Genomic DNA, 115,343 nt, shown 5'->3' on the forward strand with positions numbered 1-115,343 from the left:
ATCCGTGTTTGCGGTGTTGCTAACTCGCGCCATATGTTGCTAGACGCTCAAGGCGTTGATTTAAATAACTGGAAAGGGCTACTTAGCGATTGCCAAACACCTTGTGATCTCGACGCTATGTTGATCTGGGCTAAAGACCAGCAGTTACTTAACCCTGTGTTAGTAGATTGTACCTCCAGTGAAAATGTGTCGGATCGCTATATTGATGTGATGAATGCAGGCTTGCATGTCGTGACCCCCAATAAGAAGGCCAATACTCGTGATATTGCCTACTATCGAGCCCTTCGCCAAGCGGCATTGAAACAGCGTCGCCAGTTTCTTTATGAAACGACGGTCGGTGCAGGATTACCTGTTATCGATAATCTTAAAAAGCTGTTGTTTGCTGGTGATAAACTGCAAAAATTTAACGGTATTTTGTCGGGGTCATTGTCTTTCATCTTTGGTATGTTAGATGAAGGAATGAGCCTCTCAGAAGCGACTGGCATCGCGCGTGATAAATGCTTTACTGAACCGGATCCGCGTGACGACCTTAGTGGGATGGACGTCGCTCGTAAGGTGCTTATTTTAGCCCGTGAAGTGGGGATGGAAATTGAACTCGCTGATATCGATGTTGAATCTGTTTTACCCAACGACTTTGATGCATCAGGTGATGTTGAACAGTTTATGGCTAACCTACCCAAGCTCGACGCAGCCATTGCGGAGCGTGTCGAAAGTGCAAGGGAACAGGGCAAAGTTTTACGCTACGTCGGTCAAATAGATGAACAGGGTTGCCGAGTTAAAGTGGCTGAAGTTGATACCAACGATCCACTATACAGCGTTAAAGGCGGCGAGAATGCCCTTGCGTTTTACAGCCGTTACTATCAACCCATTCCTTTTGTGCTCAGGGGCTATGGGGCTGGTACAGAAGTGACGGCAGCAGGGGCGTTTGCCGATCTACTAAGAACCTTAAATTGGACCCGGGAGATGGGCGTATGAGTCTGACGGTTTATGCACCAGCATCCATGGGGAATGTTGGTGTTGGCTTCGATCTATTAGGGGCAGCTTTATCCCCAATTGATGGCAGCTTACTGGGTGATAGAGTCACTATTGCTGCGAGCGAACAAGGCATACAGCTGAGGCTTGCTGGCGTATGGGCCCACAAATTGCCAAGCGATGCAGAAGACAATATCGTTTATCAGTGTGCCGAGTTCTTTTTAGAGCAGTTAGGGTCAACGGCTGGGGTCGCGATGACCTTAGAAAAAAATCTGCCTGTTGGCAGTGGACTAGGCTCTAGCGCTAGTTCAGTTGTTGCCGCTCTTTACGCATTAAATGAACATTTCGCTCACCCTTTTGATCAGCAAGCCTTACTGCGCTTGATGGGAGAATTTGAAGGCCGCATCAGTGGATCTATCCATTATGATAATGTCGCCCCGAGTTATCTGGGGGGCATGCAGTTGATGCTTGATGCACCGCATTCCGTGTGTGAAGGTATTCCGGTATTTAAAGAGTGGTATTGGGTGGTCGCGTATCCCGGTATCTCACTGTCGACAGCAAAAATGAGACAGCTGCTTCCAGAACAGTACGATAAGTGCAAAACCATAGATTTTGGTCGCTATTTAAGTGCTTTTGTTCATGCCAGTTATCGTCAAGATGCCAAGTTAGCGATTGCCATGCTGAAAGATGTGTTAGCTGAGCCTTATCGTGCTCAGGCGATACCGGGTTATGAAGCGGCTCGCAACGCATTAGCTAAGCTGGGCATGTTAACTACAGGTATTTCTGGTAGTGGGCCAACGCTGTTCTCAGTTACTGATGATTTAGCCGTGGCTGAGCGTGCGAAGCAGTGGCTAGATACGCATTATGTCGAGCAAGGTAATGGTTTTTCTCATGTATGTCAGATAGATACATTAGGCACGCGTAGAGTAGATTAGCATTTAAATAAGATTAAGGTAAAACAGATGGAACTATATAATTTAAAACACCCGTCGCAGGTCGTGAGCTTTACTGAAGCGGTTAAGTTGGGACTGGGTAAAGATAGAGGCCTGTTTTTCCCAACGAGCATACCTAAGCTCGATAATATCGATGAGTTATTGGCGATGCCTTTCGTAGCGCGCTCAAAGCAGATCCTCGGCGCTTGGCTAGCATCGGAACTTGGACAAGCGCAGGTTGATAATCTGGTCGATAACGCCTTTAACTTCGAGTTGCCACTGGTTAAAGCTGATGAAAAGCGTTATTGCTTAGAGCTATTTCATGGTCCAACCCTGGCGTTTAAAGATTTTGGCGCTCGATTTATGGCACAGTGCCTTAACGTGCTGGCCACCGATGAAAAAATCACCATTTTAACCGCGACATCTGGCGATACTGGTGCAGCGGTAGCCGATGCCTTTTATGGTTTAGACAAAATACAAGTGGTTGTCTTGTACCCTAAAGGTAAGATTAGTGTGCTACAGGAAAAGATGTTCACAACCTTAGGTGGCAATATTCACACGGTATCGGTGGAATCTGACTTTGATGCATGCCAAGACTTAGTTAAGGCAGCATTTGAAGATGCTGATGTTAGGGATGGCTTGCACCTTAATTCTGCTAACTCGATCAATATTAGCCGCTTATTGGCGCAAATCTGTTATTACTTTGAAGCGGTTGCGCAGTTTAAAAAAGCTAATCAAGACGATCCTGTTATTGCTGTACCCAGTGGAAACTTTGGTAACCTCACTGCGGGGCTTTTTGCTAAAGCGATGGGATTACCAGTTAAGCGTTTTGTGGCGGCCACCAACAGTAACGATACCGTGCCACGCTATTTATCCCAGGGGGAATGGTTACCACAGCAAACCGTTGCGACCATGTCAAATGCTATGGATGTCGCTGAACCGAGCAATTGGCCGCGCGTCGAAGCGATTGTGTCGGCTATGGGCTGGTCTTTGAGCGATCTCACTGGTGTCGGTTTGTCTGAAGCGGACACGGCGAGTGCATTGCGTCAACTCGATGATCTAGGTTACTTGTCCGAGCCCCATGCTGCGATTGCAGCGCACGCGCTCAGTTTGACCATGACTAGTGATGAGATGGGGATATTTCTTGGCACAGCACACCCAGCTAAGTTTAAAGACGTCGTGGAGCAGACCCTCTCAAGAGCAATCGAGTTGCCGCCAGCTTTAGCCGCGGTAAAAGATAAACCTATTCTGTCTGCAAGTTTGCAGGCTGATTTTGATGAGCTTAAGGCTCACCTCTTCGCTATTCTTTAAGTTTTATCGACAAAGAGCGTCTCGGTGGGTTATCTCATCTTGGCGCTTTTTCTTTCTAATTGTTGCTATTCTTCGCTTAGGTTGAGTGGCTTATTAGCATTTTAATGATAACTGCGTAGCTTTGTTTTCATCGTTTCTTAAACCAAACCAGTGTATCCAAGTGTATCTGGCTTACCTGTCTTAGTGTGATCAGCTTCACTCATTTAATTCTATGATTTTATTATCTTTCACCCGTTTTTCATTTTAGAGACTACCAAGTGTTAAGACAGGCCACTTTTCTATTGATTTGTTTGCTATTGACTGCCTGCGCATCGGATGAGGCCATGCTCTATTCCAGAATCAATGAAGCATATGATTTTGAAGTGACGCATTGTGATAGCTTTGCTTTGGTGACTGGCATTGGACGTGGAGAGACAGGGCTAAGCGATGCACAAAACAGTGCTAAAAAGCAGGGAGAGGAGTTATTAGGCACGCATATTGTATGGTTGCATGTTGACCACATTGAAAACAGCGACCAGACACGAGTGGTCGCTGTTGTGTATAAATGCTTGATTTAACGCTTAGCTTGGCTGCGCAACCAGTTTATCTCTTGCGGCCAAATTGCGGGTTCTATCGTCTCTAAAATAAGTGGAATGTTTTGTGTTGCGGGGAGAGTCATAATATAACTAAACCCCTCACTGCCTATATAGCCGGCCCCTAGCGATTGATGTCTATCGACGCGGCTATTCAGTGGTGTTTTACTGTCGTTGAGATGCATCGCCTTTAAGTACTGAAACCCAACTATATTATCGAACTGATTAAAACTTTGTTTAGCTGCTGCTTGTGAGGTGAGGTCATAGCCTGCAGCAAACAGATGGCAGGTGTCGATGCAGATGCCGACACGAGCCTTGTCTTCTACACCGTCGATGATCTGCGCCAATTGTTCAAAACTGTGGCCTAAATTTGAACCCTGTCCTGCGGTATTTTCGATAACTGCTGTGACGCCAGTTGAACGATCTAGGGCAAAATTGATCGATTCACTGATCCTTGCTAAGCATTGGTCTACGCTGATCTGCTTAAGATGACTGCCAGGATGAAAATTGAGTAGCTTGAGGCCCATCTGTTCACATCGACCCATTTCGTCGTAAAAAGCTTGGCGTGATTTATCAAGCTGCTCATCACCAGGATGCCCTAAGTTGATAAGGTAACTGTCGTGCGGGAGTATCGCCTCGGCAGGAATGGCAGCATCGTTACAGTGTTGTTGAAATAACGCTATTTGTTGTGGGCAAAGTGGTGCGGCCTGCCAGCGTCTTTGATTTTTAGTAAACAGAGCAAAGGCATTAGCGCCTATTGCTTTAGCGTTTAATGGGGCGTTGGCGATGCCACCCGCTGCGCTAACGTGTGCGCCGATCCAATGAGTTTCTGACATAGATAATTTTGTGAGTTGGCCATTATGGTTAAAAGCGCTTTATCAGCGCGCAGATTATAGGGAGCAGCCCCTAGTGTTTTGTCATAGTAACATGATGCGAGTATGGATGTTTAACTGCAGCAAGCCTGAGTAGCGTGCTGATAAGGTTGGGATATGCCTCGAACTATAGTGATGGATCTAATTATGAAGTGACGCGCTAGGTTAATGTTAATTTTGTTGATCTTGGTCAGCTCACTTGGTGTGGTAACAGATTAGTGTGAGTAAAATTTCTACAATTGACTATAGTAACTAGAGGCGCATAAAAATATGGAGGTGAAGATGTTAGCGAGACTGCATAATGACCATAAACATATCGCGATATTGTTGAAAATCCTGCAAAACAAGCAGCAGAGACTTGAAAGCGCTGAGCCGGTCAATTTTAATCTTATTCGGGATATTGTTGAGTATATGCAAAGCTATGCCGAGCACAGCCATCATCCTTTAGAAGATTTGATCGATGATTATTTTAAGCAGTGTCACCCCGAAGGCGCTCCTGTTACTCAGCTTACTGACGAGCATCATCTATTGATTGATACGTCGACGCAACTAATGAGTTTGATCAATTTGATCTTAAGTGATGTGCCTGTTGCCAATGCACAGTTAAGTGAACTGCTGCGAGATTATGTTGCGCTGCAAAAAAAACATATGATTTTTGAAGAAACGACCCTGTTTCCAAAATGGCAAGCAATGCTGTCACTGGAAGATTGGCAGAAAATCAACGACCAATGTCAAGAACGCCTTATTACAGACCCCTTGTTTAACGATGATGATAATTTGCTATTCGAAGAGTTGCGAGAATACCTGCAAAAGGCGGAGGATTAACCGATAATAAAATAGCGCCCTTAGGCGCTATTTTTACGATTATTACATCAGGAGATTATCGAAATCATTGCCAAAGCTACTATCGATATCTTGTAACTCTTTAAGTAAACGTTGCTTCTCTTTTATCGCTTCAATCTCACGCCATTTGCGCTTTTTATTGGAGCTTCGCGAACGACTATTTGGTCTTTCAATAACAGCATCTTCTAGCGCACTACCATAATCTAAACGATTCATGGCAACCTCCTGTTGTTGTATTTTTTCTCAACAATTAAATATCACATTTCCAATTTATGGTGCAAGAGAAATGTTTCCAAAATGTTAAGTTAGGGTAAATCTTTTATGAAGGTTGATGCGGTGTTTTTGTGCAGAATACGTCTAGTTAGTGAGCGAAACTAGTGTTGTGAACTGTAGAAAAGAAAAAAGCCAGTGGAAACTGGCTTTTTTATATCAGATTTTTAACTGTTAGATATGATTTGCACGGAACATATTAATTAAGCCATTGCTTGAACTGTCCAGTTCGCTGGCATCTTTATCCGCTTGCAGTCTTATCAACACATCGTTGCCTAGGGTCTTGCCGAGTTCAACACCCCATTGATCAAAGGAGTTGATATCCCACAGTGCGCCTTGAACAAATGTGCGATGTTCATACAGGGCGATTAGGGCACCGAGCGTTGATGGCGTCAGTTTGTCCATCAAAATCGTATTACTCGGCTTGTTACCTTGCATCACCTTATGCTTAGCGATTAGGGCTTGTTCGTCAGCACTTAAACCACTGGTGCTTAGCTCTGCCATTGCTTCTTCAAAAGTACGGCCTTGCATCATCGCTTGGGTTTGCCCAAAGCAGTTGGAAGCCAATTGCACATGGTGTTCGCCAAGTGGATTGTGACTCTGCAGTGGCATAATAAAGTCTGCGGGAATCAACGCGGTACCTTGATGTATCAGTTGGTGATAGGCATGTTGACCATTGGTACCTTCGCCACCCCAAATAACCGGCCCTGTGTTGTATTGCACACATTCACCACTAAGCGTGACCGATTTTCCATTACTCTCCATATCGAGTTGTTGGAAGTAAGCGGGTAGGCCTCGTAAATAGTGATCATAGGTAAGTACTACATGAGACTGGGCATTATGGAAATTGCCGTATAACAATGAGAACAATCCCATGATCACTGGCATATTTTGTTCCAGTGGTGCATTAAGGAAATGTTCATCCATCTCTTTAGCGCCTGCCAGTAATGTCTGGAAGTTATCCATGCCAACGAGCAAAGCAATGGGTAATCCAATGGCTGACCACAATGAGTAACGTCCACCGACCCAATCCCACATTGGGAAGATATTGTCAGCATCCATACCGAACTCTGTTGCTTTAGCGACATTTGAGGTCACCGCTACAAAGTGCTTTGCGATATCAGCTTGGGTACCGCCGTTGGCCAAAAACCACTCTTTGGCACTCAGGGTATTAGTCAAGGTCTCTTGTGTGCCAAATGATTTAGATGACATCACAAACAGGGTGGTTTCTGGATTGACCAAACGCAGCTTTTCGGTGATCGAGCTTGCATCAACGTTAGCCACAAAGTGACAATTAAGTGATTTGTTCCAGTAGGGACGAAGAGCTTGTGTGACAATCTTAGGCCCAAGGAATGATCCGCCAATACCAATACTTACAATGTCGGTAATGGTTTTGCCTGTGTAGCCTTTCCACTGGCCAGTCGTAACGGCATCGACAAACTTGGCCATTTTGTTCTGAGTCTGTTGAACTTCAGGAACAATATTCTTCCCATCAACAAGGATTTCTTGGGACGCATCGGCTCTAAGCGCTGTGTGCAGTACTGCGCGCTTTTCGGTGTTATTGATGATGTCACCGCTGAACATTGCTTTAATTTTTGCTTGCAGTTGGGTCTCTTTTGCAAGTGAAAATAGCAATGCTAGCGTTTTCGAATCTGCTCTATTTTTAGAGTAGTCTAGAAACAAACCACAAGCCGACAAGGACATGTCATTAAAACGCTGTGAGTCCTGATTGAATAGGCTACGCATATGAGCAAGTTGCTCTGTGTGCGCCGCAAGTGCTGACCACGTCGTACTTTTAGTTAACTGTGTCATGGTATTAGTGACCTTTAACCTTGAAGTTGATTTTTCAACATGAGCTCTAGTTTGCCTTGATCGATTGCAAAGTTTCTAATGCCCTCAGCGAGCTTTTCAACTGCCATTGGATCTTGGTTGAACTCCCAACGGAACTCAGCTTCTGTCATTGGCACATCGGGTGCGACAACTTCTGTTGCAGGTTTAAGTTTTTGTATCACTGGGGTGTCTGAGTTCGCCATCTCTTCAAGTAGTGCAGGGCCAATAGTTAGACGGTCACAACCGGCAAGTTCGATGATCTCACCTGTATTACGGAAACTCGCTCCCATTACAACAGTGTTGAAGCCATGACGCTTGTAATAGTTGTAGATGCTGGTCACTGAGACAACACCCGGATCATCGCTGGCACTGTAATCAAGACCCGTGTCTTTTTTGTACCAGTCTAGAATGCGACCCACAAATGGTGAGATAAGGTAGACACCCGCTTCGGCACAGGCTCTGGCTTGAGCGAAGCAGAAAAGTAGCGTGAGGTTACAGTTGATGCCTTCTTGTTCCAGCTCTTTCGCGGCGCAAATTCCTTCCCAAGTAGAGGCTAGCTTAATTAAGATTCTTGATTTATCGATTCCAGCTTCTTCATAAAGTTTGATTAACTTATGTGCCTTTTCGATAGAACCAGCTTTGTCGAATGAGAGTCTTGCATCTACTTCAGTAGAGATGCGGCCTGGGACAATTTTGAGGATCTCTAAACCGATATTGACGGCGAGCTTGTCGCCTGCATCTTCAATCTGTTGCGCGATATCATCGCTTTGAGATGTTGCCCAAGCAATGGCGTTATCGATAAGGTGGCTGTACTCGGGAATTTGTGCTGCTTTTAGGATAAGTGAAGGGTTAGTTGTTGCATCTTGTGGTTGATAGCGCTTGATGGCTTCGATATCGCCCGTGTCGGCAACAATAGTGGTAATGGATTTGAATTGCTCTAGTGTATTAGCCATGAAAATTACATCCTTCTTAAGAAGCAGCTTAAGTTATGAAGTTTACTAACGAGTATTAGACGCGATTTTGCTGATATTTCCAACCATGAATGAAAAAAAATTACAGAAAAGTTGCTAAATATCAGTAAAAGTCGAATTTAAAAACGCAATTTAGTTAACTCATTGGTTTGTATCTAATGGTCTAAGAGTATAACCCTTAAAGTATTACAGTAAAAAAATCGCTGCCAATGCAGCGATTTTTTATTTAGCCTAAGTTTAAGTTGTTAGAGTGCGACAACTATTTAATTAGTGCTTCTTTGCGTACACCAGTGACATGGGCTTCAATACGACGGTTTGCTTTGTTGGCTTCAGCAGAGCTACCTTCAATAATAGGTTGGGTGATACCGTAACCCTTTGAAGAAACACGATCTTGGCTGATACCATATTTGCTCACTAGGATCTCAGCTACGGCATCGGCACGACGCTCCGAAAGATCCATGTTGTAGTCAGGGTTACCGACATTTGATGCATGGCCAGAGATTAGCACTGTTGAACGTGGATGCTCATTCATGTAAGCAGCAAGTTTCTCGATGCGCTCATATGACTCCTGCTTAACAACTGAAGAGTTATTAGCAAATAGAATTGAGCCGACATCACGTTGTTCAGTGACCTCTTTGTACAATGTACAACCGTTGGCATCGACCTGATGGTTTGCAGGGGTATCAGCACACTGATCTTTATCATCGGTGACACCATCATTGTCCGAATCGACTGGAATGACTGCTAGTGGTGCAACGACTGCTGCTGGTGCGGAGCTGCCAAAGCGATAGCTAAGCTCTAGACCATAGTAGTTGCTTTCCATCTCTAGGGTGTTCCACTTATCTTCATCTAAGTTTTCATAGCGACGGTATTTCGCTTGAAGCTTTAGGTTTTCAGTGAAGTTATACCCGATACCTGCACCAACATATGGGGCTATACCACTGTCGCTGTAATATTCGCTGCCCCACTGCTTGTTATTAGACAGTAGATAGTTCATGGCTCCAGCTTCAGCTGAAAGACTCCAGCGCTCAGCAAAGGGCCAAAAACCGACAACACCTAGAGTCATGCCTTTGGCACCTGCATCATTAAGTTTGTCGGCATAATCCACCCACTCCGCGCGTCCAAGGTCGCGGTAACCCAGTTCAACACCAAAATAGTCATTGAATAGGTAACCACCGAAAACGTCCCAGGCATAGGGCTCATCTTCGCCACACACCTTCATGGTCTTCTGATCGCAGTTAGGCTCATAGTTATTTAGACCTAAACCACCACCGACATACCAAGGGCTGAGTTCTTGCGCAGCATTCGCTGCAAATGGGAGCATTGAGGTAAGCAGAATAGCTTTTAAAGTATTATTCATCATTTTCCAAATCCTTTGATTAATCTCTTCCCTCATGCTGTTTCACTATCTGTAGAAACAAGCCAGCACTTTGAGGAGGGATCCTTTAGTTTTATCGCTAGCAGCTATATTATCTTATGCTTAGAGTGATAATTCCAATTTTATTAACGAGTTTTTTTCATCTGCTAGTTATTTGCAATAAAAAAGGCGCTTTCTGATGAAAGCGCCTTAAGAAGTACTACTTGTGACTTATCGAGTCCATACCCAGTTTTCGATGTTGCTTGGGTCTACACCGTTCGCCTTAATGTAGTTTCTATGGTCTACAAGACGTTGCAACATATCGGTAGTGATACCTACGTGTTGGGTTTCGTCGATAACACCTTGTTGGAATAGCTTGTAAGCCATGTCGATAACGAGGTGGTAGCGAGAAGTACCATTACGAACACCCATATCAAATGGTGTAGTCGTTGAACCTTCCTCTTCGTAGCCTTTGATGCGGAATCTATGGCTGCCTTTATAATCAAATACCAGTTTCTTGATGGTATTTGGATAACCGTGATAGTTAAACACGACACCTTTATCGGCAGTAAATACTTCATCCATCAACCATGGCTTGCTTTGGAACTCTAAGCTACCTAAGCCGCTGCTGGTTAATTCAGTTACGCTCACAAAACGGATACGTACTTTTGGTAGTAATTCTCTGATTAGAACCAGTGATGCCATCGACTCTTGGGTTACGTAATCACCACAACCTACTAGTACAACATCAGGGTTTTCATCTGAGGCAAAGTCCCAAACCATTACACCATCTTTAGCTTGTTGACGTGCTTCATCAAGTGTCAACCACTGTGGTAGCTCTTTCTTACCTGCGACTAAGATGTTGAGTTTGTCACGGTCTTCATAAGCACGCTCGGTGTAAACCAGTGTGCTGTTACCATCAGCAGGAAGATACGCTGAAATGATCTTAGGGTGTTTCTCTAGCATCGCGCCCAAGAATGATGGGTTCTGATGTGAGTAGCCATTGTGATCTTGGCGCTCAAGTAGCGACGATAGTACAACGTTACACGCAGGTACTGGCTTACGGAAATGTACGCCTTGGCTCGCATAGACATACTTACAGTACTGGTCAGCCATTGATGAAACCACTTGCGAGAATGCTTCGTAAGTTGGGAACATTGCATGACGACCCGTTACTGTGTAACCGTGAAGCATACCGAATAGCAGGTTCTCAGAAAGCAATTCAATGACGCGGCCATCGCGAGACATATCTTCGTCCCAGCTCTCGATAGGCCATTGCCATGCACGATCTGTTTCTTCAAATACGGCTTGAAGCTGATTTGAATACGTTTCATCAGGGCAGAATATACGTAGGTTACGCTGATCACGGTTGAGTTTCATCGCATCGCGCATCCACTCACCCATCTTGTACATAGATTGACCACGTTGACCACGAGGTGTTTCTGCACCGTAAGCGAGCTTTTCTAGATCAGGTTGTGCTAGGGCACGAACGACTTCTCCGCCGTAGCTTAACTTTTGACGACCACAGGTTAGCTCTTTTGGTGGGAGTAGTGACTGAATATCTTCATCGAAAATCAGCTCACCCTTATCATTCATGCTATAAAGTTCGTCGAACTTGTAGCTGGCTAGCCAAGTGTCTAATGCGGCAAGGTGACCTTTATCAGTTGCACACTTATTAACAATAACTTGGTGTGATTCACAGTTGCCTTCAAGCTTCTTGCCATCAAATTCAGCTGTACCTGTCCAACCTTTGGCGGTACGCATAAGAATAACAGGCCAGCGTGGCTTAACAACGTCTTCACCTGCACGAGCACGAGTTTGGATATCGTTAATCATTTCATATGATTTATCCATAGCCGCTGTCATTTGCACGTATACGTCTTCTTCAAGCTCATCATCGACGATGATTGGGAAGTAGCCTAGACCTCTAAATTCAAGGTCTAACTCTTCGTGGCTCATTCTACCCATACGTGTTGGGCCAGAGATTTTATAACCGTTAATATGAACAATCGGCAGTACAGCACCATTGTTTTTAGGAGAAACTAAGCGGTTAGCATACCAAGAAGCGGCTAATGGACCGGTTTCTGACTCACCATCACCAATTAGACATGCAGCGATAAGATCTGGGTTATCAAGTACTGCACCCCACGCAACTGAAAGTGAATAACCTAATTCACCACCCTCTAGAATTTGACCTGGAGCTTCAGGGTTTGCGTGTGAAGGATAACCATATGCCGCAGAAAACTTCTGACAGATATCAGTAATACCATCTTCGTTATAAGGAATAATGTCTGGGTAGTAGTGGCTTAAAGAGCCTTCCATGAAGAGGTTAGCTTGTACTGCTGGGAATCCGTGGCCTGGGCCGACTAGGTAAACGAAAGAACGATTGTGCTTTTTAATTAGACGGTTAACGTTAGCGTAGACAAAGTTGATACCGGGGCAGGTACCCCAGTGCCCAAGCAGTCTAGGCTTAATATCGCTATGTTCTAAAGGTCGCTTGTAAAGCACGTTTTTTTTCAAGTAAATTTGTGACGTCGCTAAGAAGTTAGTGGCTCTAACAAATTTCTTTAATGCGCCGATCTCTTGCTGTTGTGACATAAATAACCCCATTTATAGTAAGCAAAAAGTTAATCAAAGCTCATGTGGTGCACTATATTTGTAATTTTATTACAAAAATGTGTTCCACATCTTACTTTTTGAAAGTCGTTAATTTAGATTTGTGTTAACTTTTTGGTCGTAAAATCTCTGTTACCAGTGTTAATACAGTAGCTTATTTTTGTTTTTGTGCGTGATGCTAGTGTCATGTAAATGGGTAATTGTGATCTGTATCACGCTGACTATTTTTAATGCTATGCTATTTTGGCGTGTCGAGTGCGGCAGGCATCTTGTTTTGGCAAGGTGAAGGATAATTCGAAAAGAAAAATCTGCTGACATTCTTGGATCAAATTAGGAAGGAATTTAAATACAGACCGTTTCATATCAGTAAGCTTGATGTGAAGTCGTCACGGGGATTAGAGAGTACTATGTTGGAATCGTTATTAAGCTTGGTCGAGTCGACCGTTAACACATTAAACGGCATGTTATGGGGTAGTGTGCTGATCTATGTGTTAGTTGCTGCCGGTGTGTTATTTACAATACGTCTAGGCTTTATTCAGTTACGCATGTTTGGACATGGCGCAAAACTGGTTATTCAAGGCCGCGAAAAAATTGATGGCATATCGTCATTTCAGGTTTTTTGTACATCTATGGCGGCGCGAGTTGGTACGGGAAACATGGCAGGTGTTGCTGTTGCGATAACTGTGGGTGGTGCTGGTGCTATTTTTTGGATGTGGTTAATTGCACTACTTGGTATGGCAACCGCTTTCATTGAGTCGACTTTAGCGCAAGTATACAAGGTTAAAGACAGCGAAGGTCAATACCGTGGAGGCCCTGCATACTACATGGAGCGAGGTTTAGGTAAGCGTTGGATGGGGACAGTGTTCTCTATCTTACTCATTATCGCATTTGGCTTTGCTTTCAATGCAGCGCAAGCCAATACCATGACAGATGCGCTGAATAATGCGTTCGGTTTAGATAAAACCATTGTCGGACTGATCATTGTGGCAGCAGCGGCATACATCATTACTGGTGGGTTGAAAAAAGTTGCTAAAGCATCTGAATTAATTGTGCCAGTTATGGCAGTTGCTTACTTAGCCATTGCACTGGTTGTTTTGGTGATGAATATCGAGCAAGTACCCAGTGCACTAGCCTTGATAGTAAAAAGTGCGTTTGGTTGGGAAGAAGCTGCCGGTGGTGCCATGGGAGCTATGATGGCGGGCATTGCACGTGGCTTGTTCTCTAACGAAGCGGGCATGGGTAGTGCTGCCAATATTGCTGCATCGGCGACACCAAACCCTAATCATCCGGCATCGCAAGGTTTTGTACAGATGATAGGTGTATTCGTTGATACCTTGGTTATCTGTAGTGCATCGGCGGCCATTATTTTGTTATCAGGCGTACTAGATAACCCTGGCGATCAAAAAGGAATTGGGCTATTACAGCTAGCATTGACCAATGAGATGGGGAGTTGGGCTGCCTATTTTGTGGCATTTGCTATTATCTTGTTCTGTTTCTCGTCGATTATTGCCAACTATAGCTATGCTGAAAGCAATGTGATGTTTTTGACTAAGAGCAAAAAGGCACTTTATGTATTCCGTGGACTTGTTCTTGGGATGGTGATGGCAGGCTCTGTCGCATCGTTGCAGTTAGTATGGAACTTTGCTGATGTGTCTATGGGAATGATGGCACTAGTTAACATTGCTGCGATTGTGATGCTCTCCAAGGTAGCCTTTGCTGTGATAAAAGATTACGAACGTCAGGTAAAAGCTGGCATGACACCTACATTTGATTCGTCTAAGTTTCCTGAAATTGATGGTTTAGAAGGCGGTATCTGGAAAGGTAAACACACCCCTACAGTGTTGACTAATGAGCCGACTAAACCAGGCGCAGTGCCAGAAGTTTAGGCGAAAGTGGGGTTGGGTTAACTCGAGGCTGTTTATTTTTTTGAATAGAAAAGTTAAGTTCGCAAGATAAACAGAATCGAGTAATTGAATTAGCACTATCTAAAAAACCACGCTGTTTATGCGTGGTTTTTTTATGGAACCATTAGTATCATAGGTCGCAATTAGGTTGTATTTAATCAAGGAAAACGGATGCTTATTTTAGTCTCTCCAGCTAAAACGCTAGATTATGATAGTCCTGCAAGTACCCAAGCGTATACAGTGCCGGATCTGCTGCAACATAGCCAAGAGCTTATTGAGGTTTGCCGTGAGCTCACGCCCGCCGATATCGCATCATTGATGAAGGTGAGTGACAAGATTGCAGGGCTGAATGCTGCTCGGTTTGCATCGTGGCAACCTGACTTCACCCTAAATAACGCCAAACAAGCCTTGTTTGCGTTTCGTGGCGATGTGTATACAGGATTAGATGCAGATAATTTATCGCCTGAGAGCCTGGCGCGTGCGCAAAATCAGCTGCGAATATTATCAGGTCTCTATGGTTTATTGCGTCCGCTTGATCTCATGCAAGCTTATCGGTTGGAGATGGGGACGCGTTTGGCAAATCCTCGGGGGAGTAATCTGTATCAGTTTTGGGGAGACATTGTTACAGAGCAAGTAAACAGTGCGTTGGCTGAACAAGGTGATGAGATTATCGTTAACCTTGCGTCTAATGAGTATTTTAAAGCGGTTAAGCCTAAATTACTCAAAGGTCAGCTTATCACGCCCGTATTCAAGGATAAGAAAAATGGTCAGTATAAAGTGATTAGTTTTTTTGCCAAAAAAGCGCGCGGTATGATGGTTCGATATATGCTTGATAATGAAGTTAATAGCGTAGAACAGCTGATCAAGTTCGATGTTGCGGGTTATTACTATAGCGAGACTGAATCGAGCCCCAATGCCCCCGTGTTTTTGCGAGAAGAGCAATAGCGTATTTTGTCATAAGTGACTGAGTTTATTCAGTTCAATGTCGAAATAAAAAGCAGCCAATTGGCTGCTTTTTATTAAATCGATTAGTCTGTTTCGGGCTTGGGTAACGGCCTTAATTCAATGTTGGATTGTGCCATCAAATAGGCAAATTGTGCGTAAGCCGCTACATTCTGCGCGAGCGCTTTAGGATCAATTTTATCTAGGGTATCGTTAGGCGTGTGATGATAATCAAAATAGTCGGTACCATCTTGGCGAAGTGACGCTACAGGCACACCATAGCTTGGCAACATTGATACATCAGGGCCTCCTGAGGCGGTGTTAGTGCCGGCGGCGACGCCATTGGCTGCCATGCTTGCAGTTAATGTTTGTATGTCCTTAAAGGCATCGTCAGCGACTTTAAAGTCTATTTGATAAATAGGCCCTGCACCGAAATCGGATTCTGCTGCTATGTAGTGATTGCTCAACTCTGCTTGATGGGCTTTAGCGTAAGTTTTTCCACCAACGAGCCCCACCTCTTCTGCTGCATAAAGCACCACTCTAATGGTTCTCGCTGGTTTTTGAGGCAGCTGAGAAATAAGGTGGCCTGCTGCGGTCACTATCGCCACTCCCGCGCCATCGTCAATGGCTCCAGTGCCCTCATCCCACGAGTCCAGATGGGCTCCAATCAGCACAATTTCATCTGGTTTGCTGCTACCCGTCACCTCTCCAATCACATTATAAGAGGTGGCATAGCCTTTGTTCTGTGGTGACATGTTCAGGTTAAGAACAACATCTGGATTGCGCTTTAACATTAATGTCAGCAAGTCGGCGTCAGGGTTTGACATAGCAGCCGCAGGGATTTTAGGTATGCCATCTTGATAGCGCATCATTCCTGTATGCGCCATTCTGTCATGATCGGTCCCGATTGATCTTATCACAATGGCAATAGCGCCTTTCTCTGCGGCAGCCACCGCACCTTTAGAGCGTCCACCGACAGTTATGCCATAACCTTTACCGGTTTTAAAGCGTGGTGTGATGTGATCAATGAAGACAATCTTCCCTGCTACATCATCAGGGGTTGCTTGCTTGAGCTCTGCTAACGTTGCAAACCTAATGATTGGCGCACTAATGCCTTGTTCAGGGGTCCCAACACTTCCACCTAAGGCTGTAATAACTATTGGTTGAGGATACGGTGATACGACGGCTGCTTTAGCTTCGCCACGTAGCCATACCGGAACTTGGACAGGTTCTTTGTAGACTTTATCAAAGCCTAGGTTGGACAGTTTTTCCTCGGCCCATTGCACAGCAATTAAATCTTGTGCACTGCCTGGAAGTCTTGGGCCTACTTCAACTGTTAATGACTCAACGATATCGTATGCTAACGGTGAACTGAGTGCTTTTTGTTGCAGTTGTGCACTAACACCTTGATTTCGGTCTGTGGTCGGGGTGTGCTGACAACCAATTATGGCCGCAAAAATGATGCTACTAAGAAGGATAAGAGGGGAGCTTTTCATGAGTTTCCTTTATTTTTATTACGTATGTCCCATTTTTTAAAACAATCTAGCAAAAAGTGTGCTTTATGTCCCGACTATATCTTTAAGTCAACGCTATATTAGTGCCGGGGTTTGTTTTAGGAGAAATTGCTCGTAATGAATATAGAATTAATGCAGCAACGAGCAGACAATGCTGTTGTGTTGCTAAAGGCTTTGGCGAATGAACGCCGACTGTTTATCTTGTGTTACCTTCTTAGTGAAGGCGAGATGTGTGTCGGTGAGATGAATAAAAAACTAGGGTTGAGCCAGTCTGCGCTGTCACAGCACTTAGCGTGGTTAAGAAAAGATAATTTAGTTGAGACTCGTAAAGAAGCTCAGACAGTATTTTACTCGCTTAAGAGTAAAGAGGTGTCTGAGATCATCAAGTTACTTAACACTATCTATTGCCACTAATTGATCTAGTGGTTAAGTGAAAACTGGTAGGGCTTAGGCTCTATCAGTTTTTTTGTGCCTGAAGTTTGCCGGATATTGCGGCCATAGGTTGCTAAGCTTGAAGAGAAAACTAAAGCGGCGTTAGCTTTGGGCGAATTTTGGACATAAAAAAACCGGCTTAAGCCGGTTTTTTTATGTCGCTAACAGAATTAAGCAGCTAGTGCTTTGATTCTGGTGTTCAAGCGAGACTTTTGACGAGCAGCTTTATTCTTGTGAATAAGGCCTTTAGTCGCCATGCGGTCAACGATTGGTTGTGCAACATTAAATGCTTCAGTCGCCGCTTTGTGATCGCCAGCATGGATAGCTGCGATTACTTTTTTAACGTATGAACGTAACATTGAACGACGGCTAGCGTTATGCTGACGACGTTTTTCAGATTGAAGCGCGCGCTTCTTTGCAGACTTGCTATTAGCCAAGGTGCAACTCCTAAAAGGGTTAGATATTTTTAAAGGTCGAGGAATATGCCTTTTTTCTGTCACTTTGTCAATGACAATGATCAGATCTTTATCTTAAAGATAAATTAATCGGAGCAGTCTTGGCGTTCTTCAACCTAACTCGTGTAATATGGGCGCAATTCTAGCAGTAAATGCTGCCAGGTGACAGGGGGTAGATCGACTTTTCGGTTGATTTTGTCGCTAGTTCTCGCTCGCTTCAGGGGGTCTTTTGAGCAGGAAACTATTTAAGTCAGGCATGATTGTCAGTGCTATGACGTTGATTTCTCGTGTTTTAGGTTTAGTTCGTGATGTGGTTATTGCCAATTTAATGGGGGCAGGTAGTAGCGCAGACGTTTTCTTTTTTGCTAACAAAATCCCAAATTTTTTACGCAGATTATTTGCCGAAGGGGCTTTTGCTCAAGCGTTCGTCCCGGTTTTGACTGAATATCAGGAGAAACAGAGTGATGAAGAGGTGCGAGTTCTGTTGGCTAAAGTCGCCGGTACACTTGGTTTAATTGTTACCCTCGTTACGCTAGTGGGGGTGATTGCATCGCCCGTACTCACCGCACTTTTTGGTGGAGGGTGGTTTTTAGCTTGGGTCAATGATGAGCCGAATGGAGAGAAGTTTGAACTGGCTTCCTTGATGCTTAAAATAACGTTTCCCTATTTATGGTTTATTACCTTTACGGCATTAGCAGGCTCTATTCTGAATACGCGTGGTCGTTTCGCGGTATCAGCCTTTACCCCTGTTTTCCTTAATATTGCTATTATTGCAGCGGCTATCTATTTAGCCCCCAATCTAGAAAAACCTGAAATCGGCCTTGCGTGGGGCGTTTTTGCTGGTGGACTGATTCAGTTTTTATTCCAAATCCCTTTTCTAATGCGTGAAAAGGCCTTAGTCAAACCCGCTTGGGGCTGGCAGCATCCTGGGGTGGTAAAAATTAGAACACTGATGATTCCTGCATTGTTTGGGGTGTCGGTGTCTCAGATTAATCTGCTGCTGGATACCTTTATAGCCAGTTTTCTGGTTACGGGGTCTATTAGTTGGCTTTACTATTCTGATCGTCTGCTGGAATTTCCTCTGGGGTTATTTGGGATTGCAATTGCTACGGTGATTTTACCTGCCTTGTCAAAGAAGCATGTCAATGATGAAGGTAAGGGCTTCAAACAGACGATGGATTGGGGCGTTAAAGCCATTTTGTTAATGGGATTACCTGCCATGTGCGGCCTTATCGTACTTGCAAAACCTATGCTGATGGTACTGTTTATGCGGGGAGCGTTTACCATCGATGATGTCAATATGGCGTCCATGAGTCTGATGGCCTATGGCAGTGGTTTACTCAGCTTTATGATGATCAAGGTTTTAGCTCCTGGGTATTACTCTCGTCAAGACACTAAAACACCGGTTCGCTATGGCATCATCGCGATGGTGAGCAACATGGTGTTTAATTTAATCTTGGTATTTCCTTTTGGTTATGTCGGCTTAGCAATTGCTACGTCTATGTCTGCACTATTAAATGCTAGTTTGTTATATAGAGGGCTACACATTGCTGGCGTTTATAAAGTTGACCGTCAAACACTACTGTTTTTTGGCAAAGCACTTTGTGCATCAGTAGTTATGATTTTCGTACTATTCCAATTGCTTCCAGACTTAAATGCTTGGCTCAATTTTAGTTTTATTGATCGCGCAACTTACTTATTTGGCTTAATCGCGGCGGGTGCTGTGGCGTATCTATTGTGTATGTTATTGTTGGGAATTCGTCCTTGGAGGATTAAAGCTGGCTTTTGAGGCTGATTATCGTGCCTAGCTGGTATATAATCCGCGAACTTATGCTTGCTAGTTATTGAATGTAATGGAACTGATCCGCGGTATACACAATATTTTACCCAAACATCTTGGCTGTGTGCTGACTATCGGAAATTTCGATGGCGTTCACCGGGGTCATGCTGAAGTGATCAGCGCTTTGGTGAAAAAAGCCCGCCTACACGGTGTTCCGGCGACGTTAATGACCTTTGAACCGCAGCCTCAAGAGTTGTTTCGGGGAGAAAATGCCCCCGCGAGATTGAGTCTGCTGCGTGATAAAATAGTACTGCTAGAAGAGTTAGGCATAGATAGATTGCTGTGTGTGAACTTTAACCAGAAGTTTGCGTCTATGCCGCCTGAATATTTTATTGAGCAATTATTGGTCAAACAGTTGGGTGTTCGATATTTAGTGGTGGGTGATGACTTCTGCTTTGGTAAACAGCGAGCGGGCGACTTTAATATGCTTAAGGCTGCTGGTGAGCAATATGGGTTTGCCGTGGTCAGTACACAAAGTTTTACCCTTGCAGACAAGCGCGTAAGTTCTACCGAGATTCGGGCGCAGTTAGCCAAAGGTAATTTGGAACAAGCAAGGCGTTTGCTCGGGCATCCTTTTACTTTATGCGGCAGAGTTGCACACGGTGAGAAGATAGGGCGAACAATTGGTTTCCCTACCGCAAATATTGCTTTGAAGCGCAAAGTATCACCTGTCCGAGGTGTGTTTGCGGTCAAACTTTATTGGGAAGGTAGCGACATCTATGAAGGTGTTGCGAATGTTGGATTTAGGCCAACCGTTAATGGTCAAAACTGTCAATTAGAAGTCCATTTATTTGACTTTGAAGGTGATCTATATGGGAAGACCGTTGAAGTTGAATTGGTGGCAAAAATTAGAGATGAACAGCCATTTAGATCGTTAGATGCGCTGAAAGATCAAATTAAAAATGATGCTGATAGAGCGAGAGCTTTACTTGGCAGCGATGCAAGCTAATTGTTTAGCTAACAAAATGGTATAGGATCAATGAGCGACTATAAATCTACTTTGAATTTGCCGGAAACAGCGTTTCCGATGCGTGGTAACTTGGCTAATCGTGAGCCAGAGATGTTGAAATCTTGGACCAAAAATGGTCTGTACCAGAAGATTCGTGAAAGTCGCAGCGGTGCCAAACCTTTTATTTTGCACGACGGCCCTCCTTATGCGAATGGTGATATTCATATTGGGCATTCAGTCAACAAAATCCTTAAAGATATTATCGTTAAGTCTAAGACAATGTCGGGCTTTGATGCGCCATATATCCCTGGTTGGGATTGCCATGGTCTGCCAATCGAATTGAAAGTTGAACAGAAAGTCGGCAAGCCTGGTCACAAAGTCACTGCAGCTGAGTTCCGCCAAAAATGTCGTGAGTATGCCGCTAAGCAAGTTGATGGCCAGCGTGACGACTTTATCCGTTTAGGTGTGTTGGGTGATTGGCAAAACCCATATTTAACAATGGACTTCAGTACTGAAGCGAATATTGTTCGCTCATTATCAAAAGTTATCGACAGTGGTCACTTGCATAAAGGTGTTAAGCCTGTGCATTGGTGTACCGATTGTGGTTCGGCGTTGGCTGAAGCTGAAGTTGAGTATGAAGACAAGATGTCTCCTGCAATCGATGTCGCATTCTCTGCGGTTGATAAGCCAGCCTTACTCGCTAAGTTTGGTCTGAATGAGTATGCATATACTGTTTCAATGGTTATTTGGACAACTACGCCATGGACGTTGCCTGCTAACCGAGCATTAGCTGTCGCGGGTAATATCGAGTATACCTTGGTTGAGATGGTTAAAGATGGCGAAACTCAAGCATTGGTTTTAGCAACCGATCTTTACGAGTCATGTATCGAACGATTCGGTGCTGAGTCGCATACTGTTCTAGGTACTGTGTTAGGCAGTGAGCTTGAGCTATTGCGCTTTAGTCATCCGTTTTACGACTTTGACGTGCCAGTTATTTTGGGTGAGCACGTCACTGTTGATTCTGGTACTGGTGTGGTGCATACCGCTCCGGGTCATGGTCAAGATGATTTCGTGGTTGGACAAAAGTATGGTCTAGAAGTCGCTAACCCAGTTGGTGATAACGGTGTTTATAAAGCCGATACCGAAATCTTTGCCGGTTTACACGTATTCAAAGCAAATAAAAACGTTGTTGAGCTGCTAGGTGAAAAGGGCGCGCTACTTAATCACGTGCAGATTAAGCACAGTTACCCGCATTGCTGGCGCCATAAAACGCCAATTATCTTCCGTGCTACGCCGCAGTGGTTTATTTCGATGGACCAAAAAGGTCTAAGAAATCAAGCGCTAGGCGAGATTGAAAAGACGCAGTGGATCCCTGATTGGGGGCAAAGCCGCATCGAGAAGATGGTTGAGAACCGCCCAGATTGGTGTATTTCTCGTCAACGTACTTGGGGTGTTCCAATTACCTTATTTGTACATCGTGAAACTGAAGAGCTTCACCCAGATAGTGTGTCATTAATGGAACGTGTCGCTAACCGCATTGAGCAAGAAGGTATTCAAGCTTGGTGGGATCTCGATGCATCTGAGCTGCTTGGCGATGAAGCTGAGCAATACCGTAAAGTCACCGACACATTAGATGTTTGGTACGATTCAGGTTCAACTTTCTCATCTGTTGTTGCGTCACGCCCTGAGTTTAATGGTCATCCTATTGACCTATACCTAGAAGGTAGCGATCAGCATCGTGGTTGGTTTATGTCATCCTTGATGATTTCCACTGCGATGAATGGCAAAGCACCTTACAAACAAGTATTGACCCATGGTTTTACCGTTGATGGTCAAGGCCGTAAGATGTCTAAGTCTGTCGGTAATGTGATTGCACCACAGCATGTGACCAATAAATTAGGTGCTGATATCCTTCGCTTATGGGTTGCTGCCACCGATTATAGCGGTGAAATGACAGTTTCAGACGAAATCCTTAACCGTAGTGCTGATGCTTATCGTCGTATTCGTAACACTGCGCGCTTTCTGTTAGCCAATATCAACGGGTTTGATCCAGTGAAAGATATGGTTGCCATCGATGATATGGTTGCGCTAGACCGTTGGGTTGTTCGCCGTGCTGCTGCATTGCAAAAAGAGCTACTCGAAGCCTATGAGCAATATAACTTCCATTTGGTGACACAAAAACTGATGCAGTTCTGTTCAGTTGAACTAGGTAGTTTCTACTTAGATATCATTAAAGACAGACAATACACAGCTAAAGGCGATAGCAATGCGCGTCGTAGTTGTCAGTCCGCCTTATATTTGATCTCTGAAGCTATGGTGCGTTGGATAGCACCAATCCTAAGCTTTACTGCCGATGAAATTTGGAAGCTGCTTCCAGGTGAACGAGCTGAGTATGTATTTACCGAGACTTGGTATGAAGGCCTTAAATCAGTGACACTTGAGTCAGATTTGAGCGACACCTATTGGGAACAATTACTCAGTGTGCGCGCTGAAGTTAATAAAGTGATCGAAAATGCACGCCGTGAAAAGACCGTAGGCGGATCATTAGAAGTTGAGATCACTTTGTATGCAGACGAAGCGCTTTCATCTGCATTAGCTATTCTGGGCGACGAACTGCGTTTTGTACTATTAACCTCTAAAACGACACTGGTGGATCTAGCCCAAGCACCTGCGGATGCTATTGGTACTGAGTTATCATCGCTCAAACTTGGTCTTAACAAATCGGCGGCAGAAAAGTGTGAACGGTGTTGGCATCATAGAGAAGATGTTGGTCAAGTCGTTGAACACCCAACTCTTTGTACTCGCTGTGTGACTAACATCGAAGGTGACGGCGAAGCTCGTCAGTTTGCTTAAGGGATATATTGATGCCATCTAGCTGGAAAGAGAGTGGCTTACGTTGGTATTGGATAGTTGTGTTGGTGTTTATCGCCGACCAACTGTCTAAACAATGGGTACTAGCCAGTTTTGACCTTTATGAGTCAATTAAATTGTTGCCGTTTTTTAATTTTACGTACGTACGTAATTACGGGGCGGCATTTAGCTTTTTAAGTGATGCAGGCGGTTGGCAACGTTGGCTATTTACAGTCGTTGCCGTTGGTTTTAGTACGCTATTAACGGTTTGGCTGCGTAAACAGCCTAGTGGAATGTGGCGTTTAAACCTAGCTTATACGCTTGTTATCGGTGGTGCCCTTGGGAACTTAATAGATAGATTACAACATGGTTTTGTGGTCGACTTTCTTGATTTCTATTGGAACACCAGTCGTTTCCCAGCCTTTAATATTGCCGACTCCGCAATTTGCATAGGTGCCGGTTTGATTATCATTGATTCGTTTATCACCGAACGCAAAGCGGATGGCGAAAATGCCGCCAAGGGGTAGTTAAGTGTCAGTATCTCGTTCATTGTTATGCCACATGAATATTTTATTGGAAGATGGCTCAACTGCTGATAGCACTAAAGCATCAGGTAAGCCAGCTAAGCTAAATATCGGCGATGAAACCTTAAGCCCAGCTTTTGAAGCTCAACTTGTAAACCTCAAAGAGGGTGATAAGCATAGCTTTACTCTACAAGCCGTTGATGCTTTTGGTGAGTCAAACCCTGATGCGATTCATCATATGGACAGGAGCAAGTTTCCTGCCGATATGAGCTTAGAGACAGGTGTTATAGTCAGTTTTGCCGGGCCTGGTGGTAGCGAAATCCCCGGTATCGTCCGTGAGGTTGCAGGTGATTCTGTAACGGTTGATCTTAATCATCCGCTTGCAGGGCGAACCGTTACTTTTGAACTAGAAGTCGTTGAGGTGCACTAACTATGTCAATGGTCAATCCGCCACAAAACTTGCAGATTAAGCTGGCTAACCCCCGTGGTTTTTGTGCGGGTGTCGACCGTGCAATCAGTATTGTAGAGCGTGCGTTAGAACTGTTTTCTCCACCTATCTATGTGCGTCACGAGGTGGTTCATAACCGCTACGTAGTGCAAAATTTAAAAGATAGAGGTGCGGTCTTTGTCGATGAGCTTGACCAAGTTCCTGATGACAGTATTGTGATCTTTAGTGCCCATGGTGTCTCACAAGCTGTGAGAACCGAAGCTAAAATGCGCGGATTACGAGTGTTTGATGCGACTTGCCCGCTGGTGACTAAAGTGCACCTGCAGGTTACTCGAGCGAGCCGAAAGGGTATTGAGTGTATCCTTATCGGTCATGCTGGGCATCCTGAGGTTGAGGGGACTATGGGGCAGTATGATAACCCCGAAGGTGGGGTTTTATTAGTTGAGTCTCCCGCTGATGTCGAAGCTCTTGTCGTTAAAGATCCTGAAAACTTATGTTTTGTTACCCAAACAACGTTGTCTATGGATGACACAGCAGATGTCATCGCCGCCTTACAAACACGTTTTCCGTCGATTCAAGGGCCACGTAAAGATGATATTTGCTATGCAACGCAGAATCGTCAAGATGCTGTGCGCAATGTTGCTGATGATGTGGATCTGTTCATTGTCGTGGGTTCAAAGAATAGCTCTAACTCTAACCGCCTCAAAGAGCTGGCGATTAAAAAAGGCACGCAGTCTTACTTAGTCGATAATGCAGACGATATCGTTCCTGCTTGGTTTGATGGGGTTGCGAAAGTTGCCGTTACAGCGGGGGCGTCAGCACCTGAGGTCTTGGTAAAACAAGTTATCGATGCCATTGCTACCTTAGCCCCGAGTATTATCACTGAAGTTGAAGGGCGCAAAGAAGATACTGTTTTTGCTGTGCCTGCAGAACTCAGGTAAACAAGACATTGTTTATATTAATAAAGGAGGCTTATGCCTCCTTTATTTTTGCCTGAAAATTATACCGGATATATGGAATTACATTTTTAGACGCTAATATTACTAGCGAGTAACATTCGACTAATCTATGATTAACTAGTATAGTTTGAAGTTGCGCTAACTTTCAGATTTTTAAAGAGTAAATGACTGATATAACTGTCAAAAGTATGGCGAATAGCGGAGATTTGACACCATGAAAAATAGTGGGAAAGGGTTTTCCCTCATCGAAGTGATGGTATCACTGGTAATAATGGTTATCGGCTTAATAGGGATTTTTAACCTTCATATAGTCGCGAAACGCGGTAGCTTTGAATCATTCCAGCAGACCCAAGCCTCATATTATGCCAATGATATCATTAGTAGAATGAAGCTGAACTCGAGCCAGTTGGCTAGTTATGGCTCAAGTAGTGGTGTCGGTACGCAGTACAGTGGCACGCCTACCACCCCAGGTACTGCTTGTACGGGGGCAGCGACTTGTACTCCAGCTCAAATGGCTGCGTGGGACCTCTTTGAGTGGAGAGCTGCATTTACGGGTCAGGCAGAAGTTGTTAATTCTCAAAATGTTGGCGGGCTAGATACACCGACAGCATGCATTCAAGTTAATGGCAATAATGTTACAGTCGTGATGAGTTGGAGGGGCATTCGCTCAACGTCAGATTCTGAACTGTTCGTAGGGTGTGGCACTGCCAATGACAGGCGGCGAGTTTATTCCATTCAAACAGTGATTATCTAGATGAAAAAAATGGCGAAAAATCTAAAGGTATATCAATCGGGTATGTCACTTGTTGAGTTGATGGTTGCTATGGTCATCAGCCTGTTTTTGTCGGCAGGTGTGTTTACCATGTTTGCTATGTCATCAAATAATGTGACCACAACAAGTCAGTTTAATCAGTTGCAGGAAAATGGCCGTATTGCATTAGCGATTATGCAGCGTGATATAAGCCAGTTAGGGTTTATGGGAGACATAACTGGCACTGACTTTATTGTAGGCAGTAATACTCAAATACTAGCGGGTGTCGTACCCAATGATTGCGTGGGGGCTGGAGTGAATAATGCTACCTTGCCACAAGCGCTGCCATCTCATTTTCGCCGGCTATGGGGATACGAGCAAGGGGCTGCTGGAGCGGTACCATTTGCTTGTTTGACAGGCGTAAGAAATACAACGGATGTGCTTCAAATTAAGCGTTTTATCGGGCCTTCGACCGCAACACCGACTGATACGAACCGCTTTTATGTGGGTACTACGGCAAGCCAGGCAATATTTTTTACTGGTGCCCAGCCAGCGCCAGCACTTACAAATGGACGTTTTTGGGAGTATCAACACCACATATACTTTATCCGTAATGATGGTGATATTCCGGTATTAAGACGCAGAACATTAACGGTTGGCAATGGTATGGCGAATGAAGATCAACTCGTTGAAGGGGTTGAAAATATGCGGGTACTGTACGGCTTTGACAATGACGGTGATAGCACACCAGATCGTTATGTTCCAGCATCTGGAGTAACGACAATGATGTGGGATAACGAGCTTTTTCAGCGACTGGTTGCTGTCAAGGTTTTTGTCTTAGTCCGCGCGATACAAGCCGACCGAACTTATACCAACCAGACGCAATATCAGTTGGGAGATAAAACGATATTAGCGCCCAACGATAACTTTAGGCGCAAAGTGATGTCGACCACCATTATGCTGGAAAATCCAGTATTGATTCGAAGTTAGGAAGCAATATGAATAAACAGAAAGGTATAGTGCTTTTTTTCTCTCTTATAATTTTGATCATCATGACGGTGATTGGTGTTGCTTTAGCGGTGAACTCTACTCAATCTTTAAGGATGGCTGGGGCTGGTGCTGAGCGGCTTGATGCCAAAGCGGTTGCAGATGGAGGGTTAGCGCAGGTGATAGCAGATAATTCTGGTTCTCCATTAGCAAATCTTGCAGCAAGGCAAACCGCTAATGTTTTTGGTGGTGCACAAGTGATAACCCCTCTGCCAGAAACTGGCGTGCGTGATGTGGGTTGTCAAAGAACATCTAATGCAACTGGTGCAAACTTAGTCAGTTGCCGAAGGGCTGAGGTAACAAGTACCGTTGCTTTTGGGCGAGATAATCTCGGTACATTAACCGTTGCGTCTGGCGTAGAGCAGCAAGTGCTTACAGGAAATTAATATTATGTTAAAGAAAATATTATGCAGCGCAGTTGTGGCAATAACAGTTGCGTCTGGTATGTCTATTGCTGATGATACTGAGCTTTATTTAATTAATACTGATATAAAAACAGGTAAACGCCCGCAAGTATTATTTATTTTCGATAACTCTGGAAGTATGTCTACGGAAGATCAGAATGCAGTCAGTTCTTACTGTTCTGCTGAGGCAAAGCTCGCTGGGACCTGCCAATATGCGGAGGGTTTCGAAGACTATTTAGCGGGTTATTCTGGGTACATTAGTGAAAAAGGTATTTATTGGAATGCGGGCGGAATCGACAATACCAGTAATATGCCGGTTCCTGACGTCCCTAGGGACTCTCGTCGTTTTTATGCAAATAATAACAACTGTAATAAGGCTGCGACAGCGCTATTAGAAAGAGGGCGCTATACCGGTTACCTTCGTGAATTCAAATCAAGTGGTAAAACTGGTAAGTGGTACCCTTTGGCCGACAATGAAGGCTTTAATACTGGGCAGGTCGTTGATTGTCATCAAGACATATTAGAATCAGACCCTAAGAATCCTGGTCGAAAAAAGCAAGGTGGCGGGACGGTTGCATTTGACGACGGTTATCCCATTGACAGTAAGAGTATGTACAGCAGTGACAGAAACGAAAGCATTAACAATACGGATTTTGGCGCCGGTTCGCCTGTTACTCTATATACTGCTCACTATTTAGTCTGGAATCAATGGGTAACAAAAACGGACGAGGGTCAAAGTAGTGGTGGTACCGGAACAAGGCTAGAAGTCGCTAAAGATGCACTAGAAACAGCGTTAACAGGCTTAGCTATTCCTATCGACGCAGGGGTTGCCATATTTAACTTAAATTACCCCTTTGAGAATGAGATAGACGGAGGACGAATAGTCTACGACATTGCAGAGATGACGACAGCTAACCAAGATAACCTGATCTCTTTAGTTAAAGATATGCCTGCCCAAACGAATACACCGCTGTGTGAGACTTTATTTGAGGCACATCAGTACTTTAGTGGTAGCGCAGTGACCTTCGGTAATAAAGATGCTAATCCTAAAGGCAGCTATAAAATTGATGGTTATGAGCCTAATACCCCGCCGAGTATTTTAAGTTCTGGTAACTACAGTACACCTTTTAAGAAGTGCCCAGACACGGCCTATATTATCTATATTACTGATGGGGCGCCTACATTAGATAGTGCGGCGGATGGCGCTATTGCCTCATTGACCGCTAATGCCAAGGAGGCTGGTGATTATGGGGCTTTTGACTTTATCAATAGCAGAGGAAAAACGCAGACAAGTTATCTGCCAGCTTTAGCATCTTACATGTATAACAATGACATGGTCATTGGGAACAAGGATGCGAGCGGGGTTGATAATAAACAGAATGTTCGTTTATTTACTATTGGCTTCTCTGACGGTGCTGAAGCGGCAGCTGCATTACTGGAGGAAGCCGCGTTTAGAGGCGGTAATCCAAGGAACCAAACTACGGGGATATCGGAAGGGTATTATGTTGCAAAGAATGGTCTCGATTTAGTTGAGGCTATGGATGATGCATTAAAGTCGATATTAGCTGTTGATTCATCGTTTACTTCCCCCAGTATCGCAAGTAATAATTTTGATAAAACGCAAACCTATAACTCTGCGTATTTTGCCATGTTCCTGCCAGGCAAAGGGCCACGTTGGAGTGGCAACCTTAAAAAGCTTAAGGTGACATCATCAGGGTCAATTGTTGCCCCAGGTGGCACGATTAAAGCCATCGATGCTAACGGTAATATTGCTGCAAATATATGTACTTTCTGGAACTCCTGCTCAGGAGCAAACGTAGATGGGAACAAAGTGACTTCAGGAGGAGTGCTTCCTGCAATTAGGACGGCGTTAAAAAACAGAAATATCTACACAAATAATAGTAGTAGTTTGTTGGACATCGAAGATGTTTCATCTTCAGCAATGTACTCATTGCTTGGGAGTCCAGCTGCAGCCTCTCAGACGACATCCGTAAGAGAACATTTAGATTGGCTCTATGGCGTGGATGTAGACGACGATGATGGTGATGGTAGTATGACCGATGTTAGGGAGGATGTGATGGGGGATCCGTTACACTCTAAGCCATTAGCGATTAACTTCGGCGCATCTTCAAGCAGTTTGGATGTAAGAATTATTGTTGGAACTAACCAAGGGTTAGTGCATATGTTTAAGGACTCTGATGCAGGTAGTGACGACTACTCTGTGGGCTCAGTGAAGGAATCTTGGGCGTTTATTCCATCAGAGTTGATTTCTAACCTGCCTACGTTAAAGGATAATTTACCTACGGGTGAACACAGTGTGTACGGTATGGACCTCTCTCCGGTTGCATATACAGAAACCGATTCATCTGGAAAAGTCAATAAAGCATGGGTTTATTTAGGGATGAGGCGTGGGGGGATGTCTTATTATGCGCTGGATATAACTAATCCAGACACGCCAAAATATAAGTGGAAAATTGACTCTAATACGTCAGGTTTAGAGGAATTAGGCCAAACATGGTCAGAGCCTCTTGTTACTTTTATCCCTGGAGTTGAAGGGCCTGTTCTAATCATTGGCGGAGGAATGGCTTCATCTGATGGTACTGGAGAAGCTGTGTATATTATAAACGCAGACACAGGGGCGTTTATTAGTAAGTTTACGTCAGCAGATATGAGCAGTGTGGTCAGTAAAGTCGCTGTGTTAGATAGTAATAATGATGGTATCACAGACCGAGTTTATGCCACCGATATAGGTGGTAATGTCTGGCGAATGGATATGCCATCTACGGATAAAAGTGATTGGTCTATTTTTAAATTTGCATCCATTGGCACAGGTAGTGCCCCGAATAATAGGATGTTCTTTGCTGAACCTGCGGTAGCCCAAACTCAGTTTAGTAATATTCATAGCGAATCAGGTGAGTTGAGTTATCAAAGTATTCCCTATGATGCTGTTACCGTTGGCACTGGCAATAGAACTAAGCCTGCATCAGATAAAATTACTAATGATATGTTTTATGTGTTCCAAGATCGGAATGTAGTGACCAAGACATTTACAGGAACGGATGCCCCAGCAAGTTTAGGGGTATCAGATCTTTATGATGTTACTGCCTCTGCCCCCGTATCCGATGATGACAATGTTGTTTTTGGCGGAAAACGTGGTTGGTATTATTCTCTGTCTATGACAGGGGAGAAGAGCTTATCTGCATCATTGATATTTGACGGAAAAGTGTATTTCACTTCATTTATACCTCCAACCAACGAAGATGTCGATTTAGATGCTGGTATCTGTGGGTTTTCTGGTCAAGGTAGGTTGTATGTGTTTGATTTGCATCGAGGAACCAGGAGTTATAGCGAACTCTACTATGAGATTGGTGAGCGAGTACCTGATACGCCACAAATTGTCATCCCCGAACCAGAGACAGGGGAAGATTCAAAAGCTTATATTATTGGTGTTGGTAAAGGTGAGTGTGAGAATGGGGAGTGTAAAGGGACTGTGGAGTTAGGTAGTGGCCTAACAACCAATAGAATTTATTACCATTTAGATGAGAATAATTAGTGATGCAAAAAGTAAAAGGCTTTACCCTGATAGAGTTGATGATTACCGTTGCGATCGTAGGGATTCTGGCTTCGATCGCCTATCCATCTTATATTGACTACATCACTAAGAGTGGACGTTCAGAAGGGGTTGCGGCTGTAATGAGGGTGGCTAATCTTCAAGAACAATTTTACCTGGATAATCGTTCTTATACCACAGATCTGACTGCTCTTGGTTTAGATGCTAGCCCACTTGTGACTGAACATGGTCATTATAGTGTTGCCTCTGCTGGAACAACTACTTTTACGATCACTGCTACAGCTAAAGGAAATCAAGCAAGCCGTGATTCAACTTGCGCGACGATAACTTTAACGCATGCAGGTGTTAAGGGGCCGTCGAAGGAGTGCTGGAAATGATAAGCTTTAATCGTATAGCGACTTTGGGGGCTATGTTACTGTTTTTTTTAGTTACTCCTGTACAAGCTGCTTCCTATCAAGAGTATAAATGTCATGTTGTTAGCAGTAAAAAGGGCGATCAAGTTATTTTTTATCGTTGGAAAACAGCTGACTTTAAATTGAAAATGGCTGGTATTCCTGGTCGTCAATTGTCAGATGCAAAAGGAAAAAAATATTTCGTTAAGGATGTGAGGGAATGTGTTCTTTTATCGGAGGATTTTAGCTCTGAGGAGTCGCAGCGCATTGACGAAAGGACCCTGAGGTAAGCTTCCGCACAGCGTTTGCTAATGCCTAGATGATTGACTAAATACCGCTCTTACAAATTGAGCGGTATTTTTGTATTAACAGCTTGAACCATCCGCACCATAAGATACTAACCCGCTGGTGCTGACATTTACACTTTGGGAGTCTGCGTTTTTTCCGCCAGGGCAGTAAATGAAAGTGCCGCCAGATGAAAGTCCTTCAGGTGAAAACGTAACACGTCCACCTGGGCCTGTAACTTTGTCATTACTATGGAAGTTATCTATCGCTCTAAGTTCTCTGTCTGTGCCACCTGCATCGGTGATAAAGACTCTAATGCCACCTTTCCAGTCTGTTCCTGTGCCACAAGAGGTTGCACTCGCAAATGGGCAAACATTAACCGTAGCCCCATAGCTTATGGCTTGGTTGCGTGAGAACGCTAAGATATTATGGATTTTTTCGACATTACTGTTTGCTCGGAACCCTTCATACATAGACACCATTGAGGGAACCCCTACTGTTAGTAGAATTCCTGCTATCACAATTGTCACCATCATTTCGACTAAGGTGAATCCTAGTAAATGTTTACGCATGTTTCTCTGTCCTCGCGAAGCCTTGAGTAAGTATATGCGAGATACAGACGGATTTCAGTATATATAAGCTATTCTTTTTATAGCCAATATAATGGCTAATAATGGTTGTTTGACACCATCTTAACGATGCGCTAATTGGAACAATAAATCGTTTTTTGATTTGAAAACCGAACTCTTCCTGCTTGATTAACTATGACAGCCTTTGAGTTTGAGCTGGTTGCCGAATTCGGACAGTACCTTAGTGTACCATTGGTGCCAGAGGCTAGGCCATCAGGCTGAAATCTCACCGCAGAGCGGTTATAGCTGACGATATCTTTTGAGTTGAATGGAGAGGTTTGCAGTAAAATCGCATCATTACCATCTAACTGGTTTCTGTCACCGCTATCGGTAAAGACTGTTAATCCATTTCCCCAGTTACTGTCGCATTGATTATCTTTTACTGGGCACACAGTTACTCTCACGCCATAGCTGATGGCGGCATTTCGGCCAAATTGCAGTGTTTGTTGAATAACTCGTATGCTGGAGTTAGCGCGTTGGGCTTCATAAAGACTTGAAAGGTTCGGTACAGCGATACTAATCAGTGTCGTAGCAACGACTAATGTTGTCATTAACTCTACTAAGGTAAATCCGTAATGGTATTTCATGGCTCGTCCCTTGATCTAATTTATCGCTCGCGTCCTGCAAGCAATTTGAGAGGAATATCACCTCGCAATATCCAATTATAGTAAGCTGTGCTGTGGCTAGCGTTAGGTTTTTATATTGTTCTGCTCTATGAATAATGCTTCTGTTTACATCTTGATATAATCAACTTCTGTGCACGCTGATGGCATGGTAAGCTAAACACAATTACAGTTTTATTTTAAAGGGAGCGTTTGATGAAGAAGGTTGAGGCCATTATTAAGCCATTTAAGTTAGATGATGTGCGTGAATCTCTGGCAGAAATTGGTATCACTGGCATGACGGTTTCTGAAGTCAAAGGTTTTGGCCGTCAGAAGGGGCATACAGAGCTGTATCGTGGTGCTGAATATATGGTTGATTTCTTGCCTAAGGTTAAGATTGAACTGGTTATTCAAGATGAACTTCTCGAGCAAGCGTTGGAAGTGATAGTCGATACTGCCAGAACCGGGAAAATTGGTGATGGCAAAATATTTGTAACCGAAGTCGAGCGAGTTATCCGTATACGAACTGGTGAAGAGAACGAAGAAGCTGTTTAAACAATTAAAAATAAAAAAGCCGTTGAATCATATCAACGGCTTTTTATTTTGTTTGTATTGTCATTAATTGTGTTTGACTAAATCGGGGGCCGATGACGAGTCTCTAATCACTGGCTCTGGTATAAACACCTGATCTGTTAGGTTGTCTTCACTTTTACTTTGTTTGGCAATGAGCAGTTCAGTGGCAATTTGTGCAATTTTTTGGTTCGGTTGATGTACGGTGGTGAGTTTTGGCCAAGTTTGTCTCGAAAATGGACTATCTTCAAAACCAACAATAGAGAGTTCAGCTGGAATTTGTACACCTTCTAATCTGGCGGCAAAAAGTGCCCCCGCGGCTATTTCATCGTTACAGGCTACAATCGCTGTCGGTTTGTTTGAGTTGCTAAGTAAACTCTTTGCTCCGCTCACACCAGATTCAAATGAATATTCACCACTGATTATATATTTTTCATCTACATTGAGTTGATTCGCTAGCATAGCCTGCCGGAATCCAGCTAGGCGCTCTTTAGTCGATTCGTGTTGATGATCACCAGCGAGAAAAGCGATCTCCTTGTGGCCTAAATCAATTAAGTGCTGCGTGATTGAGATGGCGCCATGCTTATCGTTCACCAATACCGATAGTCCGCCATGTTGATCGGCTGCTTCGCCAGCAATAATTCGCACGTAATTGGCGTTAATTTTATCTAATGCGGCAAGTACATTCGGATCTTCAGATAGTGGTGGAGTAAGTACCAGCCCTGATAGCCTTGCATGACGAACCAGATCGACAAGTTCCTCACAGATGCTATCTGATTTAGCATCACATGGATGGATCAGCAGCTCATAACCTCGCTGCTTGCAGGAGGATAAAATACCGTTTTGCATATCAATGACATAGTAAGCATTAGGGTTGTCATAAACAAATGCGATGACATAGGATTTAGTGCCTGCTAAATTTCTTGCTGCCACATTGGGTTGGTAGTTTAATGCCGCAATAGCTTCATTGACTTTGTCGATAGTGGTTTGTCTTACTGAAGGCTCTTTATTGGTCACTCTAGAGACCGTTTTTATGGATACTCCAGCATGCTTTGCGACATCATTAATGGTTACTTTCATCTAGCGGATACTCGTTGTGGTAGCTGTCAGCTAGACAAACTACAAAACTTAACATCATTCAAACGACATGCTGTATAAATACCCAGCAAATCACGCTTCCCCTGGCGACAATATTGCTAACTTTTAACCCATTAAGCAATCACCAAATTAATTTATTCAGTTAATTTAGAAAAGCTGACTTTAGTTTGAAAAAATCTATTTGTAATTTTAGTTATTAAAATACAGTTGGTTATCTACTTAGCGCAATTGGCTAACACTGTTGCTTAGGTGTAAAATTAAGTCTATTTTCTCTTTTTTGGTTATTTTGTTGTGGCGCATCTGTTAATTGTTGTGTAATCTTTAACCTCACATGACAGCGTTGTCATTCCTGGTTGAAGGAATGGGCATGGAAAATAAAACGATAATAAAGTTATGGAAGGGAAACGAGATGCGACCATCTACTTTTAAGAAAAGTGTACTAGCTACAAATATTGCGTTACTCATGAGTGGTGCAATGTCTGTTTCTGCTATTGCAGCAGAGGCAGAAGCCGTCAATACAGATAATATCGAAAAAATCGAAGTGCGCGGTATCCGTGCCTCACAACAGGCGAACTTAAATGCCAAGCGTTTCTCTGATGGTACCGTTGATGCCATTACTGCAGAAGATATTGGTAAGTTCCCTGATAAAAACGTTGCTGAATCTCTGCAGCGTATTCCAGGTGTCACCATTCAGCGCCAATTTGGCGAAGGTGCAGGTGTATCGATCCGTGGTGCTGGGCAAGACTTGACCCTTACAACACTTAACGGCCAGAACGTAGCGTCTACTGGCTGGTTTGTTCTGGAGCCTGCCAAGCGTTCCTTTAACTACGAGCTTCTTCCTTCTGAGTTGGTTGGTGACCTCGAAGTTTACAAATCTTCACAAGCCGATATCGCTGAAGGTGGTGTGGGTGGTACGGTAATCGTTAACACTCGTAAGCCTCTCGATATGGACTCACTCTCTTTCTACGGGTCTGTAGAAGGTCAGTACCAATCAGATTCTGAAGAAACCGACCCACAATTCTCAGGTCTTGCTAGCTGGAAGAATGATTCTGAAACATTCGGTGTTTTAGTCTCTGGCGTATTGCAAGAGCGTAGCCTGCAGCGCCAAGGTAATGAAGCGTTTTGGGAGTGGGGTGCAGGCCCTGTTGCATTTGAGCAAGAGCGTGAGCGTTCAGCGCTAACCGCAACTTTCCAATATGCACCAACAGACGAATTAAACTTTGTTTTCAATGCGATGGATATGCAAATGAAAGCAAATAACACTAACTATGCTTTATGGTTAACGCAAGCTGATACCTCATGGGGTGGCGGCGTTACTGAAGAGTGGTTAGGTCAAACGACTGACGCTGACGGAAACATTACCAACCAAGGTACTCAGGTTAAAGGTCCGCTAAATGTAGCATATTGGCAGGCTCGTCCTCGTGAAGCGACCATGAAGTCACAAGTATTCGATTTAAAAATGGAATACGCGGGTAACGGTTATGACTTTAGTGCGCAAATCGGTGATACCACTTCATCTGGTGGTACTGATTTTGAAATGGTTGTAGATGACGGAACTGGTGGTACACCAATTCCTGGCGGAAGCTACGACTTTACCGGTGGCGGACAAACTTGGGATACAAATGGCTTCGATATGGCCACTTATGATCCAGGTTCATTGACTATGGGTACAGGTTCAAACTTCAACCGTACGCCAAAAACTGATGATGAAACCTATGCACAAGCTGATATCAAGTTTGACGTTGATTGGGGCGTAATCGATTCAGTTAAGACTGGTATTAAGTATGCTAAACACAATACGACCAGCCGTAAGTTTGAATATGAGCAAGATGCAAACTTCGATACACGTATTTCAACTGCGGATATTGGCGCTGGTACCATTGATGTTGGTGCAGGTGATTACCAAATCGCTAAGTTCGATCCAGAAGCGCTTAAAGCGTGGGCACGTAGCAGCATAACTGGTGAGCATGAGGACCTTGGCTCTTACAGTGAAATCGAAGAAGATAACTATGCTGCTTATGTGATGGCAAATTTCTCTGGCGACGGTATTCGCGGTAACTTCGGTGTACGTTATGCAGGTACTAATGCATCTTCAACCTACTATGTTGAAGGCAAGAAAACCTCTACTGATGCCGATTATGCTGAATGGCTACCAAGCTTAAACGTTGCTTTTGACCTTGCTGACGATGTCATTATGCGTGCTTCTGCTGCCCGTGTTATGGCTCGTCCGCAATATGTTGATATGTACGTTAACCCAAATGTATTGGGTGCTAATGACGATACACCAAACAACCAATACTGGGTGACAGGTAATATCGGTCTTAAGCCTTTTGTGGCTAACCAAATTGATCTTGGTATCGAATGGTATTTCAACTCTGATTCACTAGTATCTGCTGCACTATTTATGAAGGATGTTAAAAACTTCGTAACCATTAGTGAGTACCATGCTACGTCAGATGAAATTGATTTCCCTCTGCCACCTGATGAAGCTGCTAATGGCTGGACTGTTCAAGAGAAGAACAACGGTAAGTCTGCACTCATTCAAGGTTTAGAGCTTCAGTATCAACAAGATTACGGTAATGGTTTCGGCTCTGTTGTTAACTATACCTACACAGATACAGAAACAGATGCTGATACGTTCACCGATGGAAATCCATTCCTCAGTGATAGCTCTAAGCATTCTTATAACTTAACTGGTTACTTTGAAAACGAACTATTCCAAGTGCGTCTTGCGTACAACTGGCGTAGTGAGTACATGTTACGTGAGTCTGGTTCATACGGTAACCGTCTACACGAAGACTACGGTAGCTTAGATTTAAGTGCTACTTGGCATGTAACTGAAAACATCGATATCAAACTTGATGGTAATAACTTACTTGAAGAGTCTTCTAAGCAATTTGGTAATAACCAAAATCCAACTAGCTATAGCGGCTTCGTCGAAGGTTTCCCATTGTATGAATATGAAATGGCTCGCCGCATAACATTAGGTGCAAGTTTCAGATTCTAATTTGATAGGATTTACTGTATAAAAAAAGAGGAGTTTATCTCCTCTTTTTTATATCAAAAATTTAATGATTTTAATAAGAAGCCCCCAAGGACCTTTTATCTATGTCAAATCAAATAACCCTGTTAGATCCAAGTAAACATGCAGACCTAAAAATTGGTAATGCCGATTTTAATCATCTAGCCGAACAGCACATCTTACCTATCTCTTTACATGAATTTGCCCGTGCTGCGACCGAATACCCCATTGTCTTTGTTAAGAATGCTGAAACTGGTGAGTTTCAGGCTGTTGTTATGCTTGGTTTAAAACCAGGGCAAAACTTAAGTGTGGCTGAAGGCCAGTGGTTGGGCCAATATGTGCCTAACGTGGCAAAAGATTATCCGTTGGGTGTCGTGCTTAATGCCGATCAACCAGATAAAATTTGGATCGGTATTCGCGAGAATTGTCCACAAGTGGGCACAGAAAAGGGTGAAGCACTGTTTGCTAATGGCGAAGAAACACCTTTTTTCACTCAGCGCCGTGAAGCGATTGTCAGGCACTTCGAAGAAGACCAAGCCAGTAAGGCGATTTTACAACTCTTAGCGAAAAAAGAGTTGTTCGTGCAGCAAGCACTTACCATCAATGTCAATGGTGAGCAGCGCAACATTAACGGTCTGTACATGATCAGTGAGGCCAAGCTTAATGAACTGTCAGATGAAGACTTTCTCGACTTACGCAAGCGTGGTTTGTTGGGCCCTATTTATGGTCACCTAACTTCACAACATCAGGTACACCGTCTAGCTCGCGCAGAGGCGTCAGCGTAACTCTAGGCTAAAGTAAGATAGGAGACCGTTTGATGTCTGATAATAGTAAGCGGCCGATGAAAGTGCTAATTGTTGGCGGTGGTACAGCGGGATGGTTGGCCGCCAACCATCTAGGCAAGAAGTTTTCAGCATCAGAGGGTCTCAGTGTTGAGGTCACGCTAATCGAAAGCCCTAACATTCCTAATATTGGCGTGGGTGAGGGCACAGTTCCAATGATGCGCGATACATTGCGTTATTTGGGGATTGATGAAGGCGACTTTATACGCCAAACCGATGCGACCTTTAAACAGAGCATTAAGTTTATTAACTGGACTGATAATCCACAGCCAGATAATCCCACCTATTATCACCACCTATTCGACTATCCTAAATGGGATAATTCAGCGTTGATGTGGCTGAACGAGTCGGCAGAATCGACCAGCTACGCAAACAGTGTCTCCCCTCAAGGTTACTTTGCTGACTTGGGCTTAGGGCCTAAGACGATGACCCAACCTCAGTATCAAGGTGAAACGAGCTACGCTTATCATCTTGATGCCAATAAATTCTCAGTATTATTGCGTGACAATGCGGTTAAACGTTTTGGTGTTAGTCATATCCTTGATGATGTCACGGATGTGCTGGTGGATGATGCGAAACAGATTCAGTCTGTAACAACAGTTAACCATGGGGTATTAGAAGCCGATCTTTATGTTGACTGCACGGGGTTTAGTGCGCGCTTAATCGAGCAAGCCTGCGAGGTGCCCTTTGTTGATAAGGGCGATGTGCTGTTTGTCGATACAGCGCTTGCAGTACAAGTGCCTTACGAGCAAAGTGATACGCCAATTCCCTGCTTTACGCTGTCAACAGCACAAGAGGCGGGCTGGATTTGGGACATAGGTTTAACCGAGCGTAGGGGGGTAGGTTATGTCTACTCGAGTCGTCATAGTACTCAAGCTGAGGCTGAGCAGGTCTTAAGGAAGTATTTAGGTACAGCGGGCGATAAGTTAGCGTTGCGCAAGATTGAAATGCGTATTGGCTATAGAGAACGCGCTTGGCATCAAAACTGTGTCGCCATCGGGTTATCAGCTGGGTTTGTTGAACCACTTGAGGCGACGGGGTTGCTGGTCTTTGATGTGACATCAAGAATGCTTGCTGAGTGCTTTCCTGCACATCGCGATGCCATGCCATTAGTTGCTGAGCAGTTTAACCGGCGGATCACCCACACATGGGATAAAGTGATTGATTTTATTAAGCTGCATTATGTGGCATCTAAAAGAAGTGATAGCCAATTTTGGTTAGATAATCGGCAAACTAACACCATCCCTGAGTCGCTGCAGCAAAAGTTGGCTTTATGGCGCTATCAACTGCCTAGCCGATATGAGTTTGCCTCTACCATGGAGATCTTTAATTTAGAAAACTATCTCTATGTTCTATATGGAATGGACTTTGACACTGACATTGCACCTTGGACAGTAACCGATGCGCAGCAATCTAAATACCAAGCTCAACAAGCTCAGTTGCAGCAATATGTCCAAGCGGCACGTAAACAACTACTGCCGCATAGGGAGTTGATTGCACGTATTAAGCAGTATGGTATTTCTAAGGTGTAGCGCCACACATATTTTCGGCAACAAAAAACCGCCAATAGGCGGTTTTTTGTTTTGAGCGTGTTTACTTTGCCAGTTTAGCTAAAAAGACCTCATGAGACATTGATGCATCAAGTGCTTGCTGTTGCTGTGCTTTAAGCCGAGCAAGCGTTGCGGTGAGCGCTTCTCTGGTTGTTGGTAGGGTAATGGCGGGAACATGGTCCATGCCGTACAATACAAAGCGGTAGTTCTCATCGGTAAAAATCGTATTGAAGCTGCCTGCTAAATCCATATATTCGCAGGTTTTATGTTTCCATATATCGATTCTGTCTTGTAGCCCTTTGGCATACTTTGCGGTCTTTGCCGCTTCCCTCCAAAACTCAGTATCGTCTCGGTCGGTTAAACAGTAATGGAGAATGATAAACTGACGTAAATCTTCATAAACGCCATTTAAGGTGCGGTTATAGGAGTCTCTTACTGCCTGAGGTGGATTTGCGCTTGAAAGGTGAGTGGCCAGTAAGCGAGCGCCAACATTAACGATATGCAACCCTGTCGATTCTAATGGTTCGATAAACCCACCAGACAGTCCAATTGCAATACAGTTACCAACCCAAAACGCTTTGCGGCAACCAATGCGCATATCTAAATGTACGGTACGTAGGATCTCTAATTCATCACCTAAGTGTGCCCTTAACTCAGCTTCAGCTTGCTCTTTTGTTAAGCGATTACCGTCGTAAACATAGCCTGTCCCTTGGCGGTTTGACAGATCGATCTCCCAAACCCAGCCGTTGCTTAAGGCGGTAGCAACAGTGTAAGACTTAGGCGGCATGTCTTGCGGGTATTTACGTTGAATCGCCACCGCTTTATTGCAGGGTAACTCTTTTTCAAATGATTGCCAGTTATCGCTGCGCAGTTTCTCAATTAGCAAGCCTTTAAAACCCGTACAATCAATAAAAATGTCTGAGCTAAACTCTCCCTTTGGAGTGGTCACTGAGGTGATGCTCTCGCCATCGGTGTTGACATCAGTGACTATGCTTTCCACATGAATCACTCCCGCTTCGCAAGCTTTCTTTCTGAGGTATCGACCCATCAACGTAGCATCGAGGTGATAACCGTAAGGTACTACACCTTGGTAGGGCGGAGAATTAGGGGCTTTAGGGCAACGTTGATGTTTTATCAGTTCAGCCGAGATGCTGGTGGCATCAGCATAGCTTAACTCTGCCTCAGGACTGTGGACCCAAGTACTGGCGTTGTCGATGGGGCCCAATGGGCGTTGTTGCTCAAAGGGGTGAAAATATTCATGGGTGTTGCCGACTTTAGGTTTCATCCAGTTACGAAACATAATGCCACTTTTTAGTGTTGCATTAGTTTCTCTAAGTAACTCAGTCTCATCCAGTCCCATTGCTGCAAAAAAGAAGCGAATAGTGTGTACGGTTGCTTCACCCACGCCTATGGTGCCGATATCTTGGCTTTCTATTAGGGTGATTTTAACATCGCCACCAGATTGATTATAAAGCTTTTGCAGGTACATTGCGGTCATCCAACCCGAACTTCCACCGCCGACAATTGTAATTGAACTGATTGGTTTATCGCTCATGGTGACCTCTTACTGAATGAGTAACATTGCAACCCCAGATAATATAATCCAGCTTGCAAAAAATAATTTTAATCGTTTAACAGGCAGATATAGAGCCAATTTTTTAGCCAGTATGCCGCCGATCACTGCACCTGGCCCTGCAAATAGAACTACATTAAAATAGGCATCGCTGTGCTCGCCAAAGTGGATGAAACTTGTTGTCCACACCGTCATGGCGGTCACAATGACGCCTGTGGCAACGGCGAGGGTGGGGTCTACTCGTCTTAGCATGAGATAGATCACGATGATTTCGCCGACGCCTACCGATAGCCAAGCGGTAATGATTCCACCGAGATAAGTAAATACGCCGAGTATGACGAGTTCTAATGAGCCGAGGCGACGGTAGCAGGCGTTGGGTTTTAGTTTGCTACTGCTATAGATTATCGCTAGCCCCAATATAATCGAAAACAGGCTAAAGCTATGTTCTAAGGTACTGGGGGGCGGAAGCTCAAATGTTAACGTCGTCCATAGTCCCATGATTGATAGCGGAGTGCATAGTAAAAGGAGTGTTGGCAACTGAGACCATAGGTTTGATGTTTGCTGCAAAGTTTTATAGTGGTGTCGCCAGGTCAACGCACCGGCTGTCATACCAAAGCATTGAATAGCGAAAGAGGTGGCAATGCTTTGCTCTGCTGAAAAAGAGAGGTTATTAAACACAGGGATAAAGATAACACCACCGCCGGCACCTGTGGCGTTGGCGAAAATAGCGCCCGTTATGCCGAGCAGACTGTACTGCAAGTAATTACTTAATAGCCCAAAGGTGTCTGGATAGCGTGATAGCCAAATCCCCCACATTGTAATGAGCAGCAGAATCAGCACTTGGTACTTAGCTGGAAGTTGTTTTATTTTCGCAATTGTTTTAATCATTAGGCTAGATAGTAATCATTTTCTGCATGTGTGCCTATCGAATTTAGCTAGGATGTTACCAGTTGTTGACAGCGTTGTCATTTGTTCGATTTTGGACGTTAGTGCGCGCTTACTTGCGAGGGGCTAACATTAAGGCTTGGAAGTTTTTCGCTCAAAATAAATTCTGTTTTTTGTCAAAAAAATGTAGATATTCTGTTCGTGCTTGTGTATGTTTGCAAATGACAGCGTTGTCATTTGCTTGTGTGACGCGGTTGTTTTGTAAGGTTTGCATTGTTAGGAAGAGGTCTCCTAATTCATGCTCTTGGCAGTTGTACATCGAGGATTGATGTTCAACTGTGTTTGATTTATCCAATAGTCTCTCCCCAGAAACTAGAGATAGCTAGGTGTTTTATCTAATGATTGATAGACAAAGCACCTGGCCTTTTTTTTACCTGAAAGGGGGATGGATAATCTCAAAGCAACTTATTAACCATACGTTGTCTAGTATCTTAAACGCTCGACGATTAAGCGTTGTACGCAGAGAGCTGTATTCATATCATTAGTCAATTTTTCACACTCTCTGTTTCTCTCAATTCGTTGATGCTAAAGTACTTACCGCTATTTGCAACAGACTGGTTGTGTCGACAGAGTCTTAAGTTTTAGCTACCGCTTAGCTAAACATAGGTTAGGTTGGTTTGGGGTGAGTAAAGATTGATTATAGTGGGGCGCAGTGGAAGTCACTCAGCTCCTAGTTGTTAAAATGATTAAAAGCCACTGTCTAGATTCAGTAATGAAAACATTTACTGACGTTGCTTGGGGGAAGGCTACGGCACCTTAATTAACCTTCAATAAAATAAGGTTAATAGATTAAAGATTAAGAGGAATGTAATGAATAGAAATCTTGTGGCAGTCGCGGTATTAGTTTTGCTGGGAGGCACAGCATGCAGTAAGTCAGTACCTACTTCGGCTGACGAGCCTTCAAGTGCACAGTCACTTTCTCAGGCGACTTTAACAAGCATTGGTCATTCGTTAGCCATCACTTACCGTACCGTTACCAATTACCCTGAACAGTGCACGACTTCAGGTGTTGATGGCCGCTGTTTTCAGGCGCAAATAGAGCTATTGTCTCCCATCGACATTAAAGATAACAACTGGTCTATCTATTTCAGTCAGATGCGCCCCGTTAAACAGGTGTTATCTAAAGAGTTCTCCATTTCCCATATAAAAGGCGATCTGCATAAGATTAGCCCAACCGATGTGTTCACAGGCATTAAGCAGAATGAAGCAAAGGTGATCGATTTTCTTGGTGAGCTCTGGCAGTTATCTGAAACGGATGCAATGCCGAACTATTACATTGTTGCCGATGGACTTGAACCTGTGGTGATAAAAAGCACCATGGTTGGCAAAGATGCCGAAACAGGGATGGAGTTGCGTCCCTATGTTGAATCGTTTACCGATGCAAGGACTCAATATCGTCGCAGCGACACAGATCAATTGCAGTGGGCAAAACCTGAAGTGCTCTTCCAAGCCAATCAAGGGGTAGATATTCAACCAGAGTTAGCCATTGATACCATTATTCCAACGCCACAAATGCAAACGGTTACCTCGACAGATAGACCCGTGTCACTCAGCGACGGTTATGTGCTGGCCTTGGGTAATGTTGAGCGCATAAAGGTCGAAGCGGCGTTGAATCGTCTAGCGCGTTTGGGCGTGAAAGCCTCTGAAACTGGCGTGTCATTAAGTTTGTTGCCGGCAGACACTCAACTAGCTGTTGGTGGTTATGAGTTAATGGTCGATGTGAAAGGGATTGTAATTAAAGCGTCTGATGATGCTGGCTACTCCTACGGATTGTCATCGCTAGCCAGTTTGGTAAGTCTTAATGACTTAACACTTAATACCATGACCATTACCGATGCGCCACGCTACGATTTTCGAGGTATGCATGTGGATGTCGCACGCAACTTCCACAGTAAACAGTTTGTGTTAAATCTGCTGGATCAAATGGCGGCTTATAAGCTGAATAAACTACATCTACATATGGCTGACGATGAGGGCTGGCGCCTTGAAATTGACGGCCTGCCAGAGTTAACCGATATAGGGAGTAAGCGCTGTCACGATCTCAATGAAGATACCTGCCTGTTACCGCAACTGGGCAGTGGACCAAATGCCAATGCTAAGGTTAATGGTTACTACAGCAAAGCCGATTACATCGAGATATTACGCTATGCAAGTGCGCGCCAAATTCAAGTGATCCCGTCGATGGATATGCCTGGTCACTCGCGCGCTGCAATCAAAGCGATGGAAGCACGTTACCGTTCATTGAGTGCAAAGGGGGATGAGGCTGCTGCGCAGGAGTATCGTCTAATCGACCCAGAGGACAAAACAAAGTATGCCTCTATTCAATACTATGATGACAACACGCTTAACGTGTGCATGGAATCAACGTTCCACTTTGTAGACAAAGTGATTAATGAGATTGCCGCGTTACATCATCAAGCCGGGCAGCCATTAAACGTGTACCACATTGGGGCCGATGAAACTGCGGGAGCATGGATTGAATCGCCAATCTGCCAAGCATTCTTGCAAAATAATGAGCATGGCGTGAGCGATGAGAAAGAGTATGGCGCGTATTTTATTGAACGAGTTTCAAACCTACTGGCCGAGAAAGGGATAAAAGCAGCTGGTTGGAGTGATGGTATGAGCCACACTCGTCCAGAGCGTATGCCTGAAATTAACCAGAGCAATATTTGGGATGTCGTATCGCATGATGGGTTTAAACGTGCCCATAGCCAAGCTAACTTAGGTTGGGATGCGGTATTGAGTAACCCTGAGGTACTTTACTTTGATTTTCCCTATGAGGCCGACCCTAAAGAGCATGGTTATTATTGGGCTAGCAGAGCGAGCAACGAGCGACATCTGTATAGCTTTATGTCGGCTAACTTACCGGCTAACGCAGAACAATGGACCGACATTGAAGGACGCCCATTTGAGGCGGATGACACTATTAAGTTAGATAAAGCGGGCAAACAGGTTAGCGGACCACTGGCAAAGAATGTTCAGTTTACTGGCATCCAAGGACAGATATGGAGCGAGACCATTCGTAGTGACGATGTTGTCGAATACATGGTTTTTCCAAGGTTATTAGTGTTGGCTGAACGCGCTTGGCATCAGGCAGATTGGGAGGTGCAATACAATTATCAAGGCGCTATTTACAATCAAGACAGTGGTTACTTTACCCAAGATATGCGTGCAAAACAGGCCGAGCAATGGGCGCAGTTTGCTAATACTTTAGGGCATAAAGAGTTGCTCAAGCTAGATCGTGCCAATATCGCCTACCGTGTGCCAACGGTCGGTGCACATATTCACGAAGGCAGCTTATACACCAATGTTATCTATCCTGGCTTAGCAGTGGAGTACCGTGTCAATGGTGGACAATGGCAACCTTACAGTAAGACGGTAAAAGTTAATGGTAAGGTTGAAGTTCGCGCTGTGGCGGCAGATGGTCTGCGTAAAGGGCGAAGTTTGTTCGTTAACTAACACCTAGTTAATATTGAGGCGGCCGTTAACTTATTGATTAGCAGCCTCTTTGGACCCTGTCGTTGGCAGCAATGAGTTAGCTCTCAGCTAAAAAACAACAGTGATGAAAATATAAATGACAACGCTGTCATTTATATTGTAACATAGAGTTAACTTAATTCAGTAGACAGGGCAAAGAGTGTTACCTCATTGCCCTGGATAATAGAACTGTGGAAGAGGTCGGTCATGGGATTAAACCAGGCAAAGGAAACCCCCCTATTTATTGGCATCGACGGTGGCGGAAGTAAATGTCGTGCAACCATCTATGCTAGCGACGATACCGTCATTGGTACCGGCGTTGCTGGGCGGGCTAACCCGCTTCATGGCTTAGCGCAAACTTTCGAGTCGATTCAGCAGTCTACTGAACTTGCACTAAGAGATGCTGGATTAACAGTTGGTGATAGCAAGCTGCTCATAGCCGGATTGGGTTTAGCTGGGGTGAATGTGCCACGCCTACATCAAGATATTAGCAATTGGGCTCATCCATTCGCCAAAATGTATGTCACCACTGATCTGCATACTGCCTGCATTGGTGCCCATCATGGCGGTGATGGTGCCGTGATCATCACCGGAACGGGCTCCTGCGGCTATGCACATGTTGGCGAGAGTCATCTGTGTCTTGGTGGTCATGGTTTTGCATTGGGTGATAAGGGCAGTGGCGCTTGGTTAGGATTAAAGGCTGCCGAGCAAGTGTTATTGCACCTCGACGGATTCGCCCCCGCAACAGCGCTCACAGAGCGCTTGCTTAATCATTTTAATGTGCACGATGCGATGGGCATTGTTGAACACTTAGCTGGTAAGTCTTCAAGTTGCTATGCAAGCTTAGCGAGGCTGGTGCTTGAGTGCGCCAATGAGCAAGACGCGGTGGCTAAAGCGATTGTCGTGGAAGGCGCTGCATATATTAGCGAGCTTGCCCGTAAACTGTTTAAAGTAGCCCCACCAAGATTTTCAATGATAGGTGGGCTTGCTGAGCCATTGGCAGCATGGTTAGATACCGATGTTGTTAGCAAAATCTCTCCAATTTTAGCGCCACCAGAGTTGGGTGCCGTATATTATGCAAGGCAACAGCTAGCTATAGGTAATTAATAAAACCTTCGGGAAATACTGTCCACTGTAATCCTTTATGCTGTAAATGCTTAAAGGGGATTAGGAAAGAGAGTGATGAAACAAACCTTGATCGCAGAACAGGTATTTGATGGTGAAAAATTTCATCGTGAACTACCAATCACCTTTGAAGATGGCCGAGTAGTTGCCTTTGACTGTGTCGCAGGTGTGACGCCACAGCAGGTGAGCGGCACACTAGTACCAGGGTTTATCGATGTGCAAGTCAATGGTGGAGGCGGTGCATTGTTAAATGCTGACCGCAGCGTTAAGTGTATTGAAACGATAGGTAAGGCGCACGCACAGTTTGGCACCACAGGGTTTCTTCCCACGCTGATTACCGACAATATTGATGTGATGCAAACTGCCGCTGATGCAGTTGCTAAAGCGATTGATGTGGGGGCTTCTGGAGTACTTGGAGTTCATTTCGAAGGTCCACATCTTTCAGTCCCCAAAAAAGGTGTTCATCCTCAATCGCATATTCGCCGCATTTCAGATGCGGAATTAGCGATTTTTTGTCGCAAAGATTTAGGCACTAAAGTGGTTACTCTTGCACCAGAAAACGTATCTGTAGAGGTTATTAAAGCCTTAGTGGCAGAGGATGTAAGGGTTTGCTTGGGTCATTCAAATGCCGATTATGAAACGGTTGTGGCAGCGTTAGAGGCGGGGGCGACAGGCTTTACTCATCTGTTTAATGCCATGTCGCCAATGGGCTCGCGGGATCCTGGCATGGTTGGTGCGGCGATTGAAAGTCGGGATGCATGGTGTGGGTTGATTGTGGATGGCCATCATGTTCATGCTGCATCGGCGAAAGTCGCGATTTACGCAAAACCACGAGGTAAGGTGATGTTGGTCACTGATGCGATGCCACCCGTTGGCATGGCACAAGATGCGAGCTTTGAGCTATTTGGCACCCAGGTCGTTCGCCAAGGAGACCGACTCAATGCGGTAACGGGAGAGTTAGCTGGTTGTGTACTCGACATGGTTGGCGCTGTAAACAATAGCGTTAATATGCTTGGTTTATCTTTGGATGAAGCGTTACGAATGGCGGCATTGTACCCTGCGCAGTTTCTTGGCCATGAGGCTACACGTGGGGCGTTTACGTTAGGTTGCCAGGCGGATATGGTGCTGCTTGACCAACACAGCCGTGTGGCGCGTACCTATATAGGCGGTGAGCTAGTTTATGAAGCCTAACGTCGATTAAAGAAAAAGCCCTAAAAGCCTCGCTTTTGGGGCTTTGGTTTAATAAAAACAATAAAAATAGGAATCGTTTAAATGGATGCAAACCAACCAAAAATCAGCAAGCCTAGGTTGATGTCACTCGATGCGCTGCGTGGTTTTGATATGTTTTGGATCTTAGGAGGCGAAGCACTGTTTGTTGGCTTATTGGCTTGGACTGGTTGGCAAGGGTGGCAAATTGCTGATGCACAGATGAAACACAGCGTATGGCATGGTTTCACGTTCTATGATCTTATTTTTCCGTTATTTATTTTCTTGTCTGGTGTCGCTTTGGGTTTATCACCCAAGCGGTTAGATAAACTTCCTATGTCAGCACGCTTGCCTCTCTATCGTCATTCATTTAAGCGATTGGGCTTGCTGTTAATTTTTGGTGTACTTTATAACCATGGTTGGGGTGTTGGCGCACCAGCTGCCGCTGACGAACTACGTTATGCCAGCGTATTAGGACGTATTGCTTTCGCTTGGTTTTTTGCTGCCATGTTAGTTTGGCACACAGCTTTACGTACGCAGATTATTATCGCTATTTTGATATTAGTGGGTTATGCGTTCTTGCAGTTATTCATGCCTGTACCCGGTGGCGTAGCGGGTGACTTGTCGATGGCAGGATCAATCAATGCTTATGTGGACAGTCACCTCTTACCCGGCATTAGCTACCAAGGTCAACCTACCGATCCTGAAGGTGTTTTATCGACCTTACCAGCTGTCGTGAATGCCCTCGCGGGGGTATTTACAGGGCATTTTATTGTTAAGCAACACCCTAAAGGGGATTGGGCTAAAGTCGGTATATTGATGCTAGCTGGTGCAGCTGTATTGGCGACCGGTTGGCTGTGCGACGGTTTCTTACCTGTCAATAAGGACCTTTGGACCAGCTCATTTGTGTTGGTGACGACGGGTTGGAGCCTATTATTACTTGGTGTTTTTTATGCCTTGATTGATGTGCTTAAACTACAACGTTTGGCATTTGTTTTTGTGGTAATTGGCTGCAATGCGATCATTATCTATTTGGCATCGAGTCTAGTAAATTGGAGCTATGTCGCTCGCAGTATATTTGGTGGTTTTATCCAAGCGTTGCCTGAGTCTATGCACCTTTTGGCGGGTACTCTTGCACTGTTAACCGTGCAGTGGTTGTTACTCTATTGGATGTATAAACGTAACATATTCATTAAGGTTTAAGTTTAGTTTGCAATGTTTGAGCAACTAATTGACCAGCTAAATCTGCAAGTTAGCTGAATTTTATGTAAAACCCAAAATGACAGCGTTGTCTTTTTGGGTTTTATGTTTTAACATCAGTGAAACAATGGAGCTAAATTCATTACTAAATGGAAACTTGCTCAGTTGAGTTTTGTACCACTATAAGATAAAGCCGATGTCAGCCAACCTGATATCAATATATTAATTACTATAAGAAAACAGGCTTATGGAAATGACATTAAATAGTGAATCTAAGCGCAGTAGCGTGATCCCCATGGCAATCGTTGCTGGGCTCTTTTTCATCTTAGGGTTTGCAACTTGGCTAAATGGCTCCTTGATGCCATACCTTAAACAGATCCTTCAGCTCACTCCGTTTCAAGCCTCTCTCATCCTTTTCTCCTTTTATATTGCTGTGACCTTTACCGCACTGCCTTCGGCATGGGTAATACGTAAAGTGGGTTACAAGACAGGTATGGCGCTGGGAATGGGCATTATGATGGTTGCCGGATTGCTCTTTATTCCAGCGGCTAAAACCCAGGTCTTTGGGTTGTTTCTGTTCGCTCAACTTGTGATGGGGGCTGGGCAAACGTTGCTACAAACGGCCGTTAACCCTTATGTGGTGCGTATTGGCCCTGAAGAGTCAGCGGCTGCACGTGTCAGTGTGATGGGCATTTTAAATAAAGGGGCTGGGGTTATCGCTCCTCTTGTATTTACCGCATTGATTTTGGATAGTTTCAAAGACCGTGTTGGTATGGAACTCTCTCAACTTCAAATCGATGAGATGGCTAATAGCTTAGTTTATCCTTATATGGGCATGGCGCTATTTATCGGTTTCTTAGCGATTTTAGTGAAGAAGTCACCATTACCTGAACTTGAAAAGGAAGATGATCAAGTTGAAGGGGGTAAAGGCCATACCCGTGAAGCTTTGTCGCATCCAAACCTCGCATTGGGGGTGGTGGCATTATTTTTCTACGTTGCTGTCGAAGTCATAGCCGGTGATACCATTGGCACCTTTGCATTGTCATTAGGGGTTGAGAATTACGGTGTTATGACGTCTTACACCATGATATGTATGGTGCTGGGTTATACCTTAGGTATTTTAACTATCCCGCGTTTTATTTCTCAACCAACGGCGCTAATGATTTCGGCGATATTGGGCCTGTTGCTAACCTTAGGGATTCTATTTGGTGATAATAACTCTTATGCGATTGCGAATGTATTATTGGTGCCGTTTGGTGGTGCTATGTTACCAGACACTTTGTTGATGATTGCATTCCTTGGCCTTGCAAACGCTATCGTATGGCCCGCAGTGTGGCCGCTAGCGTTATCGGGTATGGGGAAATTGACCAGTACTGGTTCAGCGCTATTGGTAATGGGCATTGCTGGCGGTGCGTTTGGACCTCTGTTCTGGGGTTTAACCAGTTCAGCAACTTCTTTAGGTCAGCAAGGGGGCTATATGGTGATGCTCCCATGTTACCTATTTATCCTATTCTATGCCGTCAAGGGTCATAAAATGAGAAGCTGGAAGTAATACAAACCCGCCATTAAAAAAGGAGCCTATTGGCTCCTTTTTTTGTCTGCAATAGGTGAGTATTTTTTATTACAGGGTGCATGACCACATTGAGCTGCAGCGCTTAATTTTTCTTTCAAAGTTGGCTGGCAGGTGAGATTTTCTTTTTGCATAGAGCGTTGTAACCCATAAAGCTGTGCTGCAAATGAAAAACGGTTTTACTCTGGTAGACGCATTCAGCGATTTATGCCCCGCCAATGAGACTATGCAACAGGGTTAATCGTTAGTCTGTAATAAACGTTTAGGCGGGAGCGGTGTTCGCTGTGATGTTAATGCCACTGCGGCTGACCGAGCCATAACATACTGTAATTGTTGCATCGGTTGTTGTTGAATTGCAGATATAAAAAAGCCCCGACAATGTCGAGGCTATTTTATATGGTGCCGGCACCAAGAGTCGAACTCGGGACCTACTGATTACAAGTCAGTTGCTCTACCAACTGAGCTATGCCGGCTTAACTTTTTATATCTAAATAGTGGTGCCCGAACCCGGAATCGAACCAGGGACACGAGGATTTTCAATCCTCTGCTCTACCGACTGAGCTATTCGGGCAGCTAAACTAAGCGTTTAACAATCTACTTCAAACTAGGTCTTATGTGACCCGTCTCGTCTGGAGTGCGCGTATAATATAGCGATGATATTTATCCTGCAAGTGCTTTTTTAGATAAATTGGTTTGCATGGTTAGTTAATGTGCAAAAAGTTTAAAATTTGTCTGGGGTGAGTAATAACCCAACAATGATTAGCCGTTTGCCACTTATTTTAAGTCGTATTTCCTCTCTTTTTAAACCTAGTTACCGCTGTTAACTGGTATGTAAGCAGTGCCAAAGCTTTCATATTCTAAAAAATAGAACCTTATGGGCTAAATTTAACGATATACGTCAACTTAAATCGAAACTATCGTGTAGTGAACAGATTGAAGAGGTAAAAGCGTGATTAGAAATAGCGAAAACCAATATGGACTCACCAGCATTGCAATGCACTGGGTATCTGCTTTGGTTGTGTTTGGCTTATTTGGACTAGGTTTCTGGATGGTTGAACTGACCTATTATAGCAGTTGGTACAAGACAGCGCCCGATATCCATAAGAGCCTTGGTGTGTTGCTGTTTGTTGCCACGCTAATTCGCTTGATATGGGGGAAGTTAAATCCTAAACCAAAAGCGTTAGCGCACCATAAAGTTTGGGAGCAGCGAATCGGGGCGTTAGTCCATCAAGCACTTTACTTACTACTGATCAGTATCATGGTCAGTGGCTACCTCATATCAACTGCAGATGATCGCGGCATTGAAGTCTTTGGTTGGTTTGAAGTGCCGAGTTTAGGGCTGTTGTTTGATGATCAGGCTGACCTCGCAGGATTGGTGCATCAGTATTTTGCATACAGTTTGATGGGGTTGGTGCTGTTACATGCACTTGGTGCAATGAAGCATCATTTCATCGATAAAGATTTAACATTAATTCGAATGACTAGGATAAAGGAGATAAAATGAAAAAGCGTTTGCTAGGGAGTTTAATTGCTGGAGTGATGTTGGTCGCTGGCAGTGTCAATGCCGCAGATTATGTCATCGATACTAAAGGTGCACACGCATCAATTCAATTTAAAGTAAGCCATTTAGGCTACAGCTTCGTTGTCGGTCGTTTTAATCAGTTTGAAGGTGGATTTAGCTTCGACAAAAACGATATTAAGGCAAGTAAGATTAATGTCACTATTAATACGGCAAGCTTAGACTCTAATCATGCTGAACGTGATAAGCATCTGCGCAGTGCTGACTTCTTGAATGTCACCAAATTCCCTCAAGCTGACTTTGTTTCTAAGTCAGTGGTTGATAAAGGGGATGGTAAGTTTGTGCTAAATGGCGATTTAACATTAAACGGTGTGACTAAGCCTGTGGCAATTGATGCTGACTATATTGGTGAAGGTAAAGACCCTTGGGGTGGATATCGCGTTGGCTTTGTCGGGCACACTCAATTTGCGCTAAAAGATTTTGATATTCAGATGGACCTGGGACCTGCATCTAGTCATGTCACGCTTGATCTTGTGGTTGAAGGCATTAAGCAATAGGTATACCTCTCTACCTTAATTAATAAAAAAGCGCCATTGGCGCTTTTTTATTAATGACTCACCAGCTAACTCAGATCACTGGTCATCTTTTTGAGGAACATATCCTTCAATTTCGACATCTTTCCCTTCAAACAGAAAGTTTATCATCTGCTCTTCGAGGAACTTACGGTCGTCAACATTCATCATGTTGAGTTTTTTCTCATTAATAAGCATGGTTTGCTTTGACTGCCAAAGAGACCAAGCTTCTTGGCTGATATTGTCAAAAATGCGCTTACCTAGTTCACCTGGATAAAGCTGAAAACCTAAACCAGCGGCTTCTTTTTTTAGGTATTGGCAGTTAACGGTACGAGCCATGATTACTCCTTATTTAATACAGAACCTAAGCTAGATAAAATGCGCTCCGTTGCCGCAGCCAAACCAACTTTAGGTGGATTGGCTATGTTATACCAGAGTGATGCGCTATCTTCCATGATCTCTCGGGCTTTAGTTATCTCAATTGAACCAATTATTGCCGTCACATCGAGATGGAAATGGCTAAAGGTATGGCGAAAACAGCTGATAGCATCATCGGCCTGAACAGTTATACCGTGGGTTTCCGCATATTCGTGTAGCTCTGTTAGGCTGTTAAATTGTGGGAAACACCAGAGTCCGCCCCATATCCCAGTGGGCGGTCGCTGAGTCATTAATGTCTGTCCACTATCATCTAAGACCGCTAGCATAAAGGCTTGCTTCTCAGGGATGGTTTTCTTAGGTTTTTTGCCGGGAAACTCTGTTTGACGCCCCATCAACTGGGCCTTGCAATCTATCGCAACTGGGCATAATTCGCATTTAGGTTTGCTACGGGTACAGATGGTTGCGCCAATATCCATCATTGCCTGATTATATTGCTCTACACCCTGTTTTGGCGTCAACGATTCAGTCAGCTGCCAAAGCTGTTGCTCAACGTCTCGTTTACCCGGCCACCCTTCAATGGCACCGTGGCGAGCAAGCACTCGTTTAACATTGCCATCTAGTATTGGGTGGTGTTGGCCAAGAGAAAGCGACAGCACAGCACCCGCGGTAGACCGACCTATACCAGGTAAGGCTAACACCTGCTCGAAGTGAATTGGAAAATCACCTTCGTGTTCGCTGCAGATCAGTTGAGCGCTTTTGTGTAGATTTCTGGCGCGTGCGTAGTAACCAAGACCTGTCCAGTGGTGAAGCACTTCATCTTGTGGGGCATTAGCCAATGAAGCAATGGTTGGGAATCGCTTCATAAAGGCTTCGAAGTAGGGGATCACAGTGCTGACTTGCGTTTGTTGTAGCATGATCTCAGATACCCAAACCTTATAAGGGGTCTTCTTTTGTTGCCAAGGGAGGTGTTTTCGCCCTGATTGGGCATACCAGTCGGTGATCCGCTGGCTAAATAGTGCTGTTTTCATCGCGCCAGTGTAGCCATCAGCCTAGGAATTCTCAACCTAAATAGGCTTATCGTTATCGCTTTGCTCGCACCTGTGAGGATTATTGGTATACTTTGGCAACAATAGGGCTTGCACTGCTCCATTAACTTTGGATAATGCCCTTCTTTTTATAAATCCAATCATATAAGTGTCTGGGCCATATTTGGTCTTTTGCTCGGGAGGCGTCATCTTGATATGACCTCAAACCGCGGCTATTTAGATGCTATATGGCCCGCTACGGTAGATATTGAGGCAAAGATAATGAGCGACGTTACAACCGCTGAATTTAATGAAGAGGGTAAATACCTTCGTAAAGTGAGAAGTTTTGTCTTACGAGAAGGGCGTTTAACTAAAGGGCAAGCGGTTGCAATGGAGCAGCAGTGGCCAGTAATGGGGCTTGATTATTCGCCTGAGCCACTCGACTTAACCCAAGTCTTTGGTCGAGAAGCCGATACGGTACTTGAGATCGGTTTTGGCATGGGCGCTTCATTAGTCGCGATGGCTAAGGCTGCGCCGGAATTAAACTTCATCGGTATTGAAGTGCATAAGCCTGGAGTAGGGGCTTGTTTGGCCGAAGCCGCTGAAGCGGGGGTTACTAACCTACGGGTTTTTCATCATGATGCAATTGAGGTGTTAGAAAATAGTATTTTACCTAACTCTCTAGCAAGGGTGCAGCTGTTTTTCCCCGATCCGTGGCATAAAAAGCGTCATCATAAGCGTCGTATCGTGCAGCCCGAGTTTGCTCAAATGATCCGTAATAGCCTAAAGATCGGTGGTGTATTCCATTTGGCAACAGATTGGGAAAACTACAGTGAGCATATGTTAGAGGTGATGAGTGCGGCGCCAGGTTATATGAACCAGTCGCAGGCGGGTGATTTTGTGCCTCGTCCAGATCACCGTCCGCTAACTAAGTTTGAAGCACGTGGTCATAGGTTAGGGCATGGTGTTTGGGACTTGATGTTTGAAAGAACTGAATAAAATTAATTATTTAATAAATGGGGTATAAACATGGCAACACGTAGCCGTCGTCTTCGCAAGAAATTACGTATTGATGAATTCCAAGAATTTGGGTTTGACGTCAATTGGACTTTTAATGAATCGGTTTCTGAAGAGCAGATCGATGCAATCGTTGATCAATTTATCTTAGATGTAATCGACGCCAGAAAACTAGGTTTTCATGGTGGTGGCCATAAAGAGTGGGAAGGCATTATCGCCACCCAAACTATTGGCAAATGTACCGAAGAAGATCGTGAAGCCGTTAGTGCCTTTTGGAAACAGCAACCAACCTCTAACGTAACCGTTAGCGAGCTGTACGATATTTGGTGGAACTAATGCCTGAAAAGGCACTGCTTGAGCAGGTGGTGGAGCAAGTTCGCCCCCTGCTTGGTCAGGGGAAGGTTGCCAATTACATTCCTGCACTTGCTGAAGTTAATCCTAATAAATTCGGTATAGCGGTTACTTCCGTTGATGGCACGACCGTTGGCGCGGGTGACTATCTCGAACCTTTCTCAATTCAGAGTATCTCAAAAGTTTTTAGCCTTACGCTGGCGCTGACTTTATATGAAGAACATGAGATCTGGTCTAGGGTTGGCAAAGAGCCTTCTGGTCAGTCGTTTAACTCTTTGGTGCAAATAGAGTTGGAACGAGGCGTTCCCAGAAATCCGTTTATTAACGCTGGCGCACTTATTATTGCGGATTTGCTTCAAGGAAGGTTAGGGGCTCCAAAACAACGCATGCTCGAAGTGGTTCGCGCACTGAGCGATAACCGCCATGTTGTCTACGATAAAAAAGTTGCAGCATCAGAGTATCAACACAGTGCCCGAAATGCGGCCATTGCATACTTAATGAAGTCTTTTGGCAACTTTAATAATGATGTTGATAAAGTACTCAAAAACTATTTTCATTACTGTGCTCTGCGAATGAGTTGTGCTGATCTCTCTAAAGCGATGCATTATTTAGCTAATGGCGGTAAGAGCCTATCTGGTGACTTAATCGTATCGCCAATACAAACTCGCAAGCTTAATGCGTTATTGGCGACATCGGGTCTGTATGACGGCGCGGGCGAGTTTGCGTACCGAGTGGGCATGCCCGGTAAGAGTGGTGTCGGTGGCGGTATTATTGCTGTGATTCCGGGCGATATGAGCGTATGTGTTTGGTCCCCAGAGCTGGACAAAAATGGTAATTCATTGGCAGGTACTGCTGCGCTAGAAATCTTATCTCAGTCCTTAGGGCGTTCTATTTTCTAACCTCATTCAGTGGTGATTTAGGCTAACATCTAGCAGAAGTGACCACTCTCTATTCCTTACTTTAGAGCGAGATTGGTGTTAGTTATTGTTTTTGTTTCTAATTTTAACATTGGCATGATAAGTGTATTCCTATTGTTTATATCGCATACTGTAGTCTTATGGAGTAATGCGGATAACAGATAAGTCATAAAGGATGATTAAAATGAAAAAGACAGCCGCTTCGTTAGGATTAACCGCATTAGTATTAGCAACGACCAGTTCAGCATGGGCCCATGGTGGCGATGATGATAATCACCTCTCTTTTGGCAGTGACGGGCATCAGTGTGAAGTTTCGTTAAATTATGATGTGGCTGTAGAGCCTAAGAAACTCACCATTAGTGAATCAAAAAAAGAAGTTTACCGTATTGAACTCGGTGAGTTGTATATCGACGGTAAACAGGTGAGTTTAAATAATCAGCAGCAAGTGATTGTTAATCAATATGCTAATGAGGTTTCAGCTCAACTTCCTGAAGTTATCGATTTGGTCCATGATGCAGTCGATATTGCGTCCACAGCCGTAAGTATGGCGCTTACCCCGCTTCTCGGTGACACCAGTGGAGCCAAAATTGATGAAATGATGGCGAGTCTAAGTGACCGTATCGACAATGTTGCGTATCAACATGGCGATAAGTTCTATTTAGGTGCGACAGAGTCTTCTTTGGAAGATACATTCGGCCAAGAGTTTGAGCAGGAGATGGAGCAATTAGTACAAAGCTCTATTGGCAGCATGATGATGACGCTAGGCAGTCAGATGATGAGCGGTGATGGTGATTCATTTGAGCAGAAAATGGAGTCATTCGCGGCTAAAATGGACAATGTGGGGAAAGACATTGAGGTTCAGCTGGAACAACAATCTGCAGATCTTGAAGCGAGAGCGGACAAGCTGTGTGATAACTTTCAACAGCTGGTGGCATTAGAAACGAAACTCCGTGCCCAAGTTCCAGAGTTAGATAAGTACCCATTAATTAAAGCACCGAAGCAACAACTGCTTGAATAGTTTATACGTGTAACACTCTCCCTGTTAGGTTTAACCAACCAGCAATTTCCCTACACTTTCCTTGGGTGTAGGGCTTTTTTCGTTACAGATCTCCGCAGTTCAGCGATTACTTTTCCTCTTTTATTAAGAGCGTGTATAGTAGCTAAAAAATAGGTATTAGAATCAAAGTGCAAATCTTTGGTATACTTGTAAAAAATAATAACAATGCTGACGAAATTTCGATTTAGAAATGGGCACCAGTCTGACTCTACTCTTAGAAAAATCATTAATTGTCAAAGAAGTGCTTTTAGCACATTAACTCTTTGATTTATAATTAGTATATATAGGGTCGCAAACACCTTAAGGCTATTTAAATGTTAGAACTTTTAGAACCTATTGCAATTTTTACTCATGTTGCTCGTGCGGGGAGCTTCAGTTCCGCTGCGCGAAAGTTGGGGATATCTAAATCTAAGGTTAGTACTCAGGTGGCTGATTTAGAGCATAAGTTAGGTGTTCAACTTATCCAGCGTACCACGCGTAGTTTGAGTTTAACTGAGGCTGGGCAGCTGTTATATGCTCAGGGAGAGGAGCTTCTTCGCGATGCAGAACAAGCGGTCGCTAGCGTCCATAATCTCAATGATGCGACCCGAGGTGTGCTGAAAGTCGGCATATCACAGTCTTTTGGTACCATGCACATCATTCCGGCGTTGCCTGAGTTTATGGCAAAGCACCCTGAACTTGAGTTGCAGGTCAGCCTGTTAGATCACAAAGTCGATGTCGTTAGTGAAGGCTTAGATCTGTTATTAACCATGTCTGAGCAACTTCCACTGGGGATGGTGGCTCGACCGCTGATGAAGTGCCAGTTTTTGTTAGCGGCTTCACCTGAATATGTCGCTAAGCATGGCTATCCAGATCGTCCAGAGCAATTGGTTGACCATAACTGTTTGGTGTACCAAGGTGAGTGGCATGAGCACAGTGTGTGGCAGTTTAAAAAGGGCGATGACTATTGTGAAATAGGGGTTGCCGGTAACTTTAGGGTTGATAACGCACCAGCATTAAAGTCTGCTGCAGTAAGTGGCCTTGGTGTTGTCTATCTTGCCAGCTATTTGTTAGAAGATGAGATAGACAAAGGCACCTTAGTGCCGTTGCTACCAGAGTGGCAGTTAACTCATCATCTGCCTTTACAAGCAGTCTATCCTCGTAGAAAGCATTTGGCGCCTAAGGTCAGTGCATTTATCGACTTTATTAAAGACCATATTGGTTCACCACCCTATTGGGATGCCCCTTATGCATCGCTTTACGCTCAAAGAAAGTAGATGGTGAGCAACAATAAACTGTTCCTAACTTAAATTGTTGGTCAATTAACAATCAATGAGTTATCTAAAAGTTAAAAACATTGTTTTGTTTTAGAGACGATAAGCCCGAAAATTTAACATTATCGGGCTTTTTCTTTTTATTACAGCTACTTGTATAATTTTTGTTATTTCTTAAATCAATGGCTTATTTAGCTTGGGCTAATAATTAAAAACAATTCACGTTGCAGTTCGTTCTTAATTTAATACAATGGTTGCAGTTGATTTGGGATAACCTGAAACAGATAAGTTAGTTAAGAATGACCCCTCTTAATTTAGCTTATTCGGGTTGGCGTTACTGCAATCTTGATTCAATGCTGGCAACGGTTTAAGAACTAAAACAATGCTAGCCTTAAAACCATCATCCTAGTTTTGGTTTACCCCAGCAAATTCTGCTGGGGTGATTTTTCTTCGCACTACTCTCATTTCAGTGTTCTCTAAAAGTCATTAATTTGATTGATTTTCCAGCGTGTAGCGACATTTTTTACTCAAAGTGTGAGTAGCCCAATTTGCACTAGGCTGATTGGAAATACAACAAAACCACCTTGCGGTGACTTTGTTGTATGTAGGCTAAATTAAGAGGCGTTATTAGGTTGTGCCCACTGCATTATCTCTTGTTCAAGAACATCCAATGGTAAAGGCCCGTTTTTGAGCAGTAAGGTGTGGAACTGGCGTATATCAAACTTGTTGCCCATAGCTTGTTTGGCTTGCTCTCTAATGGACAAAATCTTCAACATACCGACTTTATAGGCCGTCGCTTGAGATGGCATCACAATATGGCGTTCGACCATTTTTACCGCATCAGATTTAGCATTTGGCGTATTCTCAACGTAATAGTTGATGCCTTGCTCTCGGGTCCACTGCTTGGCGTGGATGCCTGTATCGACCACAAGTCTGCATGAACGCCATAGTTCCATCGCTAAACGGCCAAAATCTGAGTAGGGGTCTTGATAAAGTCCCATCTCTTTAGGAAAGAACTCACTGTATAAGCCCCAGCCTTCGATATAGGCGGTATAGCCACCAAATTTTCTGAACTTAGGGACATTTTCGAGCTCTTGAGCGATAGCAATTTGCATATGGTGACCCGGGGTTCCTTCATGGTAGGCCAGTGCTTCCATTTGATACTTAGGCATAGCTTCCATGTCGTAGAGGTTCGCATAATAGGTACCAGGACGACTGCCGTCGGGTGATGGTTGGTTATAGAAAGCTTTGCCTGCAGATTTTTCTCGAAATGCTTCGACACGCTTAACGATCATGGGAGCTTTGGGCTTAACGTAGAACACTTCATCAAGCCGAGATGAGATGTTATCGATGAGAGCTGTGGCGTCATTCAGGTAGGCGTCACGGCCCTCATCTGAAGCAGGGTAGTAAAACTGCTTATCTTCGCGCATATATTTAAAGAAGGCTTGCAGATCGCCCTCAAAATTGACCTGCTTCATAATTGCTCGCATCTCTTGATGGATACGGGCAACCTCTGCTAAGCCAAGTTTATGTATCTGTTCTGCTGTCATTGACGTCGTAGTGGTTCTAGCTAAGGCATTATCGTAAAAGGCTTTGCCCTCTTTAAAGCGCCATACACCATCGAGCGTTCCTGCGCGTTGTTCAAGATTGCCAATGTAACTAATCAGTCTATTATAAGCTGGCAGCACTTTGTTACTTAGTGCTTGTTTGGCTTGGCTTAATAGTTGCTGTTTTTTATCAGCACTGGCATCGAGTTTATCTACTTTACGTTGAAAGTCAGCCCATAATGCGCTGTCTTTTTGGCTATCAAAGGGAGCTCCGCTGATGATGTTGCGGCTGTCAGATAGTACATGAGCAAAGACGAATTTAGGCGCAATAATGCCAGCGGCAGCCCGCTCTTCCAATGCTTGTTGAAGTTGTTCTAAATATTTGGGTACCCCATTTAACCTACTGATATAGGCGATCGCATCATCGATTGAGCCAATCTGGTGCTGATTAATTAGGAATGAAGCCACCATTGAATGGCCACCATACATCTGGTTGACCGGGTAGTTATAAAGCCGCCACTTAAAATCTTCTAGGCTCTGCTCGATTTTTTGAGTGAGCAGGTCATAACTCAGTTTGGTTTGAACATCTAACTTATCGCGGTTTATCTCTGCCAGAAGTTGTAAATGCTTTTGCTCTCTTTGCTGCGAAGCTTTATCAGCGGCGGCCCCACGCTCATCCCATTTGCCATAATCAGTCTTAATGCCTAAGTGAGTTTGGCGAATAGGGCTTGCCATCACGTTTTCCATGAATATGGCTTCAAATAGTTGGTTTGCTTTCTCTGATTCTTGAGCGCTAACTTGCATCGTTGGCTCAGTCGGACTCATCACAGATGTAGAGAGTGGGGTTGCGAAAATGGAGCTGCTGATGAGTGTTGAGAAGGTAAGCGCAAGTATTGTTGTTTTTGTTTTTATTGGCATATGAGATCTTCCGTCTGTTAATGCCTGTTATCCTAATAAAGCTAGCGGTTAATTATTTGATCTAAGTGTTAGAAAATGTTTCTGCGCGCCTAATCTCACTGCTAAGGCGCGTAGTTTTTGGAGGTCAATCACAAAAGTAAGAAAGTAGCTCATTAACAAACATGGTGCCTTTGGGGGTCAATTGCCAGTGTTTTTCGGCAATGGCAACCAGCCCTCTATCAGCGGCTTTTTCCATGCCAAGGGTCAACATGTCAGCGGATAACCCTGTTCGCACTTCAAATTCAGTTTTAGGGATGGGTGACATTAACCTAAAGCGATTCATCAAGTACTCAAGCGCTCGGTCTTCCTCTAAAACCTCTGTTTTTTCGAACAGATACTGATCTGCCGCTAAATAGCCTTTTGGATGTTTAATCTTGACGGTTCGCACAATTTGTTGGCTTTCTGTTAGGGTGATTTTACCGTGAGCGCCACAGCCTATGCCGATGTAGTCTCCAAATTGCCAGTAGTTCAGGTTGTGTTGACATTGATAACCGGGTTTAGCATACGCAGAGATTTCATACTGCTGGTAACCCAATTGAGCAAGACGTTGTTGTCCCTGCTCATAGATATGCCATAGCGCCTCATCATCTGGTAATTGCGGAGGCTTAGAGTGAAACAGGGTGTTTGGTTCAATCGTTAATTGATACCAAGATAGGTGGGGAGGGGCTAAGCCCGCAGCGGTTTCAATGTCGGCCATGGCCTCTTCAAAGCTTTGGTTGGGTAAGCCATGCATTAGATCGAGATTGAAGCTGTTATAGTTTGCCGCTTGTGCTTTAGCTGCTGCAATTTCCGCTTCGCTTTTGTCGTGAATACGCCCCAGCAAATTGAGCTTATCACTGGAAAAACTCTGTACACCAATCGATAAGCGTGTGACCCCTGCAGCGCGATAGGCAGCAAAATCATCATGCTCTAATGTGCCTGGGTTGGCTTCCATGGTGATCTCTATGTCACCCTCAAAACCAATTTGTGCTTTAGCGCCTTCAAGAATCGCTTGGATCTGTTTGGCATCGAAAAGTGAAGGCGTACCACCACCAATAAAAATAGAGTGCAGTTTACGTCCTTGAACATAATCGGCATCTTGGCGAAGATCCTCTAATAGTGCGTCAACATAAGCCTGCTGAGGCAACTCACCATTTTGACCATGGGAGTTAAAGTCACAGTAGGGGCATTTTTGAACGCACCAAGGTATGTGGATATAGAGGCTGAGTGGTGGCAGTGTGAGCATTAGCCTAAAATACCTTTAGATTTCATTTCGCTTAACAGAAGTTGCATTGCTTTACCTCGGTGACTTAGTGCATTTTTCTCATCGCTGCTGAGCTCTGCTGCGCTGCATTGGTGTCCTTCCGGGATAAATATCGGATCGTAACCATGACCATTACCGCCTTTAGGTGCGAAACCTATTGAACCTTCCCAGGCCGCTTGGCAAATAATTGGAGTCGGGTCATCGCTGTGGCGCATATAAACTAAGATACACTGAAAGCGTGCGCTGCGTGGCTCAGGACTCTCTTTTAACGCATCGAGCAATTTATTGTAGTTATCGCTATCTTTGGCATTCTCTCCGCCATAGCGAGCAGAATAGATGCCAGGTGCGCCACCCAATAAATCAACTTCTAATCCAGAGTCATCAGCAATGGCTGCAAGACCAGTCACTTGGGCAGCATGGCGAGCCTTAATAATGGCATTCTCGACAAATGTTGTACCAGTTTCAGGTACCTCTTCGACATTGAATTGACTTTGAGGCAGTACTTCAATGCCAAATTGCGCCAAAATCTCTGAGAACTCTTTGAGTTTTCCTTTGTTGCCACTTGCTAAGACTATTTTATTCATTAGGGTTCACCATGGGTGGGCTAAATATGGGCGCAATCATACCCAAGCAAGATGGTAAACGGTAGAGGGGAGGGCGTTTTTACTTAGGCTTTTTGTTGACCTTGATAAAACCGCCCTGTTTAAACATGATTTTCGATATTAATCGACATAGAATTTTTGTTTAAACTTCAGCTGAGTATTTAGCTTTTTGCCATATTTGATGGCGAGCTGAAAGTTGATCTCTTGGTCATCGCGATAAGGTACTTCGGCAATATAATAGATAGCGTCCCCCTCTCTAATCTCTCTAAAAATAAGGTTTATACGCGCGTCCAGTAGATTGTTGGCAAGGCCTGAAATCTCAACAGGGATAGCGGGATTACCGTCTACGCTAGTATCAAGTACAGATACATTGATGATACCTGTGTAGCTACTACGCTTGATTCCGTATGTTTTAGCTATGCTAGGTGTGATAAAAGTACTGCCAATCGCTACATAGTGGATGTCGTAAATTCCAACGCTCTGTTTTTGTTCTGCGGACGCCATACCAGTCATCACAAGGGATAACAGTATTGCGCATAAAATGGAACGGATCATTGTGAGCTCCTGGTCACTGGATTACTGTTTTCAGTATAGTTAGTTATGCTTAATATAACGCTTTGAAGATTATTTTCTTACAATATTCATGTCATTAACGCGGCAACTTCAGCTGGAATAAGCTTGGGAGACAATACTTTTATCTGTTTGTGCCGCCCTAAAGCGCCTTTTTCAATAATGATATGGCTTTTAGGTACCTTAAACATCTTAGCTAGCAATTTACTCAAGTGAGCATTAGCCTTGCCATCAATGGGAGGCGCAGTAATAGCGACTTTGAGTTCGTCACCATGGGGACCAATAATTTGGTCCCGGCTGGCTTTAGGTTGAATATATAATTTAAGCAGCAGGTCTCCTTGCTGCTCAATGACTAAACCCATTAAACGTTTGCCCAAAATGGTACATATTGCGCGAGGAGAATATTGATAAAGTTAAGAATAACCATCATCACCAATAAAGAGAGGTCGAGCCCGCCCATCGGTGGAAGAATACGACGAATGGGAGCTAAAAGTGGCTCGGTTAGTTGGCCCATCACCATCTCTATAGGGTTGTGCCCTTGGCTCACCCAGCTCAGAATCGCTCTCAAAATCAGCATCCAGAACAGCAGTACGCCTGCCTGCTTAAATACTGAGACGACTGAAACTAAAAGTATGGTGGGAATGCTGATGGCTGCGCCCGCAATCAGGCTTAGCGCAACAAATTTCAGCACAACGACTAATAGGGCAAGCACTAGCGATGCTGTATCTAAACCACCGATCGCGGGCAGCACTCTGCGCATTGGTGCGACGATAGGATGTGTAGCCTTAACAACAAATTGGCTAAATGGATTGTAAAAGTCGGCTCGAGCAAGTTGTAACCAGATGCGGATAATCACCACCATCAGATATAGATCAAAAACGGTACTGACTAAAAAACTTAATGCGTTCATGGTGTCTCTCTACTTAGTGTATAGAAGGTTAAAATTGTTTCGCCATCTCTTGAGCGCGTGCGACACAATCGCTCATCGCTGTTTTGACAATCCCTCGCAGATCGGCTTGTTCAAACGCTGCAATGGCTTGTGCCGTAGTGCCACCTTTAGAGGTAACATTTTCCCTAAGTTGTGCAGCTGAAAGCTGAGGGTTTTGCTTGACCATTGCTGCAGCGCCTAATGCTGCCTGTTGAACCAGTTGTCTGGCAATATGTTCATCCATTCCATCTTGTTTGGCTACGTCAATCATAGCCTCCATCATTAGGAAAAAATAGGCAGGTGAACTGCCGGCTAGGGCTATAACTTGATTTAAGTCATCCTCTTGTTCAACCCATACGACTTCGCCACCGCTTTTCATCAACTGTTCACACAACAGCTTATCGGCATCACAGACACCTGCTTGCGCATAGAGCCCTGTCATTCCATATCCAATTTGGGTTGGGGTGTTTGGCATAGTGCGGATAAGTTTGATTGGCTGTCTAAAGTATTCCTGGTAACGATTTATTGTTACGCCCGCTGCTATGGTGATGAGCAGTTTTCCACTTAGGTCTATAGCGCTTAGTGCCTCACACACTTGTTGCATCAGCTGTGGCTTGACCGCCAATATGATCACATCTGCTTGTGTTGCCGCAGCGAAATTATCATGGGACACCTTAATGCCAAGCTCAGCTTTAAGGACGTCAAGTTTAGCTGCACTGGGATTGGTGGCATGGATTAGCGCTGCATCATAGCCACTTTTTACTAAACCAGAGGTGATACTGCGGGTCATGTTGCCCGCACCGATAAAGCATAATTTCTTTTGTGTCATAAGGGTCTCTAGTTGTGGTTATTTTTTATCAATATATGACAATATATTTGGGCCAACACGGCAAAATACAAGTCATTGATGATTACCTTGCTTAGTTTCTACTGCCGAATATTGCGGTACCGATACGCACCATAGTGGTTCCGGCATCAATGGCGATCTCTAAGTCATTGCTCATCCCCATAGAAAGGGTATCTACAGAAGGATAGACATTACGTAATTGGTCAAATAGCACTTTCATTTGGGCAAATTCCCGACGCTGTATGGCTATGTCGTCTGTCGCCGCTGGGATAGCCATTAATCCTCTCAGTTCAATACGTGGTAATGCATTGATAACTCGAGCTAAACTCATTAGCTCTTGGGGGGGGATGCCTGACTTGCTCTGCTCTGCGCTGATATTAACTTGAATACACACCTTGAGGGGCATAAGAGCTTCAGGGCGTTGGTCATTGAGGCGCTTAGCAATTTTTTCACGACTCAGGGTATGCATCCAATCGAAATGCTCTGCGATGATCTTAGTTTTATTTGATTGCAACGGACCAATAAAATGCCACTCAATATCTGGGCATGATGGTCGTAGTTCAATTATCTTTAACTCGCCCTCTTGAACATAGTTTTCACCAAAAAGACGTTGGCCAGCATGATAGGCCGCTAGTATTTGACTAATGGGCTTAGTTTTACTGACGGCGAGTAGTTTAATCTCTTCGCTATCACGTGATGAAATTTGCGCCGCTTGAGCAATTCTTAGGTGGGCGTTAGCGAGTCTGTCTGCTATTGTTGTCATGATGTAAGTTTTTGGTTGAATGGATATCCCATACTATGGAAATCACAGAGTTACTTGCCTTTAGTGTAAAACACAATGCGTCAGATCTACACCTTTCTGCGGGAGTATCTCCAATGATACGTGTAGATGGTGAAGTCAGAAAGATTAATTTGCCAGCGCTGGATCATCAAGGTGTGCATAGTCTCGTTTATGACATCATGAATGATAAACAGCGTAAGGATTACGAGGAACATTTAGAGATAGATTTCTCGTTCGAAGTGCCCAACTTAGCCCGTTTTCGTGTTAATGCCTTTAACCAGTCCCGTGGAGCCGCGGCGGTATTTCGTACCATTCCCAGTGAAATATTAAGTTTAGAAAAATTGGGTGCGCCCGATATTTTCAAAAAAATATCAAGTTTCCCTCGAGGGTTAGTATTGGTAACCGGACCTACAGGCTCAGGTAAGAGTACCACCTTGGCGGCGATGATCGATTATGTGAACGAGAATAGACATGATCATATTTTGACCATCGAAGATCCTATCGAATTTGTGCACCAGAACAAACAGTGTTTGATCAACCAACGAGAAGTACATCGCCATACCCATAGCTTTAATGCTGCACTAAGAAGTGCGCTGCGTGAGGATCCAGATGTGATCTTAGTGGGTGAGATGCGTGATCTTGAAACCATTCGACTTGCGATGACAGCGGCCGAAACCGGTCACTTGGTTTTTGGTACCTTGCACACCACCTCAGCAGCAAAGACCATTGACCGTGTGGTTGACGTATTCCCTGAAGGGGAGAAAGGTATGGTGAGAACCATGTTGTCGGAATCTCTCCAGGCGGTTATTTCGCAAACCTTGATTAAGAAGGTAGGAGGCGGCCGAGTTGCAGCTCATGAGATCATGATGGGAACGCCAGCGATTCGTAACCTGATCCGTGAAGATAAAGTTGCTCAGATGTATTCAGCTATTCAGACTGGTATGGCCCATGGTATGCAAACCTTAGATCAGTGCTTACAAAACCTGGTCAACCGAGGCTTAATTACTCGGGAAGATGCCATGTCTAAGAGTTCTAACAAGAATGCTAGTTTTTAAGTAAGGTCTTATTATGGAAGTTCGTCCATTTTTAAAAGTGATGGTAGAGCGAAAAGCATCGGATCTATTTATCACTGCGGGTTTTCCACCAAGTGCCAAAATTGACGGTGAAGTAACCCCTTTAGGTGAGAATCCGTTTACACCAGCACAGTCATTAGAGTTTGTCGAAGCCTTGATGACCGAAGCGCAAATTAAAGAGTTTCATGAGAGCCGTGAATGTAACTTTGCATTTGCAGCTAAAGAGTTGGGACGTTTTCGTGTCAGTGCTTTTTGGCAACGAGAATCACCAGGTTGTGTGATGCGTCGTATCGAGACCAAAATTCCTTTGGTTGAAGATCTTAAACTTCCGCCAATTTTGAAAGATTTGGTGATGAGTAAACGTGGCCTGATCATTATGGTGGGTGGTACGGGGACGGGTAAATCAACGTCGTTAGCGGCGCTTGTCGGTTATCGAAATGCTCATGCTCGAGGTCATATTTTAACCATTGAGGACCCGGTTGAATTTGTTCACGACCATCGTAAGAGTATCATCACTCAACGCGAAGTGGGTATTGATACCGAGTCATTTGATGCCGCACTAAAAAGCTCGCTACGCCAGGCCCCTGATGTGATTTTGATTGGTGAGATCCGTAGCCAAGAAACGATGGAGTTTGCGCTTTCATTCGCTGAAACAGGTCACTTGTGTATGGCAACATTGCACGCCAACAATGCTAACCAGGCGCTTGATCGCATTATGCACTTAGTACCTGAGAGTAAGCATCAACAGTTACTGTTCGATTTATCACTTAATTTACGTGGTATTGTCGCCCAACAGTTGGTACCCAAGAGTGATGGCTCTGGGCGACGTGCAGCGATTGAGGTGCTGATTAACACGCCTCGTGTGGCAAGTCTTATTGCTAAAAATGAGCTACATACCCTAAAAGAAACCATGGCTAAGTCAAACGAGCAGGGGATGCAGACTTTTGACCAAGCCTTGCTGAAACTCTATGTTGATGGCGAAATTAGCTACGCAGATGCCTTGCATCATGCTGATTCGCCAAACGACTTGCGTTTGATGATTAAGCTGCAAGGTACAGAAGCTGCCAGTACCGGATTTATGGAAGGTGTGACGCTAGATTTAGATTAAGATTATCGGACGTTATAGATAGCGGACAATACCTAGGTGTTGTCCGCTTTTTATCAGATTGATTTACTCATTGATCCAGGCACTTACTTATAGCGTATTCATAACGCTTTAATGAAACCATGATATAAGCTAAGTGGTTAATCAGTCAGAAAGACAGATGGCAGGGGGAAATATCGCCATGCCAAAAATTAAAAATTTTGCGTGAGTAGGGAGTTAAATTGGGTAACTATAAAGGCTTAACGAAAGAGCAGGGGCATCAACAACGAGCTCGCACCACTGTTTTATTGATGAACTTAGGTACGCCGAGTGAACCAACAACATCCGCGGTTAGGCGTTATCTTGCTGAGTTTCTTGCAGACCCAAGAGTTGTTGAAATCCCAAAACTTATCTGGTTGATGATTCTCCATGGAATTATATTACGTGTTAGGCCTGCAAAGTCGGCGGCACTGTATCAACAAATATGGAGTGAAGCCGGTTCACCTTTGATGGCCATCACCCAGAAGCAGACCCAAAAGTTAGCAGATCAATTGCAAGCCCATGGCGAAAAGGTCAACGTCGATTTTTGTATGCGATATGGCGAACCAAGCGTGAGTGATACCTTGAAACGCCTCCATAAAGAGGGCACTGATAAGTTAGTCGTTTTACCTCTCTATCCACAATATGCTGCACCAACAACCGCGTCGGCGTTCGATGCGCTGAGTAAAGAGCTGAGCACTTGGCGATACTTGCCAGCGTTACACTTTATTAATACTTATCATGATGATCCTGGTTATATCTCGGCACTAGCTGCATCAATCAAGCGAGATTTTGAACTTCATGGTAGACCAAAGAAATTAGTGCTGTCCTATCACGGCATGCCAGAGCGAAACCTTCATCTTGGCGATCCCTACTACTGTTTCTGCATGAAGACGACACGATTGGTGGTAGAAGTGCTGGGTTTGCAAGACAGTGAGTATGTCACTACTTTCCAATCGCGATTTGGTAAGGCTAAGTGGCTTGGGCCCTACACTGATGCGACACTGACTCAACTGGCCGCTGATGGCGTTGATGACGTTGCCATTATCTGTCCTGCGTTCAGTGCTGATTGCCTTGAAACACTGGAAGAGATTGAGCATGAAAATCGTGAAATATTTGAACAGGCTGGTGGCAAAAAGTATCGCTACATAGCTGCACTAAATGATGAGCCGCAGCATATCGATATGATGGCAAACTTGGTTAAACCCTATCTAGCAAGATGAGATAAGGTAGTGGCTTAATCAGCGTCCTATCTATCTTGCTGCAAAGCCTATGTTTTTTATTATTAGTCAATTTTAATGCCCTAAATCGATATCGATTGGGGCATTTTGCGTTAAAATGGGCGATTGTATCGATTTGATAACCCCCATGACCATTAATATTAAAGATTTATCAAAAACAGAAATTAGTTGTTCGAACTGCCAGGCTTGCTGCTGTCGTTTAGAGGTGATGATTATCAGCGACACAGGGGTTCCTGATGAACATGTGGCTGTCGATCAGTGGGGCGGGGAGACCATGCGACGTCTCGATGATGGTTGGTGTTCTGCGTTAGATCGCGAAACCATGATGTGTTCGATTTATGAGAATCGTCCTTGGAATTGCCGTGAGTTTGAAATGGGATCCTATGATTGTGAAATAGAACGTGAGATGCTGCTTGTCACATCATGATTTACTTCTGTTTGTTGATTTTATACCAATCAGTATAAAAAATCTGATTACTTAGCGAGTGTTTAGCGCGTCTGAGGTAAGGCCCTTAATTGCTCCTGCATTAAGGGCATTCACAAGGTCCCAGTTGATTGCGACGAGTCAGGAATGCAGTTGTTCTGCGTTTAAGCTCGTTAACACCGCATTGGGTGGTGTTGTCGTAGGGATAAAAAAGGTGCAAACAGGTGTGGGTTAATATTGGTTTTCGAAATAGCTCTCAATAATTAAAACTGCAGACATGGAGTCGACTTGTCCCTTAGAGAGCGCTTTAAATCCCCCCATTTCAAACAGCCTAGCTTTAGCATCAGCAGTCGTGAGGCGTTCATCTTGAGTCGCGGTTTTTACGCCAAATCGCCCGGTAATGCGATTGGCAAACTTACGTGCTCTTTGGGTCATCTCTTGTTCGGTTCCGTCCATATTTAGCGGTAAACCAACGACGATAAGATCTGGTCGCCACTCTTCAATCAGCATGCCTATCTCTTCCCACTTAGGGATTCCGTCATTGGCTTTTATTGACGCCAGAGGGGTTGCGCTACCAGTAATTTGTTGGCCTATGGCAACGCCGATACTTTTAGTGCCAAAGTCAAATCCCAATACCGTTGTTAAACTCATTATGTCATTTCTTCCTGCAATAGAATTAGGCGTGGCCTGTTTGTGATGAGAGCTGCCACACATCAAAACCGAGTGACTTTGTAGCGGCTTGCCAGCGTTCATCATGTTGAGTATCAAATAAAAGCTCATGGGTAACCGGAATCGCTAACCAGCTATTCTCCGCTAGCTCCTGATCCAATTGATTTCGTCCCCAGCCGGCATAACCCAGTGCGACAATAAAATGTTCAGGTGCTTGGTGGCCGCCCAGCGATGTGAGCACGTCTCTTGAAGTCGTCAGCATTACCTCATCGCTAATCTGCAGACTGTTACTCCATTGAGATTGTGGTGTATGGAGGACAAAGCCTTTCTCTTGCCCAACGGGGCCACCAACCAGTACTTGGCTGCCTATGCTCTCGGAGACTTGGTTAGCTTCATCAAGAGACATCTGTTTTAAGAGTTCATTGACATCGACGCCGATGGGACGATTAATCATCAGCCCCATGGCGCCTTTCTCATCGTGTTCACAGATATAGATGACTGAACGTTCGAAGAAAGTGTCGTGCAACGAAGGCATTGCTATAAGTAAATGATTTTGCAAACTGTCCATCTAGCACTCCACTATTGGCAAATTAGCCACCTGCCAGTTTAACTTGATAGTTGAGTTTCTCAAGTATTGTCTTAAGTTGCTCGCGATTGTCGGTTTGCACCTCAATCGTAAACTCTTTGACAGTACCGCCGCAGCCGCACTGTTTCTTTAGCTTTTGAGCTAAGGCTTTAAGCGCTTTTTCGTCAAGGCCTAGCCCTTTGATCACCGAAACTCCTTTGCCTTTTCGACCCTTACTATCCTTGTGTATGCGAACAATGCCGTCACCTTCAGGAATGGTTTTAGGTTCGTTATTCGGTTCAATTTTTCCGCCATCGGTGCTATACACCAATGAAATGTTAGGATCTATTCTCATCTTAAAAAACTAGTTGTGGCTCTTAGTTTGAGTGTACCAAATTGCGCGATTGAGTGGGAATGTTAAGGGCAAAAAAAAGACCACCGAAGTGGTCATGGATGACGTTAACGACCCATTTGCAGGGAGGACGTTAACGTCTGATATCCGAAAGCAACTAACGAATTAGTGCAAATGTGAGCAATCTTGATGAAACAAACTTTAAAATAGCTGTATTACCATAAAGACGAGTGCAACGGCGGTGACACCAGCGCAGGGAATAATGAATCTGTGCAACGACGTCATGGCAACACTACAACCTGTTAAGGCAAAGCAGATGGCGACAAGGGTTTGTGGAGAGCTGTAACCGCTGAGTACATTCAGACTAAAAATTATTAGGGCGACAAGTGGGATAGCCAATAGTACCTTTTGGCCATAGGCTTGATGACTGGGCGTCGCATTGTTGACAGCGAGCTTCTTTGGGGCAAACATAAATATTGCACTGGCGATGATAAATGCGCTGATAAACCAAGTCATATAGTAACTCCCTAATTAAATCTAATTGATAATCATTATCATTTGGGTGGTAATTAAAGTCAAGTGTATTAAATCGTTTTTTCAACAAAAAGAGAGTTGTAGATCATAATTTTGCTCTGTAAGCTTAAAACTATATATCGGTTGGTATTGACCCTCTTTATTGGTGGAGTATTTATGAAAAAGGTAATCGTCTTAGCGGCAGCATTAGCACTGTCGGCCTGTAGTACGATGAAATCGAGCTCGGATTATGATCCTAAGGTTAATTTCAATGAGATTAAGAGCTATGCGTGGGTCGTTCAGAAGAGTGATGATAAAACTTATCACCTTGATGGCTTAATGGACCAACGTGTTCGCGCTGCCGTTAACAGTCAGTTACAGTTTAAAGGGCTCACTTTGGCTGATGCTAACACCGCTGATGTATTAGTTAACTACTTCACTAAAGTGGACAAAAAAATTAATGTCGATACCTTTAATACCAACTATGGCTATAACCCATATTATGGTCCTGGTTGGGCATGGGGAGGCAATATGCATACCCAGACAACGGTTAGAGAATATGAAGTCGGCACGCTTATTGTCGATTTAGTCAGCCGTGAATCGGGCCAGCTGATTTGGCGTGGTTCAGTTGCAGATACTATCCGCGACAAAAACACCCCTGAAGAGCGGGTAGAAGTGGTTAATAAGGCAATTACAGAGATGATGCTGCATTACCCACCAAAACCTGAAGCAAAGTAGTGTTCAATCGCTATAGTTCCTAAATTTTAAAAGCGGCGTAAGCCGCTTTTTTGTGCGCATCATTTAGTCTCGTCGTGATGTATATAGTATTTAGACCAAAGTCCAACATCTTGTCGCACATTGATAATGTTACCCTGCGGATATTCAAACAAGTGGTACTGGAGGCATTGTGGAACAGTTTTTACAGCAGTGGTTTTATCATTATGAAAAAGGTGATGGCGTTGATATTACTGCGTTAAAACCTGACACTTTAACTAGCTGGCAGCAATTATTATCGCAAGCGAAGCAAGGTCAGCTTGAAAGCTGGAAAAAGACTCCGCCAGGACGATTAGGGTTAATTCTACTCATGGGACCGATTGCACACCTGTTGGACGATGACACTGCGTTAACATTACAAACCACTGCCCGCGAGCTATGTGTATCGGGGGTTGAGCGTGGTTTCGACACGCAGTTAGAACCAATCCAGCGACGTTGCTTTTACGATCCTCTGTTTTATTCCAACAAAGCCGATGATAAGGCCCTGCTGCTAAGGTTGTTGCAAGGGATGCAGTCTCAGTTAGAGTCCGACAGTAAACCCGCTTGGTCTGCATGGTATAAACAAGCTGCCATAACGTTACAGTAAAGGTTAATGGCTGCCGTTGGCTTTATACTGGTTGTTTACACACTACTAGGCTGCTTAATTGATGGATGAGTGACCGCTTGCTGATCCATCATCTCTCTAAGCAGCTTTCTTAGCAATCGGCTTAAGTTATCACTTACCTCTATGTGCTGAACGACATCGACATTGACCAGCCAACCAAACTGTTCAACATTGGTAGGCAGAATATGCAGGGTTCCCTGGGAAAGCGCATCTTGCGCAATATGGCTTGGCAGTAAGGTCCAACCAAACCCTGATTTGGCTAATTCTAGCAGCACATAGTAGTTATCTGCGTACCAAACATCTGGCGAAAATGCGGTTTTATAACCGCCATGAAGACTATCTTTAGCACCAATCACCAATTGTCTGTGTAGCTTAAGCATATCGAGATGCGCAGCAGTGGTTTTAGCTAGAGGATGGCCAGCGCTGACAAAAGGATCGAACGCTACAGCACCTAAGGATTCAAAATCAAGTTGTTGTGGGTAGACCTCCTCACTAAAAACAACCCCCATATCTGCACGTTTATCTTTAACTAGTTTGATAATTTCAGGGCTGGTGGCAGTCAATAGTTCCAGTTGTATCAGTGGATATAGTTCTGTGAAAGTGTGTAACTGTTTAGTGAGACCGGCGTAAGGAACGCCTTCATCGATGGCTAAAGTGAATTTTACGGGATCACAGCTGTCCAGGGCGGCGATTTGTAAGTTCAGCCGTTGGTGCTGGGTAATAACTGCTTTTGCTTGTTGCAAAATAGCTTCGCCAGCATCGGTGAGTACTGGGTAGCGCCCAGTACGATCAAATAGTGCCTTATTGCAGTCAACTTCCATGTTGATAATCTGTTGACTGACCGCGGATTGAACTTTCCCCAACTTTCTTGCAGCGGCTGAAAATGATCCTGTTTCTACTGTGGTAACAAAAACATTAAGTTGTTCGAGGCTAAACATATCTTTAAACCAGATGGTATCTAACTACTTGTTATCTTATTTGTAGATGATAATGGTCGCAAGTTAATTTGCTGAGTGTTTATGATGTCGACGAAAGAAAGAATTATTCATGCCATATTGTTTGAGATCTTTGCATTAGTGTTAGTGGTGCCCATTGCAATGTTGCTAACCGAGAAAGACGTCAGCGCGCTAGCTGCGGTAGGAGTGGGGTTAAGCCTATATACGGTGGTGTGGAATTACTTCTATAACATCTGGTTTGATGGCCATTTTGGTACTGATCGTGCTGAACGCAATATATGGCTGCGGATTGGCCATTCCATCGGTTTCGAGGCGGGCTTAATCTTTGTCACTGTCCCAGTGATAGCATGGTTTTTAGGATTAAGTTTATGGGGTGCGTTAATGTTAGAGGCGGTTTTTCTCGTGATATTCTTTTTTTATGCCGTCTTATTTAACTGGTGTTTTGACAGCATTCGAACTCGCATCGTGCATAAGGCGAAATGCTATTGATGCTTGCTACCCATTAAGGTCACAGTTACGGGTTAACATTCATCCTCGCAGTTTATCTGTCAAGTGAGTCAAAGTTAGTAAGATGTCTATTACACTTGTTGGTAATAAGATAATTATTTTGCATATTGGTTAATTCGTAAGAAGGATATAAAATAGCTGACTCCTGCCCAGTAAGGTTTAATTGCTGCAAATGTAATTGTGGACTATATATGGTTTAGCCGTTGAGCAAGATTTGTTGGTAACCGTGATGAAAAACCTATGTTCATTCATTTTACTTACTGTTTGGGCCTTATATAGCCCTGTCACATTAGGCTGGAGTGACATGGATAAGGACGGTGTGCCGGATCTCAAAGATGCTTGCCCTAATACGGTAGTGGGAAGTGTTGTCGATGCGGTTGGATGTAACAAGAACCCGGCAGTGTCTGTGTGTTTGCAGACAGTTGATGGGAGTTTTTATCCAGAACAATGCCAAAAAGCCACTCGCTTAGCGGTTTATTTTGCATTTTCAAGTAGTGAGGTTAGTTTTTCTCAATGGCAAAGTTTGGCGGATATTAAGCGCTTTCTCAGTGAGAATAATGGGAAGATTTGCTTAGAGGGACATACGGACGCGATTGGCGAAGTCGGGTTTAATCAACAGCTTTCGGTAGATCGAGCCTTGAGTGTAGAAAAAATTTTAGTCGAGGATTATGGCTTTAGCCCCACAAGATTCAGTATCGTTGGGCATGGTAGTGAGCAACCTATTGCCGACAATCAAGTCGAAGCCGGTAGGGCGTTAAATAGAAGAGTAGAGTTTTTGTTAGAGACTAATTAGTCGATATTTTAAAGGGAGCGTTAAATGGAAAGTTTGGAAGGTTATATTGAGCAAGCACCTGAGTTGATTGTGACTTATGGTATGAAAGTTATCTTTGCTCTGGTTATTTTTATTGTCGGTAAGTACTTTGCTAATGTCGCAAAGAAATTAACGTCTAAATTGATGACTAAGCGCAATATTGATCCTACAGTCGTTTCGTTCGTCGCGAATATGGCATGGGCACTTGTATTTGTGTTTACTGTCATTGCGACACTGGGACAAGTTGGCGTACAAACGGCATCGTTAGTTGCTGTGATTGGTGCCGCTGGCTTAGCGGTTGGTCTAGCGCTACAAGGTTCTCTCTCTAATTTTGCCTCTGGTGTATTGATGGTTATTTTCCGTCCTTGCCGTGTCGGTGATTATATTGAGGCTGCGGGTATCGCAGGTACAGTCGATGAGATCACTATCTTCTCAACTAAGCTTCGTACTCCTGATAACAAAGTAATAGTTGCACCAAACTCAGCAGTCATGAATGGCACCATTACTAACTATTCAGCAATGGATACTCGTCGTATCGACCTAGTGATTGGCGTCTCTTATGACGCGAACCTACAAGAAACAAAGAACGTACTTAAGCAAGTGCTAGACAACAATAACTACGTACTTAAAGACCCAGCTTATACGGTTGCGCTCGTTGAATTGGCCGACTCTTCAATTAACTTTGTGGTTCGTCCATGGGTGAAAGGTTCTGATTACTGGCCAGCGCGTTTCGAGATCTTAGAGCAGATTAAACTTGCACTGGATGAAGCAAACATCGGCATTCCATATCCACAAATGGATGTGTACGTAAAAGAAACACCTGCTGCATAATGCAATATGCGTGTTAATGAAAAGGTCGGCTTATGCCGACCTTTTCTTTAGGGCTATCGTATCAGTGAATTTGACCGTCTTGATTATATTGATAATCAAACTTGGGCATTCCCCAATGATAGCGAATGGCCAGCATTCTTAAACCAAACCCGAATGTTAGGCTAATTGCTAAATTAACCCATTCAGTAACGCCATACATCTTCAGCAATATATAGAGTAATGCGGTGAGCAGGGAGACTAAGGCATAGAGCTCCTTTTTAAAAATCAGCGGCACTTGATTACACAAAATATCGCGGATCACACCACCAAACACCCCCGTGACAACCCCCATGACCACAGCAACCACTGGGCTAAAGCCAAGTAGTAAGGTTTTCTGTGCGCCGACAATAGAAAATACAGCCAAGCCTAGTGCATCGATCGCCAAAAATAGCTTAGACAAATAGCGCATCACTGGTGCGATAATCACGGTTAGTAGTGAGGCAAATGCGATGGCTAGCAAGTAGTGCACATTCTCAATCCAAATAAGCGGATAGTTTCCCAATAACATATCTCTGAGGGTACCGCCACCAATCGCCGTGGCACAGCCGACGATGACAACGCCAAACAGATCCATCTGCTTTCTGCCGGCGCAAAGCGCGCCAGTCATTGCTTCGGCTATGATGCCTATTAGCCAAAGCAAAGTAATAAATTGTACTTCCTGCATGTGAAGCTCTAACGTCAAAAAAGGGAGCGAATTTTGCCTTAGATTTAGTGATGATTACAACGAGATTTTTTGCTTTTTTAGCATTAGAATTTCTAACTTAATATTATCTGTTTATTTATTGTTAATAGCAGTGGTTATGGTTTTTTTTGAATGTTTGATTAATAAATTCTAATTGATATTTCGCTTTGATAGCGAGATTTTCACCGTTGTTGTCAATGGTGGTTTTAGTGAGGGTGCATCTCTTTAGCCTACATAGAGTCGCAGAAGTTGGTTAGTGACTTATCATGACAGTGATACTTTTATTGTATAGGCACATTTTTGCTAAATGGAGTTAAAAACAAGGCTGAAAGCGCAAAAGCCTCTAGCTACACGTTTGGCCTGAGGTTACTATGCCTGCATAGGTTAATTTGATAGGTAACAGGATCTCTGCGTAATGATAGATTTTCGAAGTGATACAGTAACTCAGCCCACAGCGGCTATGCGCAGTGCGATAGCAAATGCTGTCGTTGGCGATGATGTATATGGTGACGATCCCACTGTGAATCGTTTAGAAGCGATGGCTGCTGAACGTTTTGGTTTTGATGGCGCGCTGTTCACCTCTTCTGGCACACAAGCTAATCTATTGGCATTAATGTCTCATTGTGAGCGGGGTGACGAGTATATTTGTGGGCAACAAGCACATAATTATAAGTTCGAAGGTGGTGGGGCAGCCGTGTTAGGCAGTATTCAACCACAACCCTTAAGTAATCAAAATGATGGCTCAATATTGCTTAGCGATATTGAAGCGGCAATAAAGCCCGATGATATTCATTTTGCGAGGACTCGACTATTGAGTTTAGAAAACACCATAGGTGGCAAGGTATTATCGCAGCAGTATCTTGCAGAGGCGCAATCGCTTGCTTTTAATCGGGGCCTAAAAATCCACTTAGATGGTGCGCGAGTCGCTAATGCCGCTGTCGCGCAGAGTATAGAGGTTAGTGATATAACCCAATACTTCGATTCGGTTTCTATCTGTTTATCTAAGGGGCTTTGTGCGCCAGTCGGTTCACTGCTATTAGGTGATGAACGCCTGATTCATCGTGCACGTCGCTGGCGTAAAATGCTGGGTGGCGGGATGCGTCAAGCTGGCATGTTAGCTGCGGCCGCGGAAATTGCGTTAACCGAGCAAGTTGAGCGTTTAGCGGTTGACCATGACAATGCAAGATACCTTGCTGAGCAACTAAGCCTGTTAGCGGAGTTCGAGGTTGATTTGACGGCCGTTCAGACCAATATGTTGTTTGCTAAAGTGGCTGATAATGTCGATATCAAGGCTATAGCCACGGCTCTAAAGCAGCAAGGGATCTTAATTAGCCCTGGTACAACAGTGCGATTGGTGACTCATGCAGATATTAATCGCGCTGATGTTGATACTTTCATCAAGGCACTTAAAGCGCTGTTATAACCGCGGCTAGATTGTCAACGCTAAAGCCATCCTAAGTAGGATGGCTTTTTGTTAGGAGGTTAATGCTGGTGGCCGCCGTGGCCTCCATCAATCATCTGCCCGTCGGCATTATAAAACCCTGAACTACCATGTTGAATAAACCCTTGCGTGATCATTTTGGCGATAAATGGATCTGATTCACTATCACCCACATCAGCAAAATCAAGATCTTGATACCCGCCAATACGCTGATTAAAGAGGTCTTTAGAAATCGCTTTAAGTTCAGTCAATTTATAATGGATCGATTGGTAGCGATTATCGACTGTTAAGACGTTCGGCAATGCCATTTGAGGTAGCCAGGTGACCGCGACGTTTTGCTCAGCGTCTCGGCTAACAAACTGCTGCTGATTGAGACACTTGCCAGTCATCGTGCTGCCTTGACTTAGCTGGGATAGCCCATGCTTGGAGATAATATGGAACTGTCTATCAAGGTCTGTATCTATGTTGAGTGCAAGAAGATCGCCGCGACGATAGCTAATTGAGCGCTTTTGAGCTGGGAAGTAACGTACGTACTCACCATTTTTATTCCAGGCTTCAAAACTTACCTCGTTATGTTGATAGAGGATGCGGTCATTTAAGCGAGTTAGGGTCAATGTCACATGCTGCTGTGCATTCGAGTGATGATCTGTCGTCGTTATCTGGTAAGTTGCTTGATACTGCGTCGAGGTAATATTGCTGTCGCATTGAGCGCCCGAATTTGTCGCTATGTAAGAGGTAATATTCGGCTGCGCTGCATGAGCTAGGGGGCTCACCAACAAAGCGCTAAAGCCCAGAAAAAGTATGTTTGTTAAGCGCTTCACTATTAGCTTGTGCGTTATTCTTTTTGTCTGTTCTTTGTTGCAAGACATGCAAGCTCCTTAGTTTAATCTATGGTGGATTATGGTATTGCTTAAACTAGCAGCCTAGCGATAGTGTCACCTTTAGTATTGATACTTAGGCGTTACCATCTTTAGGCTGCTGAAGGTTATTGCGGCGTTAAGTTAACCATGGTTCACTGCGCGCCAGTGGCCTTGTTAACCAGATCTGCTGCGTAGTTCATCACATGGAAAATGTGGTTTTGCTCAACCGTACCTTGAATTAGGCTAGCACCTGGGCCGCGGGCGAAAATAGCGACATCTTCACCTGCATGGGTTTCGCTACCCAGTGGCACAAGCGCCTCTTGGTGGAAGCCTGCACTTTGTGTATTCGTATAGTTAAGATCAACCCGTCCAGCTATTGCGGCGTAGTTGTAACGCTCATCACCACCTGTTTCCAGTGACGCAAAGCCTAAACCATTTGCATAACCTACAGTGGTATATGGCATACCATTGGCATCCGTTGAGTTGGTGACTGTTGGGACACCATTGGCATCGTTACTCTTAACAAGGCCAAGGATAGGGTTGCCACGAGTGGGGTATCCAGCGATGGTAAACACGTGACTGTGATCCGCTGTCACCATCAGTAAAGTATCGCTTGCTGATGTTTTCTCCATAGCAACACGAACGGCTTCTGACAGAGCGATGGTGTCGTGGAGTGCTCTAGCTGCATTACCCGCATGATGTGCATGATCGATACGACCAGCTTCAACAATGAGCACAAAACCCTTGTTGTTTTTACGCAGTATGTCGATACTCTTCGCGGTCATCTCTGCTAGTGAGGGTTCACCTTCTACCCCTGAAGTGACACGGTCATAGTCATATTCCATATGTGATGAGTTAAACAGTCCTAGGGCATGATCTGTGTTGGCCGTATCGAGCGCCAAGAAGCTATCTCGGTCTGTCACATATGCAGCATTGCTGTATTGGCTTAACCATTCAGCCGTTAAGTCTCGACCATCTGCACGTTTACCAAACTTACCTTCTGGATCGACAGTGGTATTAGGAATAAATGCGCGGCGCCCGCCACCCATTACTACGTTAATACCTTTTCCTTGGTTGAAATCTAGCAGTTGTGCAGCGATATCTTTACAACCGTTAGTGACGGCTTCGGCTGGCAAGTTGGTGTCAGCTTCCCAGTTACGCTCTGGTGCGTGAGCATAAGCCGCTGCTGGCGTCGCGTGGGTGATACGGGCGGTCGATACGACGCCTGTTGAAAGACCTGCCATGGCGGCCAATTCTAAGGACGTTACCAAATTCTGCCCCGAGGTTGAGGCGCAGTTGCCACGGGTGACACCTTCTGCCTGTGAGATCACGCCCACATCTGTCTTTACCCCAGTGACCATGGCCGTCATGGTGCCAGCTGAGTCAGGGGTTTGCCCATCGACGTTATAGGTCTTAGCTAATCCAAGGTGTGGCAGGGTTTCAAAGGAGAGTGAGTTTTCCTCTCCCGTGTGACCTTTAAGCTGACCCTCTAAGATTCTTGCGGCAGTTACGGTTGATACACCCATACCATCGCCAACAAATAGAATGATATTCTTTGCCGCGCCCGCTTGATTATTTTGCGTCAGCGATTGAGCTGTTGCGACACGGTTTTGCCCATCAATAAACCACTGGTTTACTGCACTCCAATCTTTACCATTTTGACCATTAGTGCCGTCAGTACCTGGTGTACCCGCTGAGCCATCTGTGCCGTTTTCACCATCACTACCACATGCCGCGAGACCTAAAATGGCTGCTAAAGACAGTACAAGTAATTTCTTATTCATCGTTTCTACTCCCTATTAATACTTAGTACCGCCAAGCGACTGGGCTTGGTTGATAATATGAAAAATGACATTTTGTTCAATAACGCCTTGCGCCAAGTTGGCACCAGGTCCTGTCGCATGCAGGCTAATATCTTCACCAGCATGGGTTTCGCTGCCCATTGGCACGAGTGCTTGTTGCATGAAGTCTCTGTCTTGAGTGTCTACAGAGCTTAAGTCATCACGTGTGCCAACTACTGCACCAGGGCCATTGGTATAACCCAGAGTGGTGTAGGGTTTACCATCTATCGCTGTCGAAAGGTTGCCATCGACACCATGGACTAAGCCTAAAATCGGGTTACCGCGCTTGGGGTAACCAGCAATCGTAAATACATGGCTGTGATCGGCGGTGACAAGGATTAAGGTTTCGTCCGGGTCGGTAGTTTCATAGGCGGCTTTAACCGCATTAGAGAGTTCAACAGCATCCATTAAGGCACGTTTAGCATTACCCGCATGGTGTGCATGATCGATACGGCCCGATTCGACAATCAGCAGGTAACCGTTATCATTTTTCTTGAGTAGTTCGATAGACTTTGCAGTCATCTCTGTTAATGAAGGTTCGCCGCCTACATCGTCGGCGCGGTCCGCTTCATACTCCATGTGTGATGAGTTGAACAGGCCCAGAAGGTGGTCAGTACTCGCCACGTCAATGGCATCAAAGGCTTCTTTATTCCAAACGTATGCGGCATTTTCATAGTTTTCGACCCAAGCTTGAGTTAGGTCCATACCATCTTTACGACGACCAGTCTTGTTTTCACCATCTGTCACTGTGTTAGGTAGGAATGCTCGGCGGCCGCCCCCCAGTGCAACGCTAAGTGCATTGTCTTGGTCACGCATCACCATTTGATAAGCGATATCTTTACACTCGTTGGCTACAGCTTCAGCGGTGAGGTTGCTGTCGGCTTCCCAGTTGCGTTCTGGGCTGTTGGCATAAGTAGCAGCAGGGGTTGCGTGAGTGATACGGGCTGTACTAACGACACCTGTTGATAGGCCTTTAGCATTGGCTAAATCGACCAAAGTCACCAATTCGTTACCTTTGGATGATAAGCAGTTGCCGCGCAGCGCTGTGTCAGAAACTGAAAGTACGCCAGCCTTTGACTTAACGCCTGTTGCGATAGCGGTCATGGTGCCTGCGCTGTCAGGTGTTTGTTGATTGGTGTTGTAGGTTTTCACTAGGGCAGTGTGATTAAACTGCTCAAAACTTAAGAAATTCTCTTCACCACCTTGGTTACCGTTGATCTGTTGACCTTGATAGATCCGTGCGGCAGTGAGGGTTGAAATACCCATCCCATCACCAACGAATAAAATTACATTTTTAGCTTTAGTTTTGTTTTCTAAGTTGGCTTTGCTTGCGACCAGTTGTGCGCTGTCTTTAAACCAAGGGCTATCCGATTGAACACTTGGTAGTGCGGCGCTGTTGGCCACCATGGATACTAGGCTGCAAGAGATTAATGCAGCTAATCTTTTTATCATCATCACTTTCATCATCCGTATGTAGGGTGGAAAATTGGTTTTCAATTGAGATAAAGCGGCCTGATTGTCTGTTATTCATGTGACGGAAATGGGTCATTAGGGTTTCAGTTATATGAATACCGTCGAGACAGGACCTTGTTTGATGACTAGATTTGGTGCACAAAGCACCAATAAGGTGCTTTGGATAAAAACTAAATACCCCTATTTTATTGATTTAATAGCAATTTAAATTTGGCTTGATTCTTGAATTGTGCTTTTTGATTTTAGCTGGAGGCCAATTATGAAGTATTACAGTCGACGTTTTATTAAACCTGAGCACCTAAACCCTGCCAATGCACTTTTTGGTGGGCAGTTGTTAAGTTGGATTGATGAGGAGGCTGCAATTTTTGCTGCATGCCAAATGAACAGTCAAAGTATTGTGACCAAGATTATTTCAGAAATTAACTTTATGACGCCAGCAAGACAAGGAGATGTGATTGAGTTTGGCCTTGAATTAATTAGTGCGGGATTAAGTTCGATAACCGTGCGCTGTGAGGTCCGTAATAAGGTGAGCCGATTACCTGTGGTGACGATAGATAAGCTAATTTTTGTCAATGTGGACGAAAGTGGTTTACCTAAGCCCCATGGCATTAAGGCCAATGCGGCTTAATCAAACTGGATGATGCACTTTAGCTGTGTGCATCATCGGTAGAGTTAATCTTCTTTACTTAGATCGTTTTTCACTGAGTTAACGGCATCTCGAGAAGCATGGCCGATAGCTTTGGTTGTATCGCGTGTGGCATGACCAATTTCAGTGGTGACCTCTTTAGTGGTGTCACCTATGGTGCGCCCTGCATCTTTTAACTCGGCGCAGCCACTCAATAGGCTAAGTGTGAGCAATAGGGCTAAGGTTGTTCGCATTGTTGTTGCACTCCTAAGTCGATATAGCGGCCATTCTAACGCGTTATCACTAGCTGTAAAGCGCGGAGGTTAAAATCACTTAACGCTGGACGACTTTAATCGCGGCTGGCTTAAATGAGTGCTTAATGCAATTTTAGATGGGGGTGAATAATTCGACTTATCCCCTTGGCAAACATTAATAAGGTCCCCTTAAAGACACCATGAAGCTCGATGAGATGACGGCGATAAAGTGACGTATAAACGAATCTAGCAATTTTACCTTCGACCAAGACGCCTCCCCCCATGAATGACATCAGATTACCGACCGTATGAAATTTAGACAGATTCACCAAGGAGCCGAGATCTTTATAAACATATTCATGCTGGGGTGTTTTCTGAGCCAGCATTAAACAGATGTTATCAGCGGTCATCAATGCCATCTGTCTTGCTGCTTGTCCCCGCGGAGGTACCCATGAACCGTCAGTTTGGGGGCAGGCGGCGCAATCACCGATAGCGAAAACATGTGTATCGGTGAGGCTTTGCATTGTGGGTTTTACCATCACTTGATTGATGGCGTTACTGGCTAAACCACCGATGTTTTTCATGAAATCAGGTGCCTTAACACCGGTTGACCAGATCACCATATCGGCGGCGATAAACTCATCATCAGTGGTATGTAGCCCACTATCGGTGACGTTATCAATACGAGTACTAGTGCGAACATTCACGCCGATTTGTTTGAGTTCTCGAGTCACTGACTCAGAAATCTCACTCTTTTCGACTTTAGGTAGGATGCGGCTGTCCGCTTCAATCAAGGTTACTTCAAGCAGGCTGCTATCGATTTTATAACCAAATCCGCTGAGCTGCTCAACCGCATGGTGCATCTCGGCTGACATCTCAACGCCGGTGGCACCTGCGCCAACCACAGAGATTTTTATCTTATCGTTAAGTTGGTGATGACTGGCGTAACGCATAAATTTATTAAGTAACATGCTGCGAATTTGCATGGCCTGTTCAGTGTTGTCTAAAAATACGCAGTGTTCACGCACCCCTGGGATATTGAAGTCATTAGCAATACTACCAATGGCAATCACAAGGTAGTCGTAGTCAATCCGTCTTGCTGGCAGCAGTTCCTCACCCGATTTATCCTTGATTGGTGCGAGAATAACCTGGCGCTTGTTCCTGTCTAAATCTGTCATGGCGCCTTGCTGGAAGTGATAGCCATGTGCAGCGGCATGGCTGCGATAGCTAATCGCATCAATACCAATGTCTAGTGCACCAGTGGCAATCTCATGCAATAGTGGTTTCCAGATGTGGCTCTCTGCACAATCAATTAGAGTGATTTTAGCTTTTGCTTTGCGCCCAAGTTTACGGCCTAATTTGGTTGCGATCTCCATTCCACCCGCACCACCGCCGACGATGACAATATTCTGCTTTCTATCCACTTTTTTTAGCTCCACTGATGGTTGTGCCATGTTTAAGTTACTCATGCCGTTAGCGAGAGTCTATTAACTGGGCGTGCAAGTTACATTTTTTGTAAATTGAAACAATGCCTGTGAGTGTGACAAAACTCTAACAGCGAGTAGGATAAACGGCAATGAATGAAGTTTTGATGTGGTTAGCTATTGAAAGTAGGTGTTATTGTTTTAGTTTGTTGTTTAATAATGGATTAATTTTTTACCATGAATGTTAAGTGGGGGTTTATTGGTATTTTTTGGTGGCTTGAAGTGTGAACTTGATTGTTTTCTATTTGATAAAGTGTGAGCTGCCTCCGTGTGGAGACAGTCACACAGAGCCTGATTAGGCAATCGCTTGTTCGTTAAGTTTTTCTAATCGGTGCTGATAGTCTTTAATAAGATATTGCATGATTTCTTGAACCGATGTGTCTTTAGTCGAGTCATCCATGAAAATTTTAAAGGTGACTAATACGTGACCGTTGTTCAGCAAACGACTATTTTGCATCGCGAAGTAAGAGCTTTCTGAGTCAGCTTCTCTAACGGTAAAGCCATCTTGTTCGAAAATACGGTGACCAGAGCGATCATGCCATTTAGTGATGCGATTTAGGCCGATTTCACAGGATTGGTTAAATTCAACATGATTTTGCCATGTTGTTGGATGTGCTGGGTCCTTAACTTGTGGGCATCGAACTGTATAGTTATAGACATGAGAGATTGCTGTCATAGATTACCTACCTAATTGTTGGATACAGTGGCCATCATAGGCACTGCATTTCTGTTCGGTCAACGTTTATTCGCCTTTGCTGACATGAAAAATAGATTAGCAGGTGGCGTTTCATCGTTGCTGTTTACTTGTTGTAGCACGAGTTAAAGACCGATAACTATGTGCTAGCTCTCATTTTTTATAGTGTTATTGGATTTGTATAACCAGTGCTTAATAAAGCAACAGCTAATCGACTTTATCCCGCTCTGTGAGTTGTTTCTATTTGGTGGTTTTGTGAGCGGTAGGGTGATGATGGTTTTGAAGGTACGTTCAACATGGGGTTGGCTACAGATCCATTGTCGTAGCGCTAGGTACAAAAAAGGCGACCTAAGGTCGCCTTTTCAAATTAAGCTGTCAAAGATTAAGCAGGAACTACGTTCGCAGCTTGTAAACCTTTTTGACCTTGCTCAACTTCGAAAGATACTTTTTGGCCTTCTGCTAAGGTTTTGAAACCGTCAGAAGCGATAGCGCGGAAATGTACGAATACGTCAGCACCGCCATTTTCTTGAGAAATAAAACCAAAACCTTTCTCTTCGTTAAACCATTTTACGATACCAGTAGTTGTATTAGACATGTTGTGTCCCTTATTTTAAATTCATAAAAAATTATCGCGAAATTGCGATGTGCTGAGTAGCTGAATTATTAAAGTATTACGATGAAGCTAAGGGAAACATGAAGACAAAAATGGTGCAGATTTGACGCCGAGTTTTACTTTTACTTGATTCTTTTCATTAATAACTCTGAACAACAGAGCGACGTCACAATAGCACACTTATTCATAAAGTAACTAACTATTTTTACTTTTGTCGGCTTTTAATTACCGAATTTGGCTGAGTAGCCAACGCCTATCTCTCTGTATCAGTATCTATCTATAATGCTCTCAGCGACTTGATGGGACGCCGAGAGCATAGTGTTTACAGCTGGGATATTTGCTTGAAAGCGGGACTATTGAAGAATGCCGCCACTTTTTGCTGATCACTCTCTGCAAAGTCCTGTTGGTTGAGTTTGACATCAAACTGCAGGTTAAAGGCTTGAAAGATATCACTGGCTTGTTGATGCAAGCCAAGATCGATCAAGTTGTTGAGATAGATAGCATAGGCCATCGCATCGTGAGGTTGTGACTGAATATAACGCATAAATTCCTGTTGAGCGTATTCAACTTCGTTTTGTTGTAAGGCATATAACACACCGACCATGGCATAGTTGGTTTGCAAATTATTCAGGTTGGCCATGGCGAGCTCTCGTGTGTATTGATATTGAGACATCTCATTTTTGTACATGTAACTATATCCCCAGAAAGCGCTGTTTTTTGGGGTTAACATTGGTGCGAATTGATACATGGTGTCAATAATCGCTGTCGACGGCTCATCAATAGTGACGAAGCTTGACCAGATAAAGTCTGTCAGTAAGGTCGGTTCGGTTTTTATTGAGTCGGGAAGTTTGTCGAAAATAGCCGCGACTTGCTGCTCGTCCATCGCTTGCCCTGCTCGGGCTGATTGAATCACTTTGATGAAACCTGAATTGGCGATAGCATCAGCATTGTGAAGATAGGCAAAGTAGGCATCTAAACCAGAGGTGAGGTGATGAACTAGTTGCCAGTCGACTATCCTGAGTTGTTGATGGCCGGCAACCTCACTGTATTGGTAATTAAGCAAGATGGCGGCTGGCATATCTGAGATGTAGGTGCTTAATACTAAGTTATCACCTTGGACGCCGTCAAAACGCCAGTATTGAGCTTGTTTAACTTGGTTTTTGAATTTTGTTCTGACGAAACGATAAAAAGATTCCTCCTCGGCGTCAGTTAAATCAGGGTAGGTATTATGAGCGTAGGTGAGTAATGTGGCTCTATTCCACCAATCAAAGGCGGCACTGGTGCTGTCTTTCTCTAGGCTTTCGGCGATCAACTGACCCTGTTGGTGGATAAATGCCAGCGATGATAGTTGACCTGTATGCTCACTTTTATTGAGTGGTATCGCCTGTTTCTTGGCCGTTGACTGACAGCCACTGAGCAGAGCGAAAAGGATGATAAGCATAGCCGTTAAGGTGTGGTTCTTCATTAGCGAGCTCCCTCTGCACTGACCTTCTTGTTGAGGAAGTCAATACCGTGATTGATCACCTTACTAAAGTCTCCAGTTATGCCTCCACTGTAATATAGGTTGTCATCTATCTCTCTTAGCGCATTGATATAATCGCGACTCTCTTCGGTAGTGACGGTTTTCTGATTGATGACCAACTGATGACGACGCAAAAATTGCCCATTAATATAGGCTTCTGCCGCATTGTAACTGATGCCTTTGGCTTTAATGTGAGTATCAATATCGCGTACTTGGTAGTTAATGTTTTCTGGTAAGGTGACCTTTAACGTTTGTTCTATGGCGACCTGACTCGGCAATGCCAGTGGCTGAGTACGGTTAATCACTTTAGGCAGCTCAACGTAGTTTTTGATGTAGCTTGCAAATAACGAGAAATCTAAACTCTGGTTATTTCCCTGCCAAAAATCGCCAATTTGGTAATGCTCAGTCATTAATAATTCATTCTCGCCAGCGGTGGTGTCGACTAATAAAACGGGCGCTGCAAGAGAGATATCACGGTAAAATTTCGCGTAGTAATTGAGGTAATGTTGCTCTATCTCACTTAAGGATACGCTTGATAACTGATATCTCATGTAATCGGCTTCACGCCCGTGATACTTAGTGGTGATATACAGATCGACGGGCGCCATGTAATTGGAAGAGATGTAGTGCTGTTCGATTGAGACTTTGTCGACGTTCGCTGTGGCTTGCGGCATTGGTGTCAGCTCATTGATGTTATCGCTAAGCACTAACGCATAGCCAAAGTCGGGCTGTGATATCGATGCCAGTCCTATCGCTTGGTGATTGTTGGTCGCATCGATAAAATAGTGCCTACCTTCAAATGTCAGCTGATTGATAACATGGTCAAACAAAATTGGAGAAGGGGTGCGTTCATTCAGTGTCGCGCCAAACTGGCTATTAACCAAGGCGGGTGAGCTGGGAACATCTATCGAATTTAGCAATGCAATCAGTAAACTTGCCTTATCTTTACAGTCACCATATCGACGTTCAAAAACGGTATTGGGGCTGTGAGGAATATGACTGTTTTGACCTATCTCTATGCCGAAATAGCGCACATCTTGCTGTACGAAACGAATAAACTCAGCTATCTGATCTGCTTTATGTTGATGGCTCTGCTTGACCTCTTTGATATACGCTGTGAGTGCTTTTGAGTGAGACTCTTTGAATTGATAGTGAGGCTTTGCCCACGCACTGACATCTGTCCAATTAGTTGTACTACTCACAAAAATGACAGGGGCCCAAAGGTATCCAGCAGGGACGCCCTCTTCATAACGATATTTAGGTACATCGGTTAATTGCCACTCATAGGTCTTACCAAAAGGCGAGCTGCTCACCTTGGGCTGACGCTTTTGGTTGTCTTGAATATTAAGCGGTTTGTTACTGGCATTGACGAGTTTTAGGTGTAATTTATCGACGCTAACTTCCCAACCCATTGGGTAGTTACTACCAAACTCTTTGCCGTACACAGGATTGCGCCCTTCTACCGTGTATTGATAGCGAATGGTGTCACCTACGCGCACATCTTTTAATACAATTACAGCCGTCGCTAGACCATTAAATAGATCATTACTTAACTCTTGCTCTTGGTTGATAACATTGATTCTGGCGCTATCTAATCTGTCATGCCAAGCCGATTTTCGTTCAACTTCCACTTTATGCAAGGTGAGTTTTTCAAATTCAGGGTTGAAGGTCAGCTCAATTTTAGACAGCTCCTTCACCCCCTCTTGGTTTAATGCGGTCGCGGCAAAATCTTGATAGTACTCATTGTCAAGTTCAGTAAACCTTTCTTGACGACCAATAAGACGGTAATGAACAGGACTTTTCTCTCTATTGATACGCTGGGGGGCTAACGCCTGAGGGGTCACCCATTCATTGGCTGGCGCCAATGTGATTTGATAATCACCTGAGGTAATGACTTGTGCATTGACCTGGTGAGCGAGCAGCGCTGCGCAAAGCATGATGAGTAGTTTTATAGATTTCACGTGATAATACTCCTTCCATAGATAATGGCAGGGTATCACATCTTAATAACAATTAAATAGGATACGACATGAAACCCTGTTATTTATGAAGTGCTTAAGAAAATATTGCTCACGAAAAAGGCTCGTTGTTCTAGTATGAACAACGAGCCTTTTAGCTGGCTGAATCTTTGCAGGGAAAAAGCGAGCTGACACTATTTTATAACAGATGTAACCATGCGTACCAGTCGATAAGTGTGACGAGCAAAGAATATTTAGATATTAGTGCTGTCATTATTACTCACTTGGAATAAAAAAGGCCTATTAGCTAACTAATAGGCCTTCATCAGAGCAAACTCTTCTGCAGGGAGAATTTCTCAGAGTGACTCGAAGCGGTACTTCAAGTCACTGGTCACTTTTATAAAGCGTTGGTAAAGATCTGACAGATCTCTTCATGCGTCGCTTGCTTAGGGTTGGTAAAACCACAAGCATCTTTAAGAGCGTTATCTGCTAGCGTCGGAATATCTTCAGCTTTAACACCCAATTTAGTTAAGTTCTCAGGGATCTTAACAGCAACAGAGAGTGATTTAATGGCATCAATTGCTGCCTGAGCACCTTGCTCGTCGCTCATAGCTGATACATCAACACCCATTGCTCTGGCAACATCTTTTAGACGTGGTGCAGCAACTTGTGCGTTGTAAGATTGAACATGTGGTAATAGCAGTGCGTTACACACACCATGTGGTAGGTCGTAGAATCCACCTAGCTGGTGAGCCATGGCATGTACATAACCTAGGCTAGCGTTGTTAAATGCCATACCTGCAAGGAACTGTGCATAGGCCATCTGATCACGAGCATCAATATTTTGACCATTATCAACGGCTTCAACTAAGTTGCCCTTAATCAATTCGATCGCTTTAATCGCACACGCGTCAGTAATTGGGTTAGCAGCGATTGATACATAAGCTTCAACAGCATGAGTTAATGCGTCCATACCTGTTGCTGCGGTAAGGCCTGCAGGCTTTAATAGCATCAATTCAGGATCATTAACCGATAAAATAGGGGTTGTGTGTTTATCAACGATAGCCATTTTGATGTGACGCGCTTCATCTGTAATGATGCAGAAGCGGGTCATTTCACTGGCTGTACCTGCGGTAGTATTGATAGCAACTAAAGGTAGTTGTGGTTTAGCTGACATATCTAAACCTTCGTAATCTTTGATGCTTCCACCGTTGGTTGCGACCAAGGCGATACCTTTAGCGCAATCATGTGGAGAACCACCACCGAGTGAAACGACAAAATCACAGTCATTGGCTTTGAGTAGTTCAAGCCCTGCTTCAACATTGCCTACCGTTGGGTTGGGCTGTACGCCGTCGAATACGGTAGAGGTGATGCCAGCAGCGCCAAGCTTCTCTACTACTTGGCCTACTAAGCCAATTTCAACTAAAGGCTTGTCGGTAACAATCAGCGCGCGCTGAAAGCCAAGCGTTTTAATATCGCCGATGGCGTCATCAACAGCATTTTGTCCTAATACGTTGACAGATGGAATAAAAAATTTAGCAGCCATAAAATCACCTTTATGCTCAAATGTTAAAAGTTGTTATCTTTTCTGGTAACTAAAGTACCAACCTCGTAAGCCTAAAGGTGTGATCCAATTCAAATAACAGTGGCTACTAGCGGAAGGAATGATGAAAAGTTAGATCTGTACGACTAAAAATGTAAATTTATGACAACAGTAGTGAAACTGACTAAAAAATTTTGTTAGATAGGAGAAGATACGTTTTCAACCTTGTGTTTAATACTGTATATCGCTGCTTTAGTTAAACGGTAAACTTATTCAATAGTCCCTGTTGCTGGGTGACTTCATCGATAAGCTGGCTATTAGCTTGCAGCTGGTTACTAGAAAATTCACCGACCGTTGTACTGATATCATTAATATGGTTGGTATTGAGGTTTATCTCTTCTGCAACAACGCTTTGCTGCTCAATAGCTGCCGCGATTTGGATATTTCTGTCCATGATCTCTTTGACGGATTCTGAAATGACTTTGAGTGCACTGTTTGCCGTTGCCGCATGATTCACACAAACCGTCGCTTTCTCCTTGCTCTCTTGCATCGCTTGTTGCACCGATGCCGACGCCGATTGTATCTGTTCGATGGTGTTTTTTATTTCGGTGGTTGATTCTTGAGTGCGCAAGGCTAATGTTCTCACTTCATCAGCAACCACTGCAAAACCTCGTCCCTGCTCACCAGCGCGGGCGGCTTCAATCGCGGCGTTAAGGGCGAGTAAGTTGGTTTGCTCGGCAATACCATTGATTACCGAAAGGACTTGTTCGATATTGGTGCTGTATTGAGCCAGTTGATCACTGACAGTTTGCGAGTCTGTGATGGTATCTGATAACTGATTGATATAATTTGAGGTTTCGGTGAAGGTTACACGGCTTTGCTCCGTTTCATCGTTAACGGAGGTAATTGAACTGGCGGCTTCTTGCGCACTACTGGCGATATCTGCAGAGGTTGCTGTCATCTCATTCATCGCGGTGGCTAACCCTTCAATGAGTGATTTCTGCTGATTTAGCTGCTCACCGGATTGAATCGCCAACTGCGTTGACGCATTGCTATTGTCGACCACCCCACTGGCTTTATTTTTTATCTCAATAATTAAGGTTTGCATCGAATCGAGAAACTGATTGAAATTTTTAGCCACAGCTCCGCATTCATCTTCACTCTTGATGGCTAACCTTTGGGTTAAGTCGCCGCCACCCATGGCAATATTGGCGATGGCGGCATCTAGATGGTTAAGAGGGGTGAGTAGGTGTTTTGCCAATTTTCGTAATAGAAAAATACAGATAATAATACTGATAATTGAAAATAGAGCCGTACGCTGAGTCAGATCCGTTAGCGACTGATAAACCTTGTCTTTCTCTAATAACACACCGAGATACCAGTTCATGCCCTGTGCCGCTGGCAGCGGATAAAAGTAGAGTAGCTTGTCTAGATTATCGTGTTCTATCTCTAGGATCTGTTTGCTGTTCGTGGGTGCTTGCTGGTAAATATTGTTGCTGTTCTTACCGTTAAGATCCGCCGTTGGATGGGTAATGATATTACCTTGTTCATCAACGATGAAGGCGATACCCGTCCCGTCGAAGTTTATGGTGTTCACGGTTTCAGCAATGGTATTGAGACTAAGGTCGCCACCTATCACCCCCTGAAATTGCCCTTGATATTCGATGTTGCTGACTATTGATAGCAGCAGTTCCTGTGTGGCCGCATCTTGATAGGGGGCGGTAAAGACGGTTTCAGATTGGTTCTTGGCTAGTTTGTACCAAGGCTTATCTCTAAAATCGACATTTGGCGGGTTTTGTCTGTTGGGGTTATTCGAGCGCAGGCCCGTCTCAGTGTTTAAAGTGCCAAATATCAACAGAAAGTCATTTTTGACGGCAGCAAACTCTAAGCCCTTTTGAAAGTTATCTGCAGAAAAATCACTTTCAATCACACTTTTTAGCAGGTTAATTTGCGCACTTTTTCCTTGTAACCAATTCCCAATCCCTGTGGACATTAAAGTGGCATTATCTTCGATGTATGCGCGGGTCTTATCTTCAACTGTGGTGTTGATGGCAAGGTGAGTGGATAGCGCCAGTAAAGAAAGTACGATTAAAATGACAATGCCAGATGCAACTGAAAACTTGGTTCTGATCTTCATAATTTCTCGTCCACGGCTGCCAAGGGGTGATGAGTTGTTGATGGTAATTGGGTTGTGTTGTATCAACGACTGCTAGTTCAAAAGTATAGTCTATACTTTGCTCACTGCTAGCAATCTTGGTGAATCATTATGCGCAAACTATTGTCTCTGGGAGTTTGTTTTTGTTGGTGTTGTTGTGTCAGTTTAGGAGCGATAGCCGCCGAGCCTGATGCAACGATTGAGTTACTTAAACAGCAGATTGAACAACTCCAAAAGCAAGTCGTTGCACTTGAAAAGGCACAGCAAACATTCAATGAACGGGAGGAGCAACGTCGTCTGACAGAGCAAGATAAGGCGGCCGACATGGTCACCACTGCGGCAGTGATTAGTGAGACGACCTCTACGAGTCCAACTGCAAACAAGCCAAGTGAAAAAGTGAGCAAGGCACCACAGAATAATGTGAGGGTCTACGCGACGATGAGACCCACTTACGGTTACTTTGATGAAAAGGGTGAAAGTTTCTGGGACGTCCGTGATGCGCTATCCCATGCGGGGATTAAGGCGAGCAACGAATTTATGCCAGGATGGACTGCGGTATTGCATGGTGAGTGGGGGATCGATATCTCAAATAATGGTGACTTTGGTAAAGCCAGAAGGGCTTATGTTGCCGTAGAAAGCCCCGTTGGTCGGGTTGGCATAGGTAAGCAGAGACCACCTCAGTATCTGTTAATCGCTGAATATGTTGATATTTTCAATCATGCCAACAGTCCCTTCTCTTATGATGCAGAAGGGATATTTTTCGTTGACAATATGGTGACTTATCGCTTACAAACAGGAGGCTTCAATTGGCTCGCCGCGGGTCAGTTTGATGGTGATGGTGGCAGTGATCGCGCCGATTTAGTTAACCTAGGGGTGAGCTACGACATTAATGGTTTTCATAGTGCCATTACCTATTTGCAACAAGATAGTATCACAGCAAATCAAGTCGATGGCGACGACGAAGTTTGGGCAGCTGTGTTGGCCAATGATTTCGGTAATGGTTTATATTTGGCGGCGGCCTACCAAGATAAGCGCTACAATCGCGACCTTGTACCCGAGCAGCGAACTGGCCATACACTAGATATTTCAGGTGCCTATAGGCTCAGCGAACAGTTTAGGCTCAAGCTTGGCTATTTCGATTTTGACGATGGTCATCGCGCGTTTTTGAGTCAGGGTTACGATGGTTACAACACGACCTTAGAGTGGTTACCTGACGATAACCTCCGCTTTCATATCGAATACTTGACTCGTAATTATGACTACCTCGATGACTTCGACTCTTGGTCTGTCGGTTTTCGCTATGATTTTGCAAAAGATTGGCAATTCTAACCAAGGTGTCACAGTGCTTTCTTAATGGTCTTACTGGCGTCGCCTTGGCAACTGATCCTGCCTCCATCTGGTTCAGGTGCACAATTATTGTGCACCATCTTAACCCTACAAAGGTTTAACTCACCACTGGCTTCCAATCACCTTCTCTCTCTAAAATATATAAGTTACTAATTTTAAATCATATATATTTGTCATCTGTTTGACACATCTCTGTCTTCAAGCTGTTATTTTTCCTTGGCATGCTAAATGCTCCACATAGCATAACTGCTGTAGGCAAGGATAATAGTAATGGGGTTAGAGAAACTGCTCTATTTGCAAGGTGTTGGAGCCGGCTTTGTTGATAACACTGGCCACTATAGTCAGACGCCGGAGTCTGCCAGAGTCGGCATATTGTCTTGCATGCTAGCGAATGAGCCAGAGCAGGAGTTTGCATTAGGGCAATTAGCGCCTGATCAATTTGAAGCGACTAACCATGAAGCCATCGCTAAGCGTATTGAGTTGCTGGATGCTGCACCTTGGCGACGGATCTTACCCGAATTTCAACACGGATTTATCGACAACCCCAAGCTAACCATCATGCTTGCTGAAGGGGATAACCGGGCGCTGATGCTGACCCTAACTACCGAGAAAGGTGCTAGCCATCGCGGTTTGTTGACTCGGGATACGTTGCATTGCACGGGCGATTATGTGAGTCACGGCCAGCGCTTCTATCGTTATCAATTGTCACTGCATGATTGGCAAACAAGCGATTGTCTCTGGCAACAGGGCTATCACACTGTCGTCATTTCACTAGCCGATGAATGTGAATCTACAGCGTGTATCGCCGAAGGCACGTTACTGCTAGCCCCTAGACAGGCCTATCAATTTCAAACTGAACCCCAGTCAAACACGCAAGCTAAGCGGCCTTGGGGTGTCAGTATTCAACTCTATAGTCTGCGCAGCCAACGGCAGTGGGGCATAGGTGATTTTGGTGATCTGCGGCAGTTGATCAACTGGTCGGCAGCAAGTGGTTGCGACTTTATTCAGCTAAATCCGCTTCATGGCTTGCAGTTACCGTTTTCAGAGGCACAGCTTGATGTTAATCGCCTAAATATTAGTCCCTATAGCCCAAGCGATAGACGGCGGATTAACCCACTTTATATCGATGTGAGCGAGGTTGCTGAATACCCAAAAATCAGTGACAGAGTGGCCGCTCTTGCTATAAACCAGATGAGGTTGAATCGCGATAATTGGCTTGATTACCCAGGGATTATTACCACCAAGTACGCACTGTTTAGCGACCTGTATATGACATTTGTGGCCGATGAATATCAAAAAAACACCCTGAGATACAGTCAGTTCAGCGCATTTGTCGAGCAGGAAGGGCTTGCCCTCATCCAGTACTGTCAATTTGAGGCGAATCGGGCCACAAGTGGTGTGTTAGCAGATGAAAGATTTCATCAGTATTTGCAATTTGTCGCCCACGAGCAGTTGTTAGGTTGCCAGCAACAGGCTCACCAAGCCGGGATGCGCATTGGTCTTATCGGTGATATGGCGGTGGGGGCGAGTGGCTGCGGTGCCGAAGTCAATTTCAATTTAGCGAGCTATTGCCAAGGAGCCAGCATCGGAGCCCCAGCCGATGAGTTTGCTCCCCAAGGGCAAAATTGGGGACTGACACCGTTTGACCCCATAGGGATCAAACATCGAGGTTACGAGCACTTTATCCAATTGATCCGCAGCAATATGCGCTATTACGGTGCACTGCGTATCGATCATGTCATGGCGTTAATGCGGTTATGGTGGTGGCCACAAGATGAGGTGGATAGCGGCGGTGCATACGTTTATTACCCCATGGACACCTTGTTAGCCATTGTGTGCATCGAGAGCCAGCGCGCGGCTTGTATGGTGATTGGTGAAGATTTAGGTACCGTCCCGCCAGAGTTGCGCGCAACACTTGCCCAATGTGGCATCTACTCCAATGAGTTGTTCTACTTTTGCCGAAATGAGCATGGGTTTATGCCGCCTAACGAGCACAAACCCCACAGCTTAATGATGCTGGCCAACCATGACGTGCCCAACCTTGCTGCGTGGTGGTCGCAAAGCGATCTGCATCTTAGGCGACAACTGTGGCTAATTGATAGCGATGCGCAACTGGATATCGCCCTGGCGAGTCGAGACGTGCAGCGCGAACAACTGCTGAGTTTGCTCAAATTAACCAGTGGTTTTACTGGCAATATCGATAGTGAGTTTGCTGAAATACTCGAAGCCTGGATGACGACTGCGGCGCAGTCCTCCTCAAGCTTGTTTAGCGTTCAGTTAGTCGACCTATGCTGTGAACGTTACGCCGTTAATATTCCTGGCACGTGGCAAGAATACGCCAACTGGCAACGCCGCTTACCTTACACCATAGAAGCACTTTCTCAATCACCTGCGATTAATCGCTTACTGCATCGTATTCGGTGTGCACGCAGCGACGCTCCTGTCACCACGCAACCTGTTACGGACACAATTGACTGCCATGGATAATAACAAGATGACTTCATCCCTTGAGCTAATGCCTGCCTATGCGATGCAGAAACTGCTGCGCGCTAACTATACCGATATCTTCTCATTACTTGGGATGCACCGAATAAGTGTTCCGATGACTAACAAGGCTAAGGCTGCTAATGCTCAAACATCGTCAGCGCTACCAGCTGACAGCGATTCAAATCAGGCCCCCAAATTAGTCGACCGTTTAGTGGTGCGTTGTTTTTTGAAGGGGGCTGAGCGGGTCGAGTTAATTAATGCGCTTGATGGACGAAAGGTCGCTGAGTTGGCAAAGCTTAATGACGATGGCATTTTTGCTGGGTTGGCAGGGCGAAGAGTGAACCCTTTTCGCTACCGACTACGGGTGCATTATCCCTTAACGGTAGAGGAGGTTGTTGACCCTTATCAATTTGACTCCTTGTTGTCCGCAGAGGATCTCTATCTTTTTAGCGAAGGCTCACAGCTGCAGGCGTATCACTTTTTGGGCGCTAATCATCGCTCCGTTGATGGTGTGGCTGGCGTGCATTTTTGTGTGTGGGCTCCCAATGCTAAACGGGTTTCAGTGGTCAATGACGAAAATCATTGGGACGGGTCGCAGCATGTTATGCGTCAACATGTGGCCAATGGCGTATGGGATATATTCATTCCCGGTATCCAAGCATTGAGCCATTATAAATATGAAATTGAAACGGGCGAGGGTCACTGCTTACTGAAATCAGATCCCTATGGTCAGATGATGCAAAGCGCCCCAGGTAACGCATCACGCGTACCAAGTTGGGAAACATATCAGTGGCAAGATGATGCTTGGTTAGCTAAACGGGCCAATACAGCCTGGCATCAAGCTCCAATCTCTATCTATGAGGTTCATCTTGGTTCTTGGCGCCGAGAAGGAGATCGTGGTGAACAGTATCTGCAATATTCAGCATTGATTGAGCAGTTAATTCCCTATGTCAAAAAGATGGGCTACACCCATGTGCAACTGATGCCGATTGCCGAATACCCATTCGATGGTTCTTGGGGCTATCAACCTGTAGGCATGTATGCGCCAAGCTATCGGTTTGGCAGTGCCAATGAGCTTAAAGCCTTTATTGATGCCTGCCATCAGGCGGGGATTGGTGTGCTGCTCGATTGGGTGGCGGCACATTTTCCTAAAGATCCCCATGGACTCACCCGCTTTGATGGCAGCTGTTTGTATGAGCATGAAGACCCACGTCAAGGTGAACATCCCGATTGGGATACGCTTATCTATAACTATGGCCGTGGCGAAGTTAAAAGCTACCTGCTGAGTAATGCTAATTATTGGTTAGAGGCGTTTCATTTTGATGGGCTGCGTCTCGATGCAGTCTCATCGATGCTCTATCTCGATTACAGCCGGACGGCAGAAGAGTGGTTACCCAATGCCCATGGTGGGCGAGAAAACCTAGAGGCTATTGCTTTTTTACAAGCGTTAAATACCCGTATGTACCAAAGTTTTGCTGGCATCATCATGATAGCTGAAGAGTCGACGGCATGGCCCGGTGTGACGAAATCGGTGCAAGAGGGCGGGCTCGGCTTTGGTTTCAAGTGGAACATGGGCTGGATGAATGACAGCTTAAGTTATCTCAGTCGTGACCCTCTCTATCGTAGTCATCATCATAATGAGCTGACGTTTAGTCTGGTCTATAGCTTTACTGAACAATTTATCTTGTCGCTAAGTCATGATGAAGTGGTGCACGGCAAAGGATCGCTGTTGCATAAGATCCCCGGAGACGATTGGCAAAAGTTTGCGACTTTGCGTGCTTACTTTGGCTTCATGTGGGGACATCCTGGCAAGAAATTGCTGTTCATGGGGGCTGATATCGCCCAACGAGACGAGTGGAACCACAATAAGAGTTTAGATTGGCATCTGCTCGAGTTCGCCCCCCATCAAGGGGTTCAGCGTTGGGTTCGAGATCTCAACACGCTCTATAGCCAGAGTACCGCGCTGTTTGGTAGCGATCATGACTGTGACGGTTTCCATTGGCTTGATTGTGATAACGCTAGTGCCAGCATTGTCAGCTTCATTCGCCAAAGTGGTGATGAGAAATTGATCTTTATTGTTAACATGACGCCCGAAGTTTACCGTGAGTTTCGTGTTGGTTTGCCCTGTGCCGGAGCTTATCGAGAGCGCTTAAACAGTGATAGCCATTATTATGGTGGTAGCAATGTGGGCAACGCAGGAAGGGTTAGCAGTGAGGAAGAGCCCTATCAAGGGATGAACCAAAGTGCAGTCATCACAGTGCCACCGTTAGCTTGTTTGGTTTTAACCTTAGACGGTAACTTAAGTGCGCCAAGCGCCGATGATGTTAAGGCGATACCATGCAGTTAACTAATGGTAAACCTTACCCTTTAGGCGCCACGATTGATGATGATGGTGTTAACTTTGCGTTGTACTCAGCCAATGCGCGCCGAGTGTACCTTTGTCTGTTTGAGGATGACTCTGCCACTGACGATACTGTACTGGCAGACGGCTCAATATCCGTTGAAAGAACATCACGTGAGATTGCGCGTTTTGAGCTGCCGCGGCAGTCGCAAGGGGTTTGGCATGGACATATCAGTGGACTCTCTGCCGGCTGCCGTTACGGCTATCGAGTAGACGGGCCTTACCAACCAGAGTTAGGCCATCGATTTAACGTCAATAAGCTGCTTCTTGACCCATACGCGAAGGCGTTCGATGGTGAGTTTGTTGACCACCCCTCACATTACGGTTACCAGCTTGGCAATATGGCCGAAGATCTTAGCTTTTCTACCTTAGATAGTGCCAGCAGTATGCCAAAGTGTGTGGTGCTTGATATCCGCATGCTCCCAGCTATCACGCCGGTTGCTAAGCCTTACAGTCAAGAGGAAGTATCGCTGTCGCTGCGCCGTAGTGTTATCTATGAACTTCATGTAAAAGGCTTTACTAAACGTCATCCTGAAGTGAGCAAAGCCGCTCAAGGTTGTTTTTTGGGGCTAGCGGATAACGCGGTGATTAACTACTTAACCCAGCTTGGGATCACCGCCGTTGAGTTGCTGCCAGTACAACAGTTTGTGAGTGAGCCTTTCTTGCAAAAGAAACAGCTGACTAACTACTGGGGTTACAACACCATCGGGTTCTTTGTGCCTCACAATGGTTACGTCAACTTAGCGGCGATAGATGAGTTTCGCACTATGGTGGATGCGCTGCATAAAGCGGGGATCGAGGTGATACTGGATGTGGTCTATAACCACAGTGCAGAGGGCAATCGACTCGGTCCAAGCTACAGCTTTAAAGGGATAGATAATGCCAGTTATTACCGACTTCACCCGACAGAACCGCGCTATTACCTCAATGATACAGGTTGCGGAAACACGTTAAACCTAAGCAATCCCTATGTGCTGCAAATGGTCATGGACTCGCTACGCTATTGGGTTGAGGTGATGGGGGTTGATGGCTTTAGGTTTGATTTGGCTACCACATTAGGCCGAGAGGAACATGGGTTTGATAAAGGTTCGGGATTTTTCGATGCCATCAGTCAAGACCCGGTACTTAGCCAAGTACGGCTTATTGCTGAGCCTTGGGATATAGGACCCGGTGGTTATCAGTTGGGGCAGTTTCCGATTGCCTGGAGTGAGTGGAACGATCGCTACCGGGATACGGTGCGGCGATTCTGGCGCGGCGATGCGGGGATGTTACCCGAGTTTGCGCGGCGCTTTCACGGCTCTAGCGATCTGTTTGAGCATTCTGGCAGAAAACCTGCGGCCAGTATCAATTTTATTGCCAGCCATGACGGTTTTACCTTAATGGATCTGGTGAGTTATCGACACAAGCATAATCAAGCCAATGGCGAGCAAAATCGCGACGGCCATAACGAAAACTACAGCGACAATTATGGTGTAGAGGGCAATAGCCAAGATGTCGATATCGCCGCATTGCGTGCTCGTCAATGCCGTAACATGCTGACGACTTTATGTTTATCCCAAGGTGTTCCCATGTTACTTGCCGGAGATGAGTTTGGGCACAGTCAGCAGGGTAACAATAACGCCTATTGCCAAGATAACCCTAATAGTTGGATCAATTGGCAACAAGATATCGACAGTGATGCGCAGCTCGATTTCACTATCAAGCTTCTTAGGCTGCGACGCCGTTTTCCCATGCTATGTCATCGCGACTATATCCATGACAGCGCCAACTTAAGTTCCCCCGGATTAGATTGGTTCTGCCGCCAAGGGCAATTAATGACCAAAGCCCTTTGGGGCGAGGCTCAGACCCGCACATTAAGCTTAGTGATCAGTGGCGAACTTGAGGCGCAAGCAGGCTGCCGTCAAGCTTTGTTGCTGATGTTTAATGCCGATGAGCTGCCACAAGGCTTTACCTTGCCACGCCTCAATAATATTGGCGATTGGCAATGTTTACTTCATACCCAAGACACCCCCATACATGCTCATTCCCACCTCTCTAATGGTGAGAGCTTAGTGTTACAAGACAGAAGTCTAATGGTGTTTTACGCCCAATTTACAGGAGAGAGTCATGAGTCAGGTAAAAGCATCCACGATTAAAAAACGCAGTAGTAGCGCCAAGTCGAAAAAGGAAGATAAACACGCCGCGTCCGTAAAGGTTGCGCCTTGTGAGCCTTGTGATTCCCTCTCTGCTTGTTTCGAAAGGCATGTGAGTAATGGCCTTTCATCTGTGGAAGGCGACTATCAAACCCTGTTTTCAGCGTTAGCGTTAAGCGTTAAAGAACAGATGTTGCCGAACTGGCAACAAACTCGTATGCAAGACAGCCAATATAAAGCCAAACAGGTGGCGTATCTGTCGCTGGAGTTTTTGATGGGGCGGGCGCTTAGTAATGCGCTACTTAATCTCGATATTACCGATGAAAGTATCAAGGTACTTAAGCCCTATGCTGTGCAGCTTGAATCGTTAGAGGAGCAAGAACATGATGCGGGCCTTGGCAATGGGGGATTGGGACGTCTAGCGGCTTGTTTTCTTGATAGCTGCGCCACCTTAGATCTGTCTGTGACAGGCTATGGCATACGCTATGAATATGGCATGTTCGCACAAAAGCTATCTGAAGGTCATCAGGTTGAGCGCCCAGACCGGTGGCTCAGAGATGGTAATCCATGGGAGGTCAGAGTGCCTACTCATAATGTGATTGTGCCATTTTTTGGCCGAAGCGAATCTTATGTCGACCGCGACGGACTGCGCCAGTTTACCTGGGCAGATACGCAAGATGTGTTGGCGGTGGCTTACGACATGCCAATCCCTGGTTACCATAATGGCCGTATCAATACATTGCGACTTTGGAAGGCCGAAGCGACTGATGACTTTGATTTAGCGGAATTTAATCAGGGGGATTATACCGAAGCGGTAGCACGTAAAAATTTGGCCGAGCAGATCACTATGGTGCTCTATCCCAACGATGCCAGTGAGAACGGCAAAGAACTGCGTTTGCGCCAGCAGTACTTTCTTTCGAGCGCAAGCTTACAGGATATTTTGAATAAATGGGTTGCTCGCCATGGCGCCGATTTTACTGACTTTGCCAAGCTCAATGTCATGCAGCTTAATGACACCCACCCCAGCGTTGCTATTCCTGAGTTAATGCGGCTGTTAATGGATAAGTATGGTTTGAGTTGGGACAGTGCGTGGCAGATAACCTCTGAGACCATGGCCTATACCAACCATACATTGTTACCCGAAGCGCTTGAGCGCTGGCCTGTGCGACTGTTTGCCCATATGTTGCCAAGGTTGTTGGATATTATCTACGAGATAAACGCCCGTTATCTGGACGTGGTGGCGCATCACTGGCCGGGAGATGTCACCAAGTTGGCGCAGATGTCGATCATTGAAGAGGGACCTGAGCCCAATATCCGTATGGCGTATTTAGCCATAGTGGCCAGCTTCTCGGTTAATGGCGTGGCAGGGTTGCACACTCAGTTGCTGACCAGCGGGCTATTTAAAGATTTTTATCAACTTTGGCCAGAGAAGTTTAATAACAAGACTAATGGCGTGACGCCAAGGCGCTGGTTGGCTCAAAGTAACCCTGAGCTGGCGAGACTACTGACCAAACGATTAGGCGAAGGTTGGGTGACGGATCTGAGCCATCTCAATGCCCTTAATGCGTTTACCGATGACACTGAACTGCTGGATGTTTGGATGCAGGTTAAACAGCATAACAAGCAAAGGTTAGCAGGGCTTGTCACGCAAGAGTGCGGTGTTAATTTTGACCCCACCATGATGTTTGATGTGCAGGTTAAGCGCATCCATGAATACAAGCGTCAACTGCTTAATATCTTGCATGTGATCCATTTGTACCATCAGGCCGAGCGTGGCGACACCAAAGCGTTAACGCCTAGATGTGTGCTACTGGGTGGCAAAGCGGCGCCGGGTTATGCCATGGCTAAACTAATTATTAAGCTGGCCAATAATGTGGCCCACATGGTCAATTCTGATCCTAGGGTAAAGCCTTACCTGAGGTTTGCTTTTCTACCAAACTACAATGTCAGTGCTATGGAGGTTATCTGTCCGGGTACCGATTTGTCTGAGCAGATCTCTACCGCCGGCAAAGAGGCATCAGGCACAGGCAATATGAAGTTTATGATGAATGGTGCGTTGACCATAGGGACGCTCGATGGCGCCAATATAGAGATGCTTGAAGAGGTGGGGGAAGATAATTTCTTTCTTTTTGGCTTAAATGCTTCTGAGGTTGAAGGGATAAAACCGCACTACGACCCACAATCGTTTATTGATCAGTCTCCCGCGCTCAGTGAGGTGCTAGCACTGCTGGAAAGTGGCCATTTTAATCTGCTTGAACCAGGTATTTTTGATCCTATTATCGCCAGCATTCGCAACCCCCATGATCCATGGATGATTGCTGCCGACTTTGAATCTTACCGTGTAGCGCAAGTGAAGGCGGCTAATGCCTACCGCGACCAACATCATTGGGCGCAGATGAGTATGCGTAATACGGCCGCCAGCGGGCGCTTTTCTAGCGATGTCACCATAGGGCAATATCGCGATGAAATATGGAGAGTTTAAGTATGGGTTATCACTGTCATCACAATGCCATCAATATCGATTTTAATAGCAGGGCTTCAACACTGTTGACCATCAAAAATATCTGTTCGCTATCTTCTCAAGGAGTGAGTACCTATGCCTAATATAAGCCCTAGTCCACGTTATATCAGTAATTTGACCCGAGATACCTATGCATTGATTTTGGCGGGAGGCCGCGGTTCTCGGCTGCATGAGTTGACCGATTGGCGTGCTAAACCTTCACTCTATTTTGGCGGTAAGTTTCGTATTATCGACTTCCCATTGTCCAACTGTGTTAATTCAGGCATTCGCCGTATTGGTGTGGTAACCCAGTACAAATCACATTCGCTTATTCGGCATGTGATGCGAGGTTGGGGCCACTTTAAGAAAGAGCTCGGCGAGTCGGTTGAGATCTTACCCGCCTCTCAAAGGTATTCCGAAAGTTGGTATCAGGGGACTGCCGATGCAGTGTTTCAAAATATCGATATTATTCGGCATGAACTGCCTAAATACGTAATGATCCTCTCGGGGGATCATGTGTATCGCATGGATTACGCGGGCTTGCTAGCGGCTCACGCCGAGTCTGGGGCTGACATGACTGTCTCGTGCTTAGAGGTGCCAGTTGCTGAAGCTGCTGGGGCTTTTGGTGTAGTCGAGGTCGATGGTAACAACAAGATTTTAGGTTTTGAGGAGAAACCTGAATTGCCAAAGCACCTACCTGATAACCCAGAAAATTGCTTAGCATCAATGGGTAATTACGTGTTCAATACCGAGTTTCTGTTTGAACAGCTAAAAAAAGATGCGATGAATGAAAGCTCTGACCGAGATTTTGGTAAAGATATCATTCCGTCGATCATTCAAGACCATCAAGTTTATGCTCACCCTTTTAAGAGTGGCTTTACTGATGAAGAAGCTTATTGGCGCGATGTGGGGACCTTAGATTCATTTTGGCTGGCCAACATGGAACTGTTATCACCCACGCCAGCGCTTAATCTCTATGATGCCAAATGGCCTATCTGGACCTTTCAGGAACAGTTACCGCCGGCTAAGTTTGTTTTCGATGATGATGATCGTCGTGGCATGGCACTCGACTCGATTGTGTCGGGTGGTTGCATAATCTCTGGAGCAACCGTCAGGCGCAGTGTGTTGTTTAATGAAGTGCAGGTTTGTTCCTATTCCAGTGTGGAGAACGCTGTGGTGTTGCCTGATGTGGTGGTGCTGCGTAACTGCCAAATAAAAAATGCCATCTTAGATAGAGGCTGCATTATCCCCGAGGGCACAGTGATAGGTCACAATCATGACCATGACAGGGCGCGTGGGTTTAGGGTTTCAGAGGGCGGTATTACCTTAGTGACTCGCGATATGTTGGGTTTACCTGTGGGTTATGAGTAGAGGCTAGCAATGAAAAGAGTATTGATGCTTGCGGCCGAAAATGGTGCGCTGAACGGAGCTAAAGTTGGTGGTATGGCGGATGTGATCCGTGATCTCCCCCATGCGCTATATCCCTATGGTGTGTGCGCCGACATTGCCATGCCAAGTTACGGTTTTCTGCATCGAGAACTGACCGTGAGCCAGCAAACTATGGTTAAAGTGAGCTTTTATGGACAGCCTCATTGGGTAACCTTATACCAATGTGTTCATCCGCAGTTGCCTGAAGTGAACCTCTACCTGTTTGACCATCCGCTATTTGATGATGGCGGCAATGTCTATACGCTAGGGCAAAGCGATCGACCCTTTGCAGATGATGCCAATAAGTTTGCGCTGTTTTGTGCCAGTGTTGCGACGGCATTGGCACAACAAACAATTGCGTTGCCAGATCATCTCCACCTACATGATTGGCATTGTGGCGTGATGGCGTTGTTGCGAGCTTATTCGCCAGAGCATCAAATTTTGCAACGCATTCCTAGCACCATAACGATTCATAATTTAGCAATACAGGGGACACGTCCGCTCAATAATGAGCACTCATCATTGCAGTCATGGTTTCCGCAGCTCTATCGTCATTTAAGCGATGAAGCGATTAACCATATCTGTGATAGACGTTACCTTAACTGTTTTAACCCTTTGCGCGCCGCAATTGTATTAAGTGACAAGGTCCACCTGGTCTCTCCAAATTATGCCAAAGAGGTGTTGCAGCGATCTGATGCACAGCGGGGGTTTTATGGTGGTGAAGGCTTAGAGGAAGACTTGCAAGTAAAACAGCAACACCAGCAATTGTTTGGCATACTCAACGGTTGCCAGTATGAGAGAGCTTCGCCATCGAGCCGCAAGCTGTCAGCCCGTAAAGCCTTGGAGCAAGGGGGCTTAGATACCATGGCGCTGCTACTTAGTCAGGCTGAAAATGCACTGCAACGGTGGATGGTGAATCATCCCTACTTGCGCAGTGTCGACCAAATTGCTCTCGTGACAATTGCAAGGCTCAACAGAGCCTTGGGCGATAGTATTGAACCAAGAACGATTCTCACTTCTGTGGGGCGCTTAACCGACCAAAAGGTGAAGATTCTACTTCATCAAGATGACAAGGGAATTAGTACATTGGCGCATCTGTTAGCGCGACTGGAACAATGTTCACCGCGAGGGGTGTTGGTGTTGTTAGGCAGTGGCGACAGTGAGATTGAGCAAGCGCTGGCCAAACTCGCCAGTTGTAATCATAATTTTCTGTTTCTTAATGGCTTTGACCTATCTTTGTCGCAGGCTCTGTATGATGAAGGTTCACTGTTTATCATGCCGAGCTCGTTTGAACCTTGTGGTATTAGTCAGATGTTAGCGATGAGGGCGGGCCAGCCCTGTTTAGTGCATGGAGTGGGTGGCTTGCTAGATACCGTCAACGATGAGGAGAATGGCTTTGTGTTTTTCGGCGATAGCATCGCCGAGCAGGCAAGTGAGATGCTGCGCCGATTTGATGCTCTACTACCTAAGATGGCAACCGCTGAGTGGCAAGCTATCTGTGATAATGCAAAGGCCAAGCGTTTCGATTGGTCACGCTCAGCGAAGGCGTATTGTGAGCAGCTCTATCAGTTTGCGACTTAACCGTCGTCATTATAGGAGCAAGGCTGTGTCGATGGGATGAAACTGAGTCGCAGCGTCAATCAGGGATTTAGCCGTGAGTTGTGGTACACCATACACTTGGGTTTCGACGCCATATTTATGGTGAACATGCCCAAGTAGCAAACCAAAGTCGCCATCGCCAGAGAGTAAGATAATGGCGTCAACCTCTGCGGCAGCTTCCATAATATCTATGGTGATACCCACATCCCAATCACCTTTCGCGCTGCCGTCACTGCGTTGGATAAACGGTTTGAGCTTTACTTCGAAACCAATATGTTTCAGTGCGTCCTGAAACTTGAGCTGTCCATCGTCACCTCGATGAATGGCATAGGCATAGGCTTTATCTATCTCTCCCTCATAGCCTAAGTGTTGCCATAGTTTTCGGTAGTTGAATTGGCGACCATAGGCTTCTTTACAGGTGTAGTAGATGTTTTGGACATCGACAAAGATGGCGAGTTTTTTCACTTGAACCTTAAGGGTTAATGAGGAGGCTCAAAAACCATACCTGAGTGTTTGCCGACTGTGAAGTATCTTATGGTCATAGCCTGTGTTATCACTTCGTTGCATTTCGACACTCGACCAGTAAAATAGCTTTGCTATCAGTGCTTGATAAAGCCAAGTAATCGCATTTATGGCGCTGATTTTTTTAGCAAACATAGCAGGGCGTAAGTGTAAATTGTCAATAAAGACATATTGTTAATAATGCATTGCTTTACGTAGGTGCATTGAAATTAATTCAGTAGATCACCTATTTCAGTTGATCGGTATAACAACAATAATAGCCGGAGTCATCATTGAGTAGAGAAGTACGTAACTTAGAGGAAGCCAGAGCATTTTATTCTCAAGGCAAATATTCATCGGCAGGCATCTATGCGCGAAAGGTGGTGCGTAGGGCCCCTGACAACGGCGAGGCGCTAGCCATTCTTGGGCATCTTGCCTTTAGAAGTCGAGATGTTGTCGAAGCAAAAAATCATTACTGCCAAGCCTTAGCTAACGGTTTTGAGAACGATGAGGTATTGAATAATTTAGTGGTTTTGTCTGAAAACCGTGAAGATTATTTCACAGCTTATCAAACGCTTGCGCGGTTAGTCGTCAAAGCACCACAAGAGATAAAACTGCAGTTTAGACTGGGCATAAATGCAAGCCGCATCGGCAAGATGGATGAAGCAGAGCAAGCATTAAGTATAGCCTTGGCAGGGGGAGAGCAAACGGCACAGGCATCGCTTAATTTAGGTCACGTATACAAAGCTAAAGGCAATACAGCTAAAGCCGCTCAGCTGTACCATGACTATATCGCCCTCGACCCACAAAATCAGGCGACGGGCTATTGGAGTCTTGCCGATTTAAAAAATTATCGATTTACCGAGTCGGATGAACAGGCATTGACCACTAATGTCGCATCGGCGCAATTTTCTGCAGCGAGTCAGTCACTGTTTCACTTTGCGCTTAATCGAATTTATGAGCAGCATCAGGACTATGGCAAAGCGTTCGATGCCGCTAAACGCGCAAATCAATTGATGCAGCCCTTGCGTCCGTTTAAAGTTCAGCCTTTTACCGATCTGGTTCAGCGCTTATTAGCAAGCAAACCATTGTCACCGATTCAAACAACCTCAGCACAAAAAAGCTTAATCCCCATTTTTATTGTTGGTATGCCGCGCTCTGGTACCACGCTGTCTGAGCAGATCCTGGCGAGCCATAGTTTGGTTGAAGCTACCGATGAGCTGCCCTATATGGAACGTTTGGCACTTGAGCTAGAGATGGCAGGGGGCTATAGCACGATGCTATCGCAACTACCGCCAGAGAAGATTGCTGCGATGCGTGCTAGCTATTTAGCGCAGGCCTCGCAATATTTGCCAAAAGAACAGCAAGCTAGCGCCCGTTATATTATCGATAAAAACCCTAATAACTTTATGCATATTGGCTTAATTAAGGTGCTGTTTCCTGAAGCCAAGATCATCAATGTCATCCGCGACGCGGCTGATAATGGCTTAGGGGTTTATAAGCAGCACTTTAGTCGCGGTCACGATTACTCATACAGCCTTGAGCATATTTGCCTTTACTGGCAAGCGTATTTACAGCTGATGAGTCATTGGCAAAACTGTTTCGCTGGGGATATTTATCATCTTTGTTTTGAGAGCTTAGTGCATGATCCAGATGCGCAAATTCCAGCGATGCTTGATTATTGTGGTTTAGGCTTTGAAGAAAGTTGTCTGCGTTTTTATGAATCTACACGCACAGTGTTAACGCCGAGTGCTAGCCAAGTCAGGCGCCCAATGAATAAAAAGGCGATAGGGCAGAGTGAGCATTACCAGCCCTATATGGCCGATGAGTATCAAACACTTAAAGATATCACTGCCAAAGCACACCAACTTTTCCTTACTTAGCTGTATTGATGGCTGGGCTGTACCTTATACCGATTGGTATAAAGTACAGCCTCGTTTTTGTGGTCACACTAATTGCCCGTGACACTGTTTATATTTTTTGCCTGATCCACAAGGACATGGACTATTGCGGGTGAGCCCTGCGGGCAGTTGCTCAGTGGCAACATTCACAGCATTAGCTGCTTGGTTTGTCGGTGGCGCACTGTTTTTTGTTGCCTGCTGCTGAGCCAGCTCTGTGCTCATACAAGGTCCCATGATTAGGTGCACTAATATCTTCATTGCCGAGGTGAGCGAGTCAACCATGACCAGCTGCTCAAAAGGCGCTGCAGAGGATAAGGTGCGTTGGCGTAGTTGGTGATAATGACTCCACCCCGCTCTGTCCTCACCAAATAATGACCAGAGCTCCTGCCAATCTAAGCTGAAATCTTCAAGCAATTGAATAAATGCTTTGCTGTTGTCGGCATTGTTACCTTGATAGCTAACAATTTGCTCTGTGAGTGTCTGGGTTAAGGCCGATACTTCACTCGGATGCATGATGATGGGGAAGTTAACATGTTCGGTGCGGATAGTCGGTTGAGCACAGGTATCAAACATCAGGTGTTTTCGAGGCAGGTGGGTGCCTTCACCTAACACTAATGACTGCTCGCGTATCATGCGCCAGAAACGGCTAGAGCCGATGGTGTCGATGACTAAATGTACTCGCATCTCGTTACTATCGTTAACTACTTTGTGATATTTCCACGAGTCGAAGATCCAGCAGTCACCCTGTGCCATGTGTACCTGCTTATCGGCGCAATGGAAAATGACATCCTCGTTGGTGGTGATAGGTATATGAATCCTGACTCGCTTATGCCAGTGGTAATTGATGTCACTATGCAGAGGTACTTCACAACCTGGGGCGAGGCGCATTAAGCGCGAGCGGCCGATAACTTCACCGAAGGAGGCAATGACCTGCTGAATGTATTGGCATTTATCGAGCGCTGGTGTTGGCTTCATCGGCCCTTTAAATTCATTATTAAAGGTACCATCTACCGAGATTAAGGCTATCGCCGAGTTGCCTTTAAAGCTCTCGTGGTGAGCCACCCAATCAGTTTCATCAAATTGGGCTATCTCTGTCTGTAACTGCTCAATATCAAAGGTCAGCGGTAACTGGTAAAACTCATGATCCAACTTCATTTAGGGTACCCGATTTGTTGCTATAGGTTTATTGGTCACAGCGCAGATTAACTCAGTTTGCCATGACAATGCTTAAAGCGTTTTGTTGATCCACAAGGGCATGGTGCATTGCGTCCCACATCAGCGTAATTGGGGGAATTTAGCTCGGCACTTAGCTGACTGCGTGAGTCATCGACAGTTGGCGCTAATTCGGCAGGCCAATGTTCGCTCAGTGGTGTTTGCCCACTGCGAGTTAACCAGGTATTTATCTGTTTTAGCGTGCTTTGCATTTGTGGCCACATTGATTGTATCTCACCAAAGTTGCTAACCCATTTGTTAGGGGCTGGTTTTGATACGGTATAGCGTGAAAAGGGCAGTGGACCACGACATAAATCTTGCAGTGCATCATCGAATGGAATGTCACAAAATTGGGTAAATTTTGCAATCGCTGTTTGGGGTGATGCGATGAGTTCGTGATAACTCATTAGCTGCCAACGTTCAGGGGCGAGTTTGGTCAATGATTGCATGATTGTTTCGTTGGCCTGTTGCCACTGAAACGTGGCAACAGATTCGAGTGGGGCACCTTTGAGCTTTTGCCACCCTTTTGGTAGCAAGAGTGACCAGTCACCATTCCAACCTGGCAGACCGGGATAGGTTCTAAAACGTTGACTGCGCCAGGCTTGCATAATACTGCTGATATTTTCCTTGGGGTCTCTGACTAAAAAGATAAAACGTGCATCGGGAAAAACCTTGTTAAGAAAGTCGATACGTAAGCTGTTTTTTGGGGTTTTTTCTAGAAAGCGTATCGAGCCGACATCGGGTGTATAGGGTTCGCCCTGACTGTTTCGCAGCGCGGCCCGAAAGTCATCTTGTAGGACATTGTTTAAGGGCTGGCTCCAATCAGATTCGTCCAGTGCGTTGGATTCAAATTGTTTATGGGTAATGTTTAGCTGGCGATGTTTTTCAATGACGCCATGGCTTTCACCACCTATGGTCCATAAGTGTTTACTTTTAGATAAAATTTCAAATAACAGCGTGCTACCAGAGCGCGGTGCTGACAAGATGATGATGGGTCTATCGAAGCAGTTTGAGGTCAACGGAGATCACCTAATTTTGGGCGTTTTTTTTATTGTTATTAGCGCCTACTTTAATGCTATTACAAAAAAACTCAACCAAGGTGTTACGATTTAGTTAACGTCTGTAGTTCATAACGCATTAATACCAGTTGCTTTCCCTGATTGATATAACCTTGATACAGCTGAGTTATCTCCGCTGGCATAACACCATGTTCAACAAACCCATGTTGGGCGTAAAAGTGGGTGAGTTTAGGCAGTGAAAATAGAAAGCTCGGTGTGGTTTGAAGTGATTTATCAATCGCTTGCATCAAACTATGTCCAAGTCCTTGTTGGCGATAATCTGGGTGAACTAACATGCCTGTTAATAGCTGGTAAGGCCCTATAGGCCTCAGTCGAACGGCCGCTGTAATGGTGTCACTTGCCACACTTGGTTGTCGAAGTGTTGTTAACCGATACCCAACAGCGACTAGTTCTTTTTTAGTTAGTCGGGCATAGGGCATAAATTGGCGATAAAACCGATACACCTCTGCACGTGAATTTGGGTCTAACCAGGTGAGGATCATAATGGCTTGGACTGTGGATATTATAGGCTAGGGTAGCAAAATTTGACGCAGGGCTAAATAGTTGTGGTGGCTCATTCATCCAAGAGGCTCAGCTTGATGTGATGGATTTGTTTGTCGCCTTATGTGTTGCGGTTATGTGTCGCTTCAGTCGCCTGGGGTTGCGTACTTGTTTGCTAATGGTAACAACTCATGTTTTGTTGCAATTTCAAAGTGATTTTTCAGTGTTGATTTGCGCTGCTTTACACTGCTTTACGCTATAAGCGGATTTTATTCTTTAAAATATCCCTCAACCAAATTATTGATTTGAATGGCTCAACCCTACCTATGAAAAAGACTCTGTGTGTTACCGTACTGCTCATCGTGGTGCTTAGTTTATTGGCATACAGCCAGCTAGGTGAGGCGCGTAAATCCAGTGACAAACCCGTACCAGCTCGGGTTGTTCCCATCGTCAGTGGCCTTGTGTCAGCGCATCAGCTGTCACAACACATCTCGCTAATTGGCAAACTTGAGGCTTCTCGCTCAGTGCTTATTGCCGCAGAGGTTGCGGGTAAAATCAAACATATTGGCGTCGAGGCGAATCAAGCGATCAGCGCTAACCAGACGTTAGTGGTGATTGAAGACACTAAGTCTAAAGCGAACGTGGCAGAAGCAAAGGCGTACCTGAGTGACGAGCAGCGTAAGCTGGCTGAATTTTCAAAACTAATTACTAAAAATGCCATTACCCAAACTGAAATTGATGCACAAAAAGCCAGTGTTGACATCGCTCAAGCACGTCTGCAAGCGGCACAAGCACAATTGGATTTTCATACCATTAAAGCCCCATTTGGCGGGACTGCAGGCTTAGTGGATTTTAGTTTAGGCAAGATGGTCAGTGCTGGCACTGAGCTGTTGAGTCTTGATGATCTGTCGTCGATGCGCCTCGACATTCAAGTCCCAGAAGTGTATCTCTCTCGTTTGACTATTGGCATGCAAGTCACCGCGACCAATCGTGCATGGCAAGGGGAGATCTTTACAGGCCAAGTGATCGCTATCGACCCTAGGATCAATCCAGAAACTTTAAATCTGAAGGTGCGCGTTAATTTTGATAACAGCGAGCATAAACTCAAGCCGGGCATGTTGATGTCGGCTAATGTGGGGTTTGCGCCAATCTCTGAGCCGGTCATTCCGGTGCAGGCCTTAGAATATTCTGGCACTAAACGCTTTGTTTATGTGATTGATGCAGACAACAGGGCGAAGCGTACCGAGGTCAGTCTCGGTGCTCGTATTGGCGATGAGGTGTTGATTAGCCAAGGTGTAAAGGTTGGTGAGCGGATTGTGGTGCAAGGTCTAGTTAATATGCGTGATGGCCTGCAAGTGGACGATCTCTCTTCACAGCTTGCCGAGGGTGGTAAGGTCGATGAGAGAGGGCGCAGTTAATGGTGTTGTCTGATATCTCGGTAAAACGTCCGGTAGTCGCCATCGTTTTAAGTTTGCTGTTATGTGTGTTCGGTGTGGTGTCATTTTCTAAGTTGGCCGTGCGTGAGATGCCCGACGTAGAGAGTCCTGTAGTCACTGTTATGACGACCTATGACGGCGCATCGGCAACCATTATGGAGAGCCAAATCACCACGGCATTGGAAGATGAACTTACAGGCATTAGTGGTATTGATGAGATCACCTCTGTGACCCGCAATGGTATGTCGCGTATTACAGTCACCTTTGATATGGATTGGGATCTCACCGAAGGAGTGAGTGATGTGCGCGACGCTGTAGCACGTGCCCAACGTCGTCTGCCCGATGAAGCAAATGATCCTATCGTATCGAAAGATAATGGCTCGGGAGAGCCTTCCGTTTATATCAATTTAAGCTCGTCAACCATGGA

At 44.8% G+C, this 115,343-nt stretch carries 101 protein-coding genes and 2 tRNA genes (2 of these 103 only partly in view); 57 read left to right on the forward strand and 46 right to left on the reverse strand.

Going from position 1 to position 115,343, the window contains the following annotated elements; translation table 11 throughout:
* From thrA to BEL05_RS16975, 4 genes are all read left to right on the forward strand, one after another.
* On the forward strand, window positions 1-975 hold the end of the coding sequence (gene thrA, locus BEL05_RS16960) for a bifunctional aspartate kinase/homoserine dehydrogenase I (protein WP_028762769.1). 1,494 nt of this gene lie to the left of the window's left edge; the window shows 975 of its 2,469 coding nt (coding positions 1,495-2,469); its start codon lies beyond the left edge, outside the window; the stop codon is at window positions 973-975.
* Complete coding sequence (thrB, locus tag BEL05_RS16965) at window positions 972-1,907, forward strand: homoserine kinase (protein ID WP_069671889.1); 936 nt, start codon at window positions 972-974, stop codon at window positions 1,905-1,907. Before thrA ends, thrB begins: the two co-directional genes overlap by 4 nt.
* Window positions 1,908-1,934: 27 nt before the next feature.
* Complete coding sequence (gene thrC / locus BEL05_RS16970) at window positions 1,935-3,215, forward strand: threonine synthase (protein WP_069671890.1); 1,281 nt, start codon at window positions 1,935-1,937, stop codon at window positions 3,213-3,215.
* Window positions 3,216-3,472: 257 nt separating this feature from the next.
* The gene (locus BEL05_RS16975) at window positions 3,473-3,772 is read left to right on the forward strand and encodes a hypothetical protein (RefSeq protein ID WP_069671891.1); all 300 of its coding nucleotides are present in this window, start codon (window positions 3,473-3,475) and stop codon (window positions 3,770-3,772) included.
* Here the strand turns inward: BEL05_RS16975 and nfo are convergent.
* Window positions 3,769-4,623: a deoxyribonuclease IV gene (gene nfo / locus BEL05_RS16980; protein WP_028762773.1), complete on the reverse strand. Its 855-nt coding sequence runs from the start codon at window positions 4,621-4,623 to the stop codon at window positions 3,769-3,771. The two genes, BEL05_RS16975 and nfo, sit on opposite strands and share 4 nt — an antisense overlap.
* A gap of 318 nt (window positions 4,624-4,941) precedes the next feature.
* Between nfo and BEL05_RS16985 the strand changes: the two genes are divergently transcribed.
* A complete protein-coding gene (locus BEL05_RS16985; RefSeq protein ID WP_037428058.1) occupies window positions 4,942-5,484 on the forward strand; it encodes a hemerythrin domain-containing protein in 543 nt (180 codons plus the stop codon).
* Window positions 5,485-5,526: 42 nt separating this feature from the next.
* On the opposite strand, the gene BEL05_RS16990 is transcribed toward BEL05_RS16985, so the two are convergent.
* The 5 genes from BEL05_RS16990 to BEL05_RS17010 form a co-directional block, all read right to left on the reverse strand.
* Window positions 5,527-5,718 carry a DUF3545 family protein gene (locus tag BEL05_RS16990; RefSeq protein ID WP_028762775.1) on the reverse strand — a complete coding sequence of 64 codons (192 nt, stop codon included), beginning with the start codon at window positions 5,716-5,718 and terminating at the stop codon, window positions 5,527-5,529.
* Window positions 5,719-5,946: 228 nt separating this feature from the next.
* Window positions 5,947-7,584, reverse strand: a complete 1,638-nt coding sequence (gene pgi, locus BEL05_RS16995) for a glucose-6-phosphate isomerase (protein WP_069671892.1) — start codon at window positions 7,582-7,584, stop codon at window positions 5,947-5,949.
* Window positions 7,585-7,598: 14 nt separating this feature from the next.
* On the reverse strand, window positions 7,599-8,555 hold the full coding sequence (tal, locus tag BEL05_RS17000) for a transaldolase (RefSeq protein ID WP_069671893.1): 957 nt from the start codon (window positions 8,553-8,555) through the stop codon (window positions 7,599-7,601).
* Window positions 8,556-8,832: 277 nt separating this feature from the next.
* On the reverse strand, window positions 8,833-9,936 hold the full coding sequence (locus BEL05_RS17005) for an OmpA family protein (RefSeq protein WP_028762778.1): 1,104 nt from the start codon (window positions 9,934-9,936) through the stop codon (window positions 8,833-8,835).
* Between the two features lie 225 nt (window positions 9,937-10,161).
* Window positions 10,162-12,528 (reverse strand): phosphoketolase family protein, encoded by a 2,367-nt coding sequence (locus tag BEL05_RS17010; protein ID WP_028762779.1) that lies wholly within the window; start codon window positions 12,526-12,528, stop codon window positions 10,162-10,164.
* Between the two features lie 425 nt (window positions 12,529-12,953).
* Between BEL05_RS17010 and BEL05_RS17015 the strand changes: the two genes are divergently transcribed.
* Both BEL05_RS17015 and yaaA read left to right on the forward strand, forming a co-directional pair.
* Entirely contained in the window at window positions 12,954-14,432 is a 1,479-nt protein-coding gene (locus BEL05_RS17015; protein ID WP_069671894.1) for an alanine/glycine:cation symporter family protein, read from the forward strand.
* Window positions 14,433-14,621: 189 nt separating this feature from the next.
* Entirely contained in the window at window positions 14,622-15,395 is a 774-nt protein-coding gene (yaaA, locus tag BEL05_RS17020) for a peroxide stress protein YaaA (protein ID WP_069671895.1), read from the forward strand.
* Window positions 15,396-15,478: 83 nt separating this feature from the next.
* Here yaaA and BEL05_RS17025 read toward each other — a convergent pair whose 3' ends face one another.
* Complete coding sequence (locus tag BEL05_RS17025) at window positions 15,479-16,888, reverse strand: M28 family metallopeptidase (protein ID WP_069671896.1); 1,410 nt, start codon at window positions 16,886-16,888, stop codon at window positions 15,479-15,481.
* 135 nt (window positions 16,889-17,023) lie between these two features.
* On the opposite strand from BEL05_RS17025, the gene BEL05_RS17030 reads away from it, so the two are divergent.
* Complete coding sequence (locus BEL05_RS17030) at window positions 17,024-17,320, forward strand: ArsR/SmtB family transcription factor (RefSeq protein WP_011864899.1); 297 nt, start codon at window positions 17,024-17,026, stop codon at window positions 17,318-17,320.
* A 188-nt stretch (window positions 17,321-17,508) separates the two neighbouring features.
* Here BEL05_RS17030 and rpsT read toward each other — a convergent pair whose 3' ends face one another.
* Window positions 17,509-17,775, reverse strand: a complete 267-nt coding sequence (rpsT, locus tag BEL05_RS17035) for a 30S ribosomal protein S20 (protein ID WP_028762782.1) — start codon at window positions 17,773-17,775, stop codon at window positions 17,509-17,511.
* A gap of 247 nt (window positions 17,776-18,022) precedes the next feature.
* On the opposite strand from rpsT, the gene murJ reads away from it, so the two are divergent.
* The 12 genes from murJ to BEL05_RS17095 all read left to right on the forward strand — a co-directional run bounded on the left by murJ (window position 18,023) and on the right by BEL05_RS17095 (window position 31,818).
* A complete protein-coding gene (murJ, locus tag BEL05_RS17040) occupies window positions 18,023-19,582 on the forward strand; it encodes a murein biosynthesis integral membrane protein MurJ (RefSeq protein ID WP_069671897.1) in 1,560 nt (519 codons plus the stop codon).
* Window positions 19,583-19,646: 64 nt separating this feature from the next.
* A complete protein-coding gene (gene ribF, locus BEL05_RS17045) occupies window positions 19,647-20,582 on the forward strand; it encodes a bifunctional riboflavin kinase/FAD synthetase (RefSeq protein WP_028762784.1) in 936 nt (311 codons plus the stop codon).
* Window positions 20,583-20,612: 30 nt separating this feature from the next.
* Entirely contained in the window at window positions 20,613-23,435 is a 2,823-nt protein-coding gene (ileS, locus tag BEL05_RS17050; protein ID WP_069671898.1) for an isoleucine--tRNA ligase, read from the forward strand.
* A gap of 11 nt (window positions 23,436-23,446) precedes the next feature.
* Complete coding sequence (gene lspA, locus BEL05_RS17055) at window positions 23,447-23,959, forward strand: signal peptidase II (protein WP_069671899.1); 513 nt, start codon at window positions 23,447-23,449, stop codon at window positions 23,957-23,959.
* Window positions 23,960-23,963: 4 nt separating this feature from the next.
* Entirely contained in the window at window positions 23,964-24,386 is a 423-nt protein-coding gene (fkpB, locus tag BEL05_RS17060; protein WP_069671900.1) for an FKBP-type peptidyl-prolyl cis-trans isomerase, read from the forward strand.
* Between the two features lie 29 nt (window positions 24,387-24,415).
* Window positions 24,416-25,345 carry a 4-hydroxy-3-methylbut-2-enyl diphosphate reductase gene (gene ispH / locus BEL05_RS17065; protein ID WP_175427354.1) on the forward strand — a complete coding sequence of 310 codons (930 nt, stop codon included), beginning with the start codon at window positions 24,416-24,418 and terminating at the stop codon, window positions 25,343-25,345.
* A 232-nt stretch (window positions 25,346-25,577) separates the two neighbouring features.
* On the forward strand, window positions 25,578-26,117 hold the full coding sequence (pilV, locus tag BEL05_RS17070) for a type IV pilus modification protein PilV (protein WP_069671901.1): 540 nt from the start codon (window positions 25,578-25,580) through the stop codon (window positions 26,115-26,117).
* The gene (locus tag BEL05_RS17075) at window positions 26,118-27,104 is read left to right on the forward strand and encodes a PilW family protein (protein ID WP_069671902.1); all 987 of its coding nucleotides are present in this window, start codon (window positions 26,118-26,120) and stop codon (window positions 27,102-27,104) included.
* An 8-nt stretch (window positions 27,105-27,112) separates the two neighbouring features.
* Window positions 27,113-27,547, forward strand: coding sequence for a pilus assembly PilX family protein (locus BEL05_RS17080; protein WP_069671903.1), 435 nt, complete (start codon window positions 27,113-27,115; stop codon window positions 27,545-27,547).
* Between the two features lie 4 nt (window positions 27,548-27,551).
* The gene (locus BEL05_RS17085; protein ID WP_083250384.1) at window positions 27,552-31,118 is read left to right on the forward strand and encodes a pilus assembly protein; all 3,567 of its coding nucleotides are present in this window, start codon (window positions 27,552-27,554) and stop codon (window positions 31,116-31,118) included.
* Window positions 31,119-31,120: 2 nt separating this feature from the next.
* On the forward strand, window positions 31,121-31,513 hold the full coding sequence (locus BEL05_RS17090; RefSeq protein WP_069671905.1) for a type IV pilin protein: 393 nt from the start codon (window positions 31,121-31,123) through the stop codon (window positions 31,511-31,513).
* Window positions 31,510-31,818 carry a TapY2 family type IVa secretion system protein gene (locus tag BEL05_RS17095; protein WP_139151909.1) on the forward strand — a complete coding sequence of 103 codons (309 nt, stop codon included), beginning with the start codon at window positions 31,510-31,512 and terminating at the stop codon, window positions 31,816-31,818. The genes BEL05_RS17090 and BEL05_RS17095 overlap by 4 nt, the downstream gene beginning before the upstream one ends.
* Before the next feature lie 75 nt (window positions 31,819-31,893).
* On the opposite strand, the gene BEL05_RS17100 is transcribed toward BEL05_RS17095, so the two are convergent.
* Entirely contained in the window at window positions 31,894-32,385 is a 492-nt protein-coding gene (locus tag BEL05_RS17100; protein WP_069671906.1) for a GspH/FimT family pseudopilin, read from the reverse strand.
* A 131-nt stretch (window positions 32,386-32,516) separates the two neighbouring features.
* Window positions 32,517-33,029, reverse strand: a complete 513-nt coding sequence (locus BEL05_RS17105) for a GspH/FimT family pseudopilin (RefSeq protein ID WP_028762796.1) — start codon at window positions 33,027-33,029, stop codon at window positions 32,517-32,519.
* 231 nt (window positions 33,030-33,260) lie between these two features.
* Here BEL05_RS17105 and BEL05_RS17110 point away from each other — a divergent pair, with 231 nt between their 5' ends.
* Window positions 33,261-33,599: a P-II family nitrogen regulator gene (locus tag BEL05_RS17110; protein WP_069671907.1), complete on the forward strand. Its 339-nt coding sequence runs from the start codon at window positions 33,261-33,263 to the stop codon at window positions 33,597-33,599.
* A 63-nt stretch (window positions 33,600-33,662) separates the two neighbouring features.
* On the opposite strand, the gene BEL05_RS17115 is transcribed toward BEL05_RS17110, so the two are convergent.
* Window positions 33,663-34,694 (reverse strand): LacI family DNA-binding transcriptional regulator, encoded by a 1,032-nt coding sequence (locus BEL05_RS17115; protein WP_028762798.1) that lies wholly within the window; start codon window positions 34,692-34,694, stop codon window positions 33,663-33,665.
* Window positions 34,695-35,079: 385 nt separating this feature from the next.
* On the opposite strand from BEL05_RS17115, the gene BEL05_RS17120 reads away from it, so the two are divergent.
* The 3 genes from BEL05_RS17120 to BEL05_RS17130 all read left to right on the forward strand — a co-directional run bounded on the left by BEL05_RS17120 (window position 35,080) and on the right by BEL05_RS17130 (window position 40,108).
* On the forward strand, window positions 35,080-37,719 hold the full coding sequence (locus BEL05_RS17120; RefSeq protein ID WP_037428034.1) for a TonB-dependent receptor: 2,640 nt from the start codon (window positions 35,080-35,082) through the stop codon (window positions 37,717-37,719).
* A 101-nt stretch (window positions 37,720-37,820) separates the two neighbouring features.
* Window positions 37,821-38,519 carry a SapC family protein gene (locus BEL05_RS17125; RefSeq protein WP_069671908.1) on the forward strand — a complete coding sequence of 233 codons (699 nt, stop codon included), beginning with the start codon at window positions 37,821-37,823 and terminating at the stop codon, window positions 38,517-38,519.
* Window positions 38,520-38,551: 32 nt separating this feature from the next.
* Window positions 38,552-40,108 carry a tryptophan halogenase family protein gene (locus tag BEL05_RS17130; protein WP_028762801.1) on the forward strand — a complete coding sequence of 519 codons (1,557 nt, stop codon included), beginning with the start codon at window positions 38,552-38,554 and terminating at the stop codon, window positions 40,106-40,108.
* Window positions 40,109-40,169: 61 nt separating this feature from the next.
* Here the strand turns inward: BEL05_RS17130 and BEL05_RS17135 are convergent, their stop codons facing one another.
* Window positions 40,170-41,681, reverse strand: coding sequence for a tryptophan halogenase family protein (locus tag BEL05_RS17135; RefSeq protein ID WP_069671909.1), 1,512 nt, complete (start codon window positions 41,679-41,681; stop codon window positions 40,170-40,172).
* 9 nt (window positions 41,682-41,690) lie between these two features.
* Window positions 41,691-42,587: a sulfite exporter TauE/SafE family protein gene (locus tag BEL05_RS17140; protein ID WP_069671910.1), complete on the reverse strand. Its 897-nt coding sequence runs from the start codon at window positions 42,585-42,587 to the stop codon at window positions 41,691-41,693.
* Between the two features lie 867 nt (window positions 42,588-43,454).
* On the opposite strand from BEL05_RS17140, the gene BEL05_RS17145 reads away from it, so the two are divergent.
* From BEL05_RS17145 to nagP, 5 genes are all read left to right on the forward strand, one after another.
* Entirely contained in the window at window positions 43,455-46,103 is a 2,649-nt protein-coding gene (locus tag BEL05_RS17145) for a beta-N-acetylhexosaminidase (RefSeq protein WP_069671911.1), read from the forward strand.
* Window positions 46,104-46,328: 225 nt separating this feature from the next.
* A complete protein-coding gene (gene nagK, locus BEL05_RS17150; protein WP_069671912.1) occupies window positions 46,329-47,228 on the forward strand; it encodes an N-acetylglucosamine kinase in 900 nt (299 codons plus the stop codon).
* A 75-nt stretch (window positions 47,229-47,303) separates the two neighbouring features.
* Window positions 47,304-48,437 (forward strand): N-acetylglucosamine-6-phosphate deacetylase, encoded by a 1,134-nt coding sequence (nagA, locus tag BEL05_RS17155; RefSeq protein WP_069671913.1) that lies wholly within the window; start codon window positions 47,304-47,306, stop codon window positions 48,435-48,437.
* Between the two features lie 81 nt (window positions 48,438-48,518).
* A complete protein-coding gene (gene nagX / locus BEL05_RS17160) occupies window positions 48,519-49,655 on the forward strand; it encodes a transmembrane glucosamine N-acetyltransferase NagX (RefSeq protein ID WP_069671914.1) in 1,137 nt (378 codons plus the stop codon).
* A gap of 244 nt (window positions 49,656-49,899) precedes the next feature.
* A complete protein-coding gene (nagP, locus tag BEL05_RS17165; RefSeq protein WP_373316135.1) occupies window positions 49,900-51,204 on the forward strand; it encodes an N-acetylglucosamine MFS transporter NagP in 1,305 nt (434 codons plus the stop codon).
* 415 nt (window positions 51,205-51,619) lie between these two features.
* Here the strand turns inward: nagP and BEL05_RS17170 are convergent.
* Together BEL05_RS17170 and BEL05_RS17175 are read right to left on the reverse strand one after the other, a co-directional pair.
* Window positions 51,620-51,695: transfer RNA gene (locus tag BEL05_RS17170), tRNA-Thr, on the reverse strand.
* Between the two features lie 22 nt (window positions 51,696-51,717).
* A tRNA-Phe gene (locus BEL05_RS17175) sits at window positions 51,718-51,793 on the reverse strand.
* 378 nt (window positions 51,794-52,171) lie between these two features.
* Here BEL05_RS17175 and BEL05_RS17180 point away from each other — a divergent pair.
* Both BEL05_RS17180 and BEL05_RS17185 read left to right on the forward strand, forming a co-directional pair.
* Window positions 52,172-52,726: a cytochrome b gene (locus BEL05_RS17180; RefSeq protein WP_069671915.1), complete on the forward strand. Its 555-nt coding sequence runs from the start codon at window positions 52,172-52,174 to the stop codon at window positions 52,724-52,726.
* Window positions 52,723-53,298, forward strand: coding sequence for a YceI family protein (locus BEL05_RS17185; protein ID WP_069671916.1), 576 nt, complete (start codon window positions 52,723-52,725; stop codon window positions 53,296-53,298). Before BEL05_RS17180 ends, BEL05_RS17185 begins: the two co-directional genes overlap by 4 nt.
* A 75-nt stretch (window positions 53,299-53,373) precedes the next feature.
* Here the strand turns inward: BEL05_RS17185 and BEL05_RS17190 are convergent, their stop codons facing one another.
* Entirely contained in the window at window positions 53,374-53,652 is a 279-nt protein-coding gene (locus tag BEL05_RS17190; protein ID WP_028762811.1) for an oxidative damage protection protein, read from the reverse strand.
* 2 nt (window positions 53,653-53,654) lie between these two features.
* Window positions 53,655-54,719: an A/G-specific adenine glycosylase gene (mutY, locus tag BEL05_RS17195; protein ID WP_069671917.1), complete on the reverse strand. Its 1,065-nt coding sequence runs from the start codon at window positions 54,717-54,719 to the stop codon at window positions 53,655-53,657.
* 279 nt (window positions 54,720-54,998) lie between these two features.
* Here mutY and trmB point away from each other — a divergent pair, with 279 nt between their 5' ends.
* The 5 genes from trmB to BEL05_RS17220 all read left to right on the forward strand — a co-directional run bounded on the left by trmB (window position 54,999) and on the right by BEL05_RS17220 (window position 59,314).
* Window positions 54,999-55,715 carry a tRNA (guanosine(46)-N7)-methyltransferase TrmB gene (gene trmB, locus BEL05_RS17200; protein ID WP_028762813.1) on the forward strand — a complete coding sequence of 239 codons (717 nt, stop codon included), beginning with the start codon at window positions 54,999-55,001 and terminating at the stop codon, window positions 55,713-55,715.
* 30 nt (window positions 55,716-55,745) lie between these two features.
* Window positions 55,746-56,069, forward strand: coding sequence for a YggL family protein (locus BEL05_RS17205; protein ID WP_028762814.1), 324 nt, complete (start codon window positions 55,746-55,748; stop codon window positions 56,067-56,069).
* Complete coding sequence (gene glsB, locus BEL05_RS17210) at window positions 56,069-56,983, forward strand: glutaminase B (protein ID WP_069671918.1); 915 nt, start codon at window positions 56,069-56,071, stop codon at window positions 56,981-56,983. The genes BEL05_RS17205 and glsB overlap by 1 nt, the downstream gene beginning before the upstream one ends.
* A 202-nt stretch (window positions 56,984-57,185) precedes the next feature.
* Window positions 57,186-58,019 carry a YggN family protein gene (locus BEL05_RS17215; RefSeq protein ID WP_069671919.1) on the forward strand — a complete coding sequence of 278 codons (834 nt, stop codon included), beginning with the start codon at window positions 57,186-57,188 and terminating at the stop codon, window positions 58,017-58,019.
* Between the two features lie 353 nt (window positions 58,020-58,372).
* Complete coding sequence (locus tag BEL05_RS17220) at window positions 58,373-59,314, forward strand: LysR family transcriptional regulator (protein WP_028762816.1); 942 nt, start codon at window positions 58,373-58,375, stop codon at window positions 59,312-59,314.
* 611 nt (window positions 59,315-59,925) lie between these two features.
* On the opposite strand, the gene BEL05_RS17225 is transcribed toward BEL05_RS17220, so the two are convergent.
* The 8 genes from BEL05_RS17225 to BEL05_RS17260 all read right to left on the reverse strand — a co-directional run bounded on the left by BEL05_RS17225 (window position 59,926) and on the right by BEL05_RS17260 (window position 66,768).
* Window positions 59,926-61,776, reverse strand: a complete 1,851-nt coding sequence (locus tag BEL05_RS17225; RefSeq protein ID WP_069671920.1) for a DUF885 domain-containing protein — start codon at window positions 61,774-61,776, stop codon at window positions 59,926-59,928.
* Between the two features lie 124 nt (window positions 61,777-61,900).
* The gene (gene hemW, locus BEL05_RS17230) at window positions 61,901-63,040 is read right to left on the reverse strand and encodes a radical SAM family heme chaperone HemW (protein WP_028762818.1); all 1,140 of its coding nucleotides are present in this window, start codon (window positions 63,038-63,040) and stop codon (window positions 61,901-61,903) included.
* Complete coding sequence (gene rdgB / locus BEL05_RS17235; protein ID WP_069671921.1) at window positions 63,040-63,642, reverse strand: RdgB/HAM1 family non-canonical purine NTP pyrophosphatase; 603 nt, start codon at window positions 63,640-63,642, stop codon at window positions 63,040-63,042. Before rdgB ends, hemW begins: the two co-directional genes overlap by 1 nt.
* Before the next feature lie 138 nt (window positions 63,643-63,780).
* A complete protein-coding gene (locus BEL05_RS17240) occupies window positions 63,781-64,215 on the reverse strand; it encodes a DUF4426 domain-containing protein (RefSeq protein WP_028762820.1) in 435 nt (144 codons plus the stop codon).
* An 86-nt stretch (window positions 64,216-64,301) separates the two neighbouring features.
* Window positions 64,302-64,592 carry a DUF167 family protein YggU gene (gene yggU, locus BEL05_RS17245; RefSeq protein ID WP_069671922.1) on the reverse strand — a complete coding sequence of 97 codons (291 nt, stop codon included), beginning with the start codon at window positions 64,590-64,592 and terminating at the stop codon, window positions 64,302-64,304.
* Window positions 64,592-65,140, reverse strand: coding sequence for a YggT family protein (locus BEL05_RS17250; protein ID WP_028762822.1), 549 nt, complete (start codon window positions 65,138-65,140; stop codon window positions 64,592-64,594). The genes yggU and BEL05_RS17250 overlap by 1 nt, the downstream gene beginning before the upstream one ends.
* Before the next feature lie 28 nt (window positions 65,141-65,168).
* Window positions 65,169-65,987, reverse strand: a complete 819-nt coding sequence (proC, locus tag BEL05_RS17255; RefSeq protein WP_028762823.1) for a pyrroline-5-carboxylate reductase — start codon at window positions 65,985-65,987, stop codon at window positions 65,169-65,171.
* A 91-nt stretch (window positions 65,988-66,078) separates the two neighbouring features.
* A complete protein-coding gene (locus tag BEL05_RS17260; RefSeq protein WP_069671923.1) occupies window positions 66,079-66,768 on the reverse strand; it encodes a YggS family pyridoxal phosphate-dependent enzyme in 690 nt (229 codons plus the stop codon).
* Between the two features lie 35 nt (window positions 66,769-66,803).
* On the opposite strand from BEL05_RS17260, the gene BEL05_RS17265 reads away from it, so the two are divergent.
* The 4 genes from BEL05_RS17265 (at window position 66,804) to BEL05_RS17280 (ending at window position 70,650) form a co-directional block, all read left to right on the forward strand.
* Window positions 66,804-67,841 carry a type IV pilus twitching motility protein PilT gene (locus BEL05_RS17265; RefSeq protein WP_028762825.1) on the forward strand — a complete coding sequence of 346 codons (1,038 nt, stop codon included), beginning with the start codon at window positions 66,804-66,806 and terminating at the stop codon, window positions 67,839-67,841.
* A 13-nt stretch (window positions 67,842-67,854) separates the two neighbouring features.
* Entirely contained in the window at window positions 67,855-68,967 is a 1,113-nt protein-coding gene (locus tag BEL05_RS17270) for a PilT/PilU family type 4a pilus ATPase (RefSeq protein WP_028762826.1), read from the forward strand.
* A 218-nt stretch (window positions 68,968-69,185) separates the two neighbouring features.
* Entirely contained in the window at window positions 69,186-70,205 is a 1,020-nt protein-coding gene (hemH, locus tag BEL05_RS17275; protein WP_028762827.1) for a ferrochelatase, read from the forward strand.
* Between the two features lie 145 nt (window positions 70,206-70,350).
* Window positions 70,351-70,650 (forward strand): YkgJ family cysteine cluster protein, encoded by a 300-nt coding sequence (locus tag BEL05_RS17280; protein WP_028762828.1) that lies wholly within the window; start codon window positions 70,351-70,353, stop codon window positions 70,648-70,650.
* Between the two features lie 228 nt (window positions 70,651-70,878).
* On the opposite strand, the gene ruvX is transcribed toward BEL05_RS17280, so the two are convergent.
* From ruvX to BEL05_RS17300, 4 genes are all read right to left on the reverse strand, one after another.
* Window positions 70,879-71,298 carry a Holliday junction resolvase RuvX gene (ruvX, locus tag BEL05_RS17285; RefSeq protein WP_028762829.1) on the reverse strand — a complete coding sequence of 140 codons (420 nt, stop codon included), beginning with the start codon at window positions 71,296-71,298 and terminating at the stop codon, window positions 70,879-70,881.
* Between the two features lie 25 nt (window positions 71,299-71,323).
* Window positions 71,324-71,884, reverse strand: coding sequence for a YqgE/AlgH family protein (locus tag BEL05_RS17290; protein ID WP_069671924.1), 561 nt, complete (start codon window positions 71,882-71,884; stop codon window positions 71,324-71,326).
* 22 nt (window positions 71,885-71,906) lie between these two features.
* The gene (yciH, locus tag BEL05_RS17295; protein WP_069671925.1) at window positions 71,907-72,236 is read right to left on the reverse strand and encodes a stress response translation initiation inhibitor YciH; all 330 of its coding nucleotides are present in this window, start codon (window positions 72,234-72,236) and stop codon (window positions 71,907-71,909) included.
* Between the two features lie 198 nt (window positions 72,237-72,434).
* A complete protein-coding gene (locus tag BEL05_RS17300) occupies window positions 72,435-72,749 on the reverse strand; it encodes a hypothetical protein (protein WP_069671926.1) in 315 nt (104 codons plus the stop codon).
* Window positions 72,750-72,923: 174 nt separating this feature from the next.
* On the opposite strand from BEL05_RS17300, the gene BEL05_RS17305 reads away from it, so the two are divergent.
* On the forward strand, window positions 72,924-73,484 hold the full coding sequence (locus BEL05_RS17305; protein ID WP_028762832.1) for a DUF4136 domain-containing protein: 561 nt from the start codon (window positions 72,924-72,926) through the stop codon (window positions 73,482-73,484).
* 169 nt (window positions 73,485-73,653) lie between these two features.
* The gene (locus tag BEL05_RS17310; protein WP_037428041.1) at window positions 73,654-74,106 is read left to right on the forward strand and encodes a DUF924 family protein; all 453 of its coding nucleotides are present in this window, start codon (window positions 73,654-73,656) and stop codon (window positions 74,104-74,106) included.
* Window positions 74,107-74,141: 35 nt separating this feature from the next.
* Here the strand turns inward: BEL05_RS17310 and BEL05_RS17315 are convergent, their stop codons facing one another.
* Entirely contained in the window at window positions 74,142-75,062 is a 921-nt protein-coding gene (locus BEL05_RS17315; RefSeq protein WP_069671927.1) for a LysR family transcriptional regulator, read from the reverse strand.
* An 84-nt stretch (window positions 75,063-75,146) separates the two neighbouring features.
* Between BEL05_RS17315 and BEL05_RS17320 the strand changes: the two genes are divergently transcribed.
* The 3 genes from BEL05_RS17320 (at window position 75,147) to BEL05_RS17330 (ending at window position 77,229) form a co-directional block, all read left to right on the forward strand.
* Window positions 75,147-75,569, forward strand: a complete 423-nt coding sequence (locus BEL05_RS17320; RefSeq protein WP_028762834.1) for a PACE efflux transporter — start codon at window positions 75,147-75,149, stop codon at window positions 75,567-75,569.
* A 247-nt stretch (window positions 75,570-75,816) separates the two neighbouring features.
* Window positions 75,817-76,380 (forward strand): OmpA family protein, encoded by a 564-nt coding sequence (locus BEL05_RS17325; protein WP_069671982.1) that lies wholly within the window; start codon window positions 75,817-75,819, stop codon window positions 76,378-76,380.
* A gap of 24 nt (window positions 76,381-76,404) precedes the next feature.
* The gene (locus BEL05_RS17330; RefSeq protein WP_028762836.1) at window positions 76,405-77,229 is read left to right on the forward strand and encodes a mechanosensitive ion channel family protein; all 825 of its coding nucleotides are present in this window, start codon (window positions 76,405-76,407) and stop codon (window positions 77,227-77,229) included.
* A gap of 61 nt (window positions 77,230-77,290) precedes the next feature.
* On the opposite strand, the gene BEL05_RS17335 is transcribed toward BEL05_RS17330, so the two are convergent.
* Window positions 77,291-77,932: a trimeric intracellular cation channel family protein gene (locus BEL05_RS17335; RefSeq protein WP_028762837.1), complete on the reverse strand. Its 642-nt coding sequence runs from the start codon at window positions 77,930-77,932 to the stop codon at window positions 77,291-77,293.
* 433 nt (window positions 77,933-78,365) lie between these two features.
* Between BEL05_RS17335 and ltaE the strand changes: the two genes are divergently transcribed.
* Window positions 78,366-79,373 carry a low-specificity L-threonine aldolase gene (ltaE, locus tag BEL05_RS17340; protein WP_028762838.1) on the forward strand — a complete coding sequence of 336 codons (1,008 nt, stop codon included), beginning with the start codon at window positions 78,366-78,368 and terminating at the stop codon, window positions 79,371-79,373.
* Between the two features lie 59 nt (window positions 79,374-79,432).
* On the opposite strand, the gene BEL05_RS17345 is transcribed toward ltaE, so the two are convergent.
* The 3 genes from BEL05_RS17345 to BEL05_RS17355 all read right to left on the reverse strand — a co-directional run bounded on the left by BEL05_RS17345 (window position 79,433) and on the right by BEL05_RS17355 (window position 83,547).
* On the reverse strand, window positions 79,433-80,164 hold the full coding sequence (locus BEL05_RS17345) for a hypothetical protein (protein ID WP_139151910.1): 732 nt from the start codon (window positions 80,162-80,164) through the stop codon (window positions 79,433-79,435).
* A gap of 239 nt (window positions 80,165-80,403) precedes the next feature.
* Entirely contained in the window at window positions 80,404-82,035 is a 1,632-nt protein-coding gene (locus BEL05_RS17350; RefSeq protein ID WP_069671928.1) for an alkaline phosphatase, read from the reverse strand.
* Between the two features lie 15 nt (window positions 82,036-82,050).
* Window positions 82,051-83,547, reverse strand: a complete 1,497-nt coding sequence (locus BEL05_RS17355; RefSeq protein ID WP_028762841.1) for an alkaline phosphatase — start codon at window positions 83,545-83,547, stop codon at window positions 82,051-82,053.
* Window positions 83,548-83,824: 277 nt separating this feature from the next.
* Here BEL05_RS17355 and BEL05_RS17360 point away from each other — a divergent pair, with 277 nt between their 5' ends.
* Complete coding sequence (locus tag BEL05_RS17360; protein WP_028762842.1) at window positions 83,825-84,193, forward strand: acyl-CoA thioesterase; 369 nt, start codon at window positions 83,825-83,827, stop codon at window positions 84,191-84,193.
* A 44-nt stretch (window positions 84,194-84,237) separates the two neighbouring features.
* Here the strand turns inward: BEL05_RS17360 and BEL05_RS17365 are convergent, their stop codons facing one another.
* The 8 genes from BEL05_RS17365 to BEL05_RS17400 form a co-directional block, all read right to left on the reverse strand.
* A complete protein-coding gene (locus BEL05_RS17365; protein WP_069671929.1) occupies window positions 84,238-84,444 on the reverse strand; it encodes a hypothetical protein in 207 nt (68 codons plus the stop codon).
* 122 nt (window positions 84,445-84,566) lie between these two features.
* Window positions 84,567-85,898: an NAD(P)/FAD-dependent oxidoreductase gene (locus BEL05_RS17370; RefSeq protein ID WP_069671930.1), complete on the reverse strand. Its 1,332-nt coding sequence runs from the start codon at window positions 85,896-85,898 to the stop codon at window positions 84,567-84,569.
* A 325-nt stretch (window positions 85,899-86,223) separates the two neighbouring features.
* Window positions 86,224-86,604, reverse strand: coding sequence for a hypothetical protein (locus tag BEL05_RS17375; RefSeq protein ID WP_028762845.1), 381 nt, complete (start codon window positions 86,602-86,604; stop codon window positions 86,224-86,226).
* 400 nt (window positions 86,605-87,004) lie between these two features.
* The gene (cspE, locus tag BEL05_RS17380; protein WP_028762846.1) at window positions 87,005-87,217 is read right to left on the reverse strand and encodes a transcription antiterminator/RNA stability regulator CspE; all 213 of its coding nucleotides are present in this window, start codon (window positions 87,215-87,217) and stop codon (window positions 87,005-87,007) included.
* Window positions 87,218-87,557: 340 nt separating this feature from the next.
* Complete coding sequence (locus tag BEL05_RS17385) at window positions 87,558-88,700, reverse strand: hypothetical protein (RefSeq protein ID WP_028762847.1); 1,143 nt, start codon at window positions 88,698-88,700, stop codon at window positions 87,558-87,560.
* Complete coding sequence (locus BEL05_RS17390) at window positions 88,700-90,718, reverse strand: DUF3857 domain-containing transglutaminase family protein (RefSeq protein WP_069671931.1); 2,019 nt, start codon at window positions 90,716-90,718, stop codon at window positions 88,700-88,702. Before BEL05_RS17390 ends, BEL05_RS17385 begins: the two co-directional genes overlap by 1 nt.
* 394 nt (window positions 90,719-91,112) lie before the next feature.
* Window positions 91,113-92,261 (reverse strand): L-threonine dehydrogenase, encoded by a 1,149-nt coding sequence (yiaY, locus tag BEL05_RS17395; RefSeq protein WP_028762849.1) that lies wholly within the window; start codon window positions 92,259-92,261, stop codon window positions 91,113-91,115.
* A 253-nt stretch (window positions 92,262-92,514) separates the two neighbouring features.
* Window positions 92,515-94,395, reverse strand: coding sequence for a methyl-accepting chemotaxis protein (locus BEL05_RS17400; protein WP_069671932.1), 1,881 nt, complete (start codon window positions 94,393-94,395; stop codon window positions 92,515-92,517).
* Window positions 94,396-94,524: 129 nt separating this feature from the next.
* Between BEL05_RS17400 and BEL05_RS17405 the strand changes: the two genes are divergently transcribed.
* The 7 genes from BEL05_RS17405 to BEL05_RS17435 all read left to right on the forward strand — a co-directional run bounded on the left by BEL05_RS17405 (window position 94,525) and on the right by BEL05_RS17435 (window position 108,289).
* Window positions 94,525-95,742, forward strand: coding sequence for a porin (locus BEL05_RS17405; protein WP_083250387.1), 1,218 nt, complete (start codon window positions 94,525-94,527; stop codon window positions 95,740-95,742).
* 288 nt (window positions 95,743-96,030) lie between these two features.
* The gene (malQ, locus tag BEL05_RS17410) at window positions 96,031-98,247 is read left to right on the forward strand and encodes a 4-alpha-glucanotransferase (RefSeq protein WP_069671933.1); all 2,217 of its coding nucleotides are present in this window, start codon (window positions 96,031-96,033) and stop codon (window positions 98,245-98,247) included.
* A gap of 7 nt (window positions 98,248-98,254) precedes the next feature.
* Window positions 98,255-100,594, forward strand: coding sequence for a 1,4-alpha-glucan branching protein GlgB (gene glgB, locus BEL05_RS17415; RefSeq protein WP_069671984.1), 2,340 nt, complete (start codon window positions 98,255-98,257; stop codon window positions 100,592-100,594).
* Entirely contained in the window at window positions 100,585-102,783 is a 2,199-nt protein-coding gene (glgX, locus tag BEL05_RS17420; RefSeq protein ID WP_069671934.1) for a glycogen debranching protein GlgX, read from the forward strand. Before glgB ends, glgX begins: the two co-directional genes overlap by 10 nt.
* Window positions 102,755-105,262, forward strand: coding sequence for a glycogen/starch/alpha-glucan phosphorylase (locus tag BEL05_RS17425; protein ID WP_069671935.1), 2,508 nt, complete (start codon window positions 102,755-102,757; stop codon window positions 105,260-105,262). Before glgX ends, BEL05_RS17425 begins: the two co-directional genes overlap by 29 nt.
* Before the next feature lie 114 nt (window positions 105,263-105,376).
* On the forward strand, window positions 105,377-106,651 hold the full coding sequence (gene glgC / locus BEL05_RS17430; RefSeq protein ID WP_028762854.1) for a glucose-1-phosphate adenylyltransferase: 1,275 nt from the start codon (window positions 105,377-105,379) through the stop codon (window positions 106,649-106,651).
* Window positions 106,652-106,660: 9 nt separating this feature from the next.
* Window positions 106,661-108,289, forward strand: a complete 1,629-nt coding sequence (locus BEL05_RS17435) for a glycogen synthase (protein ID WP_139151911.1) — start codon at window positions 106,661-106,663, stop codon at window positions 108,287-108,289.
* A gap of 9 nt (window positions 108,290-108,298) precedes the next feature.
* Here BEL05_RS17435 and BEL05_RS17440 read toward each other — a convergent pair whose 3' ends face one another.
* Window positions 108,299-108,772: a LabA-like NYN domain-containing protein gene (locus BEL05_RS17440; RefSeq protein ID WP_069671937.1), complete on the reverse strand. Its 474-nt coding sequence runs from the start codon at window positions 108,770-108,772 to the stop codon at window positions 108,299-108,301.
* Window positions 108,773-109,101: 329 nt separating this feature from the next.
* Here BEL05_RS17440 and BEL05_RS17445 point away from each other — a divergent pair, with 329 nt between their 5' ends.
* Window positions 109,102-110,691 (forward strand): tetratricopeptide repeat-containing sulfotransferase family protein, encoded by a 1,590-nt coding sequence (locus BEL05_RS17445; protein ID WP_069671938.1) that lies wholly within the window; start codon window positions 109,102-109,104, stop codon window positions 110,689-110,691.
* A 63-nt stretch (window positions 110,692-110,754) separates the two neighbouring features.
* Here the strand turns inward: BEL05_RS17445 and BEL05_RS17450 are convergent, their stop codons facing one another.
* The 3 genes from BEL05_RS17450 to BEL05_RS17460 all read right to left on the reverse strand — a co-directional run bounded on the left by BEL05_RS17450 (window position 110,755) and on the right by BEL05_RS17460 (window position 113,482).
* Window positions 110,755-111,864: an aspartyl/asparaginyl beta-hydroxylase domain-containing protein gene (locus BEL05_RS17450; RefSeq protein ID WP_069671939.1), complete on the reverse strand. Its 1,110-nt coding sequence runs from the start codon at window positions 111,862-111,864 to the stop codon at window positions 110,755-110,757.
* A 47-nt stretch (window positions 111,865-111,911) separates the two neighbouring features.
* Complete coding sequence (locus BEL05_RS17455) at window positions 111,912-112,940, reverse strand: sulfotransferase (protein WP_069671940.1); 1,029 nt, start codon at window positions 112,938-112,940, stop codon at window positions 111,912-111,914.
* 83 nt (window positions 112,941-113,023) lie between these two features.
* Window positions 113,024-113,482, reverse strand: a complete 459-nt coding sequence (locus BEL05_RS17460) for a GNAT family N-acetyltransferase (protein WP_069671941.1) — start codon at window positions 113,480-113,482, stop codon at window positions 113,024-113,026.
* A gap of 324 nt (window positions 113,483-113,806) precedes the next feature.
* Here BEL05_RS17460 and BEL05_RS17465 point away from each other — a divergent pair, with 324 nt between their 5' ends.
* On the forward strand, window positions 113,807-114,898 hold the full coding sequence (locus tag BEL05_RS17465) for an efflux RND transporter periplasmic adaptor subunit (protein WP_069671942.1): 1,092 nt from the start codon (window positions 113,807-113,809) through the stop codon (window positions 114,896-114,898).
* On the forward strand, window positions 114,898-115,343 hold the beginning of the coding sequence (locus tag BEL05_RS17470; protein ID WP_028762861.1) for a multidrug efflux RND transporter permease subunit. The gene runs 2,668 nt beyond the window's last position; the window shows 446 of its 3,114 coding nt (coding positions 1-446); it begins with the start codon at window positions 114,898-114,900; the stop codon falls past the right edge of the window. The genes BEL05_RS17465 and BEL05_RS17470 overlap by 1 nt, the downstream gene beginning before the upstream one ends.

This window comes from Shewanella colwelliana (assembly GCF_001735525.1).
Taxonomy (GTDB): Bacteria; Pseudomonadota; Gammaproteobacteria; order Enterobacterales; family Shewanellaceae; genus Shewanella; species Shewanella colwelliana.

Coding starts and splice junctions, on each gene's coding strand:
- thrB (WP_069671889.1), top strand. CDS start 972: ATGAGTCTGACGGTTTATGCACCAGCATCCATGGGGAATGTTGGTGTT.
- thrC (WP_069671890.1), top strand. CDS start 1,935: ATGGAACTATATAATTTAAAACACCCGTCGCAGGTCGTGAGCTTTACT.
- nfo (WP_028762773.1), bottom strand. CDS start 4,623: ATGTCAGAAACTCATTGGATCGGCGCACACGTTAGCGCAGCGGGTGGC.
- BEL05_RS16985 (WP_037428058.1), top strand. CDS start 4,942: ATGTTAGCGAGACTGCATAATGACCATAAACATATCGCGATATTGTTG.
- BEL05_RS16990 (WP_028762775.1), bottom strand. CDS start 5,718: ATGAATCGTTTAGATTATGGTAGTGCGCTAGAAGATGCTGTTATTGAA.
- pgi (WP_069671892.1), bottom strand. CDS start 7,584: ATGACACAGTTAACTAAAAGTACGACGTGGTCAGCACTTGCGGCGCAC.
- tal (WP_069671893.1), bottom strand. CDS start 8,555: ATGGCTAATACACTAGAGCAATTCAAATCCATTACCACTATTGTTGCC.
- BEL05_RS17005 (WP_028762778.1), bottom strand. CDS start 9,936: ATGATGAATAATACTTTAAAAGCTATTCTGCTTACCTCAATGCTCCCA.
- BEL05_RS17010 (WP_028762779.1), bottom strand. CDS start 12,528: ATGTCACAACAGCAAGAGATCGGCGCATTAAAGAAATTTGTTAGAGCC.
- BEL05_RS17015 (WP_069671894.1), top strand. CDS start 12,954: ATGTTGGAATCGTTATTAAGCTTGGTCGAGTCGACCGTTAACACATTA.
- yaaA (WP_069671895.1), top strand. CDS start 14,622: ATGCTTATTTTAGTCTCTCCAGCTAAAACGCTAGATTATGATAGTCCT.
- BEL05_RS17025 (WP_069671896.1), bottom strand. CDS start 16,888: ATGAAAAGCTCCCCTCTTATCCTTCTTAGTAGCATCATTTTTGCGGCC.
- BEL05_RS17030 (WP_011864899.1), top strand. CDS start 17,024: ATGAATATAGAATTAATGCAGCAACGAGCAGACAATGCTGTTGTGTTG.
- ribF (WP_028762784.1), top strand. CDS start 19,647: ATGGAACTGATCCGCGGTATACACAATATTTTACCCAAACATCTTGGC.
- ileS (WP_069671898.1), top strand. CDS start 20,613: ATGAGCGACTATAAATCTACTTTGAATTTGCCGGAAACAGCGTTTCCG.
- lspA (WP_069671899.1), top strand. CDS start 23,447: ATGCCATCTAGCTGGAAAGAGAGTGGCTTACGTTGGTATTGGATAGTT.
- pilV (WP_069671901.1), top strand. CDS start 25,578: ATGAAAAATAGTGGGAAAGGGTTTTCCCTCATCGAAGTGATGGTATCA.
- BEL05_RS17075 (WP_069671902.1), top strand. CDS start 26,118: ATGAAAAAAATGGCGAAAAATCTAAAGGTATATCAATCGGGTATGTCA.
- BEL05_RS17080 (WP_069671903.1), top strand. CDS start 27,113: ATGAATAAACAGAAAGGTATAGTGCTTTTTTTCTCTCTTATAATTTTG.
- BEL05_RS17085 (WP_083250384.1), top strand. CDS start 27,552: ATGTTAAAGAAAATATTATGCAGCGCAGTTGTGGCAATAACAGTTGCG.
- BEL05_RS17090 (WP_069671905.1), top strand. CDS start 31,121: ATGCAAAAAGTAAAAGGCTTTACCCTGATAGAGTTGATGATTACCGTT.
- BEL05_RS17095 (WP_139151909.1), top strand. CDS start 31,510: ATGATAAGCTTTAATCGTATAGCGACTTTGGGGGCTATGTTACTGTTT.
- BEL05_RS17100 (WP_069671906.1), bottom strand. CDS start 32,385: ATGCGTAAACATTTACTAGGATTCACCTTAGTCGAAATGATGGTGACA.
- BEL05_RS17105 (WP_028762796.1), bottom strand. CDS start 33,029: ATGAAATACCATTACGGATTTACCTTAGTAGAGTTAATGACAACATTA.
- BEL05_RS17110 (WP_069671907.1), top strand. CDS start 33,261: ATGAAGAAGGTTGAGGCCATTATTAAGCCATTTAAGTTAGATGATGTG.
- BEL05_RS17115 (WP_028762798.1), bottom strand. CDS start 34,694: ATGAAAGTAACCATTAATGATGTCGCAAAGCATGCTGGAGTATCCATA.
- BEL05_RS17120 (WP_037428034.1), top strand. CDS start 35,080: ATGGAAAATAAAACGATAATAAAGTTATGGAAGGGAAACGAGATGCGA.
- BEL05_RS17125 (WP_069671908.1), top strand. CDS start 37,821: ATGTCAAATCAAATAACCCTGTTAGATCCAAGTAAACATGCAGACCTA.
- BEL05_RS17130 (WP_028762801.1), top strand. CDS start 38,552: ATGTCTGATAATAGTAAGCGGCCGATGAAAGTGCTAATTGTTGGCGGT.
- BEL05_RS17135 (WP_069671909.1), bottom strand. CDS start 41,681: ATGAGCGATAAACCAATCAGTTCAATTACAATTGTCGGCGGTGGAAGT.
- BEL05_RS17140 (WP_069671910.1), bottom strand. CDS start 42,587: ATGATTAAAACAATTGCGAAAATAAAACAACTTCCAGCTAAGTACCAA.
- BEL05_RS17145 (WP_069671911.1), top strand. CDS start 43,455: ATGAATAGAAATCTTGTGGCAGTCGCGGTATTAGTTTTGCTGGGAGGC.
- nagK (WP_069671912.1), top strand. CDS start 46,329: ATGGGATTAAACCAGGCAAAGGAAACCCCCCTATTTATTGGCATCGAC.
- nagA (WP_069671913.1), top strand. CDS start 47,304: ATGAAACAAACCTTGATCGCAGAACAGGTATTTGATGGTGAAAAATTT.
- nagX (WP_069671914.1), top strand. CDS start 48,519: ATGGATGCAAACCAACCAAAAATCAGCAAGCCTAGGTTGATGTCACTC.
- nagP (WP_373316135.1), top strand. CDS start 49,900: ATGGAAATGACATTAAATAGTGAATCTAAGCGCAGTAGCGTGATCCCC.
- BEL05_RS17185 (WP_069671916.1), top strand. CDS start 52,723: ATGAAAAAGCGTTTGCTAGGGAGTTTAATTGCTGGAGTGATGTTGGTC.
- BEL05_RS17190 (WP_028762811.1), bottom strand. CDS start 53,652: ATGGCTCGTACCGTTAACTGCCAATACCTAAAAAAAGAAGCCGCTGGT.
- mutY (WP_069671917.1), bottom strand. CDS start 54,719: ATGAAAACAGCACTATTTAGCCAGCGGATCACCGACTGGTATGCCCAA.
- trmB (WP_028762813.1), top strand. CDS start 54,999: ATGAGCGACGTTACAACCGCTGAATTTAATGAAGAGGGTAAATACCTT.
- BEL05_RS17205 (WP_028762814.1), top strand. CDS start 55,746: ATGGCAACACGTAGCCGTCGTCTTCGCAAGAAATTACGTATTGATGAA.
- glsB (WP_069671918.1), top strand. CDS start 56,069: ATGCCTGAAAAGGCACTGCTTGAGCAGGTGGTGGAGCAAGTTCGCCCC.
- BEL05_RS17215 (WP_069671919.1), top strand. CDS start 57,186: ATGAAAAAGACAGCCGCTTCGTTAGGATTAACCGCATTAGTATTAGCA.
- BEL05_RS17220 (WP_028762816.1), top strand. CDS start 58,373: ATGTTAGAACTTTTAGAACCTATTGCAATTTTTACTCATGTTGCTCGT.
- BEL05_RS17225 (WP_069671920.1), bottom strand. CDS start 61,776: ATGCCAATAAAAACAAAAACAACAATACTTGCGCTTACCTTCTCAACA.
- hemW (WP_028762818.1), bottom strand. CDS start 63,040: ATGCTCACACTGCCACCACTCAGCCTCTATATCCACATACCTTGGTGC.
- rdgB (WP_069671921.1), bottom strand. CDS start 63,642: ATGAATAAAATAGTCTTAGCAAGTGGCAACAAAGGAAAACTCAAAGAG.
- BEL05_RS17240 (WP_028762820.1), bottom strand. CDS start 64,215: ATGATCCGTTCCATTTTATGCGCAATACTGTTATCCCTTGTGATGACT.
- yggU (WP_069671922.1), bottom strand. CDS start 64,592: ATGGGTTTAGTCATTGAGCAGCAAGGAGACCTGCTGCTTAAATTATAT.
- BEL05_RS17250 (WP_028762822.1), bottom strand. CDS start 65,140: ATGAACGCATTAAGTTTTTTAGTCAGTACCGTTTTTGATCTATATCTG.
- proC (WP_028762823.1), bottom strand. CDS start 65,987: ATGACACAAAAGAAATTATGCTTTATCGGTGCGGGCAACATGACCCGC.
- BEL05_RS17260 (WP_069671923.1), bottom strand. CDS start 66,768: ATGACAACAATAGCAGACAGACTCGCTAACGCCCACCTAAGAATTGCT.
- BEL05_RS17265 (WP_028762825.1), top strand. CDS start 66,804: ATGGAAATCACAGAGTTACTTGCCTTTAGTGTAAAACACAATGCGTCA.
- BEL05_RS17270 (WP_028762826.1), top strand. CDS start 67,855: ATGGAAGTTCGTCCATTTTTAAAAGTGATGGTAGAGCGAAAAGCATCG.
- BEL05_RS17280 (WP_028762828.1), top strand. CDS start 70,351: ATGACCATTAATATTAAAGATTTATCAAAAACAGAAATTAGTTGTTCG.
- ruvX (WP_028762829.1), bottom strand. CDS start 71,298: ATGAGTTTAACAACGGTATTGGGATTTGACTTTGGCACTAAAAGTATC.
- BEL05_RS17290 (WP_069671924.1), bottom strand. CDS start 71,884: ATGGACAGTTTGCAAAATCATTTACTTATAGCAATGCCTTCGTTGCAC.
- yciH (WP_069671925.1), bottom strand. CDS start 72,236: ATGAGAATAGATCCTAACATTTCATTGGTGTATAGCACCGATGGCGGA.
- BEL05_RS17300 (WP_069671926.1), bottom strand. CDS start 72,749: ATGACTTGGTTTATCAGCGCATTTATCATCGCCAGTGCAATATTTATG.
- BEL05_RS17305 (WP_028762832.1), top strand. CDS start 72,924: ATGAAAAAGGTAATCGTCTTAGCGGCAGCATTAGCACTGTCGGCCTGT.
- BEL05_RS17315 (WP_069671927.1), bottom strand. CDS start 75,062: ATGTTTAGCCTCGAACAACTTAATGTTTTTGTTACCACAGTAGAAACA.
- BEL05_RS17320 (WP_028762834.1), top strand. CDS start 75,147: ATGTCGACGAAAGAAAGAATTATTCATGCCATATTGTTTGAGATCTTT.
- BEL05_RS17325 (WP_069671982.1), top strand. CDS start 75,817: ATGAAAAACCTATGTTCATTCATTTTACTTACTGTTTGGGCCTTATAT.
- BEL05_RS17330 (WP_028762836.1), top strand. CDS start 76,405: ATGGAAAGTTTGGAAGGTTATATTGAGCAAGCACCTGAGTTGATTGTG.
- BEL05_RS17335 (WP_028762837.1), bottom strand. CDS start 77,932: ATGCAGGAAGTACAATTTATTACTTTGCTTTGGCTAATAGGCATCATA.
- ltaE (WP_028762838.1), top strand. CDS start 78,366: ATGATAGATTTTCGAAGTGATACAGTAACTCAGCCCACAGCGGCTATG.
- BEL05_RS17350 (WP_069671928.1), bottom strand. CDS start 82,035: ATGAATAAGAAATTACTTGTACTGTCTTTAGCAGCCATTTTAGGTCTC.
- BEL05_RS17355 (WP_028762841.1), bottom strand. CDS start 83,547: ATGATGATAAAAAGATTAGCTGCATTAATCTCTTGCAGCCTAGTATCC.
- BEL05_RS17360 (WP_028762842.1), top strand. CDS start 83,825: ATGAAGTATTACAGTCGACGTTTTATTAAACCTGAGCACCTAAACCCT.
- BEL05_RS17365 (WP_069671929.1), bottom strand. CDS start 84,444: ATGCGAACAACCTTAGCCCTATTGCTCACACTTAGCCTATTGAGTGGC.
- BEL05_RS17370 (WP_069671930.1), bottom strand. CDS start 85,898: ATGGCACAACCATCAGTGGAGCTAAAAAAAGTGGATAGAAAGCAGAAT.
- BEL05_RS17375 (WP_028762845.1), bottom strand. CDS start 86,604: ATGACAGCAATCTCTCATGTCTATAACTATACAGTTCGATGCCCACAA.
- cspE (WP_028762846.1), bottom strand. CDS start 87,217: ATGTCTAATACAACTACTGGTATCGTAAAATGGTTTAACGAAGAGAAA.
- BEL05_RS17385 (WP_028762847.1), bottom strand. CDS start 88,700: ATGAAGAACCACACCTTAACGGCTATGCTTATCATCCTTTTCGCTCTG.
- yiaY (WP_028762849.1), bottom strand. CDS start 92,261: ATGGCTGCTAAATTTTTTATTCCATCTGTCAACGTATTAGGACAAAAT.
- BEL05_RS17400 (WP_069671932.1), bottom strand. CDS start 94,395: ATGAAGATCAGAACCAAGTTTTCAGTTGCATCTGGCATTGTCATTTTA.
- BEL05_RS17405 (WP_083250387.1), top strand. CDS start 94,525: ATGCGCAAACTATTGTCTCTGGGAGTTTGTTTTTGTTGGTGTTGTTGT.
- malQ (WP_069671933.1), top strand. CDS start 96,031: ATGGGGTTAGAGAAACTGCTCTATTTGCAAGGTGTTGGAGCCGGCTTT.
- glgB (WP_069671984.1), top strand. CDS start 98,255: ATGACTTCATCCCTTGAGCTAATGCCTGCCTATGCGATGCAGAAACTG.
- glgX (WP_069671934.1), top strand. CDS start 100,585: ATGCAGTTAACTAATGGTAAACCTTACCCTTTAGGCGCCACGATTGAT.
- BEL05_RS17425 (WP_069671935.1), top strand. CDS start 102,755: ATGAGTCAGGTAAAAGCATCCACGATTAAAAAACGCAGTAGTAGCGCC.
- glgC (WP_028762854.1), top strand. CDS start 105,377: ATGCCTAATATAAGCCCTAGTCCACGTTATATCAGTAATTTGACCCGA.
- BEL05_RS17435 (WP_139151911.1), top strand. CDS start 106,661: ATGAAAAGAGTATTGATGCTTGCGGCCGAAAATGGTGCGCTGAACGGA.
- BEL05_RS17450 (WP_069671939.1), bottom strand. CDS start 111,864: ATGAAGTTGGATCATGAGTTTTACCAGTTACCGCTGACCTTTGATATT.
- BEL05_RS17460 (WP_069671941.1), bottom strand. CDS start 113,482: ATGATCCTCACCTGGTTAGACCCAAATTCACGTGCAGAGGTGTATCGG.
- BEL05_RS17465 (WP_069671942.1), top strand. CDS start 113,807: ATGAAAAAGACTCTGTGTGTTACCGTACTGCTCATCGTGGTGCTTAGT.